At 53.9% G+C, this 115343-nt stretch carries 111 protein-coding genes (2 of these 111 only partly in view); 55 read left to right on the top strand and 56 right to left on the bottom strand.

What is annotated here, in order from left to right:
• The 5 genes from E1N14_RS05125 to E1N14_RS05105 form a co-directional block, all read right to left on the bottom strand.
• On the bottom strand, nt 1–717 hold the 5' portion of the coding sequence (locus E1N14_RS05125; RefSeq protein WP_025886988.1) for a Dyp-type peroxidase. The gene continues 219 nt to the left of window position 1, outside the view; only the first 717 of its 936 coding nucleotides appear in the window; the start codon lies at nt 715–717; its stop codon lies off the left edge, out of view.
• A gap of 98 nt (nt 718–815) precedes the next feature.
• Complete coding sequence (ggt, locus tag E1N14_RS05120) at nt 816–2459, bottom strand: gamma-glutamyltransferase (RefSeq protein WP_238336400.1); 1644 nt, start codon at nt 2457–2459, stop codon at nt 816–818.
• A 272-nt stretch (nt 2460–2731) separates the two neighbouring features.
• A complete protein-coding gene (locus E1N14_RS05115) occupies nt 2732–3775 on the bottom strand; it encodes an ABC transporter ATP-binding protein (RefSeq protein WP_025012089.1) in 1044 nt (347 codons plus the stop codon).
• Nucleotides 3772–5403, bottom strand: a complete 1632-nt coding sequence (locus E1N14_RS05110; protein ID WP_062793830.1) for an ABC transporter permease — start codon at nt 5401–5403, stop codon at nt 3772–3774. The genes E1N14_RS05115 and E1N14_RS05110 overlap by 4 nt, the downstream gene beginning before the upstream one ends.
• 39 nt (nt 5404–5442) lie before the next feature.
• Complete coding sequence (locus E1N14_RS05105; protein ID WP_081782979.1) at nt 5443–6459, bottom strand: Fe(3+) ABC transporter substrate-binding protein; 1017 nt, start codon at nt 6457–6459, stop codon at nt 5443–5445.
• A gap of 213 nt (nt 6460–6672) precedes the next feature.
• On the opposite strand from E1N14_RS05105, the gene E1N14_RS05100 reads away from it, so the two are divergent.
• Nucleotides 6673–7128, top strand: a complete 456-nt coding sequence (locus E1N14_RS05100) for a hypothetical protein (RefSeq protein WP_174539801.1) — start codon at nt 6673–6675, stop codon at nt 7126–7128.
• Here E1N14_RS05100 and E1N14_RS05095 read toward each other — a convergent pair.
• The 3 genes from E1N14_RS05095 to E1N14_RS05085 all read right to left on the bottom strand — a co-directional run bounded on the left by E1N14_RS05095 (nt 7090) and on the right by E1N14_RS05085 (nt 9136).
• A complete protein-coding gene (locus E1N14_RS05095; RefSeq protein WP_025011509.1) occupies nt 7090–7680 on the bottom strand; it encodes a glutathione S-transferase N-terminal domain-containing protein in 591 nt (196 codons plus the stop codon). The two genes, E1N14_RS05100 and E1N14_RS05095, sit on opposite strands and share 39 nt — an antisense overlap.
• A gap of 13 nt (nt 7681–7693) precedes the next feature.
• Nucleotides 7694–8443, bottom strand: a complete 750-nt coding sequence (locus tag E1N14_RS05090; protein ID WP_025011510.1) for a ferredoxin--NADP reductase — start codon at nt 8441–8443, stop codon at nt 7694–7696.
• 114 nt (nt 8444–8557) lie between these two features.
• A complete protein-coding gene (locus E1N14_RS05085) occupies nt 8558–9136 on the bottom strand; it encodes a DUF5610 domain-containing protein (RefSeq protein WP_062793831.1) in 579 nt (192 codons plus the stop codon).
• A 137-nt stretch (nt 9137–9273) separates the two neighbouring features.
• On the opposite strand from E1N14_RS05085, the gene E1N14_RS05080 reads away from it, so the two are divergent.
• The 3 genes from E1N14_RS05080 to E1N14_RS05070 all read left to right on the top strand — a co-directional run bounded on the left by E1N14_RS05080 (nt 9274) and on the right by E1N14_RS05070 (nt 11610).
• Nucleotides 9274–9780 (top strand): phosphoglycerate mutase family protein, encoded by a 507-nt coding sequence (locus E1N14_RS05080; RefSeq protein WP_037466670.1) that lies wholly within the window; start codon nt 9274–9276, stop codon nt 9778–9780.
• Between the two features lie 9 nt (nt 9781–9789).
• Entirely contained in the window at nt 9790–11280 is a 1491-nt protein-coding gene (locus E1N14_RS05075) for an FMN-binding glutamate synthase family protein (RefSeq protein ID WP_025011511.1), read from the top strand.
• Between the two features lie 117 nt (nt 11281–11397).
• On the top strand, nt 11398–11610 hold the full coding sequence (locus E1N14_RS05070; protein ID WP_174840162.1) for a hypothetical protein: 213 nt from the start codon (nt 11398–11400) through the stop codon (nt 11608–11610).
• A 13-nt stretch (nt 11611–11623) separates the two neighbouring features.
• On the opposite strand, the gene E1N14_RS05065 is transcribed toward E1N14_RS05070, so the two are convergent.
• Together E1N14_RS05065 and E1N14_RS05060 are read right to left on the bottom strand one after the other, a co-directional pair.
• A complete protein-coding gene (locus E1N14_RS05065) occupies nt 11624–11893 on the bottom strand; it encodes a hypothetical protein (protein ID WP_025011513.1) in 270 nt (89 codons plus the stop codon).
• 60 nt (nt 11894–11953) lie between these two features.
• Nucleotides 11954–13759, bottom strand: a complete 1806-nt coding sequence (locus tag E1N14_RS05060; protein ID WP_062793832.1) for an ABCB family ABC transporter ATP-binding protein/permease — start codon at nt 13757–13759, stop codon at nt 11954–11956.
• A 319-nt stretch (nt 13760–14078) separates the two neighbouring features.
• Here E1N14_RS05060 and E1N14_RS05055 point away from each other — a divergent pair, with 319 nt between their 5' ends.
• A complete protein-coding gene (locus E1N14_RS05055; RefSeq protein ID WP_096142315.1) occupies nt 14079–14252 on the top strand; it encodes a hypothetical protein in 174 nt (57 codons plus the stop codon).
• Between the two features lie 38 nt (nt 14253–14290).
• Here the strand turns inward: E1N14_RS05055 and aroG are convergent, their stop codons facing one another.
• Complete coding sequence (gene aroG / locus E1N14_RS05050) at nt 14291–15346, bottom strand: 3-deoxy-7-phosphoheptulonate synthase AroG (protein ID WP_025011515.1); 1056 nt, start codon at nt 15344–15346, stop codon at nt 14291–14293.
• Nucleotides 15347–15637: 291 nt separating this feature from the next.
• Between aroG and E1N14_RS05045 the strand changes: the two genes are divergently transcribed.
• From E1N14_RS05045 to E1N14_RS05035, 3 genes are all read left to right on the top strand, one after another.
• Nucleotides 15638–16381, top strand: coding sequence for a type 2 periplasmic-binding domain-containing protein (locus E1N14_RS05045; protein WP_144162314.1), 744 nt, complete (start codon nt 15638–15640; stop codon nt 16379–16381).
• A gap of 230 nt (nt 16382–16611) precedes the next feature.
• Nucleotides 16612–17469 (top strand): lipase family protein, encoded by an 858-nt coding sequence (locus tag E1N14_RS05040; protein ID WP_025011517.1) that lies wholly within the window; start codon nt 16612–16614, stop codon nt 17467–17469.
• Between the two features lie 10 nt (nt 17470–17479).
• Nucleotides 17480–18769 carry a DUF4785 domain-containing protein gene (locus E1N14_RS05035; protein ID WP_051547144.1) on the top strand — a complete coding sequence of 430 codons (1290 nt, stop codon included), beginning with the start codon at nt 17480–17482 and terminating at the stop codon, nt 18767–18769.
• 142 nt (nt 18770–18911) lie between these two features.
• Here E1N14_RS05035 and E1N14_RS05030 read toward each other — a convergent pair whose 3' ends face one another.
• The 4 genes from E1N14_RS05030 to glnK form a co-directional block, all read right to left on the bottom strand.
• Nucleotides 18912–20066: a tetratricopeptide repeat protein gene (locus E1N14_RS05030; protein WP_037437420.1), complete on the bottom strand. Its 1155-nt coding sequence runs from the start codon at nt 20064–20066 to the stop codon at nt 18912–18914.
• A 166-nt stretch (nt 20067–20232) separates the two neighbouring features.
• Nucleotides 20233–20604 carry a hypothetical protein gene (locus E1N14_RS05025; RefSeq protein ID WP_236574467.1) on the bottom strand — a complete coding sequence of 124 codons (372 nt, stop codon included), beginning with the start codon at nt 20602–20604 and terminating at the stop codon, nt 20233–20235.
• Between the two features lie 246 nt (nt 20605–20850).
• Complete coding sequence (locus E1N14_RS05020; RefSeq protein WP_044733846.1) at nt 20851–22101, bottom strand: ammonium transporter; 1251 nt, start codon at nt 22099–22101, stop codon at nt 20851–20853.
• 10 nt (nt 22102–22111) lie between these two features.
• Nucleotides 22112–22450, bottom strand: a complete 339-nt coding sequence (gene glnK / locus E1N14_RS05015) for a P-II family nitrogen regulator (protein WP_025011521.1) — start codon at nt 22448–22450, stop codon at nt 22112–22114.
• 301 nt (nt 22451–22751) lie between these two features.
• On the opposite strand from glnK, the gene E1N14_RS05010 reads away from it, so the two are divergent.
• Nucleotides 22752–23294 (top strand): hydrolase, encoded by a 543-nt coding sequence (locus E1N14_RS05010; RefSeq protein WP_025011522.1) that lies wholly within the window; start codon nt 22752–22754, stop codon nt 23292–23294.
• Between the two features lie 93 nt (nt 23295–23387).
• On the opposite strand, the gene nrfA is transcribed toward E1N14_RS05010, so the two are convergent.
• Entirely contained in the window at nt 23388–24791 is a 1404-nt protein-coding gene (gene nrfA, locus E1N14_RS05005) for an ammonia-forming nitrite reductase cytochrome c552 subunit (protein ID WP_062793833.1), read from the bottom strand.
• A 315-nt stretch (nt 24792–25106) separates the two neighbouring features.
• Here nrfA and narQ point away from each other — a divergent pair, with 315 nt between their 5' ends.
• Nucleotides 25107–26816 carry a nitrate/nitrite two-component system sensor histidine kinase NarQ gene (gene narQ / locus E1N14_RS05000; protein WP_028780137.1) on the top strand — a complete coding sequence of 570 codons (1710 nt, stop codon included), beginning with the start codon at nt 25107–25109 and terminating at the stop codon, nt 26814–26816.
• Nucleotides 26809–27438, top strand: a complete 630-nt coding sequence (locus E1N14_RS04995; RefSeq protein WP_025011524.1) for a response regulator — start codon at nt 26809–26811, stop codon at nt 27436–27438. The genes narQ and E1N14_RS04995 overlap by 8 nt, the downstream gene beginning before the upstream one ends.
• A 55-nt stretch (nt 27439–27493) precedes the next feature.
• On the opposite strand, the gene E1N14_RS04990 is transcribed toward E1N14_RS04995, so the two are convergent.
• Nucleotides 27494–27868, bottom strand: a complete 375-nt coding sequence (locus E1N14_RS04990; RefSeq protein ID WP_025011525.1) for a YacL family protein — start codon at nt 27866–27868, stop codon at nt 27494–27496.
• Between the two features lie 405 nt (nt 27869–28273).
• Between E1N14_RS04990 and E1N14_RS04985 the strand changes: the two genes are divergently transcribed.
• A complete protein-coding gene (locus tag E1N14_RS04985; protein WP_025011526.1) occupies nt 28274–29242 on the top strand; it encodes a zinc transporter ZntB in 969 nt (322 codons plus the stop codon).
• 69 nt (nt 29243–29311) lie between these two features.
• Here E1N14_RS04985 and fkpA read toward each other — a convergent pair whose 3' ends face one another.
• Nucleotides 29312–30088, bottom strand: coding sequence for an FKBP-type peptidyl-prolyl cis-trans isomerase (fkpA, locus tag E1N14_RS04980; RefSeq protein ID WP_025011527.1), 777 nt, complete (start codon nt 30086–30088; stop codon nt 29312–29314).
• A gap of 205 nt (nt 30089–30293) precedes the next feature.
• Between fkpA and E1N14_RS04975 the strand changes: the two genes are divergently transcribed.
• The 8 genes from E1N14_RS04975 to E1N14_RS04940 all read left to right on the top strand — a co-directional run bounded on the left by E1N14_RS04975 (nt 30294) and on the right by E1N14_RS04940 (nt 38605).
• Nucleotides 30294–31268, top strand: coding sequence for a WD40 repeat domain-containing protein (locus tag E1N14_RS04975; RefSeq protein WP_025011528.1), 975 nt, complete (start codon nt 30294–30296; stop codon nt 31266–31268).
• Between the two features lie 3 nt (nt 31269–31271).
• Nucleotides 31272–31484 (top strand): SlyX family protein, encoded by a 213-nt coding sequence (locus tag E1N14_RS04970; protein ID WP_025011529.1) that lies wholly within the window; start codon nt 31272–31274, stop codon nt 31482–31484.
• Between the two features lie 21 nt (nt 31485–31505).
• The gene (gene def, locus E1N14_RS04965; protein WP_025011530.1) at nt 31506–31994 is read left to right on the top strand and encodes a peptide deformylase; all 489 of its coding nucleotides are present in this window, start codon (nt 31506–31508) and stop codon (nt 31992–31994) included.
• Entirely contained in the window at nt 31991–33346 is a 1356-nt protein-coding gene (locus E1N14_RS04960; RefSeq protein ID WP_025011531.1) for a COG3014 family protein, read from the top strand. Before def ends, E1N14_RS04960 begins: the two co-directional genes overlap by 4 nt.
• 22 nt (nt 33347–33368) lie before the next feature.
• Nucleotides 33369–33962 (top strand): penicillin-binding protein activator LpoB, encoded by a 594-nt coding sequence (gene lpoB / locus E1N14_RS04955; RefSeq protein WP_170946744.1) that lies wholly within the window; start codon nt 33369–33371, stop codon nt 33960–33962.
• A 212-nt stretch (nt 33963–34174) separates the two neighbouring features.
• Nucleotides 34175–36820: an aminopeptidase N gene (gene pepN / locus E1N14_RS04950; RefSeq protein ID WP_144159143.1), complete on the top strand. Its 2646-nt coding sequence runs from the start codon at nt 34175–34177 to the stop codon at nt 36818–36820.
• A 97-nt stretch (nt 36821–36917) separates the two neighbouring features.
• Entirely contained in the window at nt 36918–37130 is a 213-nt protein-coding gene (locus E1N14_RS04945) for a coiled-coil domain-containing protein (protein WP_025886971.1), read from the top strand.
• 185 nt (nt 37131–37315) lie between these two features.
• Complete coding sequence (locus E1N14_RS04940) at nt 37316–38605, top strand: glycerophosphodiester phosphodiesterase family protein (RefSeq protein WP_025011534.1); 1290 nt, start codon at nt 37316–37318, stop codon at nt 38603–38605.
• A gap of 67 nt (nt 38606–38672) precedes the next feature.
• On the opposite strand, the gene E1N14_RS04935 is transcribed toward E1N14_RS04940, so the two are convergent.
• Nucleotides 38673–39239, bottom strand: a complete 567-nt coding sequence (locus E1N14_RS04935; RefSeq protein ID WP_025011535.1) for a phosphoribosyltransferase — start codon at nt 39237–39239, stop codon at nt 38673–38675.
• A gap of 411 nt (nt 39240–39650) precedes the next feature.
• On the opposite strand from E1N14_RS04935, the gene E1N14_RS04930 reads away from it, so the two are divergent.
• The 4 genes from E1N14_RS04930 (at nt 39651) to E1N14_RS04915 (ending at nt 43442) form a co-directional block, all read left to right on the top strand.
• Nucleotides 39651–40376: a basic amino acid ABC transporter substrate-binding protein gene (locus tag E1N14_RS04930; protein WP_025011536.1), complete on the top strand. Its 726-nt coding sequence runs from the start codon at nt 39651–39653 to the stop codon at nt 40374–40376.
• Nucleotides 40377–40382: 6 nt separating this feature from the next.
• Nucleotides 40383–41060, top strand: a complete 678-nt coding sequence (locus tag E1N14_RS04925) for an amino acid ABC transporter permease (RefSeq protein WP_025011537.1) — start codon at nt 40383–40385, stop codon at nt 41058–41060.
• Nucleotides 41053–41778 carry an amino acid ABC transporter ATP-binding protein gene (locus tag E1N14_RS04920; RefSeq protein WP_025011538.1) on the top strand — a complete coding sequence of 242 codons (726 nt, stop codon included), beginning with the start codon at nt 41053–41055 and terminating at the stop codon, nt 41776–41778. The genes E1N14_RS04925 and E1N14_RS04920 overlap by 8 nt, the downstream gene beginning before the upstream one ends.
• A 98-nt stretch (nt 41779–41876) precedes the next feature.
• Nucleotides 41877–43442 carry a CehA/McbA family metallohydrolase domain-containing protein gene (locus E1N14_RS04915; RefSeq protein WP_062794000.1) on the top strand — a complete coding sequence of 522 codons (1566 nt, stop codon included), beginning with the start codon at nt 41877–41879 and terminating at the stop codon, nt 43440–43442.
• Nucleotides 43443–43455: 13 nt separating this feature from the next.
• Here E1N14_RS04915 and E1N14_RS04910 read toward each other — a convergent pair whose 3' ends face one another.
• Nucleotides 43456–44202, bottom strand: coding sequence for an RES family NAD+ phosphorylase (locus tag E1N14_RS04910; RefSeq protein WP_025011539.1), 747 nt, complete (start codon nt 44200–44202; stop codon nt 43456–43458).
• A 36-nt stretch (nt 44203–44238) separates the two neighbouring features.
• Nucleotides 44239–44601: an MbcA/ParS/Xre antitoxin family protein gene (locus E1N14_RS04905; protein ID WP_025011540.1), complete on the bottom strand. Its 363-nt coding sequence runs from the start codon at nt 44599–44601 to the stop codon at nt 44239–44241.
• Between the two features lie 233 nt (nt 44602–44834).
• Here E1N14_RS04905 and nfsB point away from each other — a divergent pair, with 233 nt between their 5' ends.
• The 3 genes from nfsB (at nt 44835) to E1N14_RS04890 (ending at nt 47138) form a co-directional block, all read left to right on the top strand.
• Nucleotides 44835–45488, top strand: coding sequence for an oxygen-insensitive NAD(P)H nitroreductase (gene nfsB, locus E1N14_RS04900; protein ID WP_025011541.1), 654 nt, complete (start codon nt 44835–44837; stop codon nt 45486–45488).
• A 130-nt stretch (nt 45489–45618) separates the two neighbouring features.
• Entirely contained in the window at nt 45619–46260 is a 642-nt protein-coding gene (locus E1N14_RS04895) for a DNA-J related domain-containing protein (RefSeq protein ID WP_025011542.1), read from the top strand.
• 140 nt (nt 46261–46400) lie between these two features.
• Nucleotides 46401–47138 (top strand): DsbA family protein, encoded by a 738-nt coding sequence (locus E1N14_RS04890; protein ID WP_025011543.1) that lies wholly within the window; start codon nt 46401–46403, stop codon nt 47136–47138.
• Nucleotides 47139–47506: 368 nt separating this feature from the next.
• Here E1N14_RS04890 and mrcB read toward each other — a convergent pair whose 3' ends face one another.
• The 3 genes from mrcB to E1N14_RS04875 all read right to left on the bottom strand — a co-directional run bounded on the left by mrcB (nt 47507) and on the right by E1N14_RS04875 (nt 54729).
• Nucleotides 47507–49834, bottom strand: coding sequence for a penicillin-binding protein 1B (gene mrcB / locus E1N14_RS04885; RefSeq protein ID WP_062793415.1), 2328 nt, complete (start codon nt 49832–49834; stop codon nt 47507–47509).
• Nucleotides 49835–49848: 14 nt separating this feature from the next.
• Entirely contained in the window at nt 49849–52404 is a 2556-nt protein-coding gene (hrpB, locus tag E1N14_RS04880) for an ATP-dependent helicase HrpB (protein WP_025010055.1), read from the bottom strand.
• A gap of 135 nt (nt 52405–52539) precedes the next feature.
• The gene (locus E1N14_RS04875; RefSeq protein ID WP_025010054.1) at nt 52540–54729 is read right to left on the bottom strand and encodes a putative bifunctional diguanylate cyclase/phosphodiesterase; all 2190 of its coding nucleotides are present in this window, start codon (nt 54727–54729) and stop codon (nt 52540–52542) included.
• Between the two features lie 143 nt (nt 54730–54872).
• Between E1N14_RS04875 and thpR the strand changes: the two genes are divergently transcribed.
• Complete coding sequence (gene thpR, locus E1N14_RS04870) at nt 54873–55421, top strand: RNA 2',3'-cyclic phosphodiesterase (RefSeq protein ID WP_025010053.1); 549 nt, start codon at nt 54873–54875, stop codon at nt 55419–55421.
• 1 nt (nt 55422) lies between these two features.
• Here thpR and E1N14_RS04865 read toward each other — a convergent pair whose 3' ends face one another.
• Both E1N14_RS04865 and pepB read right to left on the bottom strand, forming a co-directional pair.
• Nucleotides 55423–55881: a GNAT family N-acetyltransferase gene (locus tag E1N14_RS04865; RefSeq protein WP_062793416.1), complete on the bottom strand. Its 459-nt coding sequence runs from the start codon at nt 55879–55881 to the stop codon at nt 55423–55425.
• Nucleotides 55882–55975: 94 nt separating this feature from the next.
• Nucleotides 55976–57253: an aminopeptidase PepB gene (gene pepB, locus E1N14_RS04860; RefSeq protein WP_062793417.1), complete on the bottom strand. Its 1278-nt coding sequence runs from the start codon at nt 57251–57253 to the stop codon at nt 55976–55978.
• 162 nt (nt 57254–57415) lie between these two features.
• Here pepB and sfsA point away from each other — a divergent pair, with 162 nt between their 5' ends.
• The 8 genes from sfsA to E1N14_RS04820 all read left to right on the top strand — a co-directional run bounded on the left by sfsA (nt 57416) and on the right by E1N14_RS04820 (nt 64065).
• Nucleotides 57416–58138: a DNA/RNA nuclease SfsA gene (gene sfsA / locus E1N14_RS04855; RefSeq protein ID WP_025010052.1), complete on the top strand. Its 723-nt coding sequence runs from the start codon at nt 57416–57418 to the stop codon at nt 58136–58138.
• Nucleotides 58139–58288: 150 nt separating this feature from the next.
• Nucleotides 58289–58732, top strand: a complete 444-nt coding sequence (gene dksA / locus E1N14_RS04850) for an RNA polymerase-binding protein DksA (protein ID WP_025010051.1) — start codon at nt 58289–58291, stop codon at nt 58730–58732.
• Nucleotides 58733–58799: 67 nt separating this feature from the next.
• On the top strand, nt 58800–59669 hold the full coding sequence (gluQRS, locus tag E1N14_RS04845) for a tRNA glutamyl-Q(34) synthetase GluQRS (protein ID WP_025010050.1): 870 nt from the start codon (nt 58800–58802) through the stop codon (nt 59667–59669).
• A gap of 113 nt (nt 59670–59782) precedes the next feature.
• Nucleotides 59783–61168, top strand: a complete 1386-nt coding sequence (gene pcnB / locus E1N14_RS04840) for a polynucleotide adenylyltransferase PcnB (RefSeq protein WP_210736194.1) — start codon at nt 59783–59785, stop codon at nt 61166–61168.
• A gap of 1 nt (nt 61169) precedes the next feature.
• Nucleotides 61170–61658 (top strand): 2-amino-4-hydroxy-6-hydroxymethyldihydropteridine diphosphokinase, encoded by a 489-nt coding sequence (gene folK / locus E1N14_RS04835; protein WP_028780164.1) that lies wholly within the window; start codon nt 61170–61172, stop codon nt 61656–61658.
• 77 nt (nt 61659–61735) lie between these two features.
• Nucleotides 61736–62530: a 3-methyl-2-oxobutanoate hydroxymethyltransferase gene (gene panB / locus E1N14_RS04830; RefSeq protein WP_025010048.1), complete on the top strand. Its 795-nt coding sequence runs from the start codon at nt 61736–61738 to the stop codon at nt 62528–62530.
• 19 nt (nt 62531–62549) lie between these two features.
• Nucleotides 62550–63395: a pantoate--beta-alanine ligase gene (panC, locus tag E1N14_RS04825; RefSeq protein WP_025010047.1), complete on the top strand. Its 846-nt coding sequence runs from the start codon at nt 62550–62552 to the stop codon at nt 63393–63395.
• A 163-nt stretch (nt 63396–63558) separates the two neighbouring features.
• A complete protein-coding gene (locus tag E1N14_RS04820) occupies nt 63559–64065 on the top strand; it encodes a DUF4124 domain-containing protein (RefSeq protein ID WP_062793418.1) in 507 nt (168 codons plus the stop codon).
• A gap of 1 nt (nt 64066) precedes the next feature.
• Here the strand turns inward: E1N14_RS04820 and E1N14_RS04815 are convergent, their stop codons facing one another.
• The 5 genes from E1N14_RS04815 to mpl form a co-directional block, all read right to left on the bottom strand.
• A complete protein-coding gene (locus E1N14_RS04815) occupies nt 64067–64837 on the bottom strand; it encodes an ABC transporter permease (protein ID WP_025010045.1) in 771 nt (256 codons plus the stop codon).
• Entirely contained in the window at nt 64834–65772 is a 939-nt protein-coding gene (locus E1N14_RS04810; protein WP_025010044.1) for an ABC transporter ATP-binding protein, read from the bottom strand. Before E1N14_RS04810 ends, E1N14_RS04815 begins: the two co-directional genes overlap by 4 nt.
• A 126-nt stretch (nt 65773–65898) precedes the next feature.
• Nucleotides 65899–66429, bottom strand: a complete 531-nt coding sequence (gene hpt / locus E1N14_RS04805; RefSeq protein WP_025010043.1) for a hypoxanthine phosphoribosyltransferase — start codon at nt 66427–66429, stop codon at nt 65899–65901.
• 7 nt (nt 66430–66436) lie between these two features.
• A complete protein-coding gene (locus E1N14_RS04800) occupies nt 66437–67078 on the bottom strand; it encodes a flavin prenyltransferase UbiX (protein WP_025010042.1) in 642 nt (213 codons plus the stop codon).
• Nucleotides 67075–68457: a UDP-N-acetylmuramate:L-alanyl-gamma-D-glutamyl-meso-diaminopimelate ligase gene (mpl, locus tag E1N14_RS04795; RefSeq protein ID WP_025010041.1), complete on the bottom strand. Its 1383-nt coding sequence runs from the start codon at nt 68455–68457 to the stop codon at nt 67075–67077. The genes E1N14_RS04800 and mpl overlap by 4 nt, the downstream gene beginning before the upstream one ends.
• Nucleotides 68458–68711: 254 nt before the next feature.
• On the opposite strand from mpl, the gene E1N14_RS04790 reads away from it, so the two are divergent.
• Together E1N14_RS04790 and E1N14_RS04785 are read left to right on the top strand one after the other, a co-directional pair.
• Nucleotides 68712–71846, top strand: coding sequence for a DUF2339 domain-containing protein (locus tag E1N14_RS04790; RefSeq protein ID WP_062793419.1), 3135 nt, complete (start codon nt 68712–68714; stop codon nt 71844–71846).
• A 102-nt stretch (nt 71847–71948) separates the two neighbouring features.
• Nucleotides 71949–72410, top strand: coding sequence for a DUF1090 domain-containing protein (locus E1N14_RS04785; RefSeq protein WP_025010040.1), 462 nt, complete (start codon nt 71949–71951; stop codon nt 72408–72410).
• Nucleotides 72411–72448: 38 nt separating this feature from the next.
• On the opposite strand, the gene E1N14_RS04780 is transcribed toward E1N14_RS04785, so the two are convergent.
• The 5 genes from E1N14_RS04780 to E1N14_RS04760 form a co-directional block, all read right to left on the bottom strand.
• Nucleotides 72449–73726 (bottom strand): O-acetylhomoserine aminocarboxypropyltransferase/cysteine synthase family protein, encoded by a 1278-nt coding sequence (locus E1N14_RS04780; protein WP_062793420.1) that lies wholly within the window; start codon nt 73724–73726, stop codon nt 72449–72451.
• Between the two features lie 128 nt (nt 73727–73854).
• The gene (locus tag E1N14_RS04775; protein ID WP_025010038.1) at nt 73855–74469 is read right to left on the bottom strand and encodes a disulfide bond formation protein B; all 615 of its coding nucleotides are present in this window, start codon (nt 74467–74469) and stop codon (nt 73855–73857) included.
• Nucleotides 74470–74478: 9 nt separating this feature from the next.
• The gene (locus tag E1N14_RS04770; RefSeq protein WP_243887644.1) at nt 74479–75093 is read right to left on the bottom strand and encodes a thiol:disulfide interchange protein DsbA/DsbL; all 615 of its coding nucleotides are present in this window, start codon (nt 75091–75093) and stop codon (nt 74479–74481) included.
• 48 nt (nt 75094–75141) lie between these two features.
• Nucleotides 75142–76902, bottom strand: a complete 1761-nt coding sequence (locus tag E1N14_RS04765) for an aryl-sulfate sulfotransferase (protein WP_025010036.1) — start codon at nt 76900–76902, stop codon at nt 75142–75144.
• A 15-nt stretch (nt 76903–76917) separates the two neighbouring features.
• Entirely contained in the window at nt 76918–77658 is a 741-nt protein-coding gene (locus tag E1N14_RS04760) for a nucleoside-specific channel-forming Tsx family protein (protein WP_025010035.1), read from the bottom strand.
• Between the two features lie 230 nt (nt 77659–77888).
• On the opposite strand from E1N14_RS04760, the gene E1N14_RS04755 reads away from it, so the two are divergent.
• The 5 genes from E1N14_RS04755 to E1N14_RS04735 all read left to right on the top strand — a co-directional run bounded on the left by E1N14_RS04755 (nt 77889) and on the right by E1N14_RS04735 (nt 82472).
• Nucleotides 77889–78599 carry a TetR/AcrR family transcriptional regulator gene (locus tag E1N14_RS04755; RefSeq protein WP_062793421.1) on the top strand — a complete coding sequence of 237 codons (711 nt, stop codon included), beginning with the start codon at nt 77889–77891 and terminating at the stop codon, nt 78597–78599.
• 231 nt (nt 78600–78830) lie between these two features.
• Nucleotides 78831–80168, top strand: coding sequence for a Na+/H+ antiporter NhaC family protein (locus E1N14_RS04750; protein ID WP_062793422.1), 1338 nt, complete (start codon nt 78831–78833; stop codon nt 80166–80168).
• Between the two features lie 100 nt (nt 80169–80268).
• A complete protein-coding gene (locus tag E1N14_RS04745; RefSeq protein ID WP_025010033.1) occupies nt 80269–80943 on the top strand; it encodes a hypothetical protein in 675 nt (224 codons plus the stop codon).
• A gap of 66 nt (nt 80944–81009) precedes the next feature.
• Entirely contained in the window at nt 81010–81723 is a 714-nt protein-coding gene (locus E1N14_RS04740) for an RNA pseudouridine synthase (RefSeq protein WP_025010032.1), read from the top strand.
• 128 nt (nt 81724–81851) lie between these two features.
• Complete coding sequence (locus E1N14_RS04735) at nt 81852–82472, top strand: LysE family translocator (protein ID WP_044733813.1); 621 nt, start codon at nt 81852–81854, stop codon at nt 82470–82472.
• Nucleotides 82473–82493: 21 nt separating this feature from the next.
• Here E1N14_RS04735 and E1N14_RS04730 read toward each other — a convergent pair whose 3' ends face one another.
• The 3 genes from E1N14_RS04730 to E1N14_RS04720 all read right to left on the bottom strand — a co-directional run bounded on the left by E1N14_RS04730 (nt 82494) and on the right by E1N14_RS04720 (nt 85475).
• Nucleotides 82494–84101 carry a hypothetical protein gene (locus E1N14_RS04730; protein WP_252727297.1) on the bottom strand — a complete coding sequence of 536 codons (1608 nt, stop codon included), beginning with the start codon at nt 84099–84101 and terminating at the stop codon, nt 82494–82496.
• Between the two features lie 125 nt (nt 84102–84226).
• Entirely contained in the window at nt 84227–84736 is a 510-nt protein-coding gene (locus E1N14_RS04725; protein WP_025010031.1) for a hypothetical protein, read from the bottom strand.
• Entirely contained in the window at nt 84729–85475 is a 747-nt protein-coding gene (locus tag E1N14_RS04720; protein ID WP_025010030.1) for a winged helix-turn-helix domain-containing protein, read from the bottom strand. The genes E1N14_RS04725 and E1N14_RS04720 overlap by 8 nt, the downstream gene beginning before the upstream one ends.
• A 426-nt stretch (nt 85476–85901) precedes the next feature.
• Here E1N14_RS04720 and E1N14_RS04715 point away from each other — a divergent pair, with 426 nt between their 5' ends.
• Together E1N14_RS04715 and E1N14_RS04710 are read left to right on the top strand one after the other, a co-directional pair.
• Nucleotides 85902–86723 carry a cytochrome c3 family protein gene (locus E1N14_RS04715; protein ID WP_025886951.1) on the top strand — a complete coding sequence of 274 codons (822 nt, stop codon included), beginning with the start codon at nt 85902–85904 and terminating at the stop codon, nt 86721–86723.
• A gap of 10 nt (nt 86724–86733) precedes the next feature.
• Nucleotides 86734–87279: a hypothetical protein gene (locus E1N14_RS04710; RefSeq protein WP_025010028.1), complete on the top strand. Its 546-nt coding sequence runs from the start codon at nt 86734–86736 to the stop codon at nt 87277–87279.
• Here the strand turns inward: E1N14_RS04710 and E1N14_RS04705 are convergent.
• The 7 genes from E1N14_RS04705 to E1N14_RS04675 all read right to left on the bottom strand — a co-directional run bounded on the left by E1N14_RS04705 (nt 87276) and on the right by E1N14_RS04675 (nt 93926).
• Nucleotides 87276–87896, bottom strand: a complete 621-nt coding sequence (locus E1N14_RS04705; RefSeq protein ID WP_062793423.1) for a hypothetical protein — start codon at nt 87894–87896, stop codon at nt 87276–87278. The genes E1N14_RS04710 and E1N14_RS04705 overlap by 4 nt on opposite strands.
• Nucleotides 87889–88677 (bottom strand): winged helix-turn-helix domain-containing protein, encoded by a 789-nt coding sequence (locus E1N14_RS04700; protein ID WP_025010026.1) that lies wholly within the window; start codon nt 88675–88677, stop codon nt 87889–87891. The genes E1N14_RS04705 and E1N14_RS04700 overlap by 8 nt, the downstream gene beginning before the upstream one ends.
• Before the next feature lie 111 nt (nt 88678–88788).
• Nucleotides 88789–90243, bottom strand: coding sequence for a sodium:proton antiporter NhaD (gene nhaD, locus E1N14_RS04695; RefSeq protein WP_025010025.1), 1455 nt, complete (start codon nt 90241–90243; stop codon nt 88789–88791).
• Between the two features lie 221 nt (nt 90244–90464).
• Nucleotides 90465–91202, bottom strand: a complete 738-nt coding sequence (locus tag E1N14_RS04690; protein ID WP_062793424.1) for a DUF481 domain-containing protein — start codon at nt 91200–91202, stop codon at nt 90465–90467.
• Nucleotides 91203–91352: 150 nt separating this feature from the next.
• Nucleotides 91353–91445: a DUF2474 family protein gene (locus E1N14_RS22000; protein WP_223828965.1), complete on the bottom strand. Its 93-nt coding sequence runs from the start codon at nt 91443–91445 to the stop codon at nt 91353–91355.
• 73 nt (nt 91446–91518) lie between these two features.
• Nucleotides 91519–92526, bottom strand: coding sequence for a cytochrome d ubiquinol oxidase subunit II (gene cydB, locus E1N14_RS04680; RefSeq protein WP_025010023.1), 1008 nt, complete (start codon nt 92524–92526; stop codon nt 91519–91521).
• A 2-nt stretch (nt 92527–92528) separates the two neighbouring features.
• A complete protein-coding gene (locus E1N14_RS04675; protein WP_025010022.1) occupies nt 92529–93926 on the bottom strand; it encodes a cytochrome ubiquinol oxidase subunit I in 1398 nt (465 codons plus the stop codon).
• Between the two features lie 141 nt (nt 93927–94067).
• Between E1N14_RS04675 and E1N14_RS04670 the strand changes: the two genes are divergently transcribed.
• The gene (locus E1N14_RS04670; protein WP_025010021.1) at nt 94068–95483 is read left to right on the top strand and encodes an aminotransferase-like domain-containing protein; all 1416 of its coding nucleotides are present in this window, start codon (nt 94068–94070) and stop codon (nt 95481–95483) included.
• Nucleotides 95484–95501: 18 nt separating this feature from the next.
• On the opposite strand, the gene E1N14_RS04665 is transcribed toward E1N14_RS04670, so the two are convergent.
• The gene (locus tag E1N14_RS04665) at nt 95502–96182 is read right to left on the bottom strand and encodes an ArsR/SmtB family transcription factor (RefSeq protein ID WP_045283702.1); all 681 of its coding nucleotides are present in this window, start codon (nt 96180–96182) and stop codon (nt 95502–95504) included.
• Between the two features lie 115 nt (nt 96183–96297).
• Here E1N14_RS04665 and E1N14_RS04660 point away from each other — a divergent pair, with 115 nt between their 5' ends.
• A complete protein-coding gene (locus E1N14_RS04660) occupies nt 96298–96789 on the top strand; it encodes a DUF2938 domain-containing protein (RefSeq protein WP_025010020.1) in 492 nt (163 codons plus the stop codon).
• A 60-nt stretch (nt 96790–96849) separates the two neighbouring features.
• On the opposite strand, the gene fba is transcribed toward E1N14_RS04660, so the two are convergent.
• The 4 genes from fba to tkt form a co-directional block, all read right to left on the bottom strand.
• A complete protein-coding gene (fba, locus tag E1N14_RS04655; protein ID WP_025010019.1) occupies nt 96850–97917 on the bottom strand; it encodes a class II fructose-bisphosphate aldolase in 1068 nt (355 codons plus the stop codon).
• Nucleotides 97918–98031: 114 nt separating this feature from the next.
• On the bottom strand, nt 98032–99207 hold the full coding sequence (locus tag E1N14_RS04650; RefSeq protein WP_025010018.1) for a phosphoglycerate kinase: 1176 nt from the start codon (nt 99205–99207) through the stop codon (nt 98032–98034).
• An 88-nt stretch (nt 99208–99295) separates the two neighbouring features.
• Complete coding sequence (gene epd, locus E1N14_RS04645; RefSeq protein WP_025010017.1) at nt 99296–100312, bottom strand: erythrose-4-phosphate dehydrogenase; 1017 nt, start codon at nt 100310–100312, stop codon at nt 99296–99298.
• Nucleotides 100313–100443: 131 nt separating this feature from the next.
• Complete coding sequence (gene tkt / locus E1N14_RS04640) at nt 100444–102438, bottom strand: transketolase (RefSeq protein WP_025010016.1); 1995 nt, start codon at nt 102436–102438, stop codon at nt 100444–100446.
• 445 nt (nt 102439–102883) lie between these two features.
• Between tkt and metK the strand changes: the two genes are divergently transcribed.
• Nucleotides 102884–104035 carry a methionine adenosyltransferase gene (metK, locus tag E1N14_RS04635; protein ID WP_025010015.1) on the top strand — a complete coding sequence of 384 codons (1152 nt, stop codon included), beginning with the start codon at nt 102884–102886 and terminating at the stop codon, nt 104033–104035.
• Nucleotides 104036–104096: 61 nt separating this feature from the next.
• On the opposite strand, the gene E1N14_RS04630 is transcribed toward metK, so the two are convergent.
• Both E1N14_RS04630 and E1N14_RS04625 read right to left on the bottom strand, forming a co-directional pair.
• The gene (locus E1N14_RS04630; RefSeq protein ID WP_025010014.1) at nt 104097–104426 is read right to left on the bottom strand and encodes a hypothetical protein; all 330 of its coding nucleotides are present in this window, start codon (nt 104424–104426) and stop codon (nt 104097–104099) included.
• Nucleotides 104427–104452: 26 nt separating this feature from the next.
• The gene (locus E1N14_RS04625) at nt 104453–104989 is read right to left on the bottom strand and encodes a GNAT family N-acetyltransferase (protein WP_025010013.1); all 537 of its coding nucleotides are present in this window, start codon (nt 104987–104989) and stop codon (nt 104453–104455) included.
• A 129-nt stretch (nt 104990–105118) separates the two neighbouring features.
• On the opposite strand from E1N14_RS04625, the gene E1N14_RS04620 reads away from it, so the two are divergent.
• On the top strand, nt 105119–106066 hold the full coding sequence (locus E1N14_RS04620; protein ID WP_025010012.1) for a deoxycytidine triphosphate deaminase: 948 nt from the start codon (nt 105119–105121) through the stop codon (nt 106064–106066).
• Nucleotides 106067–106195: 129 nt separating this feature from the next.
• Nucleotides 106196–107056 (top strand): GGDEF domain-containing protein, encoded by an 861-nt coding sequence (locus E1N14_RS04615; RefSeq protein ID WP_025010011.1) that lies wholly within the window; start codon nt 106196–106198, stop codon nt 107054–107056.
• Between the two features lie 56 nt (nt 107057–107112).
• Here E1N14_RS04615 and E1N14_RS04610 read toward each other — a convergent pair whose 3' ends face one another.
• The gene (locus tag E1N14_RS04610) at nt 107113–107322 is read right to left on the bottom strand and encodes a hypothetical protein (RefSeq protein ID WP_234520348.1); all 210 of its coding nucleotides are present in this window, start codon (nt 107320–107322) and stop codon (nt 107113–107115) included.
• 94 nt (nt 107323–107416) lie between these two features.
• On the opposite strand from E1N14_RS04610, the gene E1N14_RS04605 reads away from it, so the two are divergent.
• Nucleotides 107417–107830: an META domain-containing protein gene (locus tag E1N14_RS04605; RefSeq protein ID WP_025886935.1), complete on the top strand. Its 414-nt coding sequence runs from the start codon at nt 107417–107419 to the stop codon at nt 107828–107830.
• Between the two features lie 86 nt (nt 107831–107916).
• Here E1N14_RS04605 and E1N14_RS04600 read toward each other — a convergent pair whose 3' ends face one another.
• Nucleotides 107917–109239: a dicarboxylate/amino acid:cation symporter gene (locus tag E1N14_RS04600; protein ID WP_062793438.1), complete on the bottom strand. Its 1323-nt coding sequence runs from the start codon at nt 109237–109239 to the stop codon at nt 107917–107919.
• A gap of 303 nt (nt 109240–109542) precedes the next feature.
• Here E1N14_RS04600 and E1N14_RS04595 point away from each other — a divergent pair, with 303 nt between their 5' ends.
• On the top strand, nt 109543–109992 hold the full coding sequence (locus E1N14_RS04595) for a GNAT family N-acetyltransferase (protein WP_025010009.1): 450 nt from the start codon (nt 109543–109545) through the stop codon (nt 109990–109992).
• A gap of 116 nt (nt 109993–110108) precedes the next feature.
• On the opposite strand, the gene E1N14_RS04590 is transcribed toward E1N14_RS04595, so the two are convergent.
• Nucleotides 110109–112670 carry an acylase gene (locus E1N14_RS04590; RefSeq protein ID WP_062793425.1) on the bottom strand — a complete coding sequence of 854 codons (2562 nt, stop codon included), beginning with the start codon at nt 112668–112670 and terminating at the stop codon, nt 110109–110111.
• Nucleotides 112671–112903: 233 nt separating this feature from the next.
• On the opposite strand from E1N14_RS04590, the gene yjjX reads away from it, so the two are divergent.
• The 3 genes from yjjX to E1N14_RS04575 all read left to right on the top strand — a co-directional run.
• Entirely contained in the window at nt 112904–113440 is a 537-nt protein-coding gene (yjjX, locus tag E1N14_RS04585; protein ID WP_025010008.1) for an inosine/xanthosine triphosphatase, read from the top strand.
• Between the two features lie 192 nt (nt 113441–113632).
• Nucleotides 113633–114634 (top strand): bifunctional helix-turn-helix transcriptional regulator/GNAT family N-acetyltransferase, encoded by a 1002-nt coding sequence (locus E1N14_RS04580; protein WP_081782897.1) that lies wholly within the window; start codon nt 113633–113635, stop codon nt 114632–114634.
• A 378-nt stretch (nt 114635–115012) separates the two neighbouring features.
• Nucleotides 115013–115343, top strand: the start of a protein-coding gene (locus tag E1N14_RS04575) for an NADP(H)-dependent aldo-keto reductase (RefSeq protein ID WP_062793426.1). Its footprint extends 710 nt past the window's final position; only the first 331 of its 1041 coding nucleotides appear in the window; the start codon lies at nt 115013–115015; the stop codon falls past the right edge of the window.

Below are 115343 nucleotides of genomic sequence, written 5' to 3'. Positions count from 1 at the left end.
CTCCATCGACTCACCATTGTCATACTTGAGATTTACCCGCTTGATATGTGCCGTCAGCGGTTTGTCTTCCGAGGCGTACTCTATGTTGTCCTGCTTGGTGCGGCCTATGATGTCTTCCTGCTTTTTCTGCGGCAGTCTGTGCCACTTACTCAGATTATGGACATATTTCTGTACATGAATGTAGCTACCGCCGCGAAATGCATCGTCTTCATCACCTACCAGGGCTACAGCTTGACGGCCTCTGCCCTTGGGGTTTTCTGTGCCATCGACAAAACCGGTCAGATCGCGGCTGTCCATAAAGCGGAACCCGCGCTCCTCCTCTTCCAGTTCAGCCAACCCTTCCAGCATTTCGTTGACCTCATTGGCTACCAGATGAAGAATATCCAGGCGATCACAACGCAGGTGAATAAAAATATCGAACTCTATCGCCGGCGCATCCCGGTTACCCGACTCCATAGCAGGGAACGGCCTGAGTTCAGCCGGTCTGCTTCCCGGATAGAGGTGATCCCAAAAGTTGGCACCAATCGCCACAAAGGCGTTAAAGGCACTGTCGGCATACTGATCTGCCAGCTCATACAAATACTGGGCGACATTGGCCAGGCAAGGACGCAGTTGTGACTCTCCGCCTTCGTTGGCATTGAACATCAGATAAACGCTGTGCAGATTTCCCTCAGCGCAGATTCCCAGTTGTTCCCGTGGCATAACCTGTGTATCCATTTGCAATCTACCCTTTCAGATTAATTCATCTTCGGCCTTATTATCCGCAACTTGAGCATTAATTTGAATTAGCTCACGCACGTTTTTGCCGATTGCTTTCAATAACCTGATGCCTGCCCGTCTTTTCGGGACTCGGACGCTCCCCGATAAACGCCGCTTTCAACATTGACGCCTATGGCCTGATAACCACCAAAAGCTCCGAGAGAATCACTCAAAGTATGCCCCTTTTTCATCAGCTCACGGCGGGTTTCCATGGAAAAGCCCGACTCGAGACTGATATAACCGCCATCTGTCATCTGCTCGCCGGTCGGTTGGCTAGAACCTGTATGCAGTATTCTTGGAGCATCGCCCGCCTCCTGCAGGTTGAGGCCAAAATCAATCAGATTAATCATGATCTGAGCGTGCATCTGGGGTTGGGTGGCTCCCCCCATGACGCCAAAGCTGAGCCAAGGCTTGCCATCTTTGGTGACAAAGGCCGGAATTATGGTATGAAACGGTCTCTTACCCGGTGCATAGGAATTAGCACGCCCGGGAGTGAGATCAAACAGCTGGCCCCTGTCCTGTAACACAAATCCCAAATCCGGAGGCGTCATGCCTGAGCCCATGCCACGATAATTGCTCTGGATGAGAGACACCATATTGCCTTCTTTATCGGCGGTAGTGAGATAGATGGTATCGCCGTGTAAAAGATTGGGATTACCCGGCTCAACACTGGCGGCGGCTTTGTCAGCATCGATAAGCTTGGCTCTGGCGTAGTTGTATTCTTTGGAGATAAGTGAGGCTACCGGCACTTTGGCAAAGTCCATGTCGGCGTAGAACTTGGCTCGGTCGGCAAACGCCAGCTTTTTTGCTTCCACGAAATGATGCACATATTCGGCACTGTCCAGCCCCATGGCCTTGAGATTAAATGGCTCCAGGGTTTTAAGGATCTGCAGTGCCGCTATTCCCTGGCCGTTGGGCGGCAGCTCCCAGATATCATAGCCCCGATAATTAACCGATACAGGCTCGACCCACTCACTCTTGTGAGAAGCGAGATCTTCATAGGAAAGATAACCGCCCTGTTGTTGCATATAAGCGGCAATACTGCGGGCTATCTCTCCTTTGTAAAAGACACCCCGGCCCCCCTTGGCAATTTTTTCATAGCTGTTTGCCAAAGCTGGGTTTCGAAACAATTCACCGACGGCCGGCATGCGGCCGCCTGGCATATAGGTTTCTTTAAACCCCTGGTATTTGGCCAGCTTGTCACCGCTGCGAGCCAGATAGAAGGCTATGAGCTCGGAAACCGGAAATCCTTCACGGGCATAATGAATAGCCGGTGCCAGGTTATCCTTCATGGACAATTTGCCGAACTTGTCATGCAGTTCATACCAGCCATCCACGGCACCGGGCACGGATACGGGCAAAGGCCCATAAGGCGGCAGATGCTCAAGCCCTTTGGCCTTGAGCATCTCCAGCGTCAAAGAAGCCGGACTGCGGCCAGACGCATTGAGCCCATAGAGCCGCTGCTCTTTGGCGCTCCAGACAATGGCAAAAAGATCGCCGCCTATGCCTGAACCCGTAGGCTCCACCAACCCCAGCATGGCATTGGCGGCAATCGCGGCATCCACGGCACTGCCACCTTGTTTGAGAATATCGACCGCCACCTGAGTCGCCAGTGGTTGGCTGGTTGCCGCCATGCCATTGACCGCAAAGACTTCAGAGCGGCTCGCAAAGGCCGCGCCCGTGATTCTGTCCATCGCCATGCTTCCCGTGCTGCAGAAAACAGCCAAACTCCCGATGACGCCGATTAACAGCTGACGACATGAGCTATTGCTGATATTCCGTATCCCTTGTGCGTCCTGCATTTTATTATTGCTGTGGTTATGCATCTCGCCTCCGCTCTCATCCCGGAGCAGCGCATGGGCGAGTCCGGGGTTCAGTGAATACCTATGATGAATTCAATCAAACCGATTGCTTGGTATAACACAGAGACAAACAAATTATCACCCACAGCAAACTTATGAAACAATTGTTGTTAACAACCATTGCCGAACAACACCAGCGGATGTTCCAGTGCCGACAGCCTGACTCTCTGCCCTGGAGAAAACTGTACCTGATGACTACGAACCTCGAGAGTGACGCCCTCTTGCTGCACATCATAATGGCAAACATTGCCCAGAAAACGCCGCTCGGTAACCACAGCCAGCCCCTGTTCGTCGGGTCGTAACTCCAATTGCTGTGGCCGCAGCAACAACTCGCCCTGCCAGTTCAGTGGCAAACCATGGGGCAAAGAGCTTTTAAGGCGGCCGATTTGAGTATCGACACAGTGCTCGCAGCTGACCTTGGCCTTAAGATAATTACCACTGCCGAGAAAGTCCGCCACATAGCGATTGACCGGGTTGGCATAGAGAGTTTCAGCACTGCCTTGCTGCACTATTTTTCCATCTTCAAACAGCGCCAGGGTATCGGCAAAAACAAAGGCCTCATCCTTACTGTGGGTCACAAATACGGCGCTGACGTTACGGCTTTTGAGGATCGCGCGAATCTCCAGCATCAGCTCACCGCGTACCTGGGCATCTATGTTGGAGAAGGGTTCATCCAACAAAAGCAGTTCAGGCTCATAAGCAAGCGCCCTGGCAATTGACACCCTTTGCTGTTGACCGCCGGACAACTCGTGGGGATAACGTTCAGCAAGCCCCGGGAGCTTGACCAAATCCAACATCTCCTCGAGCCGGCTCAGACGCTGCGCCTTGTTCAATCCATTGACACCAAAGAGGATATTCTGCGCGACCGTCAAGTGGGGAAACAGGGCATAGTCCTGAAAGATCATCCCCACGCCACGCTCCTCTCCCGGAACCTGCCGCTTATCCGTGGTTACTGCACGGCCGCTGATATGAATTTCACCGGCGGAGACCGGCTGCAGTCCGGCAATGGCTCTGAGCAGAGTCGTTTTACCACAACCACTGGGTCCGAGCAGGGCGGCAATTTCACCGGCTTGCAAGGTAATGCTCAGCCCTTTGAGCACCTGCTGGGTGCCATAATGGCTGTGGAGTTGCTTGACACTCAGGGTCGACATCAGTTGTTTTGCTCCAGCGAACGGTTGAGGTAAATCAAGGGCACCAGCCCCACCAACACAATGACAATAGCCGCCAGCGCCCCCTGCTCCAACTGCTCATCAGAGACGTATTGGAACACTTGGGTAGCCAGGTTGTGAAACCCGACAGGGCTTAGCAGCAAGGCAGCAGGCAACTCTTTCATCGCCTCGATAAATACCAGCAGCAGAGCGGCAAAAATACCGCTGCGCAGCAGTGGCAGATGAATTAATGCCAGTACTTTACCCGGTGTCTTGCCCAGGCTGATGGCCGCCATATCCAGAGAAGGCGACAACCGTTTGTAACTGCTCTCTATGCTGCCGATGGCAATGGCGGCAAAGCGAATACAAAACGCCAGCACCAGAGCGGCGATACTGCCGGTGAACAAGAGCCCCGGACCTTGGCGCTCAAACAGAGCGTAGAGATCATCGATTCTGAAATCGAGCCAAGTCAGCGGAATAAGCACGGCAATCGCCAGCACTGTGCCCGGCAGTGCATAGCCGGTACTGACCAGACGGGATGGCAGTATGTCCCACTTTCGTGGACTCAGGCGGCGAATGAACATCAAGAGGATAGCCAAGAGCAAACACAATACACTGCTGATGGCGGCGACTGTTAGGCTGTTGAGACTGTACTGCCAAAAGTCGCTGTTCCAGCTCTGTTGCCAGTAATCCAAGGCGTAACTGCCGAGAATGACAAATGGCAAAACAAAGGCCAACAGCAGCAACAGCGAGCAGTAGCCGAGCGCCAACCACTCACGCCAACCTTTGAGCCGGTATGGCTCTGGTGCCTCAAGCAACAGCTGTTTTTGAAACAATTGCTGTTTACGCCTCGCCATACGCTCCAGCGCAAACAGAGTAAAGACACCAAGCAACATCAATAGCGAAATTTTAGCCGCGGCCGCCAAGTCACCATAGGCTCGCCAGGTGTCGTAGACAGCCGTGGTCAGGGTGGATACCGCAAAATAATTGACCGTCGCCAAGTCAGCCATGGTTTCCATGGCCACTAGGGCGACCCCGGCCGCCAGCGCCGGGCGCGCCATTGGCAGCGACAAACGCCAGAAACTCTGCCATGGCGAGCAGCCCATCACCTTGGCTGCATGCTGCAAACTTAAGGATTGCTCCAGAAACGCAGTGCGCCCCAAGAGGTAAACGTAAGGGAAGAGCACCAGCGACAACATCACAGTGGCGCCGCCCAGGGTTCGAATATCGGGAAACCAGTAGTCGGTTACCGATTGCCAACCAAAACTTGCGCGTAAAAACCGCTGCACAGGCCCGGCATAATCCAGTAAATCGGTATACACATAAGCGACAATATAAGCCGGCATGGCCAGCGGCAACAACAGAGCCCACTGGAACAGGCGCCGGCCCCGAAACTCACAGCGCGCCACCAGCCAGGCAGCCGGCACCGCCAAAAGCAGACTGCCGACACTCACCCCCAACATCAGCCAGAAGGTATTGGCTATGTATGACGGCAACACAGTGGCAAACATCTGCCCAAAGCGGGTTTCGCCCGGTTCGAACGCCTGCATGACCAGCGCCAGCAAAGGCGCCACCATAAGGCCGCAGACGGCAAACCCCGCCCACGACCAGCCTCTGGAGAAGGTCAGGATCACCGCTATTCCCCTACAACCTTTGCAGAAACGCCTTCAAGCTCAGAGATCAAACTTAACCTCATCGAGCAGTCTCAGCGCCGCCTGATGGTGCTCTGCCAATTTGTAGACAGGCAAGTCATCGGCTTTAAAGTCTCCCCAGGATGCCACCAGTTCTGAGACAGGCACATCGACCTTGACCGGATATTCCATATTGACCTCGGCATAACTCTGTTGGGCGGCATCCGAAGACAGATACTCCATCAACTTGAGGGCATCGGCCGAGTTAGGTGCATGCTTGGCCAGCGCCATACCCGAGACATTGATATGGGCACCGCGATTTTCCTGGTTCGGGAAGTTGATTACTGCCGCTTCGGCCCATGGCCGCTGCTTGGGGTCTTGCAGCATCTTGCCATAGTAATAACTGTTACCAATGGCGATATCACACAAGCCTTCTTTTACCGCCTGCACCTGCGCCCTGTCGTTACCCTGAGGCTTACGGGCCAAGTTACTCTTCAGCCCCTGAAGCCAACTCTTGGCATCGGCTTCACCGTGGTGGGCTATCATGGAGGCCACCAGCGCTATATTGTAGGGATGCTTGCCACTACGCATACAAACCTTGCCCTTGTAGCGGGCATCGGCCAGGTCTTCATAGTTGATCGCCAGCGGCCCGAGGCGCTCCTTGCTGGAATAGAGATTACGCACCCTCATGGTTAGGGCGTACCAGTTTCCTTCAGGATCCCGGTATTGGGCCGGAATATTCTGCTTGAGCGTGTCGCTTTCCACCTGTTTGACCAACTGCTTGTCCACCAATTCCTGCAAACGGGAAAAGTCAGACGTCAGCACCAGATCCGCCGGTGATAAGCGTCCTTCACGGGCCAATCTATCGGCGATGCCATCTTTGGCAAACACAAAATTAACCTTCACCCCGGTAGCCTGACTGAAGTCATCCAGAATGGGCTTGACCAAAAACTCCTGACGATAGGAATAAACCGTCACCTCTCCGGCGGCGGCCACCGGCAGCGTCAGGCTGGATGCGGCCAACGCACTGCAAAGTATCAGACCTGTTCTGTAGCTCATATTCTTCGGCACTCCATATTGGGATGAGTAATTTAATGAGAACTATTTCCAATCCACTTTGTTTTCAGCCTAGTGCAAAAATTCTGGCAAGGGGAATACAAATGAAACAGACAGAACGCAGAAGCTGGAGACAAGGTGATTGGAACGGCCGAATTGTCGCAAACTAAACTAAACTGAACCTTAAAACCCATGCATGGCGAGGGGGAAAACGCCTTGGATATGTTGGAAATCTTGCTGGCTGTGGTGTCTTTGCTGCTGATCTTGTTTCTGTTCCGCCACAGATTAAGGCCAGGAAAGCGACGGCTGGCCAAGCCTGTTACGCCGCAGGAAAAGCAATATCACTGTGTCTCCATAATGTTGACACCAACTGCCTGCCGGGCGATAAGAGCACTTGAAGGCAAGCGTTTTTTGTCGAAGGAGGCGCCCAGGCTTCCCTTGCCTGAGTGCGATTGCAGCCAATGCGACTGCAAGTATCAACATCATGAAGATAGAAGGGTTCCCTTCAGCGACCGACGGCTGGATTATGGCATGAGCCATGATCTCTACGGTGCCTTCGGTGAAACCAACCGCAGAGACAACCCCAAGGGCAGGCGTTACTCGGACTTGGCCAAACCGCAAATTACCGAGAAATCATCCAGGACGAGTATCTCGGAAACTCTGCCTGAGTGACGCAGATTCCTGCCAGTGTGCCAGGGCCGGCACCACTTTACGCCAATCGAGATCCGGATGACGAAAATCAAGGTATTCGAGTAGCACCAATAGCAGCACCTGCCTGGCATCGAGTGGGCCGCTCGCGATGATTCCCTGACGCTCCACCTCCATCAAGGCTCTGAGCAGGGCCTGCTCGAAACGGCCGCTCCAGAAAGGAGAACGAACCCCCTCCTCTTCACGCATCTGTTCCTGCCTTAAGCCAACGGCGCTATCCAGCGCGCCTTTGAGCAGTGAGAACTGGCACTCATAAGCCCAGTTTCTGGATGACCCAAAGAAACGAGCCTGGCCGAATTTGTCGTCCAGAAAGCGGGCTATGACTTCGCTGTCGAACAGTGCGGCACCATCGTCCAAAAGCAGACAGGGAATTTTCCCCAAGGGGTTAACTGACAGTAACTCGTCACTGTTATCGAAGGGATTGACCAGCTTTTCATCCAGCGCCAAACCCAGCTCGCGGGCAATGACCCTGACCACGCGGGCATAAGGCGAAGCTGTAGAGTAATAGAGCTGCATCCAGACTCTCCTGTTACCAGTATTTTTCGACTGTTATCTGTCCAGGGGCCCGGCGCAGGTTTTTGGCCAAGCCTTTATCGATAAGTGCCGCCGTAGCCCCCTGGATCATCCCGGGATTACCACAAAGCATCAATTGCGAATCCTTTGCACTTATGCTCAGTTCGGCCTTGGCCTCTATCTCACCGCTTTGCAACCCATCCGGGATGCGACAACGCAGCGCACCGTCAAAGTCTTCACGAGTGACACTGGGCACAAACACAAATTGCTCGGGATAGGTCTGTTGATAGCCGCGGATCTTATCAAGATAGGCGAGATCCTGCACTTCTCTTACCCCGTAAACCAGAACCACTTTATCAAACCGTTGCCAAGGCTCCTGAGTATCCAGCATGGAAAGAAACGGCCCCACAGCAGTACCTGTTGCCAAAAACCACAGGTGGCGCCCCTGTAATTCCCCTTTGGGGATCTCATCCAGGGTCATAAAGCCAGTGGCTTTGTCTGTCACGCTAATACTGTCACCCGGCTGCAAAGATTGCAGGTCTGGCGACAACTGGCCTTGATCTACCGCCACCGCCAGTATTTCAAGATAGTCAGTCCCGGGGGCATTCACCAGAGAATAGGCCCGAGCGATACGTTTATCATCCCGCACCTGACTGAGTTTGATAAACTGGCCGGCAATAAACGGCGCTATCTCGGCGGCTATCCTCAGGCTGAATAACTTGCTGTTCCAATCGATACGCTCAATGACCCGGCCTTCAGTCCACATAGCTTCTCCTTAGGTAGCACAAGACGATTATTGCAGCATAACCCCATATTCAGCCAACAAAAACCCCTCATAGTGAGGGGTGTTATCGGCAGGTAAGGTTTCGCGTGAGCTCAATTATTCCTGCTCTGTGCCAAAGCTGTCTCTGAATGCCTGCAACCCTTGCTGTACCAGGGAGTAAGTTTCATCTACCCCGGCCTTGATATCGCCTTCCAGCACCTTGAGCCCGGAGAGAATATCCGTCGCCTCTTTAAAGCCCTGATCTATAGCGCCGCCTATAACGTCCATAAAACCGGACAGCTGACGGTCAAAGTCCATGCTGGAATTTTGCTGCTGGTAGACACTGAAGAACTGAGTGGCAAAACTGACAATTCTGTCGGCCGTGGCCTCGGGAGAAGTATCTATCTGCTGATCCTGCACCTGCTGCAGGGCATTTTCCCCCATGTAAGGTGCCAGTTCTTCATTGATGGCCTCAATCGCGGCGCGATATAAGAGACTCATGGGTTCGTTGCCGCTATTGAGGCTTACCTCCTCCTGCGCCGCCAGAATAGCGTTATTCATCAACTGCTGGCTGACATGGCGGGCGCTCTTGCTGCTGGCGACTTCAGATACCGCCTTGCCATGATTCCCGTCCAGTTGTTGGGTCTTGTCCTTGGCCACCTCAGATACCTGAGCGCCATGATTGCGGATTTCCATCTTGGTTTCCTCGTATGAAAAGCGTATCTCAGGTTAATTATCGACCGGTTCAGTAATTAGTTTAGCGATTGTTTACCCAGACCGATAGTCTGAGCTATGATCCCGCATGCTATTTAAGTATTTGATAGGAAATAAAAATGGTAAGAATTTTCCTACTGCTTTGTCTTTCTGTGTTTTTTAGCTTGCCATCCCTTGCCGCTGACACCAATCAAACCATATTTCTGGTTAGGCACGCGGAAAAAGCCCAGGGAACCGATCCCGGGCTGACAGCCGCCGGTAAAGCGCGAGCCGAGGCTCTGGCCGAGGCATTACGGGACACCCAACTGCAAAGGCTAATGTCGAGTGAGTTTCGCCGTACTCAGGAAACCCTGGCGCCGATTGCAACAGCCAAACAACTCAGGATAGAAGTGTTTCCAGCCAAAGCCGGCTTGGAGGCTCACATCAATGCCATAGCTGATGCGGTTAAAGCCAGCCAAGGCAATGTGCTGATCGCCGGCCACAGCAATACAGTTCCGGCCATCATTAAGGCTCTGGGTGGCCCCCTGGTTAGCCTGAATGAGCAGCAATACGACCAACTGTTTATTCTCACCTTGGGAGAACAGGGGCCCACAGGCCTGGTAACCACCCACTTTGGCAGTCAATAAGGATAGAAGATGCGCGAGCAAAACTGGTTTATGTGGGGGCTGGAACTGTTTTCCGGCCTGTTTCTGATAGTCGTCGGCTTAGGGCTTTTGGTGATCACTTACATGTATATCGCCGATGTGATGCAAACCAAGCAGGCGGTGCGGCATAACTACCCTGTTGTAGGCCGATTCAGATATTTCTTCGAGAAAATGGGCGAATTCTTCCGCCAGTACTTTTTTGCCCTCGATCGGGAAGAACTTCCCTTTAATCGCGCCGAGCGTAGTTGGGTATATCGGGCGGCGAAAAATGTTGATCGCACCATAGCCTTCGGCTCCACCAGGCCACTGGAAGCCAACGGCAGTATCATGTTTATGAATACGGCCTTCCCAACGCTGGATCAAGACGTTGTGCCACCAACGCCTGTGGTTATTGGCCCGGACTGTGAACATCCCTTTGCCACCAGCGCCATTTGCCATATTTCCGCCATGAGCTTTGGCGCCCTCTCCCGCCCGGCTGTTACCGCCCTTTCCCATGGTGCGGCTCAGGCAGGATGCTGGCTCAACACAGGGGAAGGCGGCCTCAGCGCCCACCATCTCAAGGGAAATTGCGATCTGGTGTTTCAGATAGGTACCGCCAAATACGGTGTTCGCAATGCCGAAGGCCACCTGGATGATGACAAGCTCAGGGAAGTGGCCGCTCACTCTCAGGTGAAGATGTTCGAAATCAAACTCAGTCAGGGAGCCAAGCCAGGCAAAGGCGGAATTCTTCCCGGGGTGAAAGTAACCGAAGAGATAGCCACCATTCGCGGCATCCCTGTCGGACAGGACTCCATCAGTCCCAATGGTCATATTGAATTTCACCATGTCGGCGACATTCTCGACATGATAGCCAGAGTCAGGCAAGTGACAGGCAAACCCACAGGGATCAAGGCAGTCTTGGGTGATATCCACTGGTTGGAAGATTTTCTGGAAGAGATTAACCAACGCGGCCATGAATCGGCTCCCGACTTCTTCACCCTCGACAGCGCCGATGGCGGCACAGGCGCGGCGCCGCAAACTCTGATGGATTACGTTGGCCTGCCGCTGAAAGAGAGTCTGCCATTGCTGGTGGATCATCTTCGCCGCCATGGATTGAAGCAGAGGATTAAAGTGATTGCCTCGGGCAAGCTGATCACCCCTTCCAGAGTCGCCTGGGCACTGGCTCTTGGCGCAGACTTCATCGCCTCTGCCAGAGGTAACATGTTTGCGCTGGGATGTATTCAGGCATTGCAGTGCAACAAGGATACCTGCCCTACCGGGATAACCACCCACAACAAGAAGCTGCAACAGGGTTTGGATCCCAGAGACAAATCCACCCGAGTCGCCAACTACAACAAGGCATTACACCATGATCTGGGGATGCTGGCCCATTCCTGTGGAGTCAGTGACCCAAGACAGCTCAAGCCACATCATGTCAGAGTCGTCACTCAAAATGGTCTGTCTGTGTCCTTGGATAAATATTACGCTCACTTCGATCAATAAAGATAATTTAGCTGTCACTAAAGTATAATAGTGGGTAGATTGTGCGTTATGTCACAAAAGTGGTAAGATCTTACTCCTAGTCAAGACTTGCCACTTCCAGAGGATTTTGAAGTGAAAATGACATTTGTCAGTCAGGTCCCCAAGCCGGAAACGAGCAAAACTGCATCGCTCAGCTGCAAGAATTGCAGCCGTTTGATTGAGATTGAGGGAGAGATGCTCTGTTATCGCGGCGGTAAAATAACTGAACTGACGCCGGTAAACGAAGCGAAAAATGGTTTCAACCTACTGTGCGACGGCTGGCAAGCCGACCGCAACCAAACCAAGAAATAGGATCAACTCAGGCTCAGCTGCGCAAAACCCCTTGCGACTGAGCCTGCTTTCTTGACTCACTGATAATCCCTTCCAACGCCGCATTAAAGGTTTCCGCAGATACCATAGACAGAGTCAGGCCGCGGGTGGAAACTCTCAGTCCGGCACGTAACTCAGTATGCAGTTGATTGAGGGCAACTTCGTCCATACCCCGCTTTTTCAGATTATCTGCCAAACTGTTCCAGTCTGTACGGACTTTGTCCTGCATTCCTTCGATATTGACCTGCAATACAATGTTTTCCATCTGTGCTGCCCCCAGGCTGACGCTACTTCGGAGTATCAAGTATGCGGCAGCCAGCCTGAATCAATGCTGAACTTGCACCGACTCATCTGCCTGTTTTGTGTGCTGGATCCGCCACAAACGAGCATAATATCCATCGGCGGCCAACAGGTGGTCGTGGGTGCCGGACTCAACCAACCGACCTTGGTGCAACACTAAGATTTTATCGGCCTCCACCACAGTCGACAGCCTGTGGGCAATCACCAGACTGGTATGGCCCTTGGCAACTTCATCAAGCGCCTTGAGAATAGCCCTCTCGGAGCGGCTGTCCAGTGACGAGGTGGCTTCATCGAAGATCAGTATCGGCGAGCGCTTCAATATCGCCCTGGCAATAGCCACACGCTGCTTTTCACCGCCGGAGAGTTTCATACCTCTCTCACCCACCTTGGTCTGAGCCTGCTGTGGTAATGTCTCAACAAACTGCTTCAGATGGGCCAACTCTATCGCCTGCCAAATCTCGGCGTCAGAAGCATCGGGGCGGCCATAGCGAATGTTTTCAAACAGAGTATCGTTAAACAGCACTGTATCCTGAGGCACTATGGCGATGGCCCGGCGCAGTGCATCTTGGGTCATGTCGCGAATATCTATACCATCGACCCGAATCGCCCCTTGGCTGACATCGTAAAAACGGAACAGCAAGCGTACCAACGTCGATTTACCGGCGCCGCTTTCACCCACTACAGCCACCTTCTGCCCGGGTTCTATCTCAAAACTCACGCCCTTGAGTATCTCCCTGTCACCATAGCCAAAGCCAACCGACTCAAAACTGACTCGGCCCTCTGTCGGCACGATATCCTTGGCCACTGGGTTATCTTTTACCAGCGGAGTCTTATCCAGCAGCGAGAACATCCTTTCAATATTGGCCAAGGCTCCACGAATCTCACGATACACAAAACCCAGGAAGTTGAGCGGCATAAAGAGTTGCATCATAAAGGCGTTGATCAACACAAAATCACCCACTGTCATCTGTCCCCGGGTCACTTCAAAAGCCGCGAGCCCCAGCATCAAGGTCATGGCAACAGCAATAATGGTGGCCTGACCGGCATTGAGAGCAAACAGCGACAAGCGATTCTTGCGTTTGGCCACCTCCCAATCCGCCAAAGCCTTGTCATACTCATTCGCCTCATAGGCTTCATTATTGAAGTACTTGACGGTTTCATAGTTAAGCAAACTGTCGATAGCACGGGTATTGGATACAGAGTCGGCCTTTGCCGCCTCACGTACATAGGCGGTGCGCCACTCGGTGGCTATCACAGAGAACATGCCATAGGCCAACACGGAGCAGAAGGTAATCAGCGCAAACCAGATGCCGTAATTCCACAGCAAAATGGCCACCACCATCAGGATTTCCAGCAGGGTAGGTACTATGTTGAACACCATAAAGCGCATCAGAAAACTGATGCCGCTGGTGCCGCGCTCTATGTCCCTCGATAATCCGCCGGTGCGTCTGTCGAGATGAAACCCAAGATCCAGCCGGTGCATATGTTCAAATACCTGCAACCCCAGGCGCCGTATCGCTCTCTCTGTTACCCTGCCAAAGAGGGTATCCCTGATCTCTCCCGTGAGTGCATTAACCAATCTCAAGCCGCCATAAGCCAAAACCAGCGCCAAGGGCACGGCCAACAGCTGCGCCGTTTGTTCGCCGCCAAGGCCATCTACCAAATGCTTCAGCAGGAAAGGCAAGCCGACACTGGCGAGCTTTCCCACAACAAGACACGACAGCGCCAGGATAATCCGGCCCTTGTATTCCAGCAGATAGGGCCAGAGAAGTTTGAGCACTTGCCAGTTGAGCTTATCGACGGGACCTTCAAAGTAGAGAGTTGGACGCATACATCTTGCCAGGGGAAAAGAGTGACTCGAGTGTAGCAGTGACCAGGACTCAAGTCTGCGATCTGTTTGGCTGCCCACTCGGAAATAATCACAGCAACTAGCACTTTAGAATGACAAAAATAACATTAGACCTAGACTAAATGACTAGTAACGGAATTTTTATCGCCAAAATCACCTCAAAGAAGCGAAAGATGGTTATGCATGAAAAAAGAATTTGGTACTCTTTCCAGCTATTGAGTGCGGGCAGCAACAAGTGTTCAAAAAATGTCAAACAAACCGGCCCGCACCGATTTTTACCGTATATTTTGAAGGAAATCTTATGTTGGATTCAAAAGTTCAATACCCGCCCCTGCCGCTGATCCAAACCTGGGTATGGATGATGATCGAATCAGGCAACCCCGAGATCCAGGAAAAAGGCCGTAACAACCTGATAGCTTCCTTTGGCAGTCTGGCCAAAGCCAACGAATATTTGGCACAGCAAGCCCAAAAATAAAGGCGCCGATGGCGCCTTTATCTATGTAGTAGAAACATTCAACCCTGACGGCGTTTAAGCACGCTGTCGTTGAGCATTGACAGCAGCCTCTCTGTATCATCCCAACCAATGCAGGCATCGGTAATGCTCTGGCCATAACAAAGAGGCTGTCCGGGTTTGAGATCCTGACGTCCTTCCACCAGATGACTCTCCACCATCACCCCAAAAATTGCCTGCTGTTTGGCGGCAATCTGGCCGCAGACATCTTCAGCTACCAACATCTGACGCCGGAAGTCCTTACTGGAGTTGGCATGGCTGAAATCAATCATCACCTTGGGTTTCAGGCCGGCACTCTCAAGCTGAGAACATATCTGGGCCACATGGGCCGAGCTGTAGTTGGGCTCGCGTCCACCGCGCAGAATGATATGGCAGTCATCATTCCCCTTGGTTGACACAATCGCCGAATGGCCAAACTTGGTCACAGACAGGAAATGGTGTGGCGCACTGGCGGCCCCAATGGCATCTATCGCCACCTTGATGGTGCCATCTGTACCGTTTTTGAATCCCACAGGGCAAGAGAGGCCCGATGCCAACTCCCGATGAACCTGGGACTCTGTGGTACGGGCTCCAATAGCGCCCCAACACATGAGGTCGGCCATATACTGCGGGGTAATCATATCGAGAAACTCACCCGCGGTTGGCACCTGGCTGTCATTCAATTCGAGCAGTAGTTTGCGGGCAGATCTCAGGCCGTCGTTGAGCTTGAAGCTGTTATCCATGTAGGGATCGTTAATCAGCCCCTTCCAGCCCACTGTCGTTCTGGGTTTTTCAAAATAAACCCGCATCACCACTTCCAGTTGATCCTGATAGGCCGTTCTGAGCTTGGCCAGACGCGCACCATACTCCAACGCCGCTTCAGGGTCGTGAATAGAGCATGGCCCTATCACCACCAGCAGGCGATCATCCTGTCCCTGAAGAATTCTGTGAATATTTTCCCTGGCCTTAAAGACAGTTGAGGAAGCGCGCTCGGTTGCCGGAAATCGTTCCAGAATGGCTATCGGTGGCAGTAACTCTTTAACTTCATTAATCCGTACATCATCATTCTGGTAATACATAAATGTCACACTACTCCGGCTATTGATAAGAATCTCTTGTTTTGGATAACAGTTTCAATCTATCCGTTATATTCAACCAATGCAATTGACTTATATGGGTTTACAGGCAAATCTGCCCTTTTATTGTTTTTTGTATGGCAATCTTATGATTTAATAAAAAATTCTTTAAGTGTGATATTGCAAACGAAAGAGATGTTCAGCAACCAATGGGCAGTAAAACGGGCAAACAGCCTATAGGCCCCAGGAACCGAATTATAATTACACCTGATACCCAGTAACCCAAGGCCAACTGTGATCCGACTCTGTCTGTTATCTGTACTCTTGCTGATGCCTCTTGCCCAAGCCAAGTTGCAGGCCAATCGGTCAGTGACCTTTTCCACCAGTTTCTCCATCGCGCCTTTTTTTACCGAAGACCGCCACAACGGCATCCAATACCAGTTACTGAAACAGGCCTTGCAACACAGGCAACTCACCTTGGGAGATATCGCTTTTACGCCCCCCAAACGCGCCTTGCGGCTGTTGTTGGCCGGCCAGGTCGATTGCCTTATCAATGCGCCACCCGGACTCAAAGGGATGCACTACACCCCGAGCCTGCTCAGTTACCAAAACAGCATCTTTCTGCTCGCCGATAACCAGAGAATCATTGAGCAAGTATCCGATCTCGCCCATATGCGCCTGGCGGCCTTTCAAAATGCCAGCCATTACCTGGGAGCGGAATTTGCCAAGATGGCCCGCCTGAATCCGGATTACAGTGAAATTGCCAATCAGAGTAATCAGGTGGCTATGTTGCTGGGTAATAGAGTTGAGGCCATAGTGTTGGAAAGGCGAATTTTTGCCTATAACTATCAAAAACTTGCTGAGAAAAAGGACTCACTTCCTCCTGTAAGGGAAGTATCGCTGTTCGAAGAGGCCCCACGCTTTCTGGCTTGCCGGGATCCTGAGATAGCCGCCGAAATAACCGCCGGTATCGAGTGGCTTTATGCGCAGGGAGTTGCCGAGCGTATTCTGGCCGAACCACCACAGTTTGATGACTGACAATATTCAAACCCGTGTAGTTTTCCATAAGGCTTTATTTATCTGAAAAAGCAGCAGATAAATAAAGTCAAAACTGAAATTCAAACACAATCCCACATTAAACCCTCTTCAGACAATCAAATATTCCGCATAAAGTCTTGCCGCCTTAACATATCGAAGTTAGCTTAATTAGCGGATAGACATACTTATCCGTTCAACAAAATAATGACAATCAACAAGAGAAATGCGACATGAAAATATCCACCACCCTTATGATGTTGGGTCTTTGTAGTGTCTGCTCCCTGAGTCATGGCGCCACCGGCGTCGCCTTTGTCCATGGAACAGGAAAACAAACCGATGCCCTGAACGATTACTGGACCCGCGAGTTTGTCGATTCAGTTCGTCAAGGTATCAGCACCCCGAGTAACTATCAGGTTATCAACTGTGACTTCGAGCAATATATGTGGGATGAGGCCGCTGCCGGCTGTCTGGTCGATCAGCTGCAGAGCTTTATCAACGCCCGCAATCTGGATCAACTGATCCTCATCACCCACTCCAATGGCGGCAACATAGTGCGCTGGGTCTTGTCCAATCCCACCTGGGATGGACGTTATCCAGCAGTGATCAACAGCATCAGCCGAGTGATAGCGCTGGCTCCTTCCAGTGCAGGTACACCACTGGCCGATGCCGTCACTCAAGGCAATGTGTTTGAAACCAGTCTCGGCTGGCTGCTCGGTTACGACAGCGATGCCGTCAAACAGCAGCAAGTGGGTTGGATGGCACAATACAACAGTCAATGGCTGTACGGCACAGCCGGGCGCCCTTCTCTGGGTAAGCCTTTTGAAGCTGTTGTCGGCTCGGACGTGGAGTCGGCAGTTTGGGACAGCGACAGCTATTGCGGCGGCTATCAGTACCAGGTCGGGTTGGAGACTACCCAAAACTGGCTGGATAACTGCTCGGACGGTTTTCTTGAGTGCAGCTCCCAGAGTGCCGCCGGCAGTGTCTGGTTTACCGATAAGCAGAAAACCCGTGACAGAGAACCTTTGAGTCACCATCAAAGCCGCCGGGCCTGTTTTAATCTCGACACCCTTCTGCGCAATCATATCTGAGGACGTAAGTATGAAGATGCATATCAGCAAGACACCGCTGCTGGCAGCGATACTCCTGAGCCTCACGGGTTGCCAGGATGATACCAAGGTAGAACAAACCCAGCAGCCCAAAAGCCTGACCTTGGCCATGGTGCCGCCCCAGGCAAGCGATATCAAGGCTTCAGAAGAGCTAGATACAGGGCAATTGCCGCCCTTGAATACCTCCAGGGAAGATGTCAGCTTTGTCAGGGCGCTGTCAGGGGAGTATCAAGCCCAGCTGCCGGACAAAACCGCCAGTGCCAGCAGTGATGAATACTGGTTGATGGTTACAGGCGCCGAGCTTAACCAAGGCATAGAGCTGCCATTAACCCAAGGCAGCAGCGTTATCCGTCTGGCTCCTCGCTGGGATAAAAGCAGCGGCGCCCCGACTGCTCCCAAGAGCATTGCTCCGGACGCAGTTCAACTCAGTTCGGCCGCAGGCAAAACTGAGAACAAGCGTCTTATCCGCCGCGCCGTAGACTCTGAGTCTCTGGCCAGCGCCGGGATGGATGATGACTCCAGTGCCCTGTTGCTGAACTCAGATATCAAGCCCGGTCTCTATCGCCTGCAGGTCGCCGCAGCGCTGACCGCCACTGACAACTATCTGGTCAATGTCAAAGAGAAAGGCTCTGCCTATCGTCTCAAGTTAAGCACCCCATCATCACTCGAGGCCAACACCCATCTCGAGTTGGAGCTGGCGCTTGAGAACGATAAGGCCATGGGTTCACCTCGTTTGGCCAGTGCCCGGCTGCAGCAAGCAAGCGGCGAGCAAACCCCACTGCAACTCAGCCAAAGTGGCAACAGCTGGCGACTGCAAAATGAGCAGCTGCCCATGCCCTCAAGCAATGCGGGTTTCAGTGAATTGGTGGTCGATATTGAGACACAGGTGGATAACACCTTGGTACGACGTACCGTCAAGACCGCCTTCAAGCAGTTCTATCCATCGGCGCGGCTGGCACCCGAAATCAAAGTTGGTTGGCAAAATGGTCTGCCAAGCGCCCTCAACTTTACGCTGGAGCTGGCCCAAAGTGGTCGTTTTGGGGTGTCGGCAATACTGACAGGGATGGACTCCCAAGGGCGGGAAATCGCCATACTGCAGAGTGAGACTGCGGCCTGGCTGACACAAGAGCAAAACAGTCTGCAGTTGCCTCTAAACCTTGAGCTAATCCAAAATTCGGGCTTAAAGCCGCCCTATGGTGTCAGGGCAGTTGAGCTCAAGGATATGGGGCAGATGGCGCGCTTGAGTTACCGCGACAAGGCGCTGAGTTTCGAAGCCCTTTAAGGCCAGCTTTCAGGCAGAGAGAAACATATAGCCCAAAAGCGACAAAGCCCGATGCAGATGTCAGCATCGGGCTTTTTACTCTGCAGCTTGGCTGCAACCAATTGCGTCTTTATAACCCCACTCTTTCAGCCAAGCTTTTGAATCAATGCCCTTCCATCGCATGCAACTTGGCCTGATAGCGTTTTTTCTGCTCGCCGTCACCGGCCAGCGCCAACGCCTTTTGCAGATTGCTCTTCGCTCGGTCGGAGTCCCCTTTTGCCCAATAGGTTCTGGACAAACCAAAGTAAAACTCGTGGCGATAATCCGCCTTCTCAATCGCTCTTCGATACCAACTCAGCGCCTCATCATATTGGTGATCCATGTAGGCTTGCTGCGCCATATCATAGTAGTAATAAGGATTACGGATCCGGGCAAGCTCCAGTACCTTGTGTACTTCGGCCCATTCATCCAGTCTATCCTGGCTGCTCAGCATGACCGCCAGGTTATAGAGGGTAGTCATGTTTTCCGGCTCAAGCGTCAACGCATAGCGGTAGACCCGCTCGGCCATCTGTTCCATGCCCCTGGCGCGATAGAGCACCGCCAGGCTGTTGAGCGCCGGAATAAACAGACTCTGCTGTTGCAAGCTCTTTTTCAGCAAGCCGTATGCGAGATCCCAATTCTCATTGATCAATGCCTCGGCCGCCGCATTGTTGTAATACATGGCGACCACAGTACCTTGGCTGATCTTATTGACCTTATAGCTGCGCACAGCACGCTCGGGCAGGAAATCCACCAGAATGGAACGCTCGGTGACATGGAAGACATGATTATTCTTGGGCGGGTATAACTTGAGGTTGATATGACCATTGACCAGATAAAAGGCGCCTTGGCGATCCCAGACCGGGGGCACTTCCACATCACGAAATTCAACCTCTATCCCCAGTTGTTGCGCCATGGCCGCCGTCAGGATCACCAGTGACATGCAGTTTCCGGCCCTGTCGTGAAAGGTTTCGGCGGCGGTGCGGGTGTAGTTGTCCTGATAGCGAAAGCCGCCCTTGTCGGCATGGATATAGTCAGCCAACCACTCGTGGGCCAACTCCTGATTGGACATGAGTGCACCGCGGCTATAGGCACCTCTGAGCAACTGCACCGCCTCGGGAGGCAAGGCGAATAACTCGGCGGGCTCGGGGATATTCCCAACCTCTTTGAATTGGTTATCCTGAAACAGGCTGCCAAGGGCCATCTTGCTTGGCACCGGTGTACTGCTGCAACCGCAAAATAGCAGCAGCAAAACCGCACCAATTAAGCGACTCAACATGGTAGCGGATAGAGCGCCAGAGAGAGCACGAGTGAGAGAGCTGGAGAAAGCGCTTGAGAAAGTGCCTGAGAACATAAGGCCTCCTGAGTTAAGGCTTCTTTACTGAAAGCTTAAGTCAGACTGGCCACTCCTGCCGCGCCAAAGGGTGACAAAATGTGAATATCCCCTAGTTCAAGCCTTCATTTCCGGGAGCGATAACTTCGGAACCCGGCTTGGGGATCCCTATATAGAGCTGCTGTTGCCGGTAAAGATAGGGGCGATAAAAATGGCCATCGCAGGAAAAGTAGCGATAGGGGCGCATGTAAGGAACACATATAGCAGGCAGGCTGCGGAGGATCTCCAGTTGCTGCTGCGAGCGCAGTAGTTCCTGCCACTCATGCTGACGCAGTAATTCATCCCTGACGGCAAAGGCATCGAAGGGCTCACTGGCATCACGAACCACCACTTGTCCTGCCTCGGCATTTCCAAGCCACAGCAAAGTACTGAACAAAGTGCAGAGAAAAGTACCGGTCAGCTTCATTACACTGAGAGTCTTCATCGCCATCCCCTTAGGCTCCAGGCTGTTTCTGCTTTCAGTCTGCCCCCAAGAGCGTCTGTCATCAAGCGCCATAGCCGCAAAATACGCTTTTCCTGGCCGACTCCCGCCAAGCCAGGTAACAACAAGGCCGGTAACCCCAAAGCCAGCTCTAACCAAAAGCCACCTCACAAGAGATGGCTTAAAGATTAAGGAAGCTTGCTTGATCTCTCAAGAACACTCATGGCTTATCATGGCGTTCTTGGCCTCTCAATTGGCGTTCTTGACAGTCACAAACTCAGGATAGGCATCGATACCACAGTCCGATGCGTCCATACCGTTGTACTCTTCCTCTTCGGTCACCCGGATCCCCATGGTCACTTTCAAGGCGCCCCACACCAGCAATGACGCCAGGAACACCCAGGCAGAGATCACCGCAGCGCCAAACAGTTGCCCAGTCACGCTGGCATCGGCATTGGACAGAGGCACCATCATCAAACCGAAAAAACCGGCGACCCCGTGCACCGAGATAGCCCCGACAGGATCATCTACCTTGATGCGGTCAAAGCCCACGATGGAGAACACCACCAAACCGCCGGCTACCAGGCCTATCACACCCGCCATAGGCAGAGAGGGCGACAATGGATCGGCCGTGATAGCCACCAAACCAGCCAAAGTACCATTGAGTATCATGGTCAAGTCGGCCTTGCCCCACACCATCTTACAGACGATCAGTGCAGATACCGCGCCGAAGGCCGCCGCCGAATTGGTGTTGACGAAGACTTTGGCCACGGCGCTGGCATTCTCGGCATCAGAGACCAGTAACTGAGAACCACCGTTGAAACCGAACCAGCCCATCCAGAGGATAAAAGTCCCCAGGGTTGCCAGCGGCAGGTTGGATCCCGGGATAGGGTTAACCTGGCCATTGGCGCCATATTTACCTTTACGGGCCCCCAGCAGCAAGACACCGGCCAAGGCCGCGGCCGCACCGGCCATATGCACTATGCCGCTACCGGCAAAGTCGACGAAGCCGGCTTCGGAAAGGAAACCACCGCCCCAAGTCCAGTAACCTTCCACCGGGTAGATGACTGCCGTCATTACCAGGCTGAATGCCAGGAAAGCCCACAGGCGCATGCGCTCGGCCACGGCGCCGGAAACAATCGACATGGCTGTAGCCACAAATACCACCTGGAAGAAGAAATCAGACTCCAGCGCATGGTCGGCGTCGGCAGCTTGAGATCCTATCAAGGTGCTGATGCTCGGCAGCCAGCCGCCCTCGCCATTGTCCACATACATGATGTTGTAACCCACAATCAGGTAGGTGATACAGGCGATTGAATAGAGACAGATGTTTTTGGTGAGTATCTCTGTGGTGTTTTTGGAACGCACCAACCCGGCCTCCAGCATGGCGAAACCCGCCGCCATCCACATCACCAGCGCGCCGGAGATCAGAAAGTAAAAGGTGTCCAGCGCAAAACGCAGCTCTGTGACCGTAGTACCCAATTTGCTCAGTTCTTCCATCTTCTCCCCCTTACAGCGCTTCTGTGTCTGTTTCGCCCGTACGAATACGGATAACCTGTTCCAGATCTGTCACAAAGATCTTGCCGTCACCTATCTTGCCGGTATGGGCGGCGTTGGTGATGACCTCCAGCAGGTGCTCAAGATTCTCCGCCTTGGTGGCTATCTCGAGCTTAACCTTGGGCAGAAAGTCCACCTGATACTCGGCTCCCCGATAGAGCTCTGTATGCCCCTTTTGTCGGCCAAAACCTTTGACTTCGGTGACCGTCATCCCCTCAATGCCTATGCCCGCAATCGCTTCGCGGACATCATCAAGCTTGAACGGCTTAATGATTGCGCTGACTAATTTCATCCAGACCTCCAGAATCGCCTTGCTGTATTGGTGTTATGCCAAAAGCAATTCAAGCATCAGGCCAAAATGTTAATTTTTTGTTTTATAAAGAGTTAGTTTTTACGGACCAGGTTGAGGGCTGCAGATATGCACCAATTAGGTGCAAGTAAGGCTTGGGCGCACAAAAAAAGCGCAATCATCTACGACCTAAGGCCTATTGGCTTAAGCCCTGTACTGACGTTAACTGAATGTCCTGTCGTTGACTGAAGCGAAAGAAGGACTCGTTTGCACCTGTCCTAAGACCAACCTGAAGGAGAACAAGATGTTAAAAGCGGAAGAATGTGTGCTGGTCATAGTGGATGTTCAGGGCAAACTGGCGCAGATAATGGACAAGAGTGAACAGCTGCATCAACAACTGGCCATGCTGATAGAAGGCACGGCCTTGTTTGATATCCCAGTGCTCTGGCTGGAACAGTTGCCGCAGAAGCTCGGCCCTACGACAGAGTCGCTGGCTGCCCTGCTATCCAAGACCACTTCGCCGATTGCCAAGCATCACTTCAGTGGCTGGCACTGCCCGGCGTTCCGTGAGGCACTGTTGAGCACGGGCCGCAAACAGGTACTGCTGGCCGGGATAGAGACACATGTCTGTGTCTATCAAACCTGTGGTGATCTTATCGAGCAGGGTTTCGATGTGCACTTGATAGCCGATGCCGTCAGCTCCCGCAGTGAAAGCAACAAACGCTTGGGAATAGAGATGATGAAGCAGCAGGGAGCCAGGCTCAACAACAGCGAGTCTTTACTGTTTGAACTGCAACATCAGGCAGAGGGTGAACGCTTTAAGGCTCTGCTTAAGCTGATCAAATAGGCCTGTAATCCTTCGCTGGCTACCACTGCTGGCTTGTAAGATAAAAAAATCCCCGCGGTGCGGGGATTTTTCATTTCGCTATGTTAACGACTGTTACTTGTAGGTTGCTTCACGCTTCTTGGCTTCAGCATCCCACTTAGGCAGAACATTTTTCTTGAAGTCTTCCTTGTCGGAAACCATTTTCTTCATGTCCATACCCAGAGCAGCCTGAGCCTTGGCCTTGGTGGAGATATCAGGCAGAGCGACAGGCTCAACGATACCTTTCTTAGCCAGCAGCTGCGCCAGTTTCACCCGGGCGTTGGCAGCCTTGTCAACCGCAGTACCCAGTACCCGCAGCGCTTCATCAGGAGCGTGAGCCGCGACACCGTGAGAGGCGATAGCATAATCCCAGCGCCATTGAGCATGACGGATATCAGTCAGGATTGGCTTCATCTCGGCTTCGGTCGCACCGGCTTTCCAAGCGGCAGCAGCTTCGAAGTGCGCCTTGACGATTTGATCTTCGGCCTTCAGCTTCAGCTCTTTAACTTTGGCTTTACGCTCGGCAGTCAGGTTCTCCATAAACTCTTTGCTCTGAGTGTGGCACTGAGCACAGGTTTCTTCGAAGCGGTCGAAAGGATTACCCACTTTGTGATCGGTGAACTTACGCCCCTTGTCGTTGGTTACTTTCGGCATGTGACAGTCAACACAGGTCACGTTGTTCTTACCGTGAACCCCCAGCTGCCAGGTTTCATAACCTGGGTGCTGTGCCTTCAGCATAGGAGTCTTGGACAGAGCGTGAGTCCAGTCGGCAAACTCGATGGCATCGTAGTAAGCTTCCATGGATTCCACTGTAGTGCCTTGATCCCATGGGAACTTAACAAAGCCCTTACGGCCTTCCACTTTCTCAAAGTAGTATTCTACGTGACACTGGCCACAAACCATGGATTGCTTGTCTTTGCGGGAAGCCTTATCAAATGGCGTACCCAGGGTCTCCATGGCGCGCTCGGCAAAAGGACGGCCCAGACGCAGCTTGGGCGAACCTTTCTCGTGACAGTCACCACAACCTATGGCGTTAACCACTTCAGGGCCACCTTTGGCCCACTTGCCGGTGAAGTAACCATCTTCACCCTGCTCTTCTATCAGGCGAGGAACATCCGGGCTCTTACAGCTCCAGCAAGCCATTGGCATTGGGCCATCTTCGGCACTCTTTGGCGCACCGGTACGCAGGGTGTTACGCACATCGGTCACGGCATAAATGTGGCCACGAGGAGCATTGTAGTCCTTGGCGAAACCATAACCGGCCCACAGGATCACCAGGTTGGGATCTTCTGCCAATACGTCAACAATTTCAGAACTCTTTGCAGTGTCATGCCAACTGGCATATTGATTTTTGAACTTGTCTTTGTAGACTTCGTTGCGAGGCTCGGTCTTGTCACTCGCAAACGCACCGGCAGCCATTACGCTTGCCGCGACCAATGCACTGAGTGCAAAGGATTTTTGGCTTAATTTTTTCACCATCTCATCTCCGTGTTACTTTATCGTTATTTGCAATAACCACGACATCTCCAAGGTCAAAAGTAGCCGCTTGAATACGCCAAAAATATACCTCTTAGGGGGTATCCGGGGCGAAGTTTGCGCCAGATCAAAATGTGAAGGCGATGTTGTTCACATTTTTGTACTCTTGTTAATGTATTCAAGCGCTGGCTAATGTAGAACTCTGAGACCCAAGTCCTTTTTTATTCTCGACAATCTTATCGGCGCGTTTCCTTTCCGATAATCGAGAGTAACGCTGCAGGGACTGAGGAAACCTTAGCAAAAGTGAGTGAATATTTCATGAAACGAGGCAGTTTGACCTCTACCATTTTAGGCTTAATGCTGACCCTTATCCTGCTCTCAAGCGGTCTGGCCACTTTTGCCATTATCAATCTGTCATACAGCCTGGGAGATGCCAGGGCGATCAACGCTTCCGGCTCACTGCGAATGCAGAGCTACCGGCTGATGTTTTATGCCAACTCCGGCAGTGAAGAAGCGCTGCAAAAAATTCGCGAATTTGAAAACACCCTCTACTCAGATGCCTTGGTACGCTCTATGGACTGGTCATCGCCGGCCAGGCTCGGGCAGCAATACCAACTGGTGATCAGCAAGTGGAAGGTCATGAAGTACTACATAGAGCAGGAAGACTCGCGCAACTATGCCTCCTCGCTGAAAGACTTTGTCGATACCATAGATTTGCTGGTATTGGAGATGGAGCACCACGCCGCCTTCAAACTAAGATTGCTGGCCGTCAGCCAGATAGTAGGCTTGGGGTTGATGCTGCTGATTGCCTTTATCGCCGTGCGCTTTACCAAACGCAAGGTGGTGGTACCGCTGCAACAGATGATGGAATCGGCCAACACTATTTCCAAGGGTAACTTTGCCGTCGAAATGCCGAAGACGGAATATATTGAGCTCAGCGCTCTTTCCGATGCCCTCGACAGTACGGCTCAGGAGCTGGCAACTCTCTACGGCAACCTGGAAACTCAGGTGAAGGAGAAGACCCTGGCGTTGACCCGTGCCAACCGTGAGCTCAAATTTCTTTATGACAATCTGGTGTTGCTGCATTCGGGCAAACTCAATTTCGAGGTGATGCGGCAGTCGCTGCTGCAACTCAAGGAGTATGAGCACCTGCAACATCTGCGGCTGATTATTCAGCAGGATGAAGATGCCATGGAGGTAATCGCCACCGACGAGGATATCTGGCCGCAATCCGGACAGACCATGCAGTTTCCGCTCAAGTTTGAACAACAGGAACTCGGCTTTCTGGAAGTGATAGGCGAGCACGATATCAATGTGCCTCTGTTTGAAAACTTCGCCATCATGCTGGCTCGCTCGATAGTGATTCACAACGCCTCCGAACAACGCCAACAGCTGGCCCTGCTGGAAGAGCGAGCGGTTATCGCCAGGGAGCTGCACGATTCTCTCGGGCAACTGCTGTCCTTCCTGAAAATCCAGATAAGTTTGCTGCGTAAAGGCCTCGACCAGAGCTGCAAAAGCCCGGCGGTGACCCAACAGCTCGAAGAACTCAATGAGGGGGTGACCACAGCCTACGCCCAGCTCAGAGAACTGCTGTCTACCTTCCGCCTGACCGTTAAAGAACCCAATCTGCGCAACGCCCTCGAGGCCATGCTGGAACAACTGCGCAGCCAAACAGACACGGAGCTGGAACTCAGCTATCGCCTGCCGCCACAGTTACTGGCGGCGCACCAACATATTCATATTCTGCAGCTCACCCGAGAAGCCACCCTCAATGCCATTAAACATGCAAATGCGAGTCGTATTTGTATCAGCTGCGAAAAGAACTCTGATAACATGGTGGTTATCAGTGTCGAAGACAACGGCATAGGCCTGGCGCATATCAAGGAAAGGGATCAACATTTCGGCATAGGGATAATGCACGAGCGAGCGAGCCGCCTCTCGGGTATGGTTGAATTTTCCAGCAATGCGTCGGGAGGCACCAGTGTTGTCCTGACTTTCCCACCTCAGCAGGAGCCACATCATGGGTAAACCTTATTCAGTTCTGGTAGTCGATGACCATCCCTTACTGCGTCGCGGTATCTGTCAGTTACTGGCATCCGATCCTGACTTTAGTCTCTTCGGTGAAGCCGGTACCGGGCTCGACGCCTTGGCGGCTACCGCCGAAAACGAGCCGGACATTATCCTGCTGGATCTGAATATGAAAGGCATGACGGGTCTCGATACCCTGAACGCCCTGCGTCAGGAGGGAGTCACCTCCAGAATCGTTATCCTGACGGTTTCCGATGCCAAACAGGATGTTATCCGTTTGCTGCGAGCCGGCGCCGATGGTTACCTGCTCAAGGATACCGAACCTGATCTGCTGCTTGGGCAGCTGAAAGAAGCCATGTCCGGCCACCGAGTGATCAGCGCCGAAGTGGAAGACTATCTGTTTGAATTGAAAAATGCCGCCGACGAGGAAGCCTGGCTCGACAGCCTGACACCGAGAGAGTTGCAGATACTGCAGCATCTGGCTGAAGGCCAGAGCAACAGGGTGATCTCCGAAGAACTGCATATCAGCGAAGGCACGGTCAAGGTGCATGTCAAAAACTTGCTTCGCAAGGCCAATGCCAAGTCCCGCACCGAAATGGCTGTGCGTTATCTCAACCGTTAAGCCACGAAAAAGGGACGCTACCGCGTCCCTTCTCATTTCTGCCAATGCCGCTTGTTCAGCGGCTCTGGTGCAGAAAGTCACACCAACTCTCAAGCACATCCTGAAAATCTTCCAGGCCGCACCAGGCTTCTGACTCGGCATCATAAAGGGAGAGGGACTCATCCAACTCCTGACTCTCACCGAATTCGAGCACATTGGCGTAAACCCGCACCTGCTCCTGATCCAGTTGCAGCGTCAGATCTCGGCCAATCAACTGCCATTCGCGAATGCGCCCTGACTGTAAATCCGCCAATGCCTGTTTGACCTGAGTGCAGATCTCGGCGTTATCCGCCAACTCTTCAGAGAACCATTGCCCCAGTACATGATGCTCCATACTGAAGCGGGCCATTGCGGTTCCCGTCAGTGAATTGCGCCGAAATTCGTATTCCATGGTGCCACTTCTTTTGCTGTAATCAAACCTATCCTAATTTTAACCCAGAGCCCAGGGGATTGCCCATAGTTATGCCTGGGCTTTACTTTCTATCGTAATATCATTCCCTATAGAAGTTTGACTTGCTCAGAACTGTGTCAACCATTGGGGTTCAAGCCAGATTGGCGATGGCATAGTAATGCTACGGCGAGACAAGTTGGTGTAGTCCTCGGGTGGCTGACAAGCTCCCCAAGGGCGAGTTGAAAAAGCGCGTATGCGCCGCAAGCCAATGTCGCTTTATCCCGATATCCTTCCATTACTTTACTTGCCTGCCCAGCTTTTCATTGTCACTGAGAGAGTAAATTCCTATGCCCAGTGGTATAACTAGGTTAGCTTGAACTAAAGCAAACCTATGAGAGTGAATCTATGGCCGAAAAACAATTTTGTGCCTTGCTGCTCAGCGGGGAGATGGCAGGCAAGGAGTTGACGCAGCAACAGGTCAGCGACTGGCGCCCGGAGCAGGGCATACTCTGGCTGCATCTGGACTATAAGAAGAAATCCAACCGTCAGTGGTTGCAACAACACAGCGGCCTGGACGCGCTGGAAGTGGCAGCACTGTTGGCGCAGGACACTCGCCCCAGGGTGGTACAATCCGGCCAGGGTTTCCTGCTGGCGCTCAGAGGGGTCAATCACAACCCCGGGGCCGACCCTGAAGACATGGTGTCGATACGCCTCTACCTGGACAATCACAGAATTATCAGCACCAGCAGTCGCGAGCTGTTATCGGTCAAAGACATCATCCAGAGCGTAAGCCAGGGAGCCGGCCCCGGCAATACCGGGGAGTTTTTGCTGGCGCTGACGCAGCGCCTCACCCAACGTAAGACGGAGTTTATCGACCGGCTGGAAGAAACTGTCGACGATCTGGAAGACAAGGTCATGGCCGGTAACGACAGGGATCTACGCAGCGATATCGCCGAGCTCAGGCGCCAGATAGTGGTGGTCAGGCGCTACCTGGCGCCGCAGCGGGAAGCCTTTACCCGCCTGCTGGCAGACTCGGCCAAGGTATTTGATGAACAGCAGCGGCTTAAATTCAACGAAATCAATGATCAACTCATTCGCTGCATCGAAGATCTGGACGCAATAAGAGACAGGGCCAGCGTCACCCAGGAAGAGTTACAAAACCGTCAGGCCGAGGCAGTCAATCGCCGCCTCTATTTCCTGTCGCTGATCAGCGCCGTCTTTCTGCCGCTGGGTTTTCTTACCGGTCTGCTCGGGGTCAATATCGCCGGGATCCCGGGCGCCGATGTCGGCTGGGCCTTCGGAGCCTTTTGCCTGTTCCTGTTGCTATTGGTAGGGGGACAGTTATGGCTGTTCTATCGCTATAAGTGGCTGTAACGGGAAAAGGAAAGGACGCCGGCGGCGTCCTTTTCAATATCGGGTATCCACTTTCCGTGAAAGAAGGGATTACTTGGCAGAAGCCTCGGCTTCGGTCGGCTCTACGGGGGCTTCGGCCTTTTTGACCTTGAGCAACTCGACTTCAAAGATGAGTGTGGAGTTGGCAGGAATAGTGCCCATATCACGCTCGCCATAGGCCAGCTCAGATGGGATAACGAAGCGATACTTGGCGCCTACCGGCATCAGCTGAACCCCTTCGGTCCAGCCCGGGATCACCCGGTTCAGGGCAAATTCTGCCGGTTCACCGCGGGAGTAGGAGCTGTCAAACTCAGTGCCGTCGATCAGAGTACCACGGTAGTGAACTGTCACTACGTCTTCGGCGGCCGGCTTCTCACCCTCGCCTGGAGTCAATACTTCGTATTGCAGACCTGACTCAGTGGTGATCACACCCTCTTTGGCCTTGTTCTGTTCCAGATAGGCTTTGCTTTCCTGCATCGACTTGGCCGCCATCTCCTGGACCTTGGCCATACGTTTTTCATTCAGCTTCTGGTCCAGACCTTCAAGCACTTTCTGCATCTCATCTTCAGTCAGTTGCAGCTCGTCTTTCAGCCCCTGTTGGAAACCAGTCACAATCAAAGCACGATCGACTGAGAAACCCAGCTCTTCCTGCTCCTTGATATGGCCGGCCATGTAGCGGCCAATAGAGGCGCCCACGCTATAGGCTTCTTTCTGCTCGACAGAGCTCAGTTCCACTTTGTCGGCACTCGCTGTTTTTTGTTCTTGGTTACAGGCGGAAAGGCCGATCAGGGCCAGTGCGACCAGTGAAATTTTGTAAATCGGTTTCATTAAAGGCATCCTCAGGATCTTCAAATGGTTACAATTAACCCAAAATATGTAAGACGACTCACTTTATACCAGTTAACTTTGAGATACAAAGCAGATTATCCATACTGGTTAACAAGGGAAAGCGGCCGACAAACCGATAACCCTTACATGGAAGCGACAGCGTTTTACCCTTACTCAAAATGACAAGTCGAGGCGGTATAAGTTCATGGCAATAAACAGATTGCTACTTATTTGCACGCTCAGTTTTACTTTGCTTGGCCTTGGTGCCTGCCATCCAGGCCCCAATAGCAGCCAATCCCTGGCGGCCGATCCCAGCTACAGCGCCAGCCTCTCTGCCGATGGCCGCTACGCTTTGATAAGCAGCCAGGAGGGGATCAAGCTTTGGGATCTCAAACAAGGCGCGGTCAAGTATCAGTGGGCTCAAGGCAGTGAAGCCAATGATGTCATCGCCACAGATATCTCGGCCAATGGAGAATATGCGGTGACGTTAAGCCGCGATTCAGTTGCACTGTGGAAAATCGCCGACGGCCGGGCGGCGGGTTGGTGGTCACTGCCGGCAGTAGCCCAGACTGTGGCCGTGGCCGACAACGGCCAGTTGCTGGTAGGGCTGGCCGATGGCGCGGTGATGTCGCTGACCCCGACCACAGGTGTGCTGGTGAAATTTCTTGGCCACAGCGAAAAGGTCAACAGCGTTGCCCTCTCTGCCGATGGCCGCCTGGCATTGACCGGCGCCAACGATGCCACCGCCCTGCTGTGGCGCACCCAGGATGCTCAGGTACTGAGGCGCTGGCAGATGGACTCCAGGGTACTGAAGGTTGCCCTCAGCCGCAGCGGTAACCTTAGTTTAGTGTCCGACAGTACCGGCAATGCCGACATTTGGCACAATGACTCAGGGAAACTGGCCAGCTCGCTGGCGATAGTCCGGCGGCAAATGAACTTTTCGGCAGCGCGCTTTATCCAACAGGAGCAGGCCTTGTTGACCGGTACGCCGGCCAGAGAATTGAGTCTGTGGCAGGTCGATTCGGGGAAAAAAGTCGCCAACTGGCAAGTTTCACTGCCAAAAAAGCCTTTGCCCCAAAGCGCCGTAGTATACTCAGTGTCTGAATCCGACAACGGCCAACTTCAGAGTATCAGCAGTGCCAGCTTGCTGGAACGCTGGTCGGCGCCAACACAGAGGTAAGTAATGCAAGCAATCCCGGACAGGATCGAAGAGCTCGAAACCAAGCTGTCATTTCAGGAAGCCACACTGGAAGAATTGAGTCAGGAGATTTTCGAACTCAATAAGGTAGTGGCCGAGCAGCAGTTTCAGATCCAGTTGTTAATCAGTAAACTCAAAGCGGTAGAACCGAGCAATATCGCGTCTCAATCGGAAGAAACGCCGCCGCCTCACTACTGAGTCGAATAAAGGGGGATAAGGATGTTAGCCATAGCAACCTACGGAGAACGTATTCTGGGGCAGGCTGCCCAGCCGATTCAACTGTTCGATGAACCTTTGGCGGCCCTGGCCGAGAAAATGCTCGAGACCATGAAACTGGCACAGGGCGTAGGCATAGCCGCGCCTCAGGTAGGCCAAGGTATCCGCTTGTTTATTATGGCATCCCATCCCAACGACAGATATCCGGATGCGCCTTTGATGGCACCCCAGGTGGTGATCAACCCACAGATACTCAAACGCTCAGGCAAGATGCTGGCCGGAGAAGAGGGTTGCCTGTCTCTGCCCGGTGAAAGAGTACAGATTCTGCGCCATGAAAGCATTGAGGTACGTTATCAGGATCTCAGCGGCGAGTGGCAACAAGAATGGTTACAAGGCTTTGTCGCGCGCATTTTTCAGCATGAATATGATCATCTGGAAGGACTCACCTTGAGAGAACGACTGGAGATCCAAAACCAAGGAGCCGACTCTTGAAGTCAGGCAAGTTACTGCTGCCACTGTTGTTGTCTCTGAGCCTCACTGGCTGCGCCTTCAACAGTGTATTGGTCAACTATCCATCCCAACTGGCCGGCGTTCGCGCCGAACTCAACTCATCAATGCCGGGCAATGCCGCCAAGGAATTGGCAGGCGGGATCAACAGCCGAGATGGCCTGCTCTATGCCCAGGAAGCGGGGCGCGCCGCCCAGATAAGCGGCGATTTCACCGCCAGCAAAGACTATTACCAAAGCGCCATAGCCGCCTATCAGGCATTCGACGACAAGGCCAAGCTCAGTTTGTCCGAGCTGGGTTCACAGGGCGGCAGCCTGCTGCTGAACGACAATATCATTCCCTATCGTGGTCCCGGGTATGAGCGCATCATGCTGCACCAATATCAGGCTCTCAATTATCTGTTTGCCGGCGATGCCGAAGGCGCGTTGGTGGAGGTGCGTCGCAGCAATGAACTGCAATCGCTGGAACAGCAAAGGTACGAAAAATCCAGCAGCGCTGTGCAGCAGATGGCCAACGGCACTATCAGCGCTGAAATGGATAAACTGGGCAAGGCGGCCGGCAGTGTCACCAGCTCGTTTTTGAACGCCTACAGTTACTACACCACAGGGGTACTGCACGAAATCCTTGGTGAGCGCAACGATGCCTTTATCGACTATCGCAAGGCGGCGCAGATTATGCCGGATAATCCTTATCTGCAGCAGGATCTGGTGCGCTTGGCCAAAGAGCTTGCCATGCCTCAGTATGATGAGTTCAAACGCCGTTGGGGAGAAGCGCCCACGCCCGCCAAGGGGCAAGGCCAGGTCATCTTGCTGCTGGAGCGTGGCTTTGTGCCCGCCAAGGAGAGCCTAACAGTTCCCTTCACCATTCACGGCAACTGGCAAACTGTCTCTCTGCCCACCTATATGCCATCCAGAGTGCCGGTAAGCAGTGCCCATATCCGCGGCTTGTCAAAACCTATGACCGCAGCCCCGATAGCCAACATAGATGCCTTGGCCATCACGGCGCTCAAGGAGGAACTACCCTATCTGCTGGTGCGCCAGGCCGCCAGGGTCTATGCCAAGTCGGAAATGGCCCGCAAGGCCGAACGCAAAGACGGTTCGGACCTTGGGGTGATAGCCATGCAGATATTCAACGTGGTCACAGAGCAAGCCGATCGCCGCAGTTGGCTCACGTTACCGCGCCAAGCACAGATAGCAAGGCAGTTTGTCGATGCCGGCAGCTATCAACTAACCCTGGACAATCAGGGCACGGAAATTCAGGTTGAGAGTGGCAAGACCACTCTGGTCTGGGCAATAGACACTGGCAATGTCACACGTTTTTATACAAAATTGATTTGATAACCTTGAAATGGAACTGACTATGAAACACTTGAAGCTGATACTGATACTGGCAATGGCTATGGGCATGGCAGCCTGTCAATCCAAAGTGGAATACGGTGATGCCACTGAGGTAGAGACAGTGAATGAAAACTTCGGTTCGACAGATCTGCAAGCCATTGCCGCCAAAATGGTCGACAGCATGCTGACTTTCCCGCCTGTGGTGGCCATGACAGCCAACGACAGACCTATCATCTTTGTCGACAAGATCAAGAACAAGACCTCTGAGCATATAGATACTGAGTCAGTGACCGACTCCATCAGCAACAAGCTGCTGCGCTCAGGCAAGTTCCGTTTTATCGATATGACCAAGGTGGATTCAGTGCGCAAGCAACTGGACTACCAGAACAACGCCGGCATGGTTGACCCATCCACCGCCATCAAGTTCGGTCGTCAGATAGGCGCTCAATACATGCTCTACGGCAACCTTTCCAGCATAGTCAAACAAGATGGCAGCACCCGTGATGTCTACTACAAGATGACCATGCGCCTGATGGACCTGGAAACCGGCTTGATCGAATGGTCCGATGAAAAAGAGATCCGCAAAGTGAAGTCCAAGTCCTTCCTCGGGCTCTAACCAAGCATCACACTCCTTCCCAAAAGCCGCTGTCACAGCGGCTTTTTTGTAACATTTCTCCTTTGTTCTTTGTCGGCAAATAGCGTAATTTATGCCGCGGGCGCCAAGCCTGACAGGGTATTAACTTAAGGCGTATCCCTCCCTTTCATTCCTGTTGTGAGGGAAAACACCGACACCCAATGGTAAAACAATAAAAAGCAAGGAATCTGTTTGTGAAATCTCTTCCCCGGTTGTTTGGTCTCAGCCTGTTGGCTGCCGGACTGCTATCACTCAGCGGCTGCAGCAGCACTCAATCCTCTGCAGGTGTGCGGGATGGCAGCGGTTATATCAGTGAGCAACAGGCGATGGCCCGCTCTGCCAGAGTCAGCAATGTCAGCTATGAACTGGACTTTACCTTGGATGGCAGCGAGCGATTTGCCAACCGCACCCTGGTACGTTTCAGTCTCAGCGATAACCAACAGCCCCTGACATTGGACTTGAGCAAGGCGCAGATCACCAGCCTTAAGATCAACGGCCACAGGCTCTATCCCAAATACAATGGCGCCTATCTGGAGATCAGTGCCAAGTTGCTGCTCAAAGGCGACAATGAGATAGAAGTCAGCTTCACACGCCAGCATTCCAGCAATGGTGAAGGGCTGCACCGCTTTGTGGATCCCGTCGATGGCAAGGTCTATCTCTACTCCCACTTTGAGCCCGCCGCCGCACAGCAGATGTTTGCCGTATTCGACCAACCGGATCTCAAGGCCAGCTACAAGTTAACTGTCAGAGCCCCCAAAGACTGGCAGGTGATCAGCGCCACCCAAGAATTGAGTGTGACCCCGGAGGGTGACAACCAGCTGTGGCAGTTTCCGGCAACACCCAAGTTGAGCCCCTACAACTTTTCCATGCATGCAGGCCCTTACCATGTCTGGCAAGACAACAGCGGCAAATACCCCATGCGCCTGTTTGCCCGCCAATCAGTGGCGGCCCAGGTCAATGCCGCCGACTGGTTCAGATACACAGACGCCGGGCTTAAGTTTTTTGACGACTATTTCGGTATCGACTACCCCTTTAAAAAATACGATCAACTGCTGGTGCCTGACTTCCTCTATGGTGCCATGGAAAATGCCGCCGCCATCACCTTTGCCGAAGGGCGTTTTCTTGGCAGTGGTGAGATGACAGCCAATCAGCGCCAGCGCTTGGCGTCGGTGATCATGCATGAAATGGCGCACCAGTGGTTTGGCGATCTGGTGACCATGAAATGGTGGAACGGTCTGTGGCTCAATGAAAGCTTCGCCTCCTTCATGGGCATGCTGGCGAGCGCCGAAGCCACTGAGTTTGACAATACCTGGCGCAGTTTTTACGCCAGGGGCAAACAGAGCGCCTATCAACAGGACTCTGGCGTTACCACCCACCCCATAGAAGTGCCAGTGGCCAGCAGTGCCAACGCCTTCGATAATATCGACGCCATCACTTACCAGAAGGGGGCCGCGGTTCTCATTCAACTGCGCCACCTGCTTGGGGAGCAAACCTTCCGCCGTGGCGTCAGTGAATACCTCAAACGCTACTCCTGGCAAAACGCCACACTGGAAGACTTCATTACCAGTCTCGGCCAGGCCGCCAAGCGGGATCTGAGCCAATGGACCCGGGATTGGCTCTACAGCGCCGGTGTCAACAGCCTCAAGGCCGAGTTCCAGTGCCAAGATGGCCGCATCAGTGAATTTGCCCTGTTGCAGTCGGCAAGCGATCCCGCCTATCCGACTCTCAGAGAGCAAAAAGTTCAGTTGGCCTTACTGAGCAAGGGCCGCCATGAGATGCACCTGTTGCAAACTCTGGCCGTTACCTACCAAGGTGAAAAGACCTTGGTGCCGCAACTTAAAGGCGCGTCCTGTCCTGATTTGGTTTATCCCAACTATCAGGACTGGGGCTATGTCAAAGTCGAGCTCGACCCACGCTCGTTCGATACCGCCTTCAATCACCTGGCCAAGGTAGAAGATCCCCTGCTGCGCGCGATGCTCTGGCAAAGCCTGTGGGACAGTGTCCAGAGCGGTAAGTTGCCCTTGAACAAGTATCTGGAAACAGTGCTTATCAATGCTCCCAAAGAGAGCGATTACACCCTGCTGGGGCAAATTCTCGGCAATATGCGCTACAGCAAGGCCTTACTCGAGTCGATGGCTCCCATTCACTCGGCCTATGCCGAGCGCGCCATCAGAGCGCTGGCGCAAATGAGCCTGCGTCTGACCATGCAAAACGCGGATAATAAAGATCTGCAGCGGCGCTGGTTCGATGCCTATGTGGACTTTGCCCGCGACGGGGACTCGCTGGATCACCTGCTGTCACTGCTGCAAGGCCACAGCAAGATAAAGGGAATAGAGCTGGATCAAGATACCCGCTGGCAGCTTATCTATCAGTTGAACCGTTACGATTACCCCACCAGCAAACTTCTGTTGCAGCAAGAAGCCAAGCTTGATAACAGCGATTCGGGGCAAAAGGCGGCCATCGCCGCCGAAGTGGTGCGCCCGGAAACCGCCGGTAAACGCCGCTGGCTGGAGAAAATCAACCATTCGGCGCTGCCGTTTGCCAAGCTGAGGGTGGCAATGGAAAACCTCTATCCCAGCAGCCAAGGGCAACTCCAGGCCAGCACCGCAGAGCAGCGCTTGAGTCAGCTGGCCACCCTGGACGCCGAAAAAGGCCCGGTATTTATGCGCAGTTACGCACCGGCATTATTACCGCGTCAATGCAGTCACGCCTCAGTGCTGCAGCTCGAAAAAGCCTTACAGGCCAACCCTGAGCTATCGGCCATGACCCAGCGTAATCTCAAGCAAGCCATAGAGAGAGAGCAGCGCTGCGTACTGATAAAAGATACCCTGAAACCTTAGCCGAAAGACAGAACAAGGGCCTCAATGAGGCCCTTGATTTTCCTGTCCCCCTATACTGTGCCAGAATGTTCAACATGCTTAACACCAAGGAGTCGTTATGGGATTAATCAGTCTGATGCTTGTGATAGTCATAGGCATTTTTGCCGTGATACTCATCAAGGATTACAACCGCAAGCAGCAATACCACCAAAATGGCGAAGTTGAAAAACTGCAACGGGAAGTGGATGAATTGAGGCAGCGAATTGCCAATCTGGAAACCATAGTCACGGACAAAAGCTACGATCTGAAGGACAAGATCAATCGGCTCTAAGACTAACGCAATAGGTTTCTCTTCAGTATATCCGGAACAAGATACTGTATTAATTAAGTTAATTGTCATGATTTTGCTATCCGGCTGTCATCAACCGTCTTTAGCTTAAGCGGCCTGTTTATGACTAAATACCATTCTCGCCAAGTGAGTAAACTCCTGTGCGAAATAGTATAAGGATCTGCTTAATGAAGGCTTTTCACTCCAAAACAACGTCGGTATTACTTGGCTCTGTACTGTTTGGCCTGTTGCTCGGTGGCTGCAACAGCAATGACAACAACGCCAATACTTCACCCCCGACACAGGATCAGCAGGAGAAAGTTGGTGCCAATCTGGGCCCCCGTCCCCTGTTTCTGGTAAATGACATGGATGAAGGGCCGCTCAAAGATAAACTGGCACAATGCAGCAAGGGGCCCTTTTATCGCACCGACTTCAGCATAGGCCACCGCGGCGCCTCCATGCAGTTCCCTGAGCACACCAAAGAAGCCTATATGGCAGCCATAGATGCCGGTGCCGGAATAGTGGAATGCGATGTCACCTTCACCGCCGATAAACAGTTGGTTTGTCGGCACTCCCAATGCGATCTGGCCACAACCACCAATATCCTGGGTATCCCTGAGTTGGCAGCCAAATGCCGTCAGCCTTTCTCTCCCGCCGATGCTGCCAATGGTGTTAGCGCCAGCGCCGAGTGCTGTACCAGTGATATAACCCTGGACGAATTCAAACAGCTTTGCGGCAAGATGGATGGCTTTAATCCCAAGGCCACCACGGCGCATGAATTTATGGAGGGCACTCCTGCCTGGCGCACTGATCTCTACGCCAGTTGTGGCACATTGATGACCCACGCCGAGAGCATAGCTCTGTTTAAAGAAGCCAAGGTCAAGATGACGCCTGAACTCAAGTCCGCCAGTGTGCCCATGCCCTTCGATGGCTTTAGCCAACAGGACTATGCTCAGAAGATGATCGACGAATATCAGGCCGCCGGGGTACCGGCAAAAGATGTCTATCCCCAGTCATTTAATCTGGAGGATGTGCAATACTGGTTGGCCAATAACGCCGATTTTGGCAAGCAGGCCGTCTATCTGGATGACAGGTATGACTCAGACAGCAGCTTTAACCCCAATGATTTGGCCCATTGGCAGGCCGATATGCAAAGGCTCAAGGCGCTGGGAGTCGAAATCATTGCGCCGCCCTTGTGGGTATTGGTGGCTCTGGATGACAGCGGCAAGATAGTTCCCTCGGCCTATGCTCTGGCGGCCAAGGAAGCCGGGCTTAAAATAATCACTTGGTCACTGGAACGTTCTGGCCCCCTGGCGCAAGGCGGTGGTTGGTACTATCAGAGCATCAGCGATGGCATCAACAACGATGGCGATGTCTATCAACTGCTGGATGTACTGGCCAAAGAGGTAGAGGTCTTGGGTGTCTTCTCCGATTGGCCGGCAACTGTGACTTATTACGCCAACTGCATGGACATATAACGGGTGTGAGCAACAAAGAGGGCGCCCATTGGCGCCCTCTTCAGTATTTGATGATAGAAACCGATTATCAGAGGAACAACTCTTTGATATTTCTCAAATCGCCCTTGCCTTCAGCCAGCTCTTGCGGGCTCAAACCGGAAACTTCATGAGGGAATACCAGCCATTCATCCGAGGCATGGATATAGTAGTCAGGCTTCAGTGGCACCGCAGTGTTCTGTGGCTTGTAGTAAGGACAAGCGATACGGATATCCTTGGGCATGTTCAGTCGCATCAGCTGACCGAGTTTCTCCTTCAGTGCAAAGATACTGCGGCCGGAGTCAAAAACATCATCAACAATCAGCAAACCATCATCGGCATTAGCATTTTCAACAATGTAGTGCAGACCATGAACCTTGATCTCCTTGCTCTGCTTGTCTGTGCCTATGCCGTAGTAGGATGAAGTACGCACCGCAATATGGTCGGTCTCCACTTTTTTGAAGTCGAAAAACTCCTGTACCGCAATCCCTATCGGGGCGCCGCCACGCCAGATCCCAACAATAAACTGTGGCCGAAAGCCACTGTCATAGACCTGTGCTGCCAGACGAAATGAGTCCTCCAGCAATTCCTGTGCGGTAATAAAGCGTTTTTCTGTCATAGGTATGCGACCCCATCTTGTTCTATTTTGTGTGCTTCGCTGTCTGCTTTTGGCAGGTACTGAATTGGAGGCCGGTTCCAAAATCCGGAGTGGCTTCCACCATTGTAGGCAGGCAGAGGATTTTGGGCGCGCATTTTATAACAAATTTTTCTTTGGCGCTGTGCCAAATGCACATTCTTGTGTCTCAGGCGACAAAAAATCTTCTCCAGTCGCTCAGCTCTAGTTGAGCAATATCTACTTTATTCACTTAAGCATGTTCAATTAATAAATAACAAACTAATTAACAAAGATTTTCTAACAAGACAAAACCAGCAAGTGAATAATTAGTCATTTTTTATGATTAGTTATTGATTGATGCGTTAGAACTGGCTATAGTGCCAGCCATACGGTTCTTCAAGAGTATCTTCAATGATGAAAAAATCCCTGCTTCTGGCCACTGTCACGGCTTTGCTGTTGACCGGCTGCGGTAAAGATCAAGATGTACTGGTCGTCGGTACCAATGCTGCCTTCCCTCCATTTGAATATATGGGGGGCGCCAATGGTGATGAGGTAAAAGGGCTGGATATCGATATTGCCAAGGCGATTGCCGCCGACGCCGGTAAAACTCTCAAGGTAGAAAACCTCAAGTTCGACTCTCTGATAGTGGCGCTGAACTCAGGCAAAATCGATTTTATCGCCTCCGGCATGACAATCACGGATGAGCGGCAAAAGAGCGTCAACTTCTCCACGCCTTACTACGAAGCCACCCAAGTGGTGATAGTCAATCAGGACAGCCAGATATTCAGCACTCCGGCTGATCTTGCCGGCAAGAAGATTGCGGTGCAGCTGGGCTCCACCGGCGACATCATGGCCAAGGAACTCAAGGCCGAAGTCGTGGCCTTCAATACGGGTTTTGAAGCCTTTATGGAGCTGAAAAACCACAAGGTAGACCTGGTACTGTTCGACAGCCAACCGGCGGCCACTTATCTGGCCAAGAACCCCACTCTCAAACAACTGGATATCGACTTCTCACCCGAGTTTTACGGTATTGCAGTCTCCAAGAATCAACCCGAACTGCTCGGCCAGATCAATGCCACCCTGTCACGGCTGCAAAGCTCAGGTGAATACCAACAACTCCTTGAAAAGTATCAGAAGTAATCTTAGATGGATGCAATAATTTCTTCGCTGTTTACCCCCATAGGGGAAGACGGCATGATCGGTATTTTGCTGATCCTAAACGGCCTCAAGGTCACCTTGACTGTGACCTTCTTCGCCATGATCCTCGGTGCCATTCTCGGGGTGCTCACCACCTTGATGGGTATGTCCGAGCGCTGGTATCTGCGCTGGCCGGCCAAGCTGTATGTCGGGGTGATCCGCGGTACCCCTGTAGTGGTTCAACTGGTGATCCTCTACTTTATCGTGTTGGCCGCCATGGATGTCGACAAGGTGACAGCCGCCATCATCGCCTTTGGCCTCAACAGTGGCGCCTATATCAGTGAGATCATCCGTGCCGGTATCCAGGCGGTTGACAAGGGCCAGGCCGAGGCCGCCCGCTCTCTGGGGATGAGCCATTCACTGACCATGCGTGAGGTAGTGTTGCCACAAGCAATCAAGAATATTCTGCCGGCGCTCGGCAATGAATTTATCGTGCTTTTGAAAGAAACGGCCGTCATCGGCTTTATCGGTGGTGTGGATCTGATGCGTGCCGGTGAAATCATCCGCAGCCGAACCTTCGAAGATGTGGTGCCGCTGCTGACTTGTGCCCTTATCTATCTGTTGTTGACCTACAGCTTCACCTGGCTGTTGGGTAAGTTTGAAGCGAGGCTGAAACAAAGTGATTGAGATAACCAACCTGCACAAGTACTACAGCAAACTGGAAGTACTCAAAGGCATAGATCAGCATATCGCCAAGGGAGAAGTGGTCAGTATTATAGGCCCCAGTGGTAGTGGCAAGAGTACTTTTCTTCGCTGTATCAACCTGTTGGAGCAACCGACTGAAGGCGAAATACGGATAGCCGGTGAATCGATAACGGCGCCGGGGGCCTGTGTCGACAAGCTCAGACAGAAAGTGGGCATGGTATTCCAGCACTTTAACCTGTTTCCCCACAAGACAGTGTTGGCCAACCTGACGCTGGCACCGGTCAAGCTGGGGTTGATGAGTTCGGCCGAGGCCGAAGCCAAGGCTTTGGGACTGCTGGGTAAGGTTGGCCTGGCAGATAAGAAAGATGCCTATCCATCCAGTTTGTCCGGCGGCCAGAAACAGAGGGTGGCCATTGCCAGAGCCCTGACCATGTCTCCCGAACTGATGCTGTTTGACGAACCCACCTCGGCGCTGGATCCGGAAATGGTCGGCGATGTACTGGATGTGATGCAATCTTTGGCTCGCGACGGCATGACCATGGTGATAGTCACTCACGAAATGGGGTTTGCCCGCAAGGTGTCTGACAGGGTGATCTTCATGGATGAAGGGGTGATCCAGGAAGCGGGCACGCCGGAGCAGATTTTCAATGCGCCGCAAAATCCCCGTACTCAAGGCTTCCTTGCCAAGGTGCTGCGCTGAGCACAGGGGAACTTTTTAGTACAAAAGTGCCATAAATCTGCCATCTTTGTTCTCTATGTTGGGTGCTTTCCCAAACGCCCAATATAGAGAGGTTATTCGTGCGTCAATCCCATCAAGTCGCAGCATTGTCACTGCTGTCTCTGGCCCTGCTGGCCGGCTGCAACTCAGATAACGACACTCAAACTCCCGAGCCGGTAACGGGTCGCTGGCTCAAAGGCGATCTTCATGTTCACACTGCGGTTTCCCAGGATGCCAGAGAGACCCAGGCCGATATTCTCAAGTGGGGCTTCGAGGACTTTGGCCTGGATTATATGAGCCTGACCAACCATATGCGCAACAACAGCCAGGACAATGAAGATAACGATCTAGGCGGCATTCTCTTCTATGATGCCCTCACCCGCTACGAAAAACCCGGACTCGCCAGCCTGATGCCCAACTACCCGGGCAAGTTGGTTTACTCCGGCTTTGAGTGGGATATGCCGACTCACGAACACTTCAATATCGCCATATTGGCCGATGAACAGCAGACTCTGGATGCGATTAAAACCTTCGAGTACAGCTTCAGTGCCAAGAATGAGCCGAAGGATTTCGCAGCCGAAGATCTCGCCGCCTGGGAGGCCGCCGGCGTCAAGCGTCAGAATCAAACCCATGCAGATGCCGTAGCGGCGCTCGCCTGGCTGCAGCAACACTTCCCCAAACAGAGCTACGGCATGCTCAATCACCCCAGACGCTATCTCGACAGCTACACCATAGCCGAAGTCAGGGAGCTTCACGATGCCGCGCCTGAGGTCTTCTTCCTGGTGGAAGGCATGGTTGGCGGCCAGTTCAGTGGCAACCGCGGTGACTATGGTGACAGATCGAGCGGTGTTTACGGCGGTGTCGATCCCGTCGTGGCCGAAGTCGGCGGTTGGTGGGATGCGCTGCTGGGCGAAGGGCGCAGGATTTGGAACATGGGTAACTCGGATATTCACTTCAAGACCAGGCCACCTTACGCCAGCAGTTATTATCCCGGCGAATACGCCAAGAATTACACCTGGGTTGAGGGTGAAGGCACCCAGGCCCTGCTGGAAGGGCTACGCTCGGGGAACAGCTTTGCGGTATTTGGCGATCTCATCGATGGGCTGGATTTCCAGATGAATACAGGTGATCAAACCATCACTATGGGACAAACCTTGAGCGCCAAGGCCGGTGACAAGGTCACTATCAAAATCAGGTTCCGCAGCCCTGAGCTGAATAACAAGGAAAGCGATATCGGCAATGAACACTACGCCGGCATTAATCCGGGAGTACATCATATCGATTTGATTGCCGGCGATATCGGTGAACGGGCCAAGCCGGGAACGGCTGCCTGGCAAAAGGAAACCAACGACAGCACACGGGTGATCAAGTCATTCACCCAGGCCGACTGGCAAAAAGACAGCGATGGCTTCTACAACATGAGCTTCAGCTTTATCGCCGATGGCAAGCAGTATTTCCGCTTGCGTGGCACCAATCTGGATTACAACGTCAGCGGCTTGACCAACAAGGGCACGCCACTGCGTTCAGAGGTGCTGCCACAGGCCGAAGGGGAGCAAGTGCAGCAATGGTACAACGACATCAATGAGCGTAACTACGGCGATCTCTGGTTCTATTCCAACCCGCTGTTTATCACCACGCAATCCTGACTAAGTTCTGCACTCAGGCGGGACGCGGCAACTGCCCGTCCTGCAAAAAGTCTTTTAAAAACCAGGTCAATGGCATGCTGCGGCTATTACGACGACTGAAAGCCACCTTGTCGGCCGAGCTTTGGCAGATCCAGTATTCACACTCCTGCGGCTCGGTTGATTGCAACACCAAAGGATCGTGCAGCGCCAGGTTAACGCCCTCTTCGGCTCTGGCCGAAGTGTAGCGGATCATCTGCGCCTGCTGTTGCAGCAGCCAGGCACCCATAGCCTGGGTATAGGTATAGTTCGACTTGTGAGTCAGTTGCTGCTGCACTTCCCGCCCCTGCAATAGCGTCAGGTCGGCACAATCGCGGGCATTGATATCCACAGAGTACAGCATATGCTCAGAGCGCAGCGGCTCCAGATAAGGCTCCAGCATGTCGGCCATAAAGACAAAACGATAGTAAGCAACTTCGGCCAAACAGGTCTGCCAGGATTCACTGGCATAAAAGAAGCTTTCCATTGTGATACTGCCAAAGCGCGAGCCATGGCGCAGCGGCGGATAACGAAACGGGGTCTTGAGCAGATAATGCAAGTGCTCTGTTCCACTTCGGTAAGGCGGTTTAACCTCATCGAGCAGAGACTCAAGCAGCATCTGTTCGTCAAAATCATCCACCAGGCTCAGGGTGGCTGCTTCTTCCTGGGACTCGACCAGGCGATAACCGCGGCCAAGGTAGGGGCGAGGGAAAAAGTCCTGCGGCTCTAACGCGCTAAAATCCATTTTCAGTTATTTGTCTCCTGTCACCGGCTATGGCTGTCAGACCTTGCCTCGCATCGCATCCAGATATTGGTTAACACTCACCAGGCCAACCACGGTTTGCAATAAAGTCTTGGGGGTCCCATTCAGCGCCTTGTTGGGGCTGTTGAGCCAGTGACGCATAAAGGCTTTCTCACCACCCGCTATGGCATACAACGAGCGATACAGGCGGATAAGCTGCAACTGCAGTTCCCCCTGCTTGGAATCGGGTTTAAACCCCTTGCCGCTGTTACGGCTCAAGGTGCTGGGATTAACACCTATGATACGGCTGGCCTCGGCCTGGGTAAGTTGTAACTCGCTGCAAGCATTGGAAAACGCCTTGAATAATACCTCGGCTGCATTGGCTTTCTCTAGGGTATTCATCTTTGCTGCTCCGCCATAAACCTGTCCATATATTAACCAAGACATACAGCAAACGCAATTTAATACCCAAAAAAACATGCAAACGCAATCTTGTTGGCACCGAGAGGTGGTTCCCCACCAGCGTACTTTCAATTTATTTTTGATATAGCTTGCAGCAGAAACACTGTTGTAAAGCGCAACAGAGATCGTAGAATGCCAAAACAATTTCAGCCTCATTTGTCCGGAGCAGTGACATGACAGATCTGACATACCTTGCCAAAAAGCGCTATACCACCAAGGCTTTTGATCCCAACAAGAAGATCCCCCAGGATAAAATTGAAGATCTGCAGAGTCTGCTGCAGTTCAGCCCTTCCTCGGTGAACTCCCAGCCATGGCACTTTGTACTGGCCGCGACAGATGAAGGCAAAGCCAAAATTGCCGAGTCTACTGCAGACTATGGCTTCAACACGCCAAAGATCCTCAACGCTTCCCACGTGGTAGTACTCTGTACCCGCAACAACATGGACGAAGCCCATCTGCTGCGTCTGCTTGAGCAAGAAGATGCCGATGGCCGCTTCGCCGACGAAAACGCCAAGCAAGGCCAACACAACGGCCGCTCTTTCTTCACCAATATGCACAAGTTCGAACTTAAGGATCTGCAGCACTGGATGGAGAAACAAACCTATCTGGCGCTGGGTACTCTACTGCTGGGCGCCAGTGTATTGGACATAGATGCAACCCCTATTGAAGGCTTCGATGCCAGCAAACTCAATCAGGTGTTGGGCCTCAGAGAGCAAGGCTTCACCGCCAGCGTGGTTGTGGCTCTTGGCTACCATGACGAGTCTGACTTCAACGCCAAGCTGCCCAAGTCTCGCCTGCCTCAAGAAGAGCTGTTTACCAAGATCTAACGAGGAACGAGTTTACATCATCCCTTTCAGAACCCGGCTCCACGCCGGGTTCCATTATTTTCACCTTGCACCCACGGACACCTGTGGCATAGTAGATTTTATCGTCAGTTCAGGATGAATGATTGCTACCATGCTGCTTGCCAAACCCGCGCTGGCCCAGCCAGAGACCACTGAGGTCAAGCCGACCCGACTCAAGGGCGATAACCCGCTTATCTGGCCGCTGCTCAGCTTGCTCAAACGCAGCAACCGCTCCTGGAAGGTGCATCACCTCGCCACCGAATTACAACAGCAGGGACTGATGCACGACTTGGATCCTCTGCCCGAGAAAGATCTGTTCAAACGCAACTTCCTGTTGATGAATGCCCTCTATGAACTGCAACACATGCTGTTGCCAGGCCAATGGCTGCAGGTACAGGCCATGGATATCATATTGCTGCGGATCCCACCGGCCAATGTGCTGCAACTGCAACAGGATGACTCAGCGCTTAGAGACTACTACCTCGACTGGAACAACTACGACACCTGCGTCAATGTTGTTCGTGAGATGCTGGAGTCCTTCTGGAACAGTTATCAGGATTATATTGGCGTGCGTCCCGGCCGTTTTGCCCAACGAGAGGCACTGCGGGTATTGGAGCTGGAAGCCGACGCCAGCGACAAGGAGATCCGTCGCCAGTGGCGTAAACTGGCGCTGAAGTGGCACCCGGACAGGCAAGGTGGTGATGCCGCCAAATTCAGACAGATCTGCGAAGCCTGGCAAGCCCTGCGAGGTTGAATAACCAGGCAAACCGTCAAAGCTTAGCCTCGCTCACAGAAATGGCCGCCAAAGGTGCCGACGCTTAAGTCATAATTAAGCCAGTCACACTAACCTGACAGCAAAGGGCGCTGCGCCCGGTCAATTCTGAGGAGATTATTTTGCTCAAGCCACTGGTTGCCGCAATGGCACTTACCCTGATCCCGCTGGCCGCCAACGCCGCCGACTTTATCGAAGGTAAACACTATACCCAGATAGCCAAGAAAGGCAGTGAAGAACCCAAACTCACCGAGTTCTACTCTTTCTACTGTCATAACTGCTTCAGCATGGAAACCCAGTATCTGCCGGACATCAAGGCCGGTCTCAATAAAGAAGTCAGCTTTGACAGCAAGCATGTCGACTTTATGAACAGCGATCTGGGTACTGAGGTGATGAAGTCTCTGGCCATCATGCAGGAGCTGGGCGCGACTGATAAGCTGGTTCATCCTATGTTTGCCGCCATTCAGGGCGAGGAAGGGGCCCATGGCCATGACCATTCTGCTCCTGGACACAAGCACACCTCTGCCATCAATAGCCGCGACGATATCAAGCAATTGTTTGCCGCCAACGGCGTCGATGTCAGCCAGTATGATGCCTTGGCCGACAGCAAGAAAATCAATGATGTCATCGCCCTGTGGCGTAAGCAGCAGAATGAATTTGCCATCCAGAGCGTGCCAAGCTTCGTGGTAAACGACAAATATATGATTAACCTGGGAGAAATTCGCACTCTGGGCGAACTGACCGATCTGATCAATTTCCTGGCTACCGAAAAAGATGCCAAGCAAGATGAAGGCGGCAGCCTGGGTTGGTTGTTCCTGGCCTTTGCCGGTGTCGCCGCCGTCACCAGACGTCGCCGCTGAAATCAGACGGTATAGCGATAAAGCGCGATATTCTCAAACAAGTCAAAGGCCACCCGGAGGTGGCCTTTTTGCTATCTAATGTCTATTAGGGAAGGTGCGAATAAGTCCTCGTGGCACTCTGGCTTGCACAACAATTGGCGTTCAAGGCATCTGACTGAAGGCATGCCGGGGCCTGTCGAAGTCGGATAACGCAGAGAGCCGGTTGCTGTGAAAGCCCCGAAGGGCGTGGCTTACAGGCCTGCCTGCTGTGTTGTGCCTCTTGCAAAGGGCTAAGGCCATTTGCTGCGAACCACGCCTTGCATCCAGGCCCGTAAGCCGACGCAGAGCACACATGGGACTTGTTCACACCTTCCTTAGCCTCTACACGGTTAACCACCGAGGATCCGCTTCCACCAAGGCAGAGGTTCACCGCAGTTGGGCGCCGGATGATAACTGTCGGCCAGCGCAGGTACCGCCACCACATTACGGCAATCGGCTTGTTTCGCCGCACCTGTATCCCGGTCGAAATAGCCCTGCACCACGCCGTTGACCGGCGGCAACCTCAGCCCCAGCGGCGGCCGCTCGGCGAGGAAGCGTTGATAAACCGTCATGGCACCACTGCTACCATAGAACTGGGTCTTGCCGTTGTCATCGCGGCCAACCCAAACGGCGGCAACGTTACGCTCGTCAAACCCGGCAAACCAGGAGTCGCGGCGGTCGTTGCTGGTGCCCGTCTTGCCCGCCAGCATCACGCCGGGGAAGGCCGCCCCTAGACGCGAAGCCGTGCCGGACTCCACCACCTTGGTCATGGCGTACTGCACCAGATAGTTAGCCGCAGGCGTTATCGCCTCATGGCGTGGCATACTGGCCACAGGCAGGGGCTGGTTGTCGCTGTCCAGCACGGCTGTCACCGCATTGAGCTGACGATAACGGCCACCGTCCGCCAGGGTCTGATATACCTGCGCCACCATCAAGGGGGAACCGTTCACTGCGCCGAGCAACATAGAAGGATAAGCCGATACAGCTTCATTCCAGCCGGCCTCTTTTAGCGTCGCGGCCACGGCATCGACACCGACATTCATCCCCAAATTCACGGTCGGCACATTCATCGATTTCTTGAACGCCGTCAACAGTGGCACCTGGCCACGGAACTTGCGATCCACATTCTGTGGCGACCAGGTCTTGCCCTGTTCATTCTTGAGGGTAATGGCCTCATCTTTGAGTGGGCTGGCGAGATTGAACTTGCTGCCCTGAGCCAGCGCCGTGGCATAAACAAAGGGCTTGACCAGTGAACCTATGGGACGGCGAATTTCCACCGCCCGGTTGAAACCCTCGTAACCCGGCACCTTGTCGCCCACCATGGCGGCGATCCCGGCGCTGTACTTGTCGGTCACCACCATGCCTACCTGCAACTCTTTATCTTTCTTGCCAAGCTCCTTCAGGGTTCGCTCAACGGCGTTTTCGGCGGCTTCCTGCGCCATGGGATCCAAGGTGGTATAGACCTTGACGCCGGACTGCTTCAGCAGCGCCGCACCATAGCGATCCTTGAGTTCCTGTTTGACCACGGCAAAGAAGGCCGGCAGTTTCTGGTGCACAGGTTTGTCCGAGCGCCTTAATCCCAGCGGCGACTCCGCTGCCGCCTTGTATTGGTCGACAGAAATTTTGCTGCCTTCCATCAAGAGCCTGAGCACCAGATCGCGCCGCTCCTGAGCCCTGTCAGGATAGCGCCAGGGGTTGTAGTAAGATGGCCCCTTGATGGCGGCGACCAGGAAGGCTTGCTGCGCCAGGGTCAGCTCTCCGACCGGGCGGCCAAAATAGAATTGCGATGCCAGCCCCATGCCATGTACGGCTCTGGATTTGTCCTGTCCCATGTAGACCTCATTGAGATAGGCCTCGAGGATTTCATCCTTGCTGTAACGAAAATCGATAATCAGCGCCATCAGGGCCTCTCTGGCCTTACGGATCAAGGAGCGCTCGCTGGAGAGGAAGAAGTTCTTCGCCAGCTGCTGGGTCAGGGTCGAGCCGCCCTGTACCGTGCGACCGGCACTGATATTGACCAGCAGGGCACGGGCGATGGCAAAGGGGTTCACCCCGTGGTGTTCATAGAAGCTGCGGTCTTCCACCAGAATAAGCGCTTCGACTATGTTTTCGGGGATCTGTTCGGTTGGTACAAACAGCCTGTCCTCACCATCGCCGGCGATGATCCTGTCCAGCAGTACAGGTTCGAGATGAAACACCGCCAGTTGGCGTTTGTCGCTCATACGCGCCACCGAAGTGACGCCGTTGGAGTCGAAACTTATCATCACCCGCTGCTCTGCCTGGCTCCCCTCAGGATGCAGGAAGGGGCGGCGCCACAGCTCGATTCGGGTACTGGAGGCAGAAAACTCCCCCACCTGGCGCGGATTGGCCACCTTGCGATAGCCCAGCAGTTTAAGTTCGGCCATCAGCTGGGCATGGCTCACCGCCGCCCCGGGATAGAGTGCCATGGAGCGACTGAACACCTGCGCCGGCAAGTGCCACTTCTGCCCTTCAAACTTACGGGCGATGATCTGATCCAGGTAGATACAATAGATAGTCAACGCCGCTACCAGAATAAGGGCCAGCTTCCAGGTTATCGACCATAACCTGCGCCATAGCCCGGGGCTTTGCTGCGCCGGTTTGCTCTTGCTGCTGGTTTTTCTGGTACTTTTTTTCGTGGTACTTTTCTTGGTGGTCATGCTTATCCCAAAATTTACTGCTGGATATTCAAGGTCTTTTTCTTGGTGAATTTAGTCGGCAAAGTATTGGCCGGATCGTCGGGCCACAGGTGTTTAGGGTAGCGCCCACGCATCTCTTTTTTCACCTCGACATAGGGCCCTTGCCAAAAACTGGCCAGATCGGCCGTCAGCGCCAAAGGGCGCTGCGCCGGAGACAAGAGTTCCATGGTTACGGTCAACTCCCCTTGCAGCAGCCGCGGGCTTTCGGCCATGCCCAGCGCTTCCTGCAGACGCACACTCAGCAGCGCCCTGCCGCCGGCATCATAGCGGATCGGTGCCCGGGTGCCCGTGGCCATTTTCCAATGGCTCGGCAGCCATTCATTCAGTGTCTGCAGCACCTGCCACTCGAGGCGATTGAGCAGCAGCTGCTTGATATCCAATGCCATTAATCCCTTTAGCTGCTTGATATCGCTCAAAAACGGCTCCAACCACTCCTCGAGAGAATCCAGCAGCGCCGGATCGCTGTTGTCCGGAAATAGGTTCGGATCTTTGGATCTTGCCAGTGCCAGCCTGAACTGGAGCTGCCTGACATCCTCATCCATATTGAGCAGCGCCAAGCCTTTACTGCGCAGCAGCGCCATAATCGCCTGAGCCCTCAGCTTGGGATCCGCCTCTTTCTCGGCCTCCCGCTTGAGTATTATCTCCCCCAGACGCAGTTGGCGCTCGGCAAAGAAACGTCCCTTGGACTCATCCCAGCCCGCCTGCTGTTGCCAGGTACAGAGAAAGGCCAGCTCATTTTCCAGCAATCCCGCCGGTAATTCGGCCGCCAGATAGATGCGGCCGGCGCTGCGGCCCTCGGTCTCCTGGTAATCGGCCACCACCAGAAACTCGCAGCCGCTGAGGCTGTCACCGGCATCGAGCACCACGCCGCTGCCATTGGCCAGCTGATAGCCCTCGACGCCTCTTGCCTTGGCTATCCTGTCAGGAAATGCCAGCGCCAACAACAGGGCGCAATCGGCACGATTCGCCAATTTCAGAAAATCCGCCGCCTTGCCGTTAAGCCCTAAGCGTCTGAGCCAGTTGCCGACTTGTCTGGCTTCAAGGCCTTGAGTGGCCTGAGAAAGTTTATCCATGATATCGGCGTTGTTGCCCGCAAGGCTTCTGGCCTCCAATAAGGCAGCCAGCAGACAAGCCAGACCGGCGAGCTCGGGGTCGCCGCGCGCCTGCCCCAAACTCTGCGCCCGGAGCAGCATGTGCGCCAACCGTGGCTGCACCCCCAGTGCATAGGCCGCGCGGCCATGGGCGGTAAGCTTACGTTGCGGGTCAACCAATTGCAGCGACTGTAACAGCTGCCAGGCCACCGCCTCATTGGCTCTGGCCGGTAGTGTCAGTAAAGGCAAGTCACTGAGGCTGTGCACACCCCAGCAGGCCGCATCCAGGGCCATGGAGAGCAAGTCGGCATGCAAGATTTCCGGTTCATCCGCCTGCGGCAAGCGGCCGTGCTCCTCCTGGCCCCAAAGCCTTAAGCAAAAACCCGCACTGGTGCGCCCAGCCCGCCCGGCTCTTTGAGTGGCCGATGCCTGGCTGATACGCTTGAGTCCCAAACGGGTCACGCCGCTGCGGGGGTTGAAACTGGCCTGGCGCTTGTAACCACTGTCCACCACCAGAGTAATCCCCTCTATGGTCAGACTGGATTCCGCCAGGTTGGTGGACAGCACCAGCTTACGCTCACCGGCATTGGCCGGGGCAATCGCCGCATCCTGCTCTTTGGCACTCAGTGAGCCGTAGAGAGGACAAATGCGCACATTGGCCGCAACTCTGGATTGCAGATAGTGCTTGAGGCGCTGAATTTCCCCCTGTCCCGGCAGGAAGGCGAGTATCGAGCCCTGTTGCTGCGCTTCGCTAACCCCCAAAGCACTGGCCTGTTGAGGGTCCAGCAGCGCCAGCAACTGCCGCCCCATATGTTCAAGCCAAGGTGCCATGCCAGAGCCGGAACCCGAACCGCTGCGCCTCTGCGCCGAAGCGGCGCTGTAGGCGATAGTCACAGGGTAGCTGCGGCCCTCACTGGCAAGCAGCTTGGCATCCGGCATCAAGGTTTGTAACGGCAGGCCTTCGAGCGTTGCCGACATGGCCAGCAAGTGTAAATCGTCCCGCAATGAGGCCTGCACTTCCAGTGCCAGCGCCAGACCGAGATCTGTGCTCAGATGGCGCTCATGGATCTCATCGAAAATGATCATGGCAACGCCCTTGAGCTCAGGGTCCTGCTGGATCATGCGGGTCAGTACCCCCTCGGTGATGATCTCGAGTCGGGTGTTGCCGCTGACCTGACTCTCACCGCGAACCCTGAACCCCACCTCTTGCCCCAGTGCCTGCCCTCTTTGGCGCGCCAAAAAGCCGGCGATGGCCCGCGCTGCAACCCGCCGGGGCTCCAACATGAGGATCTTGCCGTCGATTTCCGGCCAGTCGAGCAGTGCCAAGGGCAGCGCGGTGGATTTACCGGCTCCGGTAGGCGCCTCGAGGATAACTTGCCGACAAGTGGCCAAGGTTTGGCGCAGTTGAGGCAACAGGGATTGAATGGGTAAGTCGTTCAAGATTCAGGGCATGGCTTACAAAAACAGGCGCTCAGTGTAACCAGTTTCAGCCGCCGTGGCTAACAGGAAGGCCCTGAGCATGTCCTGCAAACTACACCAGGTATCCTGATGTCAGTCTGTGCCAGCCTGTATGAATCAATAAGCATTGGCACAACTGCGGTTGGACTCACTCAGCTCAAGTAAGGGCCTGGGCTTGCCTATGGCGTAGCCCTGAGCATAATCCACCCCCAGCTCCTGCAGTTTCGCCACTATGGCCTCGGTTTCCACAAACTCGGCAATAGTTTGAAACTCCATCTGCCTCCCCAACTGGCACATGGCGGCAATAATCGCCTGATCCGCCTTGTCTTCACAGAGATTGAGCACAAACTGGCCGTCAATCTTCACATAATCCACCGCCAACTGTTTAAGGTAAGCAAAAGAGGAAAAGCCGGCACCAAAGTCATCCATCGCCAGCTTACAACCCAGGGGTTTAAGCAGCTCAATCAACCTGTGGGCCTGCTCAAGCTGACTGAGAACCGAAGTTTCGGTGATTTCGATACACAGCTTATCGACCAATTCGGGTTCGGCCAGCAGGCGCATCTCAAGCCAGTCCATAAACTCCTCATCCTCGAGCGAGGACGCCGAAAGGTTCAGCGACACCAAAGACAGGGATTGCCACAACTCAAGATGCCGATTGCCCCAGAGCAGCAGATGATCTATCACCCAGCGATCCACTCTGGACGCCAGGTTATAACGCTCGGCCGCCGGCAGAAATATCGCCGGAGACAGCATCTCCCCCTCCTCCTGATACATACGCAGCAAGATCTCCAGATGCATGCCGCTATCTGTAGCCTCCAGCGGGCGGATCTCCTGGAAATAGAGCTCAAATCTGTCATTGGCCAGGGCTCCAAGGACATCGACCGAGGCGGTCATTTCGCTGTAGAGCCGCTTGAGGCGGGGATCGCTGCTGTCGTAGAGTAACCAGCCGTTGCGCCCCTGCTCCTTGGCCAGGCGGCAGGCGGCATCGGCCTGGCCCATGACGGTATAAATGTCCTGGGCTGCCGGATCCAACTGGGCTATGCCTATGCTTGCCGAGACCCCGTGTTTGCGGTTTTCCCAGTTGAATTCGTGATTGAACAGCTGCTGACAGATACGCTCGGCGATATGTTTGGCCGACTCTGGGTTGCAAAAATGCATCAGGATCCCGAACTCATCGCCGCCGAGCCTGGCCACCACATCCCCCTTGCGCACCAGCTGCTTGAGCCGCTGCGCCACCTGACACAAGAGCCTGTCACCCGCGATATGACCGCTGACATTGTTGATCACCCGAAACTGGTCCAGATCCACAAAGGCAATACACACAGGCGGCGCCTGTTCCTCGCCGAGCACTTTGGCCAGCAGGGCTTCAAAATGCACCCGGTTGGGCAGGCCGGTCAGCGCATCATAATTGGCATGAAATGACAGCTCGCTGGCCAATCTGTGGCGTTCACTGACATCCTCGGCCATCAGCACCAAAGTACGCTTATCAGCCTTACTGCGGCTGAAACTGAGTTTTTGCCAAGAGAGCTCCTGTCCATGCAGAAAACCAACCTCACACCAGGCCTGATTCAATACCCCATCGCGTACCACGGCCAGGGTATCGAGCAAAATCCCCTTGTCATCCTCACGCACCAACGCCAGCAGATCCTTGCTGTCACCGGCCACCAGTGTCTGCTTGGCTATCCGATTCATCATGGTCAGTTGGTTGCTGCTGTCCAACTGCCCGCAAGCCAGGGGTAACTGTTGGAACAGCTCCTGATACTTGCGCTCACTGGCCAGCAGCGCCAAGGCGATGCGGGTCAGCTCCATTGCCGAACCTATCATGGCAGCAGCATGGCTGAGTTCATTGATAAAGTCTTCCTGCCAGCGCTTTTCGCCGCCGCATTGCAGGGCGCCAACGGCGATATGGGTATCCCCCAGATGCAGTGGCGGCAGCACCAACAGGCTGCGTACCTGCCACTGGCGTAAGAAACGTTTCTCTTCCTGAGCTTCCTTGGGAAGCTCTTCAATACTGTCCAAGGTCAGGAGTTTGGGGTGGCGTAACAGATTGCGAAAAAAAGGCATGTTCCCCAGCCCCCACTCCCGGGAAGCTTGCTGAGTCTTGAATTGGGGTTTGAGGTAGAGATTGCGGGTCTTGAGTCGCCCCGGTGTCTTACCGGCCGCCAGCACAAACACCCCGTCACAATCCAATTGTCGGGTGATGATCTCCAGGGCGCGATCAACATTCTGCTCCAGGGTGATCAGCGGAGAATCGCTGAAGACATCCACCAGAGCATGTTGTAATTGATTGGCAAGACTCGCGGGCATAATGGGGTCATTTCCTTACGACTGTTTTTTGATCCAAAGAATCCATCCGATACCATTGCTTTTCATTCTCACCGAGTGAATCGACTCCTGTGTACAATGGTACAAGTCACAGTATAGGCCAAGGTCTTAACCGGGAACGAAAAATGAGCTCAATTACGCCTAAAAGGCTATTTCTGGGATTTGCGCCAACCACGGCAGAAAGATCAAGCTTGCTGACGTTGCAGCAAGCATGTGAACAAGCTGATGAACCGTCAGCCCCCGGTCTCAAAAAAGTGACAGAGGCCAATCTGCACCTTACCCTGGCGTTTCTCGGCCAGGTGACGGCAGAACAGCATAGGGATTTACTCGCTGCCATTCCCGGCTTACCCTTGAAACGCTTTCGGGTGCGGCTCGAGCATCTCTGTTTCTGGCCCGGGCCGAAAATACTCTGCCTGGCCGGCACAGCCGAAGATCCGGCACTAATGGCGCTCGCCGGGGCGGCGCAACAACTGGCGACAAACCTTGGGCTGCATAACAGCGAATATGATTACCGACCCCATATCACCTTGATGCGAAGGGCCGGCAACCTACCGAAACTCGAACATATTCCAACGCTCGATTTAACGCCAAGCGAGCTGCAACTCTACGAGTCTTTGAGTACTCCAACCGGCGTCGAGTACCGGATATTGGCCAGTTGGCCGTTAAGCGACTGAATCACTTAAGCGCCTTGTGCATCACCACGCAGTCGAGCACTATACCTCTTGGGGAGTGATATTGGCTTATCCCCTCACCGCAAAAGCCACAGCTACGATAGAAGTCGGCGGCATTGAGGGTAGACTCCAGCGTCAGCGCGGTCACGCCTCTTTCACGCGCCAAAGACTCGAGATGAGCGAGCAAGTCACGCCCGAGCCCTTGGCCCATGGCTTGTGGATGCACGAACAGGGCTTCAATTCGGTCGCTATCCAGCATGCCGGTCGCCAGTATTTTTCCCTGATGTTCGATTAGATAAAAGTCTCTCTCCACCATGGTGATAAAGACAGAGGGCATCTCGCCTTGGGTCCAAATTCTGAGCTCTGCCTTTGTGTAAAACCCCTGGCAACCGGCCTGAATAGCCAGATTACGGATATCCCAGGCAGTTTGTGCGTCTTCCTTTCTTGCCTTGCGTAACTTCATCCTGCACTTCCCTTTGTTGAAAAAATAGCGATACACCGGCATTAAAAAAAGCCGCCCAGTGGGCGGCTTGGTTTGGGCGTTAATTCCCTATGACTCAGTCCGCCAACAGTTCGGCTATGGTCAACATACCATGAGTCGTGGCGCCTGCAGCCCAAAGGGCTGAAGCATTGTCTTCAAATGCGGCGGCCAGATCGATATGCAGCCAATCCACACCTTCATTGACAAAACGCCACAGGAAACCGGCAGCATTGGAAGCGCCACCGGCGCCGCCACCTTTTACCGGGCGGCTGTTGGCGGTATCGGCATAGGCAGAAGGGCACATCTCTTTATGCCAAGGCTCCAGCGGCAAAGGCCAAACATTTTCGGCCACTAGAGCCGCCTTTTGCTGTGTCAACGCCAGCAGTGGCTGGCTGGGGGAGAAGATGGCGTTATAGTTGCGGCCAACGGCCATCACGGCGGCGCCGGTCAGGGTGGCGGCATCGATAACCCGAGTCGCACCGCTGGCGCAGGCGGCCTGCAGACCATCGGCCAGCACCAGGCGTCCCTCGGCATCGGTATTGACCACTTCAACCGTGGTGCCGTTCTTGTAGGTCAGTATGTCTCCCAGCTTATAGGCACGACCACTGATCAGGTTCTCGGCGCAGCAGAGGTAGAGTTTGACCCGCTTGTCGAGACCGTTCTGAATCGCCAGCCCCAGCGCCGCAGTAACAGTTGCCGCGCCGCCCATATCCGCCTTCATGCCCAGCATGCCTTCGGAAGCCTTGATGCTGTAACCGCCTGAGTCAAAGGTGATCCCCTTACCTACCAGCGCGACGGACACGGGAGCATCTTCACCCAGAGGGTTGAAGTCCAGTTCCAGCAACGCAGGTGGCCTTTCGCTGCCGCGGCCAACCGCATGAATGCCTATCCACTGCTCCTGCAACAAGGCTTCCCCTTCAACTATCCGGTAGCTGACCTTGTCACCGCCGAGTTCGGCCAGCCAATTGGCCGCCTGCTGCGCCAGTTTCAGTGGTGGCAGGTTTTCCGGGGTTTCATTGATAAGACTGCGGGCAAACGATGCGCTGTAAGCCCTGCTGGTCAGCGCGCCCTTGAGTGCCTCATCACCGGCCCACTGGATCTCATGTCCGCCTTTGGCAGTGACAAAGCCCTGGGCAAAGGCCCACTGACTGTTGAGGTCCCACCCCTCTCCCACCAAAGACACTTGATTGATCCCCTGGTTACGCAGCTTGCGGGCGGCCATCTGGATTTGCCGCAGAACATCGTTTCCCTGCAGGTGGATCTGAGCCTGCTCAGCATTGTAGGTTACATCGGCTTTGCCCCAATGGGCCGCAGGGGCCTCATGGGTCAGCACTATCTTCATGGATTGACTCATTTCGATTCCTTCTTCTTTATGCAGTGAGCGCCTTCGCGCCACAATTGGTCCCAGTGTACTGCATTCCTGCCCGGCACTTGAAGCCCCGCGCCGAATGAGAATTGTTGCCAACTGTAAAGCCTGCTAGGCTTTGGGGTTTTCAACAACTTCAGGGAGATGGGGATGGAGTTTATCCCGCCACTGCAATCCGGCATTTTGATCCAAAGGTATAAACGCTTTCTGGCCGATGTCAGGCTGGATGATGGCACTGAGATTACCCTGCACTGCCCCAATACGGGTTCAATGAAGAACTGCCAGTTCCCCGGCGAGCGGGTTTGGTTCTCCTGTTCGGACAATCCCAAGCGTAAATACGCCCACACCTGGGAGCTGATGCAAACCCCTGAAGGCGACCTGATCGGTGTCAACACAGGGCGGGCCAACGCTCTGGTAGAGGAAGGGATCCAAACGGGTGTCATCAAGGAACTGCAGGGGTACCAAAACCTCAAGCGGGAAGTGAAGTACGGTGATGAAAACAGCCGTATCGATATCTTTCTCAGCGAAGGGGCAGAGGCTGATTGCTATATCGAAGTGAAGAACACCACACTCTTGGAAGAGGGTCATGGTTACTTTCCCGATGCTGTCACCAGCCGTGGTCAAAAACACTTGCGGGAACTGATGTCAGTGGTCAAAAGTGGCCAACGTGGGGTATTGGTGTTTTTAGTGCAACATACAGGGATAAAAACCGTATCAGCGGCCCGCCATATAGATTCAAAATATGCCGACTTATTGAACGAAGCCATAGATGCCGGGGTCGAAGTACTGGCCTATGCCACAAGCCTTTCACCTGAAGGCTTCTGGGTGGAATCAAGGCTCGAATTTGTTCGTCAGACAAGCCCCAAAAAGTGATAAAAAGTTGATTTAATCGGGTTTAGCAGACATATTCAAATAATTAGCAATAAGTAAATCGAAATATTTGCCTAGGTAGAGAGATTCTGATATAGATAGCGGCCGTTCATAAGAATGCCCTACGACGCAAATGGAAACAGGAGATGCGTTATGCCTGAAGGCACTAAAAAACTTGGTGTACTCGCTATCGCTGGTGTAGACCCTTACCAGGAAAAACCCGGTGAGGAGTACATGAACTCACAACAACTGAGCCACTTCAAGACCATTCTTGAAGCATGGAGGAATCAGTTGCGTCAAGAGGTGGATCGCACTCTTACCCATATGCAGGATGAAGCTGCAAACTTCCCGGATCCGGTTGACCGTGCCGCCCAGGAAGAAGAGTTCAGCCTCGAACTGCGCGCCCGCGACCGCGAACGTAAGCTGATCAAGAAGATCGAAAAGACACTGCAGAAAATTGAAGAAGATGACTTCGGTTTCTGCGAATCCTGCGGCGTCGAAATCGGCATCCGTCGTCTGGAAGCCAGACCGACAGCCGATCTGTGTATCGACTGCAAAACGCTGGCAGAGATCAAAGAAAAACAGATGGCAGGTTAATCTAATCTGCCGCAGCGCGGGGCCAAGTGTTACACTGGCCCCGCGTTTTTTTGTCACTCAGCCCTTGATGAACAACACTTCCTACATAGGCCGTTTCGCCCCCTCGCCTTCAGGCTCTTTGCATTTCGGCTCTCTTGTTGCCGCCCTCGGCAGTTATCTACGCGCCCGCTCAAAGCAAGGGCAGTGGTTGCTGCGAATAGAAGATATCGACCCCCCGAGAGAAGTCCGCGGCGCAGCCGATGACATAATGCGCACCCTGGAAGCCTTCGGCTTGCACTGGGATGGCGAAGTGCTGTACCAGAGTCGGCGTCTGCAGGACTATCAGCAACATATTGATGCCTTATTGAGATCCAATCAGGCCTACTACTGTCAGTGCACCCGCAAGCAGATCCAGCAAAGAGGTGGTGTTTACGACGGCCGCTGCAGGGAGTTGCAACTCAAGCAAGGTGCCATTCGCATTCACAACCAACTGGCGGTTGCCCGGTTTATCGATGGCCATCTGGGTAAAGTCTGTGTCGACCCAGCCTTCGCCGCAGAAGACTTTATTATCAAGCGCAGCGATGGTCTGTACGCCTATCAACTGGCGGTGGTACTGGACGACGCCTTTCAGGGCATCACTGAGATAGTCCGCGGCGCCGATCTCTTGGAGGCCAGTTGCCGACAGATAAGCCTGTTTCGCCAATTCGGATTTCAGGAACCGGGCTTTTTTCATCTGCCGCTGGCCAGCACCCAGGCAGGGCTCAAGCTTTCCAAGCAAAACCATGCCACACCGGTGGATAAACGCCATCCACAGCCGGCGCTGCTGGCGGCACTCGAGTTTCTCGGCCAGGCGGCTGTCACGCCCCAAGCCGATGTGACTCAGATGTTGGCCCAGGCGGTGGCTCAGTTTGATCCAGACAGCATTCCCAAGCAGACAGAGATCCTCATCGTCCGCTGATATACTCATCGCCTGCTATTTGGTATATCATAGCCGCCAGTTTTTAACCCTTATTTTGCGTTAACGTTCCGAGGTGTCCCATTTTTCGCCGTATCAGTCAGTTTTGTAAGCAGTTGTTTGACGATGGTCAGACAGCCAAGGCTCAACAAGAAGACAACACAGACACAGGTTTGAGCCTGGAGGTTATCCCGCGCGATGGCCACAGCATTTCCCGCAGACAGATTAGCGAGAATGCGCTCAAGGTTTTGTACCGCCTGCATAAGTCTGGCTTTCACGCCTATCTGGTTGGTGGCGGCGTACGCGATCTGCTGCTGGGACTGGAGCCGAAAGACTTTGACGTGGTCACCAATGCCACTCCGGAAGAGATCAAGAAGCTGTTTCGCAACTGCCGCCTGGTTGGCCGTCGTTTCCGCCTGGCCCATATCGTCTTTGGCCGGGATGTTATTGAAGTGGCGACCTTCCGCGGCCACCACGGCAACAGCGAAGAGAAGATTTCCAAGGTCAATTCGGCCGGACGACTGCTGCGCGACAATGTTTATGGTGACATAGATGAAGACGCCGAGCGCCGCGACTTTACCGTCAACGCCCTCTATTACAATATTGCCGACTACTCCATTCGCAGCTATGGCGGCGGTATTCATGATCTTAAGGCCAGAACCCTGCGACTGATTGGCGATCCCGAGACCCGTTATCGGGAAGACCCGGTGCGTATGCTGCGGGCCGTGCGCTTTGCCACCAAGCTTGGGATGTCCATCGAAAAACGCACTGCGGCCCCGATCAAGAGTTTGGCTCCGCTGCTGAAAGATATTCCGGCGGCGCGTATGTATGAAGAAGTGCTAAAGCTGTTTTTCGCCGGTAAGGCGCTGAACAACTATCAGATGATGCGCGAATATCAACTGTTTGCGCCCATTTTCCCTCTGGTGGAAAGTCTGCTGCGGGACGACCCCAAGGGCCCGGCCGCCAGACTGCTGAGCGAAATGATGCACAACACAGATGTGCGCGTCGGTGAAGACAAGCCTGTGACTCCGGCCTTCTTCTATGCCGCACTCCTCTGGTATCCGCTGCAAAACCGCGCCCAGGATATCGCCTTGGAGAGCGGTCTCAGCCCCTATGATGCCTTCTTTGCCGCCATGGGCGATGTGCTCGAACAGCAGTGCCGTTCGGTAAGCATTCCCCGCCGCTTCAGCACTCCGGCGCGGGATATCTGGCAGTTACAGATGCGCTTTGAACGCTCTCAAGGGGGCCGCGCCTTCAAACTGATGGAACATCCCAAGTTCCGCGCCGCCTACGATCTCTTGCTGCTCAGAGCCAATGCCGAAGGCGGCAATCTGGCCAAGCAGGCCAGTTGGTGGCAACAGTTTGTCGAGTCTGATGACGAGCAGAAGCAACAGCTGGTGCGCAGCGGCAGTAAGTCCAACGGCAGCCGCAACCGTAACGCCAATCAACGCCGGCGCCGCAAGCCTCGTCGCCCAAGCGAAAAACCACAGGCGGCCGAGTAAGATGACCGGAGTCTATGTGGCGCTGGGCGCCAACCTGGACTCTCCCGAGCGCCAGCTTGACAGTGCTTGCCTGGCGCTGCAGCAGCTGGCACGGCAAGACAGCTTTCGCGTTTCATCCTACTATCGTTCGGTTCCCATGGGCGATGTTCCCCAGCCGGACTATGTCAACGCGGTGGCCTATTTCGAGACCGAGCTGGCGCCGCTGGAACTCCTTGACGCCTTGCAGGAAATCGAGTTGCAGCAAGGGCGACAACGCCTGGTGCGCTGGGGCCCCAGAACTCTGGATCTGGACCTGTTGCTCTACGGCGATAAGCAGATACAGACCCCAAGGCTCACAGTGCCCCACTACGGCATCAAGAGCCGCGAGTTTGTCCTCATTCCACTGGAAGAGCTCAATCCTTCGCTGGTGTTGCCCTGCGGCACCGGCATAGCCACGCTGATCACCAATGCCATGCGCCAATCGCTGCAACTGATCCACCCCTCAGGCTGAGAACCTGAGCCGGATCGTTGCAGTCCAAAGCCGCATGGCATATAACACCACTTCACTCGGTTAATAAGAAGAGCATTATGTCTAAAATCACCACAGCGACCCTGCGTAAATTCAAGCAGGAAGGTAGAAAATTTACCGCTCTGACCGCTTATGACGCCAGTTTTGCCGCCGCTTTTGACAGCGAAGGTGTAGACGTCCTGCTGGTAGGAGACTCATTGGGAATGGTTCTGCAAGGTCACGATGATACCTTGCCGGTCAGTGTCGAGGAGATGGCCTATCACACCCGTTGTGTTCGCCGCGGCATCAGCCGCAGTTTGTTGATGGCCGACCTGCCCTTCATGAGTTATGCCACTCCCGAGCAGGCGATGACCAATGCTACCAAGCTGATGCAGGCCGGTGCCAACATGGTCAAGATTGAAGGTGGCCAATGGTTGCTGGAAACGGTTTCCATGTTGACCGAGCGCGGCATTCCTGTCTGCGCCCACCTGGGACTGACGCCACAATCAGTGCACGTGTTCGGTGGTTTCAAGGTACAGGGCCGCGATGCCGACAACGCCCAGCGGATCCTGGATGAGGCCAAGGCGCTGGAAGGTGCCGGGGCCCAGTTGTTGGTACTCGAGTGCGTACCGGCTTCGCTGGCACAACAGATAACCGAAGCGCTGCAAATTCCAGTGATCGGCATAGGGGCCGGCAAGGATACTGATGGCCAAATTCTGGTGATGCACGATGTACTCGGGATATCCAGCGGCTATATCCCGCGCTTTTCCAAGAACTACCTTAAGCAGACAGGTGAAATCCGTGAGGCCGTGAAGGCCTATATCGACGAAGTTCAGCAGGGACAATTCCCCGCAGAAGAGCACACCTTTAACTGAGCCGGGGATTCGCCAGATTATGCTGACCACAGCCAAAATAGATGAGATCCGTGCCCGGGTACGGGAATGGCGCCAAAAGGGGGAAACCGTAGCCTTTGTCCCTACCATGGGCAATCTGCACCAGGGACATGTGAGTTTAATCCTCGAAGCCGCGCGCCGCGCCGATCACGTGGTGGCCTCGATTTTTGTCAATCCACTGCAGTTTGGCAAGAATGAGGATCTCGATGCTTACCCCCGCACCCTGGGCGCCGATCAGCAAAAACTGACCGAAGCCGGCTGCGAGCTGCTGTTTACCCCAACACCCGAGCTTATCTACCCCAAAGGGCTGGATGCCCAGACCTTTGTGGAAGTCCCAGGGATCTCCGATGAGCTTTGCGGCGCCAGCCGTCCAGGGCACTTTCGCGGGGTCGCGACCATAGTCTGCAAGCTGTTCAATATAGTGCAGCCTGACATCGCCCTGTTTGGCCGTAAGGACTACCAGCAGCTTCTGGTGATCAAGACCATGGTGACCGACCTGTCGCTGCCCATCGAGGTCATAGGGGTAGAAACCGTTCGCGAGGATTCCGGCCTGGCACTGAGTTCGCGCAATGGTTATCTCACCGAGGCCGAAAAGGCGCTGGCGCCCAAGCTCAAGGCAAGCATGGATAAACTGGCCGAGGCGATTGTACTGGGGCAGGATATCGACCAGGCCATCAGCAATGCCAAGGAGCTCCTGCGCGCCGCCGGGCTTGAGCCTGACTATCTGGAAGTGCGTGAGGCTTCAAGCCTAAAACCTGTGAGCAGCGATGACAAGTCGCTGGTGATCCTGGCCGCCGCTTATCTTGGCAAGGCTCGCCTCATAGACAATATGACGCTGTCACGCTGATATCCTTTCTTTAGGGAGGGGGAAATCTTCCCCCTCTTTCTTCCGAAGACCTTTTTCCAGGTCGCCAAAAAAATTTCCTTAGTCAAAAACTGGTCTTCAATAAAGGTTTGAGTCATATTGGTTACACTTGTTTTAGATATGTAACGAAAGGATTCCCGCCCCAATGTTGCCCGGACAGCCCAGACTCTGGCTCTTTGCTGCACTGCTGCTCGCTTCGCAAGTTCAGGCAGGTACCGTCTATAAATGTATCAAAGAGGACAAGGTAGTATTCAGCCAGCTTCCCTGCCCGCAAGCCTTCAAACAGCACAAGATTGAATATCAGTATGGCGTGACCACGGAAACGGCCGAGGGAGAAAGAGTTGATCCGCTGCAATCCCTTTTGGAGAACGACAGCCTGCCCGAAGACAAGCTATTGCAGCGACTGGAAGCCGAAATCTATCGGCTGCAGCAGGAAAACAGCTATCTGGAAATACTGCGGGCTAGCGAGCTACAAAAGCAGGAGCGGCAACGCTATTGGCAGAAACTGGAGCGGGAAGACCCCGCTTTTGTTGAACAACGCGGCAAGATAAACGCCCATTTTGATGAGCTCAAACGCGCCAATGATGACAAGATAGCCAAGCTGCAGCAACACAGACAGTTGCTGCAGCAAAAATCCGAGGCTCAGCCCTGAATCAGCTGCGCAGCCCTATCCCACGGGAGATCAGGTAATAGGCCAGCAACCAGAGACCCGCACAGAACCCCAGCATCACGCCAATAGACAGCGGCACGCTCATATCGGCAAATCCCAGGAAACCGTAGCGGAACACGTTGATCATATACACCACAGGGTTCAGCGCCGATACGCCACGCCAAAAGTCAGGCAACAGCGACAGCGAGTAAAACACCCCGCCAAGATAGGTCAACGGCGTCAACACAAAGGTGGGGATAATGCTGATATCATCGAAACTCTTGGCAAACACGGCATTGATAAGGCCGCCAAGGGCAAACAGCACTGAGGTCAGAAACACTGTGACTATCACCAATCCCAAGTGCTGCACACTGAGATCGACAAAGAACATGGCCACCAGGGTCACTATCAGGCCCACCAGCAATCCACGGGCGACACCGCCACCGACATAGCCGGCTATCATCACATAGTGGGGCACAGGCGCCACTATCAACTCTTCCAGGTTACGTTGGAACTTGGCGCTGAAAAAGGAAGATGCCACATTGGAATAGGAGTTGGTAATCACCGACATCATGATAAGGCCCGGGGCAATAAACTCCATATAGGACACCCCGCCCATCTCACCGATGCGACTGCCCACCAGATTACCGAAGATCAGGAAATACAGTGTCATGGTGATCGCCGGCGGTACCAGCGTCTGTACCCAGATGCGGGTAAAACGGGTAATTTCCTTGATTAAAATACTCTTGAAGGCAACCAGATACAGACCTCTCATGCCTGGCCTCCTTGGGCATTCTCAACCAGTTTCACAAACAACTCCTCCAATCGATTGGCCTTGTTACGCATGGATAGCACCTCAACCCCCTGCTCGCTCAGTAAACCGAAGACGGCGTTCAGGCTGTGGGACTTCACCAAGTCCACTTCCAGGGTCGCCGGATCGGTAAGCCTGACTGTGATATCGCCAAGTTTGGGTACCTCAACAAGCGGCTGCTTGATATCCAACACAAAGGTTTCCATATCCAGTTTCGACAGCAGGGATTTCATACTGGTGCACTCCACCAGTACACCCTTATCGATAATGCCTATGTTGCGGCAGAGCATTTCCGCTTCTTCCAGATAGTGGGTCGTCAGTATGATGGTGACGCCTTCAGCGTTTATTTTTTTGAGAAACTCCCACATGGAGCGCCGCAGTTCTATATCCACCCCGGCGGTGGGCTCATCGAGGATCAAAAGTTTGGGCTCGTGCATCAAGGCCCTGGCTATCATCAAACGCCGCTTCATGCCGCCGGAAAGCTGCCGGGATTGGCTGTTGCGCTTGTCCCAGAGATCCAGTTGCCTGAGGTATTTCTCGGCCCGCTTGTGGGCTTCGGCTCTGGGCACACCGTAATAACCGGCCTGGTTAACCACGATTTGCAGCACTGTCTCAAACTGGTTGAAGTTGAATTCCTGCGGCACCAGGCCGATACACAATTTGGCCTGCTCCAGTTCTTTATCCAGATCATGGCCAAAGACCCGCACACTGCCGCCACTCTTGTGCACCAGCGAGCTTATGATACCGATAGTGGTGGACTTACCGGCACCGTTGGGGCCGAGCAAGGCAAAAAAGTCGCCCTGAGCCACATTCAGGCTAATCCCTTTGACGGCTTCGACACCGCCCTTATAGGTCTTCTTAAGATTGTCCAGCTCCAACGCCAGAGCTTTGGTCGTCATAGATGTTTCTCCTAAAGAGCCTCCAATACCTGGGGTATCGGCAGCGGCCCGGGACGCAAAAAGCAAGACTCCCGCCGTGGCGGGAGTCCGTCTTACTATACAAACAAAGCCGAAATCACAGCTTGCTTACTCCTGCGGGATCACCTTGGCGATATAAGGCAGGTTGCGGTACTGCTCGGCGTAGTCGATACCATAACCGACCACGAATTCATCAGGAATAGTAAAACCGACAAAGTCTACCGGTACGTCGACTTCGCGGCGGTCCGGCTTGTCCAGCAGAGTACAGAGAGTCAGGCTCTTTGGCTCACGCAGCAGCAGCATTTCGCGTACCTTGTTGAGCGTGTTGCCCGAGTCAATCAGATCTTCGACGATCAACACATCACGATCGGCGATTTCCGACTGAACATCTTTGAGTATCTTCACGTCTCTGGAGCTGGTCATGGCATTGCCATAGCTGGAAACAGACATAAAGTCGATCTCTACATGGCCCTTAATCCGACGGCAGAGATCGGCCATAAAGACCACTGAGCCCTTGAGCAGGCCGACCATCAGCAACTTGTCGGCATTGGCATAATGCGCATTGATGCGCTCGGCTAATTCATCCAGTTTCTGGTTGATCTCTTCTGCCGAGATCATCACTTCGGTGGTGTGTTTCATATCACTCTCAATTGTCGATCTCACTGTCTTTGGGTTTGTCATAACCCCAGCGATCCGTTAATGCATGTTCGACACCCAGATGATCCAGGATCCGGGCGACCATGAAGTCTATCAGATCTTCAATGGATTTGGGATGATGATAAAAGCCGGGGGCGGCCGGCATTATGATGGCGCCCAGTTGGCTGAGTTTCAACATATGTTCGAGATGAATGGCGTTGAAAGGTGTCTCTCTGGGCACCAACAACAACTGACCGCGCTCCTTGAGCACTACATCGGCGGCCCGCTCCAGCAGGCTGTTACTCATGCCGGTGGCCACCGCGGCCAAAGTGCCGGTTGAGCAGGGACAGATCACCATCTGCTTTGGCGCCGCCGAGCCGGACGCCGGCGGAGAGAACCACTCATCCTTGCCGAGCACCCTCAGCTCACCGCCTTCGGGAAACAGTTTTCTGAGCTGCTCTGTGGCCTTGTCCGGTGCGCTGCTGAGTTTGAGCCCATGTTCCGTTGCCAGCACCACCCGAGCGGCGCTGGACACCATCAGAAAAACCCGAAACTCGGCCTTGAGCAAGCACTCCAGCAGCCTCAGCCCATAGGGCGCCCCGGAGGCGCCGGTCCAGGCGAGGCTGATACTCTTAATCTGCTGATATTTCACGCTTTGACCTCGCCACTTCTGGCTTTAAGGGCCTGGAGCAACTTTTGATGCAGACCGCCAAAGCCGCCATTGCTCATGATCAGCACGGTATCGCCGGGCTTGGCTTCACCACTGACCTTGGCCACTATCTCATCTATGTCGTGCAAAACCTGCACCGGCAGCGGCGCCGCCTCCATGGCCGCGGCAATATCCCAATCGATATTATCCGCCTGATACAACACGGCCTCATCGGCCAGGGCCATAGAGTTGGCCAGTGTGTCTTTATGCACCCCTTGCTTCATGGTGTTGGAGCGGGGCTCGAGCACGACAGTGATTTTGCCCTGGCCCACCTTGGCGCGCATCCCCTGAAGAGTAGTGGCGATTGCCGTTGGGTGATGGGCAAAGTCGTCATAAACGCTGACCTCATCTACGCTGCCCAGCAACTCGAGACGGCGCTTGGGCGGGGTAAAGTCTGCCAGTGCCTTGAGCGCATCTACCGGTAAGACCCCAACATGACGCGCCGCGGCTATCGCCATAGTGGCGTTGTCTATGTTGTGACGCCCAATCAGACCCCAGCTCAAAACGCCCTGGGATTTACCGCGGAAAAATAGTTCAAACTCGTGACCATCGTCTGCCAACATCCTGGCGCTCCAGTCCCCCTGGCCCGCTTCATGGCTCAAGGTTTCCTGCTCACTCCAGCAGCCCTTGGCTATCACGCCGGCAACCGCCTGGCTATCTTGCGGCCAGATCACCCGGCCATCCCCCGGCACGATTCTGAGCAGATGGTGAAACTGCTTCTGTATCGCCTTGAGATCGTCGAAGATATCGGCATGGTCGAACTCCAGGTTGTTGATCACCAAGGTTCTTGGCTGGTAATGCACAAACTTGGAGCGCTTGTCGAAAAAAGCGCTGTCATATTCGTCGGCCTCGACCACAAAGAAGGGCGACTCGCCCAACCTGGCCGAAATGCCGAAATTCTGCGGCACCCCACCAATCAAAAAGCCAGGTTGATAGCCGCAGGCTTCGAGGATCCAGGCCAACATGCTGGCGGTAGAGGTTTTGCCATGGGTACCGGAAACGGCCAATACCCAACGTTCGGGCAATATATGGTCATGCAGAAACTGCGGACCCGAGGTGTATTTCAGGCCGCGGTTGAGTACGGCTTCCACACAGGGGTTGCCGCGGCTCATGGCATTGCCTATCACCACGAGATCCGGCTCGGGATCCAGCTGTGACGGGTCAAACCCCTGAATAAGGTCTATCCCCTGCTGCTCAAGCTGGGTACTCATGGGTGGGTAAACATTGGCATCGGAGCCGGTGACCTTATGTCCCATGGCGCGAGCCAGCAGCGCTAAGCCCCCCATAAAAGTGCCACAGATCCCCAGAATATGTACGTGCATTAAGGCCATCCTTCTGCAGTGAGTCCGCTCGCCCCACGTTGGGCGAGTTTGCATGCCGCTCATTGTACCTATGCCACCGGCAAGACGCGAGAGGCCTCTGCCTGCTGTTCAGTTTTCTCTCATCTTCCCATGACAAATACGATAAATGGATAGCGGAAATTTCCCAAAACCTGAGCCGAACGCTGGTCAGGACAGAGCCGCGCGTTTAAAATGCCCGCAGCCGACGCAAATGCGATTAGCATCAGGAAAGCAGCATGCAGTTAACGGAAGAACTCCAACATCTCAGGCGCGAGCTTGAAGATCTCAAACTCAAAGAGACTAACCTGGAAATCAGGACAGATATCCGCCTCGACGCGATAGAACAAAGAATCGAGGCGCTGTTTACGGCCGTCAATCAGCTTGCCGAAGAGCAAGCTAAGCCTTTGGCGCCCAAGGTTGCCGAGCCGTCAGCAATACCTGGGCCTCAGGCCGAGTCAGTAGCCGACTTATCCTCCGAGTCACAGACCCAGCGCCAGGACGCCTGGCAGCGCAGGGCCGATATTCAGCCTATCGAGCACACCAAGCCGGCAAGGGCAGAGATGGCAGCAACGCCAGTTGCAACCCAAGCGCAAACCGCTTCGAAACCCACAGATTCGAAATCCTTCGCTTCGAAATCTTCCGCTTCGAAACCCACAGATTCGAAATCCTCCGCCGCCCAAAGAGTATCGCCCCAAACACAAGAGGGTCGAGGGCAGCAGACTCCCAACTGGGGGCGCAAGTTTGATCAGGCTGTGGCCGCTTTTTTTGCCGCTATGCTGAGCCCCCTGCTGGGACTCTTCGCACAAGCCAAAGATTTTTATCAGCACTATCAAGCCAAAGGTCAGGGCCCGGTATTTATGATGACCCTGGCCGGGATCATCGCCATGACCCTGGGCTTTGGTTATCTGCTGCAGTATTCCATGAACCACTGGCTGTCGGACACAGGAAAGGCCTTGACCGGCTTTGTCTGCGCCAATGGCATTCTGGCCTTGGGGGCCTTTATCCGCAAACGGCAACGAGCGATGGCCGATTTCGGCTCGGGTCTGGTGGGCCTTGGGCTGATTATCAACTATCTGTGTGCCTATTTTGTCGGTCCCTACTTCGAGCTGGTACCGGATGGCGTCAGCTATCTGCTGCTGTTGCTTATCACTGTGGCCGGTTACAGTCTGGCGCTGAAACTGGAAGCCAGAGTCATCAGCATAGTCGCCTTGCTGGGTGGCTCCCTGGCACCACTGATGCTGCTTTCCGGCAGTCAGGCGCCTTTGATGTATCTACCCTTCCTGCTGCTGATTGGCGGCTGCTCTTTACTCTTGAGTCACAAGATACGTTGGCCTGTGCTGCTGGAAACGACAGCCATACTGCACATCGCCTGTATCGAGAGCCTGAGTTTCTTTGTCGAGCTGCCGCTGCAAGGGCAAGGGATAATGGGAGTTCTGGCGCTCATCTCCCTGCATGGCCTCTTCTATGGTTATGGCCTTGGCAGTCTGTGGCTGTTTGGCCGGGAAGGCCTCAGCCACAGACTGCTGGCTCTGCCGGCGGCCTTGCTGGCCTTTTTAGTCTATAGCCTGAGCCAGTTCAGCCCCCATGCCGGCGAGCTGCTGCTGGCCAACGCCGCCGTGCTTATCGGACTGTCGCTCTGGCTTAAACAAGACAAACAGCTGCAGACGCTATTGTGGTTGGCCACCGGTGCCTGTCTCGGTTTTGCCGCACTCAGCCTACTCAGTGGTGAGCTGCTGGGGCTGGTGTTACTGCTCGAAGCCTTGCTGTTGATGTGGCTAGGTTGCCGAGAACAGCAAGCCTCGCTGCGAATCGAGGCCATCACCCTGCTGGCTCTGGGACTGGTCATCAACCTGTTGGCCCTTGGCGATATGATCAATGAAGCGCCGGCGCTCTTGTCACTGCCGCTGCTGGCTTGGGGGCTAAGCACGCTTACGTTATTTGGCTTTAACCAACTGCTGGGCAAACAGCCCGAGCTCAGCCGCTGGGAGCAACAACTGCTGCAGTTGGGACGCGAGCTTGCCAACGTGCTGCTGGTGTCTTTAGCCCTGGTTAGCGCCTGGCTGATAAGTGAAAGCTACTTCCTGGTGATAATTCCCGGATTGAGTCTGACCTTGCTGCTACTCGCGCGCAGGCAACAACTCAGGGTCAGCGAGGCCTTGGCCTGGGCCTTGTTGTTACCGCTGGCGGCTCAGGTCATCTTCGCCGCCGTGGATGTGCATAGCCTGAGTTTCCGCGCTCAGCCGCTGTATGCGCAAATCGCCAGGGTAGAGCTGTTCCTCTGTCTGTTACTGGCCTGGTATGCATACCGGCGCTTCCATCCCAAAGGCGAACTTAGGCGTTTGGCCTGGTACGCTCGCCTGGCCTGCCTGGTGCTCTTGCCACTGCTGTGGCTGCCCAAAATCGCCCTTCGCTTTGAAGATTGGCTGGCCCCGGCCTTGTGGTTATCCTGCTTTGTCAGCTTAGTATTGGCCCGCAAGTTCAGGCAGCCGATACTGAAACGCGAAGCGGATGTACTGCTGGTGCTGGCTATAGCCCAAACCGCTTTTGCCTGCCTGGCAGGACAATGGCCCGGGCTTATCGCACTGCTGCTGGGCAGTATCTATTCCGGTCTGCTGCTGTGGCGCTATCCATCCTTGCCAAGGCTCTGGCAAGGCCCCTGCCGACTCGGCTGGCAGTTGTCACCCTTCTATGGCGCCCTGCTGCTGGCGGTGGTCAGCCACAGCCTGGAGGTCTTGTTCAGCCACACGTTGGCACTTAGCAGTGTGGTGCTAAGCGGCTACTTTTTTATCCTGCTCAGCCGCAAACCGCTCAAGGCCCTGCGCCCGGGTTACCCCTTTGCCTTTGCCAGCTTCTTTATCGCCTTGCTGCTGCCCTGGATTACCTGGCTCGACAGCCTGCAATATTTGCAGCTCGATGTCCTGACCCGACCCTCTGAACCTTGGCTGATGGCGCTGGCACAAGCTTGCAACCTGGCCTTGCTGGCGCTGTTTATCCGTAAACGGCCATTGGCCATGAGACGCTATCGTCAGCAGTTGCCGACCAATATGGTGTTTATCGCCTGGCATGCCCTGTTGCTGCTGGCCTATCTGCCACTGGCCTACCAGATGCCAACCGGATTCGATGCCACCTTAAGCACAGTGCTCATGGTGTCCCACGGCTGCAGGCTGATGTTCCTCAGCCTGCGTCCCGGCTGCCAGATTATGCTCAAACTGGCCGCAGGTCTGTTTGCCATCAGTTGCCTCAAGGTATTGCTGCTGGATATGGCCGCCGCCGATCTGCTGCAAAAGATCATCGTCTTTATGCTGATTGGTGCCTTGCTGCTCGGGGTGGCTTACTTCTACCAGAAGTCCAGAGCCCGGCTGTCACAATAAACCAACTCAAAGGCGCCTGCGGGCGCCTTTGGGATAGGTCTGACAGCTATAGATTGAAGGTTTTGCTAGAATGGCGGCCTCTTACTCCATCCTTGGTGATTTATGAAACTGACCCACATAGCCCTATTTTCCCTGGCTCTGTTTTCGCTCCCCGCCCTGGCCGGTGGTCATTGCGCCAAAAAAGAAGCCGAAATCGAAAAGCAGATCTCTTATGCCAAAGAGCATAACAACAGCCACAGAGTACGGGGGCTGGAAACGGCGCTGGCCGAAGTCCGTGCCCACTGCACTGAGGCCGGTGAAATCAAAAAACAGCAAGATTCACGCGATGAATTGGCAAACAAGATCCGTGACAAGCAGGATGATATTCGCGAGTTACGTGAAGAGCTGGCCGAAGAGCGCGCCGAACTGAAGGCCGATATCGCCGAGGCCGAGCGCAAGGGCAAAGTCGATAAGGTCGCCAAATATCAGCGAGAACTGGCCGAGGAAGAGGCTAAAACAGCCGCCAAGATCAGCGCCAAAGAGGCTGAAATACGTGCATTGAAGTCCGAGCTGGACGCCAGATAAGTATTAGCCCCGCTTGACGAGGCTTTTTGATGATGTCATCAAGCCTGGGAGGCTTCCAGCGCCTGGGCCACATCGCTGATGATGTCGTCTATATGCTCAATTCCCACAGAGATCCGGAGCAGATCTTCACTCACCCCGGCGCGAGCCAACTCCTCGGCGTTGAGCTGCCTGTGGGTCGTGGTGGCAGGGTGACAGGCCAGTGACTTGGCATCGCCTATATTCACCAGACGCAAGATCATCTGCAGCGCATCGATAAAGCGCCCGCCGGCCTCTTTGCCCCCCTTGATACCAAAGCTGATAATGCCGGACGCCTTACCCGAGGTGATTTTGTCGCAATTGGCCTTATAAGGGCTGTCTGCCAGGGCGCCATAATTGACCCAGTTAACCAGCGGGTGGGACTGCAGGTAACTTGCCAGCGCCTCGGCATTACTGCAGTGGCGCTCCATCCTCAGGCTCAAGGTCTCCAGCCCCTGCAGCAGTAAAAAGGCGCTGTGTGGTGATAGAGCCGCGCCGGTATTACGCAGAGGCACCACCCGGCAACGGCCGATATAAGCCGCCGCGCCGAAGGCTTCGGTATACACCACCCCATGGTAGGAGGGGTCCGGCTGATTGAGCACCGCAAATCTGTGTTTATTGACGACCCAGTCAAACTTGCCCGAATCGATGATCACCCCGCCCACTGTGGTGCCGTGGCCACCGACATACTTGGTGAGCGAGTGGACGACGATATCGGCGCCATGTTCGAAGGGGCGGCACAGCACAGGGGTCGCCACAGTGTTATCCACCACCAAGGGCACACCATGTTTGTGGGCAATTTCTGCCAGACGCGCGATATCGACAATATTGCCGGCGGGGTTGCCTATGGATTCACAAAATACCGCCTTGGTACGTTCATCAATAAGCGACTCCAGGGTATCGAAGTCATCGAACGACGCCATGCGCACCTCAACCCCCTGGCGCGGCAGAGTATGGGCGAACAGGTTATAGGTGCCGCCGTAGAGCTGGCTGCTGCTGACTATGTTGTCGCCCACTTCCGTCAGCGCCTGCAGCGCATAGGTGATGGCCGCCATTCCAGAGGCCAGCGCCAGCGCGCCAATGCCGCCTTCGATGGCCGCCATTCTGGCTTCGAGCACGGCGTTGGTGGGGTTCATGATGCGACTGTAAATATTGCCGGGCACCTTGAGGTCAAACAGATCGGCGCCGTGTTGAGTATCGTCGAAAGTATAGGACGTCGTCTGATAGATGGGCACCGCCGCCGACTTGGTGGTGGCTTCCGATTCATAACCATGGTGCAACGCCAGGGATTCCAGTTTCATCTCGCGCTCCTTGATGACAGATAATGCTGACTGAATGAGCAATCAAACTAACAGATAGACATCTGGATGTCCAAATAAAAAGAAACCACCCCTGAGGGTGGTTCTTGCCAGGCGCGATTAGCTGCCTGTTATGGCTTGGCCTTGAAGCTCGCCAGCCAACCCACTATCGCGCCGCCCAGGCCGATGGCAAACACTGAGTAGGCAATGATGCAATAGTGCGCCATATTCATGCCAAACAGTGACCAGTCATCTTCACCACAGCCGCCGGTAGGAGCGAACTCAAATGGCAGCCACTTATCCAGCGGCAAGCCCAGAGGGAAGTGCGGCTCGGTGGAGCAGGCAGAGCCTGCCGCCGAACCTGCCTCGGCGAAGAAGTCCATCGACTCATCCACTACCAGGTGCGCGGCGTCGTGGATATTCATCAGTTGAATCGACCAGGCCATTCCCTGAATCACGCCGTAGAGTGCCAGGGCAACACCCAAGGCCTTGAGCACGTGGTTCTTCGGATTGATCAATATGATGGCACCGGCCAGCACTATGCAGCATTGGCTGAAGCGTATGTAGACGCACAGCTCACAGGGATCCATCTCCAGAAACACCTGAAAGTAGCCCATGGCGGAAGCCAGCAAAAATACCGCCGCGCCCAGCATTATGCTCCAGAGTATTCGCCCCTGTTGCCAGCGGGCCAAAGTCGGGACAGGCGCCTGGGTAAATTCCCGAAAAAGCGAACTCAATTTATTCATCCGTCCCTCCTACTTGGCAGCCAGTTCGGCCACCAGTTCATCGAGCATCTGCATGCTGCGAATAGACTTGGTGTTAATCAAGTACTTGCCATTGACCACCAGTGCCGGGATCCCCTGGATCTTGGCGACGTCCACACCTCTGTCCCATTTGCTCAAGAGTTGTTGCACCTCAGGGCTATTCTTGGCCGCTTCAAAACCGGCGCGATCCAGGCCGGCTGCTTTGAGGCCAAAGTCGATGGCTTCATCGGCGGAGGCAAAGCGGGCCTTGTCATCGTGATACTTCTTGTAGAATGCCATCTTGGCGGCCTTGAAAGCCTGTTCGGATTGGGTTTGAGCATAGGCCAACACCCAAGCCTTTTCCTTGCCAAGGGGCGGCTTGGTGGTGATGTGATAATCATCGAAGGTTACCCCCTTGGGCAGGTTTTTCACCATGCCGGGGATCACTGACTTGTCGTACTTGTAGCAGAAGGGGCAGTTGACCGAATACACCTTCACCACTTGGTTGGGTGCATCAAAGCTGGCGGCCCCCAGCAGTTGATAATGCTCGCCTTCGTTATATTTGGCAGCGGAAACAGAGCAGGACAATAACAGGGCACCCAGTGCCAACAGACTTTTCTTCATCATGATACGGACTCCAAATGGGCGGCAGCCCGGCTGCCGCCACAAACACAATTAACGATTGAACATGCTTTCAGGGTGAACCACGGTAGAGCGATAGCCAGGCTCATGTTTCATCAGGGTCTTCACCTTGATTTCGACCTTGACCTCATTGGTCTTGGGATCCACCTCGGTGATCCAATGCTCGGGAGCCTTATCCCCTTCCAGCAGTCCGGCCGAAGCCGAGGCCATGAACATGGTCTTGTGATCCGCTTGCCACTCTGTGATGGAGGTGATTGGGCTATACCACTCGTACCCCCGCTCTTTGCCGTACTCCCAGGTCTGCTGCACTGTCATCTTGCCCATGTCGACCTTGTACTCGACGCCACGGGAATACTTCATGGTCGGCAGCGCAGGTTGTTCCAGACCGCGGCCATCACCGTTGTCAAACACTGTGACTGTGCCCCTGTCCGGTACCGGCCAGGCGGTGTGCTGAGTCCAGGTCCAGTCAAAGTTGCCTTCGCAGCCCTTGGCGTCACACTTGAGTGCCCGACCTTTGGTATCAACGGGTTTCAGCACCTTGGAGGCCAGTTCTCCTTTCCAGCCCTCGGGAGTGCCCAGGATCCACTTGACCTTGTTATCACGGCCAACCTTGATCACCGCAGACTGGTGGCGCGAGCTGACAATGATGCTGTCATCGGCCGGGTCATAACCTATGGAGTTGATATGCAGCCAGTTGCGGCCGGTTCCGACCCCGGCAACATCGCCGTAGGGTTCGCTGGCCAGCTCTTCGGCGGTCTTGGTTTCACCGGCCTTGGAGACATCCACGTTCAGACAGACAGCACCCATATCCAATGACTTGAGCACAGTGTCACGCATAGGGTCGAGTATCTTGTTGAAGTCCCAGACCTTAACGACATCACCGTTCTGATCCACTTCAATCACATGGTCGCGCACTGTATCGACCTTGAGGCCATCCGGCGTGACATAATCACGCTTTCCCACCCTCAGCAGCAGGTGGCCATTGGGCATTTCGGTGATCTCATGGGAGAAACCATTGAACCCCCGCGGGAGTTCGCGTTTGAAGATAGGCTTGCCGATAAAGTCATACTTGGCGTAGTAAGGCACCTGGAACCCTTGATGCAACTCAAACATCAGCCCCTGGCCAAAGATCAGCTTGCCATCACGGGTCTGCTTGAAAGACATGGAGCCGCCCGGACGGTCATAGATGACATCGCTGTTCAGATGCCAACGCACATCGCCGTTGGTATCTATGATGTTCTGGGTCGGGATCCAGTCCCAGTGGTCACGGATATTGGGCGGGATCACCTGCCCATCAACCAGATAGAATCTGTCTTCAAAGCCTTTGGCGACTTTGACCGGCTCATACTCGTACTGGGTGCGGGCATTGCCATCGATATGCAGGTGAGGCAATGCGCTGGTGCGGATCTTGTATTCCTCGGTCACTGGCTTACCGGCCAGTTTGTAGCTGACCTCAACCCGGTTCAAATAATCGGGATAGAGGCCAAATACCGGAATACCGCTGTGGGTGTTGAGTTGAGTCAGTCCCACAGGGTACTGAATATCAATCCCTTTCTTTCCCTTGCCTTTTACTTTGACCTTGACATCACTGATGGACTTGCCACCGAGATCTATCACCGCCACCAAAGGGCTGAACTTATATGGATCCACATAGACATAACCCAACTGCCCCTGAGGTACGGCGCTGGAACTGGTACCTGGCAGATCGCCACCGGCAATGACCTGGGTTGAGAAACCCGTCAATGTCAGACTGGATGCCGCCAACATCAAATAACACAGTCTCTTCATTTTCATCTTGTTACCTTCCAATTAGAGTTGATATTGCAGGGAATAAAAAATAGCGTCGTGATATCCTTGTTTTCCTAAGTTATTTTCCGCATATCGATAACTCAGAATAAAACTCAGATTCTTGGTGAAAGACCAATTAACAGATAACGCACCATTAAAACCAAAATCCTTTCCATCACCAGATAAAACTAAATAATCATCTTCGCGATTAAAGAAGTGTTCTTGCCACCAGGTTAATTTAAAGTCTTGCTTAAATAGATTTAGCTGATGGCTTGCCAAAAAATAAACATAGCCACCGTTAAAACCACCTTCAAAATTGGCATCAAAACTTTTATAAGTGGCATCGACAAAATGTCCGGCCAGTGCAACCTGCAGATAGGTGTCGCCATAACTCTTGTCCCAGCTCAGTCCCAACATGGTGTTGGTTTCTCCCCAACTGGGTTTACTCTTGTCAAATACCTGACCATAGAGGTTCCAATCTGTCGTCCCTAAGTTGATCTGGCCGATCACATTGATCTCTGTACCGTAGTAAGCCCCATCATCCGGGTCTTCCCACTTTACTTGGCCATAGATATCGCCATAGTCGTTGGCAACGGCGCCTTTAAGTGTGATAAAGGGGTTATTGTCTTTGGCTTCGCCAAAATAACCAGATGCCTTGGATTGCCAATCCATCATCCCGGCTTCGACCGCCAGCATAGCTGCCTGACAGGTGCCACTAAGGCAGGCAGAGATAATTAATGGGTATATCAACTTTTTATTCATATTCAATCCTCCTTCCCGACTCGAATTAATTATTTACAGAAGCAGAAATGAATAGGTGAACTGAATCACAGGAAAATAGAGCTTTTATCTTTTTGTTAAAAGCTTTAATAAGGATCATCAAAAAATAAAATTTTATTTTTTGATGAGCGAGATCACAAAGAGTTAAACGGAGCGCAACAAGACTATCGCAATTATTTATAATGAGCTAAATCTTGCTTGAGTATTTAATTATGAATAAACCCGAGCATAACCGTATACGGGAAGCTATTTTGGATTTGGCAGAGTCTGTTATTGCCAAAGAAGGAATATTGTCACTGAAAGTATCAGATATCACCAAGGGGCTTGGCATATCCACGACCCTGTTCTACAGCATCTTTAAGACCAAGGAAGATATTCTGGTAGCACTCACCTGCCGCGCCTTTGATCAAGTGTTGGGGCTACGTTGGTGGCTCAATCTGGAAAGCTACTCAGGGCTGGAGAAATTTATCGCCTATATTCTCAATGAGATCCAATTTACCGAGACTTACAGCCTGCGCAGTTCTATCTCCACCATCTCCTGTAACAGGTTGATCTTCAACAAGGCCAGTGCCACTTATCTGCGTAACCTGAATCGACTGGCAATGGAGTATTGGGAGACTCCAATTCAGCTGCTGTCCCAGGCCAAAGAGCAGCAGGAAATACAGGCCAACGAGGTGCAGATCCAACAGTTTTGCCATCTGTTGTGTACCTATCTGAGAGGCAGGGAGTTGGTGGGGAACACCTATGCCGGCAAGGAGTACAGTCAGGATGTCAGGTTTGATAACGCCCGGCTGCTCACTCAGTTGCTTAAAGAGTTGTGTCCCGGCAAAAGGCTTAATCCCAAAACTCTTACCAGAGCGCAGCAACTACGCCGCGAATTACCCGGGCACAGAGTTCAGCGTCAGCAACAGACAAACGGCTGAACTCATTCCCCCATTCGATTATTAGGGCGGCGGTCAGGATTTAAGCCGCACAGTGCACAAAATCAACATAGAAGTAAAAACATCTAGACGTCTAAATTGACAGACGACTGGCTATCCCCTATCCTTTCGCCTAATTTGTCAGGAGATGATGCCGTTAAGACAATGCAACTCAGCGAGTTTGGCTGCTGCGGAGGGAATCCCCGGCCGAACGTGATTCACAGAGAGTAGATTTTGACCCAGAACAACACTTCTCCGGCCGTTAAAGCTCCGGCCTCATTTGTGGCACTACTGCCATTGTTTCTGTTTCTGGCGCTGTTTATCGGTGCCGGGGTCTATTTCCAAAGCCAAGGGGTAGACTTTGCCTTCTATCAGTTGCCGAGCCCGATAGCGATATTACCGGCGATTGTACTGGCCATTTTGCTGTCCAAGCAAAAGCTCAACCAGACCATGAACACCTTTATGGCGGGGATAGGCCACAACAACATCATCGCCATGTGCCTAATCTATCTACTGGCCGGTGCTTTTGCCGCCGTGGCCAGTGCCACTGGTGGGGTTGATGCCACAGTTGCCTTGGGGCTTAAGCTGATCCCGGCCAATCTGCTGCTGCCCGGCTTTTTCATTATCGCCGCCTTTATCGCCACCGCCATGGGCACCTCCATGGGCACGATTGCCGCCGTGGCTCCTATCGCCCTCGGGGTTGCCGATCAGGCAGGGATTGAACTGCCACTGATGGCGGGCTCTGTGATGTCAGGCGCCCTGTTTGGTGACAACCTGTCTATTATCTCGGATACCACTATTGCCGCGACCCGCACCCAGGGCTGCGAAATGAGAGACAAGTTCCGTGAAAACCTGATCTTTGCCATTCCGGCGGCGATTGTGACCCTGTTGCTGTTCGGTTTCCTCTCTTCCGGTCAAGCCGAACTGCCACCACAGGAGGTCGACTTTGTTAAGGTATTACCTTACTTGAGTATTCTGGTGCTGGCCGTCGCCGGGCTGAACGTGTTTGTGGTACTGGCCATCGGCATTTTGCTGGCCGGGATAACAGGGTTTGTCACTCAAGATTACTCGCTGCTGACCTTCGGTAAGGATATCTACAAAGGCTTTGGCAATATGCAGGAGATCTTTATCCTCTCCATGCTGGTTGGTGGCCTGGCGGCCCTGATGCAGCAGCAAGGTGGCCTGAGCTTTGTCAGCCAGCAGATAGAGAAGCTGATAGCCCGTTTCTCCCGCGCCAAGGGTGAAGCCTCCTGCCGCGCCGCCGAGCTGGGGATGGCGGGGATAGTGGCTTTGACCAACTCCTGTGTGGCCAACAATACCGTCTCTATTGTGGTCAGCGGCGATATCGCCAAAGATCTGGCAGCCAAACATGGGGTTGCCCCGAAACGCGCCGCCAGTATTCTGGATATTTTCGCCTGTATCATTCAGGGGCTTATTCCCTACGGTGCCCAGGCATTGCTGATAGCTTCCCACTTCAAGATCTCTCCCTTGGAAGCCGTTGTCAACACCTGGTACTGCATGATCCTGGCCTTGGTTGCCGTGGTGATTGTGATACTGCGTCCCCGCAGTTAAACTAGCGGGCGCAATAACCAAACCGGTCCCTGCGACCGGTTTTTTTGTCGCCGTCATTTGGCGACTATTATTGAATGCAGGTATTCAAACGAGCCATTCCATGCCCCTGTACGAGCAATACCATAAGCAAGATCCGCAGCGCCTGGCATTTATGATGTCTCTGGTGGGCGTCAGTATAGCGGCACTGGGCATGGCCTCCTCCTTCTGGGCCGCCTATGACAACTTGGGCAGCGCCATTTTCAGCATGCGCATGGACAGACTGGGCGACTACTTGAGCTCGCCGCTGGCCTATGTCTACAATATCTCGCTACTGCTCGGCGGCGCCTGCTTCATCTTGGCCATGGGTGGCCTCTGGTGGCAAAAGCACAGCGCGGCAGCCAGCTTGTTGTCAAGATCTGGCATAGCGGTTGGCTTGGGGATAGTGGCGCTGGGGGTCTTCCCCTACAATGAACTCTTTGCCCACCAGCTGGCTGCTATCTTCTTTATTGCCAGTACCTTGGTGATGTTCACCCTTTGCTGCTATTGCTTTGTCTCCCACAGAGCGCTCTGTAACCTGCCGCTGTGCCTGTTCAGCCTTCTGGGGATAATGTCTGCCATCGGCCTGTTATCCCAGTTACAATGGCCATCGATGAACTATGCCTCTTGTTCAGTGCAAACCCTCTGCCCTTCGGTATGGTTTATGTGGCTGCATTCCATTGCCACTGTGTTTGCCGGTCTCAGCCTGTCGGCCACCGTATATCGACTGTGGCACTGGTCGCAACCGCTCAACGACTGATGACTGATGACTGAAAAACCGTATAGGGCTGACGCAACAGCGCCAAAAACAACCCTGCAAGCCACAATGCGCCTTGCCCACTATTTGGCGCAATCCGGTCTGTGCTCAAGACGCGAAGCCGCCAGACGCATCGAAGCCGGAGAGATTTTTCTGGGTGACAGGCCAGCCAAACACACAGACAGAGTCACCCTCGCCGCCGGGCAGCGACATTGTCTTGAGAAGCTGTTTTATCTGGGCGAACCCGTCGCCGCCCCGGCACCTTACGCTTATCTGCTATTCAATAAACCCGTCGGGATAGATTGCCGCTTGCTCAAGGATGACCCGAGCAGCCTATTGCATCTATTGCCCCAGGATAAACGCCTGTATCCGGCCGGAAGGCTGGATAAAAACTCCCGCGGCCTGTTGCTGCTCAGCAACGACGGCGAGCTGACCCAGCAACTGATGCATCCGGATTTTTGCCACAGCAAACACTACCGGGTCACTCTGGAGCGGGCATTTACTGACGCGTTTATCCATGCCTTGAGAAACCCAATGGATTACGGGTATGGCCAGGTGCGTGCATCACAAGTCACGCCAATTTCGGCAAACAGTTTTGAAATCATTCTGACTCAGGGCAAGAAGCGGCAAATTCGCCGTATGTGTCGGCATTTGGGCTACAGAGTCACAGATCTCTGCCGTACCCGGATAATGGAATTAACACTTGATAGGCTTGCTGAAGGGGAGTTTAGAGAGCTCAGCCGTGCACAAATCGCCGCGCTCAAAGCGTCACTTCAACGCTGAACAAACCACATAATCTTTAGTGCGATTCCTGATTGATTTATTGCTAAACTAAGCGGCTTATTGGCCCTGCCCCCAATCACCACCCGGGAAATAGACAGCCATACTCATCACTCATTTCAGGAGACATCATGCTAGAACTCTTCGCCGTCGCCAGTATCACTATGTTGGCCGTTATCAGCCCTGGGGCTGATTTTGCCATGGTATCCCGCAATAGCATGGTACTCGGACGCCGGGCCGGTCTGATGACGGGTGCCGGTATATCACTGGGCGTATGGGTACATGTGCTCTACTCCATTGCCGGTATCGGACTGCTGATCTCCCAATCACTGTGGCTGTTCAGCCTGATCAAGTTTGCCGGTGCGGCTTATCTGATTTATCTCGGCATCACCATGCTCAGAAGCAAGGCGGTTGAAGCATCTGAATTGCAGACCCAGGAAGTGATTTCCGATTGGGCGGCACTCAAGAGTGGGTTTCTGACCAATGCCCTCAATCCCAAGACGACATTGTTTGTGGTAGCACTCTTTACCCAGGTTATCGATCCCCAGACCAGCACTCTGACCCAAATAGGTTATGGCGCCTTTATGTCAGCCGCCCACCTGGTGTGGTTTTCATTGGTGGCTTTATTGTTTTCCTCGCAAGCTGCCCGTCGCTCCGTGGCCCGTTGTCGCCACTGGGTTGAACGCGCCATAGGCGGCGTTTTGGTCAGCCTGGGGCTGGGATTGGCCTTTTCCTCTGTGGGACGTTCCTGAGCAGTTTCACGATGAAGGCCGTCAGGGTTGACTGCCTTCACCGTTTTTAGGCTCGCTTGCCCGGGAGGAGATGGTTTTATCTTCCTTCCCGCCGGGTTGCAGCTCAGACAGAAGATCGGCGGCCTGAGTCACGGCCGCCAGATTAGCCTGATGTTCCTCTTCCGCCATAGTCTTGGATTCGGCGCGATCTTCCTTGCTGCGTCTGGACTCTCCACTGGCCTTGACCTCTGAATCATAGGGCAGGTCCTCAATTCCCGGCAGTGAATCCGGAATATCGCTGGGGCTGACATCCACTATCTGTGATCGGTTCATAGTGATCTTGTATCTGGCATAGCGCGGCGCCTGCTTGCCCTCTTTGAGGGCAGCCACCAGGTTTATCTGATAGCGCCGCTCCACCGACTCATTGCTGATCCTGCCATCGGTTTCGGTGTAAATTTTGGCCTTGCCGCGCTCCAGGTAGCGGGCAAAGGGTACTAAGCTGAACACCACCTGTTCCTGCAGCGTATTGTAACCGGAAAGAAACTCGGTATCTGCCACCTTGGTCTGAATGCCATAGTGAAGAATTTCGGCATCGACCTTATTTTGGCTGTGGCGCCGCCTGAGGATCTCTTTGACATCTTTGGGAAGATCCTGGCTGCGCATAAATTCAAGCCAAACCAGCTGCTTAGCAATGAACTTCTGGTTGGTGGTGTCTCTCAATATCCGGCTCCAGCGCGGTCGTCCCCGCTGGATATAACGCCACAGGGCATTGCGCACATCGTCTTTAAAGATCTCCCGCGCACCGTAAATCAGCGCCAGTACCAGCACCAATACCAGGGTCACACCGCTGAATACCCCCTGGGCCTTGATGATCAGCGCCGACACCACCAACATTACCAGGGCCGTAGCCAATCCTGTGGTCAGCTTCTTGAGCCCTGTGCCCAGAGGTTTGATCTCCTCTTTGAGTACCACCCCTTGCTGAATAAGCCTTCTGAGCAGCAACATCTTGTTGGCAATGCGATTGGGATCCTGCAGGGTCTGCGCCGAATTGTAGTGCCGCTCCGCCCGATAGTTATTTTCTACCCGGCAGAGGGTGATCACCTTGTCCGAGATATGGCTGAAGTCGCTGTTTCTGGGGCCATGGGCCAGCAGCTTCAGCAGTTGCTGTTCACAGAACCAGGATAGATAGTTATCGGCATTCTCGAAATAGTGCTTCCATTTGGCATCGGCCGGTTCGTTGCGGCGAAACTTCTTCAGCAAAATCGCTGTCTGCTCGGTTAACTCCTCCAGCAAGGGATAGAAGTTTTCCGGCTCGGATTGCCGCGAAATCTCTTTGGCATCGTTCTCCATCGCCACCACAAACTGGTAGGCAAACAGGTTCAGATAGAGACGAAACTCTTCAACGGTACGCTTCTTCTGACTCACAAACCTGGATTGCACCAAGGGCAGATGCAGGCCATCCGAGTAGTAGGAACGCCGACCGAGAATGGCGCTGAAGTAGTATTCCTCTTCATTCAGGCTCTGCGGCCCTATGCCCATCTCCTTGGGCAGGGAAAAGTAGAGATCCAGCTTGCGCTGCTCCCCGACATCCATCAGATGGCTGAACTTGATGGATAGATTTTCTTCCTGCTTGATACGTAGTTTGGACACAATAATGGAACACTATCAATGAATTGATGAAAGATCCTGACTATAGCCCAAGCAACACGGGAATGGGATAGCGCACCGGCGTTAACTGAGTGGAAATGGTGAAATCGTCAGCAAAAATTCAGCGGTCAGTGGATCAGGCGACAGCCACATACTGTGTTGCTCGGTTGGAATAACACAATAGCATAGTCTTTGGCTTCATCGGCATCGAGGATCTCCAGTGCCAAATGATGCAGGCCTTCGTTGCTGAGGTTGAAACTGGAAATATAGGAGAGATATTGCATGTGGGCGGGCCTTGCACCCTTGCCGGAGAGTTCCTGTTTGTCCGTGACCAGAATTTGATAACGGCCGGCTTCTTCCGAAGCCAGTTGCCCCTGCATCAAGATACTGCCGGCGGGGGTGCCATCCATGTTGAAGTAACGATAGTTGACCAGGGCTCGCTTGCCTTTGGTCTGCAGATCCAGCAGCAGGTAGTGCTGCGCATCTTCGCCCTCGTTCAACTGCCGGTCGTAGAGCTCGGAGCTGCAGTTAAGCGCCAAAGCGGGCGCTGTCTGGCTGAAACGATAGATCACCAGCAAACAGCCGAGCAGAAAGATCAGGATCAGCAGATTTATCATCCAAAGCCAACGTCTAGCCACAGAGATCAACCTCCTTGAGCCAAGGTACGCTCACAAATGCCTTCACCTGACGGCCATCGCTGATCTTGAGATTACGCACCACGGATTGTCCCAGATACTCGCCTCTCAAGGTGAGGTTAAGCACCTGCTTATCATGGGACAGCGATACATATAACTTGCGCCAGGGGCTGCTCTTGCACTGGGCCAATGCCGAGGCCAACACCTTACCCTGCTCGGTCAACAACTGGTTGTTGGTGCGGGAGTTGGAATAGAAAAACAGCTCCATTCTCTGACCCGAAAGCAAGGTCAATTCCTGCTTGTTCAGCGGAATAGTGGGCGCCACTCTGGGCAAGCGATACAGATAGAAGAGACTGAGGCCGAGCATGAATATCAGCACCAAGCCTACCAGCAGTTGTTTGGGACCGGCATTCAACCTGGACTCCAGCACCCCTGCAGGTTTACGGGCCATAGATGAGCGCAGCAGATACCCCTGCCCCTTGACCGTTTCAATCAAAGACTCATATTCGGGCCCCAGAAAGGCACGCAACATACAGACAGCACGGGCTACGGACGAATCGCTCAAAGGGGGATGATTGTCATCACCGGCGCGCAACTCGATACGGGAAACCAAACGCCCCTGATTGGCGAGCAGGAGTTTCAGTACCTGTAACTCCGCCCGGGGAAGATGCCAGCTATCCCCCCGGCCCCTGTGTTGTAACTCACCGCTGGCTTCATCAAACCAGCAGTCGCCTATCTGCATTATATTCCTCCTGTTTTATATGGTTATGAGTCTATGCAAGAAATCTAATCACTACTGTGATCCTCTTAACCCTGACACAGGAAAAAGTTTAAAAAGTGATCCAACTCAGGCGAGGCGCCGACCAAGAGGGAAGCAAGTGGCATTTTGTGAACCAGTACCCAGGATTGAAGCCACTGAAGACTGAGGGAAAAAGCCATGAAGACGTCATTAATCAACATGAATGCAACAAATAAAGTGACCCACATCAAACGCTAATCCTCAATGGGTATCAATATGCAAGCCGTCAATCGTCTTTGCATGTCAAAAATCCGTTTTCGGCCAACTCAGGATTCATGCGCGCTGAATCACAACCTTCATCAGGCATCCCCCTAAGCTGAAGACAACCGACCAGGTCGGGAAAAACAAAGACAACAAAGGGTGATAAATATGAGCATTAACAGACGTCAGGCCCTCGGCCAGATCATTGGAATTAGCGCCGCAGCAGCCGGAGCCGGCCTCACGGCCACTTGTGCCTTTGCTGCCACGGATGAGTCAGGAAACTACCGCCTAGAACTGGGGGAAAAACTCAAATATGCCCCATTGGATCCCATGGCGACCGCCAAACTCGCTTATGAAACCGGGGGTGGCTGTATGCATCAGGTATTTCACGCCACTGTGACCATGCTGGCGCAGTCCGCCAGTGTCGATGCCGACAAGTTTGCCACTATTCCAACGGCGCTGGCCGGTTATGGTTTTGCCGGGGTCACCGGCCAGGGCACGCTTTGCGGTAACCTCAATGCGGTAGGTATGTTGGTCAATATTCTCGATGACATCAATGGCCAAAATGCCGCCGTCATCGGCGCCCTGTTCCGCTACTATGAGAATACCGAACTGCCTTTGTCCAGCGATGAGTTCGTTGCCGGTATTGGCTCCACCGCCGAAAAGACCGCCCTGGTGGTCAAATCTTCGGTTGCCAACAGCGTGCTGTGCCACTCCTCCATCAGTAACTGGTCCAAGGCCTCAGGCAAGACCTTCTCCGAAAAAGGCGAACGCTGCTATCGTTTGTCGGCCTCCATTGCCTATCATCTGGTGGAACTCCTGAACCGAGCCCACAAGGGCGAAGACTTGGCCGCCCTGCCTGAGAGCAAACCCAGCACCGAAGCCCAGAGTTGCCAGAGCTGTCATGGCTCCAGCAGCACCATGGGACCGGCCGCCAGCGTCAAGACAGATATGGAATGTACCACCTGTCATACCGGGCACTTTAACTGAGGATTATCCGATGAAAATCAGCTATCTGAGCCTGCTGCTCGGCTCGGCCCTGCTCTTGGGAGGCTGTGGCAGCGATGATGACAACAGTAATGGCGGTGGCGAGATCACCCCTCCGCCGCCGGTCGAGAAACCCAGCCAGGATATTGCCGAGGCAAGCAGTATTGAGTTGACCCTCAATAGCTTCGATCCCGACTCAGGCCAGGTCACCTTTGCCCTGCAAAACGCCGAAGGCAAGGCGCTCACCAATGCCGCCAAGTACCAGATCACCTACTTTGGTTATCCGGCAGAAGAGCAGGCTTCCACCAAGCCCAAGGCCTGGAAACGCTGGCATGTGACCTATGGTTACAGCTGCGATCCGGCGACCGAGTGCGCTGAACCGCTACAGGCTCTGGACAGTGCCGGCAGCTACAGCTTCAGTCCATCTGGACTGGATTGGGATGCCAATGCCGCCAGCGGTGCCGTCAGCCGTTATAAGGTGGCCATAGAGGTGTTTGGCACAGAGATCAGCAATGAGCTGACACTCTACTCTCCCACCACAGGGGAAGGTGCGAACTAACCCCCGAAAACTGCCCCATCAAATAAGCCGCTGATCAGGGAGAGCAGCGGCTCTTGGGCCTTATCCTCCTCCAACTCACTCATACGACAGGCCCAGAGGTGATCTCCAGGCGTCACCTGGATAAGTGCATAGTCGGCCAGAATATCCATCTCAAGTACATGCAGTCTGAGATCCAGTTTGCCTGACTGAGCCAACACCTTATTGATACTGTCCCGCATCGCCAGCAGATATGGGGGCAACTCTGCTTCATCCACTTGCAGCTTTTCCTGTCGCTGCTCCAGGCTTATCAAATAGCTCAGGGAGCCAGGCTCAACCCCTTTGATGAGCCCTGTCAGTTCGATGCTGGCCCAAGGCTCAGAGTCGTGACGATAGCTCACCCGCAGTCTGGCATGACCATTTTCTGTGGCTATCCTGAGCCTGAGCTTTTCAGTGTTGGCCTGATCCACAGCCATGCCGGGACGGATCAAACTCGCTTCACAGTTGAAATTAGGGCTAAGACGTTTGGAAATCAGGGTATCGGCCCAGAGAATGCCGGCAGCAAACAACAGCAGTAATAACAGCAGCAGTATCCAGATCCGGTTTTGGCGTAACCGCCGCCGCAGAGTCGATTCAGTCACAGCGCAGTGCCTCCCTCAGCCAGGTATATTCGGGGGCGCAGGCGTTCATCTGGGCCATGGTCAACTTATAAGCCTTGAGGTATTCGCCTCGGTCGCCTTCTCCCTTGACCACCATACTCAACACCTTATTGTCATCGCTGAGGGAGATGGAAATGGTGCGCCAACTATCGGGGCAGCGTGCCAGCCAGTCTTCAATACCTTGAGTCAAATCTTTCAATGCGGCCAATGCTTTGGGTTCGCCGTAGAGACGCAAAAAGGTAGTACTGCCCGAAGGGTGTACGAGTTTTATCACCTCATCCGGCGTTTCCAGATAGCGCAGTGGCCCAACCCTGGATGACAAAAAAACCAATGCCAGTGCGCTCAGCAGTAACATCCAACAATAGTGACGCCAGGGCGTTTGTCCCTTGGGGGACAAAGAGATAGGCCTGCGGCCTCGGGTCTTGCTGTGCAGCAAAAAACCTTGCCTGTCTACGGATTCCAAGAGGTCGCTGTGCTCGGGTCCCAGGTATTGGCGGATCCTGGCCACCGCCTGCTCCAATAAATGCCCTTGATTGGCGGGAATGGCGGCCTCCTGCAGCAGTTGCATTCTGGACACCACCTGCCCCCTGTGAGCCAACAAAATATTCAGCACACACTGCTCTGTTTCAGACAGTGTCCAGCTCATCCCGGATCCAGTATGTTTGAGCGTGCCGGTATCGGCATCAAACCAATAGCAACCTATCTGCATGGCGTGGCTCAGCAGCAAATGAATGGCGGCAGTATAAGGGAAAAAAACACCCATCCAGAGTGATCTGTATGGGTGTTTTTAGGCTTTTGGCAAGAAGCGTGAACCGTCTCTCAGACTTTTCCCACAATTAAAATTTTGTTAATTAACAATATGATACATTCTTATCTAGAATGTAGAACTGTTAATCCAGAGGTGCACCAGAATGCTGGCTACGTAACCCAGGGCGATCACGGGTGTCCACCTGAGGTGAGCCCCAAAGGTGTATACCCCTCTCGCCTGCCCCATCAGCGCCACCCCGGCGGCACTGCCGATGGACAACAAACTCCCCCCAACCCCGGCGGTCAGGGTTACCAACAGCCATTGTCCCAACGCCATATCCGGGTTCATTGTCAGTACGGCAAACATCACGGGAATGTTGTCTATGATAGAGGACAGCACCCCAATGGCGACGTTGGCATAGGTGGGATCCCACTGGGTGTACATGGCATGGGATACCATGCTCAAATAGCCCATAAAGCCCAAACCGCCGACACACAGCACCACACCATAGAAGAACAGTAAAGTGTCCCATTCGGCTCTGGCAATACGGCTGAATACATCGAAAGGCACCACGTTACCCAGTTGCTCCAGACGCTTTTCATCCTGCATCAGGCGCGCCTTCTCCTGCGCTCTTGCCAGCGCTTTGGGGAAATTCTTCCTCAGGTAGAAGCCAAAACACTGCAGCAGTCCAAGGCCTGTCATCATGCCAAGCACAGGCGGCAGACCCAGCAGTGAATGGGTACACACAGCCATGGCTATGGTGAACAGGAACAGCAGCACTATCCGCTTGGCGCCTGTCTTGGTGTAAACCTTTTCAACCAGGGCATCAGATTTTTCCCTGGAAATAAACAGGCTCATGATCACCGCCGGCACCAGGAAATTCACCAGTGATGGCAGGAACAGCTTGAAGAACTCGGAAAAGTGCACCATACCCTTTTGCCACACCATCAGAGTGGTGATGTCCCCAAAAGGGCTGAAGGCGCCACCGGCATTGGCCGCCACCACTATGTTAATGCACGACAGGGTGATAAAACGGCGATTATCGGCGCCCATTTTCATCACCACGGCGCACATCAGCAGCGCAGTGGTCAGGTTGTCGGCGATGGGCGAAATAAAGAAGGCCAGTAAACCGGTAAGCCAAAATATCTGGTATAAACTGAAGCCCTTGCTGACCATCCAACAACGCAAGGCGTCGAACAACTTACGTTCTTCCATGGCGTTGATATAGGTCATGGCCACCAGCAAAAACAGCAACAACTCGGCATATTCGAGCAGGTTATGTTTGAAGGCGGCTTCGGCCACTTCCGACATACCATTCTGGGTATAGACATAACCTATCATGCCCCAGATGAGACCGGCAGCGACCAACACAGGCTTGGACTTTCTCAGGTGCAGCTTCTCCTCCCCCATCACCAGTAAATAGGCGATGGCAAACAGAGTCAGAGCCAGATACCCCACGGTTGAGTCTGTCAGACTCAGGTTATTTGTGGCTTCCGTGCTAGCCAGGACCACAGGCGAAAACAGTCCTGACAAAATTCCCCCTAAGGCTGCGCAGCCCCCATGCAAACGCATTAACTTCATCTCTTTCTTCTCTTGGTAGGAAATTAACTAAAACCTAGCACAGAGAATGGAAAGCGAATCTTGATAAAACGCAAATTTCTGCAATTTAAGTGAGCGAGACCCGGCTCTAAGTGGCAGACAGCAGCAGAAGAATTGAAAAAGACTGGTAAAAAAACACCATAGATCACAAAAGCGCCCGCAGGCGCTTTTATCTGGTTCACACTTTTTATGTCACGGCTTTTTTAGAAAGAATACAGCAGTGTCATATTGGTTTCAGTGTCAGTGCTCTTTTTGTCATCCAGCGGATCGCTGTTATAACGCACAATCACGGCAAACTTCATTGCCAGGGCGCCGATGATGTTGGCGGTCAGCGAAGTCTCGGAGCGGGCGTCGAGCTTGTCGCCATAATCGGCAATAAACATCTGGCGGAACTTGGAGGTCTTGCTGATCTCAAGCTCATAGTTGATCACTCCGTGAGCGACCCAGCTGGCGTCAGAGTTATAGCCCAGAATGGCGCTTTGCTCACTGTCCAGACGCTGATACTGGTAACCAGGACCTATCTCGGCATCCAGGAAGCTTTTGCTGCCCTGGAATACACGGTAGCCGTAACCGGCCGCACTGTTGAACTTGTAATCGTAACCTGTGAAGGGATCGGCTTCGTAGCTGGTGTTGGCAAACAGATAGCTGCGCTCATCCAGACGGTAGTTTCCCTGAACACCACCAAAATAACGCTTGGCAGTAACTTCTTCAGAATCTTCCTTGTACAGACCTTCGAGCAGGTACTGGTTTTCCCAGTTGCCCAGTTCGTGTTTCATCGCCAGGCGAGCCTTCACCGAAGAGGTTTCAGTGTTACCTGTGGTCAGGGTTGCCCCCAACTCCGCCTCACCGGCAAATGTTTTATCACCTTCGACAAAGTCAGCCCCAGCGTGAGCAAATGGTGCGACCAGCAGAATGGCTGCAGTGCTAAGCAGTTTTTTCATTCTTGTGCATCTCCGTTCAAAGCAATCCCCTAAAAAAACGGGCGCCATCTTAACATCTATGGCGAAAAATACGAAACAGCTCGCATTTTGCAGCTGAAAAAACCTGATTTCCGACACCGGTAACCGTTTTGTCTGACAGAGACAAGGCTATCAGGCCTTCAACCCGGCCGCAGACATCAGCAGTCGCAACAACGAAGAGACACTGAGCAAAGAAAGAACACTCAAGCACCAAAGCAGCAGCATCCAACAGCCTGGACGGCTATCGAGCCAATTCTTAGCCGGGGCCAGCAGCCGGATGGCCCGGCCCCTCAAAACGTCAATGATAGGCTTCATCGGCGCTCACCTTGCCGCGGAACACATAATAGGTCCAGCAGGTATAAACCAGAATAATGGGGATAATAAACAGAGCACCCACCAACATGAAGCCTTGGCTCTGGGGTGGCGCCGAAGCCTGCCAAATGCTGATGCCCGGTGGAATAATATAGGGCCAGATGCTGATCCCAAGACCGCAGAACCCCAGTAACACCAAGAGCAGCGTCATCACAAAGGGTTGGTAAGTATCTTGCCTTTGCAGGCCCAGATACAGATTCCATCCCAGTAGTGCCGTCAATAAAGGCACGGGTGAGAGGAAAATCAGGTTCGGCAGTGAAAACCAACGCTCGGCGATTTGGGGATGTGCCAAAGGCGTCCAGATACTGACCAGCACTATGGCCACCAGCAAGCCTATGAGCAAAGAGCGGCTCAGCAGAAACATCTGTTGCTGCAGATGCCCCTGGGTCTTCATGATCAGCCAACTGCTGCCAAGGAGTCCGTAAGCGACCACCAACCCGACACCGCATAAAAGCGGGAAAGGCGCCAACCAGTCGAGCTGCGAGCCGGCAAAGCTGCGATCTATGACAGGGAAACCGGATATCACGGCCCCCAGCACCACCCCCTGGAAGAAGGTCGCTGCCACAGAGCCGATGGCAAATGCCCTGTCCCAGGCTTTTCTGTGGCCTTCAAACGCCTTGAAGCGAAACTCAAACGCCAGGCCTCGAAAGATAAGCGCCACCAGCATAAAGGTCAGCGGAATCGCCAAGGCATCGATAATTACCGCATAAGCCAGCGGAAAGGCGCCGAACAGCGCAGCCCCGCCCAGCACCAGCCAGGTTTCATTGCCGTCCCACACAGGTGCCACTGAGTTCACCATGATATCTTTGTCATGCCTGTCTCCAACCAAGGGCAGCAGTATCCCCACTCCCAGGTCGAAACCATCCATGACTATGTACATCAAGGTGGCGAAAATAATAATCACAAACCAGATAACAGCCAGATCAATGCCCATACTCAGCTCTCCTTATGCAGCTCGTCGCTGTGAAACTGTGAAATTCGCCCGACCAACGCAGGGCTTTCGGATAAGACTTCCTCGACCTTGGGCCCCTGACGGATAAGATTGAGCAGATAGAGATACCCCAAACCAAACACCAGGCTGTAGACCACAAAGAACCCCAGCAGGCTCAGGCTCATATGCAGCTCGCCATGGGCAGAGACCGCATCCCGGGTGCGCATTACCCCATGAATGATCCAGGGTTGCCGCCCCACTTCCGTGGTTATCCACCCGGCCAACAGCGCTATGAGTCCCGATGGTCCCATGAACAGACTGAAGCGCAGAAACCAGCGGCTCTGGTACAGGCCACCACTGCGTCTGAGCCAAAGGCTGACGACACCGAGCAGCAGCATCAGCATGCCCAGTCCGACCATGACCCGAAATGACCAGAAGACGATAGGGACATTGGGCCTGTCTTCCACGGCAAACTCCTTCAGCGCCGGCACCTGGGCCTGGCTGTCGTGCATCAGGATCAAACTGGCCAGCGCCGGGATCTTGAGGGCATAGTCAGTGGTTTCTGTCTCCATATTGGGCCAGCCAAACAGGATCAGCGGTGTCGGCTCCCCCGAGCTGTTGTCCCAGTGCCCTTCCATGGCGGCGACTTTGGCCGGCTGATGCTCCAGGGTATTGAGCCCGTGAATATCCCCAAGCAAGGCCTGCAAAGGTGCACAGGCGAGGATCATCCACAGCGCCATGGAGAACATCTTGCGCACCGCCGGGTTGTCGTTGCCTTTAAGCAGGTGCCAGGCGCCCGATGCCGCCACCATTAAGGCGCAGCAGATAAAGGCGGCCACCGCCATATGCGAAAGACGCGGTATAAAGGAAGGGTTGAAGATGACCGCCAACCAGTCTGTCGGTACCACTTGGCCGGCTTCAATGACAAAGCCCTGCGGTGTGTGCATCCAACTGTTGGAGGCCAAGATCCAGAACATGGACATTATGGTGCCGAGGGCGACCATACAGGTGGAGAAGAAGTGCAGCTGATCGCCGACTTTTTTCCAGCCAAACAACATCACTCCCAGAAATCCGGCTTCGAGGAAGAAGGCGGTCAGCACTTCATAGGTCAGCAGGGGGCCGGTAATACTGCCGGCAAACTCGGAAAAGCCGCTCCAGTTGGTGCCAAACTGGTAAGCCATCACCAAGCCGGAAACCACCCCCATACCAAAGTTGACCGCAAATACCTTGGACCAAAAATGATACAGCTGCTTGTATACCGGATTACGCTTTTTGAGCCAAAGCCCTTCCAGTACCGCGAGATAACTTGCCAGGCCAATGGTGATGGCCGGGAAGATAATGTGAAAAGAAACCGTGAAGGCAAACTGTATGCGTGCCATTTCGAGTGCATCCAGTCCAAACATGAACCACCTCAAAGGGTCAATAAACCTGGCTGGCATCTTAAGGACTGAAACAAAACTATAATAGATACAGAAAATACGATTTTATATATAACAGATTGAATAATTGTTATGCTGGGCACGGGCAATAAAGCAGAGTAAACCATGGCCAAATATGAAACCCTGATCCAGCAATTGAGGCAGCAGATACAGAGCGGTGTCTGGCAGGTGGGTGACCGCTTACCTTCACTCAGAGAGCAGACTCAGCAGAGCCAGATGAGTTTGATGACAGTGATGCATGCCTATCAGGTGCTGGAGAGCCAAGGCTGGATAATCTCCCGCCCCCGCTCAGGTTACTTTGTCGCCCCGAAAGTGGCGGCCCCCAAGCCCCAAGGCCTACATCAGTCCAGTGCTGTGACCCGCGCCGAGTCGGTGGATATCAACGCCTTTATCTTTGAGGTGTTGCAGGCCAGTCGCGATCCGGGGATCACAGGGTTTGGCTCCGCCTACCCGGATCCCGGGCTGTCGCCCCACAAACAGTTGAACCGGGCCTTGATTTCAAGCGCCAAGACCCTGGATTCCGCCAGCGCTCTGGACAATTTGCCACCCGGGAACCCGGCGCTCAGGCATATCATAGCCCAGCGCTACGCGGCGCAGGGAATGAGCATCTCGCCGGATGAAATAGTGATCACCGCGGGGGCACTGGAGGCATTGAACCTGAGCCTGCAGGCGGTCACCCGTCCCGGGGATTGGGTGGTGATAGAAAACCCCGCCTTCTACGGCGCCCTGCAGTCGCTGGAGCGCCTCGGCCTCAAGGCGCTCGCCATTCGCACCCATCCCCAGGAAGGAATAGATCTACAATCTCTGGCCCAGGCGCTGCAAACTCACAGGGTCAAGGCCTGCTGGTTGATGACCAACTTTCAAAATCCCTTGGGCTGCAGTATGAGCGATGACAAGAAGCGTCGTTTGCTGAAACTCTTGCAGGAACACGACTGCTTTTTGATTGAAGACGATGTCTACAGTGAACTCTATTTCGGCAAGGAGAAGCCCCTGCCGGCCAAGGCCTTCGATCCGGACAACAGAACCCTGCACTGCGGCTCCTTCTCCAAGTCTCTGGTGGGCGGTTTTCGCGTCGGTTGGGTGGCCGCCGGCAAGATGGCGCTCAGTATTCAAAAACTGCAACTGATGAGCACCCTGGCCACCAGCACCCCGGTGCAATTGGCACTGGCCCATTACCTGTCGACCCGCAGTTATGAGACCCACCTGCGGCAATTGAGGCGCACCCTGGAGCAACGAAAATTCGCCACCTGGCAAGCATTGAAGAACCGCTTACCCGACAGTGTCAGAGTGCATTATGGCGATGGCGGCTATTTTCTCTGGGTAGAGTTACCCGAGGGGCGGGACACCACAGAGCTCTATCGCCAGGCACTCTCGCAAGGAATAAGCCTGGCGCCGGGACAGATGTTCTCGGCGCACCGGGAGTTCAGCCACTGTTTTCGCATCAACGCCTCACTGCCTGGTGGGCCAAAGTTGGAGCAATCGATAGCCAGCCTGGCCAAGCTGATAAAAGGCGTTTTGTGATAGGTTCAACAGTCCAAGTCAGACTTCCACCGCCAAGCCGGCCGCCTTCCAGTCGGGGAAACCGGCATTGAGTCGCTTGGCATTAAAGCCCTGTGCCTGGAGCAAGGCCACCGCCTCATCCGACAGGGCGCAATAAGGGCCGCGGCAATAGGCCACTATCTCTGTGTGCTTGGGCAGACGTGCCAGTTCCGCTTCCAACAGAGGCAATGGCAGGTTGAGAGCCCCCGGAAGATGGCCGAGTAAAAACTCCTCTTCGGGACGCACATCCAGCAGCAATACATCACCACTTTCAAGCCGCGCCAACAACGCCTCCCGGGAAACCCCTTCACCGCTACCCGGCTCCGGCTTATGGCGTGCCACCAATTGATTAACCCGGGAACGCTGAAAATCGGCCAGCTGCGCCAGGCTCTGCAGCAGCACCAACAAGGGACCATCGGCCAGAGAATAGAGTACCTGTTTGCCTTCACGGCGACTGTCCACCATGCCGGCGCGTTTCAGTTGCTGCAGGTGTTGGGAACAGTTGGCCAGAGTCAGACCGCACTGCTGGGCCAAACGCTCGACCGGCCATTCCCCCTGCGCTATCTGCTCCAGCAGCCTTAACCTGTGGCCATGAGAGAGCACCTTGGCAATATCTGCCAGTTCCCGGTAGTGACTATCGAGCTGCTGCCCCTGTGTCTCGGTCAGATTGTCGCTTGACATTTTTTCTTCACCAAACAATCATTCAATTAATTTATTGAATGATAGATTATCATCATCCATCAGGGGCGACAACCGCCCAGCCCGGATGGACAAAATACGACAAGGAGTAAGATAGATGCAGGAATTTCCCTTTTGGCTCAATGCGCTGCTTTTAGGTGTCGGTGCAACTCTGGTAATGGATATTTGGGCCTTGGCGCAAAAAATGCTGTTGGGGATCCCCTCACTGAGCTATCCCATGGTCGGTCGCTGGATAGGTCATTTACCCAAGGGGAAACTGATCCACAGCCCTATCGGCGCCTCGGCTGCCATCAAGGGCGAAGCCTGGCTTGGCTGGGGAGCACACTATCTGATAGGCATCATCTTTGCCGCCATCTTGCTGGCGATCTGCGGTTCGCAATGGCTGCAAGCACCGAAGATCATGCCGGCGCTGCTGCTTGGCATTATCAGTGTATTGGCGCCCTTTCTTATTCTGCAGCCGGGACTGGGTGCCGGCCTTGCGGCCAGACGTACCCCGGCGCCCTGGACAGCCAGATGCAGAAGTCTGTTGGCCCATACGGTTTTTGGCCTTGGGCTCTACCTGACGGCGCTGCTGCTATCTCTGCTTTAAACGCCGGAAACGGGACGTAAAAAAGCCCGCGAATGCGGGCTTTCAATACAGAGAACGGGATTACAGGTTGATCTGTGGATCCAGTTCGCCGGTTTGATAACGCTTGTACATGGCCTGCAACGACAGCGGCTTGATCTTGGAGCCCATACCGGCACAACCGAAGGCTTCGTAGCGAACGGTACAGATGTCGGCCATGGCTTCCATGGAGGCCTTGAGGAATTTGCGTGGGTCAAACTCAGCTGGGTTTTCAGCCAGGAACTTACGTACCGCACCGGTAGATGCCAGGCGCAAATCTGTGTCGATGTTAACCTTACGTACACCGTGCTTGATGCCTTCAACAATCTCTTCCAGCGGCACGCCGTAAGTTTCAGGGATGGCGCCACCATACTCGTTGATGATCTGCAGCCACTCCTGAGGTACAGAAGAAGAGCCGTGCATTACCAGATGAGTGTTGGGGATACGGGCGTGGATCTCTTTGATGCGGTCGATACGGAGCACATCGCCGGTAGGCTTGCGGCTGAACTTGTAAGCACCGTGGCTGGTACCTATGGCGATGGCCAGGGCATCCACATGAGTGTCGGCCACGAAGCGGGCGGCTTCTTCCGGGCTGGTCAGCATCTGCTCGTGGCTCAGGGTACCTTCGGCGCCGATACCGTCTTCTTCGCCGGCCATGCCGGTTTCCAGACTACCCAGACAGCCGATTTCACCTTCAACAGAAACACCACAGGCGTGGGCGAAGGCCACTGTCTTGCGGGTAACATCGACGTTGTACTCATAAGAGGCAGGAGTCTTGCCGTCAGACATCAAGGAACCGTCCATCATCACAGAGCTCATGCCGAGCTGGATGGAACGCTGACACACGTCAGGGTGAGTACCGTGGTCCTGGTGAATACACACAGGGATATCCGGATACTGCTCGAGGGCAGCCGCCATCAGATACTTGAGGAACTGAGGACGGGCATACTTACGGGCACCGGCTGAAGCCTGCACAATCACAGGGCTGTCAGTGGCTTCGGCGGCCTGCATGATGGCTCGCATCTGCTCCAGGTTGTTAACGTTGAACGCCGGGACGCCGTATCCATGTTCGGCGGCGTGGTCCAGCAGTTGGCGTAGGGAAATAAGGGCCATTTTTTTACTCCAATAATAGGGTGAATTGCTTCACCGAGGTCGCTATCGCTTGGATTTAACTTGATGCTCCCGGCAAAGCCGGGAGCGGTTTCTTTATAATTCTTTTGATTTTGCTCAGTTACCGCGGGCCTTGAGCATGGCCACAGCCGGCAACTCTTTACCTTCGAGGAACTCGAGGAAGGCACCGCCACCGGTAGAGATGTATGACACCTTGTCGGCAATGCCATATTTGTCCACGGCGGCCAGAGTATCACCGCCACCTGCGATGGAGAAGGCCGGTGACTCGGCGATCGCCTGGGCGATACGCTTGGTACCTTCGCCAAACTGGTCGAACTCAAACACCCCAACCGGGCCGTTCCAGACTATGGTACCGGCTTTTTGCAGGATAGCAGCCAGGGCTTCGGCGCTGTCCGGGCCTATGTCGAAGATCATCTCATCGTCGGCAACCTCGTCCACTGGCTTCAAGGTAGCCACGGCTGCAGGGCTGAACTCCTTGCCAACCACCACATCGGTAGGCACGGGGATATCGCCTCCACGGCTCTGGGCATTGGCCACCAGGCGCTTGGCTTCATCGATAAGGTTGGCTTCATAGAGCGACTTGCCCACAGGATGGCCGGCGGCGGCAATAAAGGTGTTGGCGATACCACCACCCACCACCAGTTGATCCACTATGCCGGACAGAGATTCAAGCACTGTCAGCTTGGTCGACACCTTGGAGCCACCGACAATCGCCACCAAGGGACGCGCCGGGTTATCCATCGCCTTACCCAGGGCATCCAGCTCTGCCGCCAGCAATGGGCCGGCGCAGGCTATCGGGGCAAACATGCCGACACCATGAGTCGAGGCCTGGGCGCGGTGAGCGGTACCAAAGGCATCCATCACATAGACATCACACAGGGCTGCCAGTTGCTTGGAAAGCGCCTCGTCGTTTTTCTTCTCACCCTTGTTGAAGCGGACGTTTTCAAACACCACCACTTCACCTTGGGCAACTTCGACGCCATCCAGATAGTCTTTTTCCAGACGTACCGGGCAGTTCAGCGCCTTGGCCAGATAATCCACCACAGGCTTGAGGGAAAACTCCTCATTGTATTCGCCTTCGGTTGGTCGTCCCAGGTGGGACATCACCATCACGGCAGCCCCTTTTTCCAGTGCCAACTTGATAGTGGGCAGCGAAGCCCGCAGACGCGCGTCGCTGGTGACCACGCCATCGGCCACAGGCACATTGAGATCTTCACGGATAAGCACACGCTTGCCCTGAAGATCCAGCTCTGACATCTTGATAATTGCCATTTTTACGCTTCCTTCTTAATCAAAAACAAATCTGTTTCACTAAGGGCGGCGCCTTCCCTGCCACCCTGGAATAATCTGTTGCAGCCTCTCAGGCGCTGCGGGCCTTGATCATCGCCAGCGCCGTATCCAACATACGGTTGGCAAAGCCCCATTCGTTGTCGCACCAAAGCAACAGCTTCACCAGTTGGCCATCACTGACCCGGGTCTGGGTGCCGTCGACCACGCTGGAGCGCGGATCATGATTAAAATCGCATGATACCAGAGGCTCATCAGTATAGCCCAGAATGCCCTCAAGCCTGCCATGGGTCGCCTGTTCCAGCACCTGGTTTACCTTGGCAATATCCACTCTGTCATTGAGAGTCACAGACACATCTATGGCGGTGACATTAATAGTGGGCACCCGCACTGAAATGGCCTCGAACTTATCCTTCATCTGCGGCAGGATACGCTCTATGCCGCGGGCCAGCTTGGTGTCGACCGGAATGATCGATTGCCCGGCGGCGCGGGTTCGGCGCAGATCGTCGTGATAGGCATCTATCACCTGTTGATCATTCATCGCCGAGTGGATAGTGGTAATAGCACCGCTCTTGACCCCAAAGTGCCGATCCAGCACATCGATAACAGGGACAATACAGTTGGTGGTACAGGATGCGTTGGACACCACAGTGTGTTCGGCGGCCAATAGTTCCTGGTTGACACCATAGACTATGGTGGCGTCAACATCCGCCGAAGAGGGATGACTTATCAATACCTGGCGGGCACCGGCCTGGATATGAGCCTCGCAGCTCTGTCTATCAGACAGGGCGCCTGTGGCTTCGAACACCAAGTCGATATCCAGCTCGCCCCAGGGCAGTTTGTCTGCCTCCGGCTCGGCCAACAGTCTGATGCTATCGTCCCCCAGTTGCATCATGCCGTCTGCAAGACTCGCGCGGCTATGGAAGCGACCATGGGTGGTGTCATAGTTGGTGAGGTGGACTATGGCCTCGGGCTTGGCCAGTTCATTGATAGCAACGATCTGAATTTGCTGCCTTTTACCCGATTCGTATAAGGCACGGAGAATTGAGCGGCCGATGCGGCCATAACCATTGATTGCGACTCTGATCATGGAGATCCTGTTCCTCTAATGAGGGATGCTGATTGGGTAACGGCCTGTCTTCCTGACAGGCCGTTGCACTTCCTGTGCGGCATTCCATTGCCTGGTTGCCGCACAGTCATTTCCAATCAGGCAGGCGCGGCTCAGGCGAGCAGAGCCTTACCGGCTTCAACCACTTTATCTACAGTGAAACCGAACATCTCAAACAACTGATTGGCAGGCGCTGACTCACCGAAGCTGGTCATGCCAATAATGCGACCGTTCAGGCCCACATATTTATACCAGTAATCGGCTATGCCCGCTTCCACTGCCAGTCGTTTTGTGACATTGGCTGGCAGTACGGCTTCTTTATAAGCCGCGTCCTGTTGGTCAAATACGTCGGTAGATGGCATAGAAACCACACGCACCTTGGCGCCAGTAGCAGCCAGCTCAGCCTGTGCCTTAACCGCCAACTCAACTTCGCTGCCGGTGGCAATGATGATCAGCTCAGGCGCGCCTTCGCAATCCACCAGCACATAACCGCCCTTGGCCACATCGCTCAATTGCTCGGCGCTGCGTGGCATCTGGATCAGGTTCTGACGCGAGAAGATCAGTGAAGTTGGGCCGTCTTTGCGCTCTATGGCGTACTTCCAGGCAATGGCAGATTCTACCTGGTCACATGGGCGCCAGGTGCTCATGTTGGGAGTCATACGCAACGAGGCAATCTGCTCAACCGGTTGGTGAGTCGGGCCGTCTTCACCCAGACCGATGGAATCGTGGGTATAGACCTGAATGTTCTGCACCTTCATCAGCGCAGCCATGCGCATGGCATTACGGGCGTATTCCATAAACATCAGGAAGGTGGCGCCGTAAGGTACAAACCCGCCGTGCAGGGCAATACCGTTGATGATGGCGGTCATACCAAACTCACGCACACCATAGTGCAGGTAGTTGCCGCTGGCATCTTCGGCCGAAATAGGCTTGGAACCTGAGTACATGGTCAGGTTGGAAGGCGCCAGGTCGGCACTGCCCCCTAAGAATTCCGGCAGCATTTTACCGAAGGCTTCCAGGGCATTTTGCGAGGCCTTACGGGAAGCAATATTGGCAGGATTGGCCTGCAGCTGCTTTATATAGGCTTTGGCATCGACGTCAAAGTTGGCTGGCAGTTCACCGTTGAGGCGACGCTTGAGCTCGGCGGCCAGCGCAGGGTGAGCGGCTTCATAGGCAGCGAACTTGTCGTTCCAGCTGTTTTCGGCGGCCTTACCGGCTTCCTTGGCATCCCAGGCGGCATAGATTTCAGATGGGATCACGAATGGGTCGTGCTTCCAGCCCAGGAATTCACGGGCGGCGGCGATTTCAGCATCACCCAGCGGCGCACCGTGGCAATCGTGAGAACCTGACTTGTTGGGAGAACCGTAACCTATGATGGTCTTGCAGCAGATCAGCGATGGACGCGGATCGGCCTTGGCGGCGTCGATGGCGGCGTTGATAGCTTGCGGATCGTGACCGTCGACACCGGCGACCACATGCCAGCCGTAGGCTTCAAAGCGCTTGGGGGTATCATCACTGAACCAGCCTTCAACATGACCGTCGATAGAGATACCATTGTCATCCCAGAAGGCGATCAGTTTGCCAAGACCCAGAGTACCGGCCAGAGAGCAGGCTTCGTGGGAGATACCTTCCATCAGGCAGCCGTCACCCATGAAGACATAAGTATGATGATCGACAATATCGTGACCGTCACGGTTAAACTGAGCCGCCAGAGTCTTTTCCGCAATCGCCATACCTACGGCATTGGTGATACCTTGGCCCAGAGGCCCTGTGGTGGTTTCGATGCCGGGAGCATAACCATATTCAGGGTGGCCCGGAGTACGTGAGTGCAGTTGACGGAACTGCTTGAGATCTTCAATGCCCAGATCATAACCCGCCAGATGCAGCAGTGAGTAATGCAGCATGGAACCATGGCCGTTTGACAGCACAAAGCGGTCGCGGTCAGCCCATTGAGGGTTCACAGGGTTGTGCTTGAGGTGATCCCGCCACAGGACTTCGGCGATATCTGCCATCCCCATGGGAGCACCGGGGTGGCCGGAATTGGCCTTTTGGACAGCGTCCATACTTAAAACACGGATAGCGTTAGCGAGTTCTTTACGGGAAGACATGCTCTCTCCTGCTTGATCTTAGAGGTCTTGGGCAAAATGGAGCCATATTTTCCCCTACCGGGCAGAAGGACGCAAATAAAATTCGTCCACCCACGGCGCCAAAAGCAGCCCAAGCTTTGCTTTGTGTTTACATTTGCGCCTCATTTGCGAAGCCTGCCGCTCACAAAGCTGTCAACTTGCCTGTCCGCTGATCGCTTTCAACGCAAATGCCAAGGCTGAATTGCCAGAGGAAAAGTCTAGATTCAGATACAGATGAATCTGATAAATTTCAGCAAAATAGCTGAAAACAGTAAAAAAAGATTTGAGTCATTTGAGCCGATTCCTGCGCCATGGCGCACAAATATTTGCGACAAGGGGTGTCATCCAAGTCGAATTCTACTAAAATGGCCGTCTAGATGTAGATGCTTCTACACGTTTGAATTCCACAGACGAGATTTTCCGAATTATGGCAAAACACTTGTTTACCTCTGAGTCGGTCTCAGAAGGACATCCAGATAAAATCGCCGATCAGATTTCTGATGCGGTACTCGACGCGATTCTGGCTCAGGATCCCAAGGCCCGTGTAGCCTGTGAAACCCTGGTCAAGACAGGTATGGTATTGGTAGCCGGTGAAGTCACCACCTCTGCCTGGGTCGATATTGAAGAGCTGACCCGTAAAACCGTTCGCGAAATAGGTTATACCCACTCAGATATGGGTTTTGATGCCGACAGCTGTGCGGTACTGAACGCCATCGGTAAGCAGTCCCCCGATATCAACCAGGGTGTAGACCGTGCCGATCCCAAAGAACAGGGTGCCGGTGACCAGGGTCTGATGTTTGGTTACGCCAGCAATGAGACTGACGTGCTGATGCCGGCTCCTATCACTTATGCTCACCAGTTGGTTAAGCGCCAGTCCGAAGTACGCAAGAGCGGCGCTCTGCCTTGGCTGCGTCCCGACGCCAAGTCTCAGGTGACTTTCGCCTACGAAGACAACAAGATTGTCGGTATCGATGCCGTGGTACTTTCTACCCAGCATTGCGACAGCGTCAGTCAGGCGGATCTGGTGGAAGGCGTGATGGAAACCATCATTAAGCCGGTACTGCCTGCCCAGTGGCTGAATAAGGACACCAAGTACTTCATCAACCCAACCGGCCGTTTCGTTATCGGTGGCCCTATGGGTGACTGTGGTTTGACCGGTCGCAAGATCATCGTTGATACCTACGGCGGCATGGCCCGTCACGGTGGTGGCGCCTTCTCAGGTAAAGACCCATCCAAGGTTGACCGTAGCGCCGCTTACGCTGCCCGTTACGTTGCCAAGAACATAGTGGCTGCCGGTCTGGCGGATCGCTGTGAAATCCAGGTGTCTTACGCCATTGGTGTGGCCGAACCGACTTCCATCAGTGTGGAAACCTTCGGTACCGGCAAAGTCTCGCAAGAGCTGCTGATCCAATTGGTTCGTCAGCACTTCGATCTGCGCCCATACGGCCTGACCGAGATGCTGGATCTGGCGCGTCCCATCTATCAAGGCACCGCCGCTTACGGTCACTTCGGCCGTGATGAGTTCCCATGGGAGCAAACCAACAAGGCTGAAGCCCTGCGCGCCGACGCAGGTCTGTAATAGACTCAGCTTGCAAAAAAACCGCCTCAGGGCGGTTTTTTTATATCTGTCGAACTGACACTCAGTAGCAGTGATCGAAATGGGCCGTTTCCATACAGAGGTAACCCAACTGCTCGGCCGATAGCGGCGTGATATCCAACACTTTCATTGGAGTGAATTCGGTATCGGTCAACAGACGGATCTGCACCTGATAACTGTTGCTGCGCCCACAGTCGAAACAGACGCCCAAGGCTTGCAGCAGATAATGCGGCTTGCCATCGATTTGGGCTTCAAAGGCCTTTGCCTGTTCGCCCTGCAGCGCCAAAACAGACACCAGGTATCTGACATTATCCCAGGCAGATAGCCTTAGCGACTCACAGGCTTGCAGTAGGGTTTCTGGCGTGTTTTGCATCTTGCTCTCCCGCGTCAAAGCGGCTGTTAGCCCAGCAGCAGATAAAAATCCCTGCCGCAAAGGGTGACAAAGTCCAGGGTGCGCATGCGGCCATCCCTGCTATGGGCTCGTATAGACGCCTCGTTGTCCTCGGCGATCAGTGCCAGCCAAGGCGCACTGATGTTGGCTCTGGCGGCGCCGTAAAGCTTATCAAACACGCCCTTGCCACGATATTCAGGATGCACCCAAACCGGGCCGTAATGCAGAGTCTGCTGCCAGTTCAGCCCCAGGTCAAAGCGATTCTGGGCCAGTTGCCGACTGAGGGCCTGACACAAAGGCGAATGCTTGAGTTTATCCCAACTGCCGGTTATCAGATAACCGACTACCTTAGTCGCGTCCAACGCCAACCACACATGACCGGCGGCCACCAGAGGTTCAAGCTCCTTGGCCGAAAAGCCCTGCCCTTGCATGCCCCGTGTACGCTCTCTGGCACTCAATTCATCCTGGCCGAAGCGCTGCTCCAGGCTGGCAATCGTCTCAACATCGGCCGCCTCAGCCTGGCGGTATTGCATGGTTTCTGGCATCAAAAAGGCTCAGCAATAAAAGAAGCCGCATTATAGCCAAAGCCTGTTGCAGCCGCACTCGATTTGCGAAATTCCCATACTGCTTCCACACTTAAAGTTGAACTTAAGCCACTCGACTCAGGAAGAGATATGCTCCCGGATACCATAGACCCAGGCAAGAGCCTATTGGAAAATGAAAGCCACAGACTCAACCTTATTCGCTGGATGCATCAATGTGAGCTAATGAAACGTTACTACCAGGCCGACAAAGTCTTTGTGCTGCAAAAGACAGATCAGGGATTCGAAGTCATTGTCAGCGCCGCCGATGCCAGCCACAGGTTCCCGCCCGGCAAGGTATTCTCTGCAGATGAAAGTGTATTCCAGCGTATGGTCGATAGCCCACCCGAGGGCGTTAATCTGGATCTCACCCGTTCCACCAATGATGACAACCCAAAAGAGTTCAGCAATGTCCTGGGGATTCTATCCCGGCCAGTGCTCTGGCCCGACGGCTCGGTATTCGGTTGCCTGTGTGTCATCAATGCCCATGCCAACGAACAGCAACACATCAGCCCCTATATGTTGGAGCCGTTCCAAATTCTGCTGCAGCAAGACTTGGCGCTCTTATGCCAGAGTCACAGAATTGAGTCGCTGTCCATGCGTGACCGGGAGACCGGCATACTCAACCACTACGGCTTTATCATGATGGCACCCAGGCAGCTCAATCTCGGCCGCCGCTTCGGTGCTCATTCAGGCATTATTTTTTTCGAGTTGATACCCGGGATGAATATGGATGCCGAAACGCTGGCACGTCACCATAGAGAACTCGGCAACCTGATCCTCAATACCATAAGAACCGCAGATATCGCTGCCCACTATAACGACAGCCAATATGTCCTGCTGGTGTTTGTCGATCTGGAGCGGGATCTGGAGCATATCATCAAACGCCTTGAGCGGCAGATGAACCAGTTTTCGGCCCCATTACAACTGGACTCCAGCAGTTGCTTTTTCAGCCCTGACTCTGCCGCCAAGCTGGCGCCTATGCTGGAAAGTGCCAGGGCTGGACTCAAGTCATCCAAACAGCAAAAGAAAGAAGCATGAGCCCCTTGATTCAAAGCACAGAAGAGACGTTAAAAAGACCCAGATCCAATAACCGAATTTTTTCATTTTATTAACGCACGCAGTTGGGTATTCTGAGGCAATCCTTGCCATCACAAATACTATAACTATATGCATGCGCAACTGACGGAAAGAACCAGCAGCTTAAGAGACCATCCCAACGACCCTTTGCAGCTCGACCATTGGCAGAGTCGCTTGGTTACTGTCAGAGAGATGTTTCACGCCCAAACTGTGCTGTTACTGCAACATATGCCAGATACCAAGCTGCAGGTCCTGAGCCACAGCCCGGCGGCTGAAATCCCAACTGAATTTGAAGGTATCGCCTCCCTGCTGCAACACTTTGCAGCTAACCCGGCGGAGACCATCAAGTACCCACTTCATTGGTCCGATGGCAAGCTGTTTGGCGAATTACTGATCCTCAATGGCAAACCCAAGGTGGCATTAGAGCAGTTGCAGTCTTTGCTCGAGCCTATGCTGGTGCTGCTCAAGGCCGAGCTTGGACAGTTGCAACTGATGGAGCAGCTGGAGTCTCTATCTCTGCAGGATGAACTCACCTGTATGCTCAACCCCAGAGGCTTTAATCTGTTGGCGCCGAGGCAACTGAGCCTCAGTCGCCGTTTGGGCTCCCATGCCGGGCTTATGTTGCTGGAAGGCAAGGAGCTGGATTCAAACCGCATTGGCGGACTGCAGCAGGATCAATCCCTGAAAATGTTGGCAAGGGTGATACTGGAGAACATGCGCGAAGCCGACATATGTGCCCGATTGAATCACAACCAGTTCATTATTCTGGCATTTGTGGACAGCCAGGCGCACCTGGATATCCTCGCCAGTCGCCTGAAAAAGCAGGTCAGCCGCAGTGATTGTGGCCTGCAGTTATTGGTGGGGCAAAGCTTCTTTGCACCGGACTCCCACTTCGAACTCTCACCCATGTTGGAACAGGCAGAGCAAGATCTGCTGCAATATAAAACTTAACGCCAATCCGGGATAAGCCGCTTATGTTGAGTAAACCAAGCTGCGAACTTGGGCGATTATTGCGGTTTTTGATCCTGAGCCTTGGCCCATTGGATAAAAATAACCACAGGATAAGGGGACATGAATACCAACCCCAAGCCTATCAGTGAGGCAATGGTCAACATTCCGCTGACCTCAAGTGCCATATCGGTCAACATGTAAAGCCCAATGCCGCCAAGCAGCATTAACACACCTATCCAATGTAACAATTTCAGAAGGCCTATCACTGAGTTAGCCCTGGATATCACCCTTCTCCCCCTTTTTAATCCGCGCTATTCTTGTCACACTATAGAGGCTTAATAGACTAATGGAAAAATGACCATGATTAAGAAAACCTTCGTAGCCGCTGCGCTGCTATTTGGTCTGGCTGCATGCCAAACCACCCCGGATACCCAAGGTCAGTATCTGCCACTGGAAGGCAGCTGGCATGTAGAAAGCATTATGGGGCAACCCACTATAGATTACAGCCCTGCCCAATTGGTTTTTACCAATGACGGCAAACTGTCCGGCAACAACAGCTGCAATAACTTCTTCGGAACCTATTCCCAGGAAGGTCAGAAGCTGAAACTCTCCCCGGCCGGCAGCACAATGAAAGCCTGTGTCGATGCCCTGATGGCCCAGGAGCAACTGGTGATGCAAGCTTTGCCTCAGGTAACCCAAGGTGAAGTCAGCAATGGCAAACTCTTGCTCAAAAGCGATGACGGCAAGGTGTTACTGCAACTCAGCAGCCTCTGAGTTCTGCCTCAAGTCATTAAAAAACCGCCCTCCGGCGGTTTTTTAATGACTGCAACACACTCTCAGTCGCGCTCATATTGCAAAATTCAGCTGCGCCCTTCCTCTGCAGCGCTGACGGCATTCTGCTCGGCTATCAGAGCACTCTGCTGCATATCAGCGTTATAGTGCTCTATATCCAGCTCATTTTCCGACTTGGCAATCACAGTGGTTGCCACCAAGTCGCCGGACACATTAACGACAGTTCGGGCCATATCCAGAATACGGTCGATACCGGCAATTATCGCCACCCCTTCCAGCGGTAAGCCTACAGTGGTCAGCACCAGCGTCAGCATCACCAAGCCGGCACCGGGCACACCCGCAGTACCTATGGAAGCCAAGGTCGCGGTCAGAATAATGGTAATGTAATCGACCCAGGTAAGATCCATCCCAAAAGCCTGAGCCACAAACAGCGCGGTCACCCCTTGATAGAGGGCGGTACCATCCATGTTGATAGTGGTGCCCAGCGGTAGCACAAAGCTGGAAATCTTCTTGTTCACTCCCAGGTATTCGCTGGCACACTTCATACTGGCAGGCAGACTTCCCGCCGAGCTGGATGTGGTGAAGGCGACCGCCATGGCATTGCTGATCCCCTTGAAGAACTGCAGTGGATTGAGGCGGGCAAACACACTCAATACCAGGCTGTAGAAGCCGACAATATGCAGGAAACAACCGATATAAACGGCAACAATCACCTTAATGAGCGGCAGCAGCATCTCCATGCCGTACTCACCGGCCACCCAGGCCATCAAGCCAAACACCCCATAGGGCGCCAGACTCATTACCATATCGGTCAGCTTGTACATGGCTTCCGCCAGGCTCTCGAATACACGAATCGCTGGCCTGCCATGCTCACCAATCAACACCAGGGCTATCCCCAGTGCCACGGCGAATACTATCACCTGCAGTATCTGCCCTTCGGCCAGAGCCGATACCGGGTTGGTGGGCACTATGTTGATCAGGGTTTCCATTACAGAAGGCGCCTGGGTAGCCTTTTCGGTACCGACCTCAGGGGTCATATTCAGCCCTGAGCCCGGACGTATGACTGAACCGACTATCAACCCCAGGCTGATGGCAATGGAAGTGGTCCCCAGATAGAAGGCAAAAGATTTGAAACCTATCCGCCCCATCTTGGCGGTATCCTGCATTGAGGTCACACCCACTATCAGCGAGCAGAACACCAATGGCACTATCAGCATCTTGATGGTGTTGACGAACAGAGTCCCTATGGGCTTGAGATAGATGGCATCTTTACCCAGTATCAGTCCGGTACTCATCCCCAGAACCATACCTATCAGTATTTTCAGCCACAGCGGCAGCCCCGACCAGCGTGACCATAGACGGCCGACAAGTGAAGGTTGGTGTTTTGACATGTGTAAACCTTGATATTTGAAAAAGAGAGGGGCCATATCCTTGGCGGATGGCCGAGATCAGACATCAAGGCCGGTGCGCGAGTTTAGCACAGCTCGCCTGCAGCAAGGATGATCTGTATCACGCTGCCCGGTTGCAGGTTTGAGTTACCTTGAGCCGTTATCTTGAGCCGAGCCAGGGTAATCCAGGTAAAACCGGAAATGACGACTTTTAATCCAGTCCCCCCTTTGCACCAACATAGGACTGCTGATAAATTGTGCCCGCCCCTACGAGCATTCAAGCAAACAGAACTCAAAGGAATAACTATGCTAATAAGAAAAGGTACCCCAAAAGACACCGAGGCCCTGGTGGCTTTCAACCAGGCGATGGCTCAGGAAACCGAAGGATTGGCACTGGACAGTGACACCCTGAGCCGAGGCGTCAGCACCCTGCTGGAAAATCCCGCCAAAGGTTTTTATCTGGTAGCAGAAATCGAAGGTGAAATCGCAGGCTCCTTGATGGTTACCTTCGAGTGGAGTGACTGGCGCGCCGCAGACTACTACTGGATCCAGAGCGTCTATATCAAGCCGGAGCACAGACAAAAAGGCATCTATCGCGCCCTGTATCAGGAGGTCAAGACGCTGGCCGAAAAGCAAGGTGGGGCTGCCAGCTTCAGGCTCTATGTGGAGCAGGAAAACACCCGTGCCCAACAAACTTACCAATCACTGGGCATGAGTCAGAGCCACTACCTCATGTACGAGGAAAAGCCTGCCTAAGTTCAGCGCAAATATAGGTTTTCATGTTAGCCAGGCCACTTTGACTGAGTTGGCAACCACAAGTAAAAAAATGCCGCTCATCGAGATGAGCGGCATTGAAGCTGAAAGAATAGCGCTTAACGCTCGAGTGTCAGTTCCATCTTGGATACGGTTGCCGCATCAATATCCGCTTCTTTGAACAGCAAGGGGCGGAAACGTTTCTCACTGGAGTAGAGCGCGGTCTGATCGGCAAACTCGGGACGCAGAATATTGCTGGTCTCTGAGTAGGTCAGTATCCCTCTCGCCTCCGGGCCCTCATCGGTAAAGCTCACCGCCATCATCCAGCTGGAACCATAACGAACCTGATAGCCCTTGGCGCTCAGACCGGAATCCAGCGCTTTACCGCTCAGAATATCGGTTGCCGGAGCGTAAGAGTGCTGCGGGATAAGCGTATCGTCACCACTGGTCTTGGTGGAAAATACGTTGAAACCACCCTCGGCATGATGACTGCCGGGCCAGGGCAAACGCACACCACTGGCGCTGCCATCCGGCAATGAACGCTCGACAAACTGCACACTGCCAAGGGGCGCATCGACGGCAAAACCGGCCGCTTCCAGGTTGAGTGCGGCATGTGCCAGCGCGGTGAGCGCCGAACCGTCAGAACTCAGCCCTGTGGGAGTGGTCGCCGGCTGCAAATAATCAAAGCCTTGGGTCAACATGGTTTTGTCATTGAACAGGTGGGCGAATTCCCGAAGCAAAGCGCCGCCTTTACTGTCGTTGTCCTGATGACCATTCCAGGCCTTGAGCGCCGCGCAGGCAGCGCTGATATCCTTGGCAAGGGTACCGACCATTACAGGTTCACTGCCCTTGGCCTCACACTGGGCAATCAGATCATCCAAAACCATTTCGGCCAGATAGCTGCGGTTGTTGAGCACTGCCGCCTCCAGTTCATCCAGGTTGAACTTGTCATCACTACCGGCGGCATCACCAAGCAGCTTGAGCCCCATGCGGGTTCTCATGCTCAGTTGGCCACGCTCCGGGCCATACATGGGGGAGAAATACTCCAGCGGCTCGGCCGGGTTGGTAGACCAGAAGGAGTTATTGGAGTTTTGCACAAAGTCTGTGCGTTCCAACTTGGGCGCCCGCTCGAAAGGCGTGGGGCCATCGAAGGCGAACAGTGAGGTATTGCCCGGCAATATGGTAAAGCCTGCCTGCGCCTTGGCCGCCTTGATCTCAGGGGAAGTCTTCAGCAATACCACAGCCGCCTCGGATAATCCAGGCACGGTAGAGTCATCGATATAGAAGGCGTTGCCTTCCCTGTCGGCATACATGGTGTTATTGAAGATCATGCCGTCATAGTCTTTAAATGCCTGCACAAACTCCTGCTTGTTGGCGGCCATGTTCATCGCCAGCCAGTGATCCACGGGATCCATGGTCGCCATGTTGGCATCCTGCAACATAAAGGCCTGGCCATCATCCCAACCAAAAGGTGCCTGGGTGGCAGGCGCTTCGACTATAGGTCCCTTGGGAGTGGTATAAATATCTTTTTCGGCTACCAGCATACCCGCCGGACCGGCATTGACCAGCACCTGCACGGTTTCCTTGCTGATAGGCATAGGCTCACCATCAAACAGATACTGCATTCGGTCGCCGGAAACCAGCTCCAGGTTATAGACCACAAAATGTTCGGCGGTGGAGAAAGTATGGGTCCAGGCGAGATCTTTGTTGAAACCAATATTGATTGGGCCCGGCATGCCGACCAGAGAGCCGCCCATCACATCCAGGTGTCCGGGAATGGTGGCATGGGACTGCCAGAACCTCAGGTTACCTGTATGCGGAAAGTGCGGGTTCCCCAGCACCATGCCCTTGCCGTTTTCCGTCTTGTCTTTGCCAAGGCCCCAGCCGTTGGAGCCCAGTTCACCCGGGTTGGTCTCCGGGGTGGCAATATTGGCGGCTCTGGCAATCAGCTTGCTGTTGATGTCATTGACAAAAGCGGTCTGGGCGGCAGAGGCAGGAGCCGGGCCGACTATTCGCGGCAAATATTCATCACCATCACCCGGATTGGCGTAAAAGATCAGATCCAGGAAGTTGGCCGCCCCCGGTAACAGGGCAATTGAAAACAGGTAGGTCACCACATCTTCAGGTTCAATAGGCTTGACCCAGGGCTGCCCGGCACAGAAGGGCTCAGCCTGTTGCTTGCCTTCGGCCACATCGCTCAAATACCGGTTGTAGCCGGCGACAAACCCGCTGATAAGTGCCCGGGAGTTTTCGCTGAATTCAGGCCATTTGGCCTCGGCCTGAGCTCTGACCTTGAGCGCCTTGTAGGCAAAGTCGGAGATCAGGTTACCATTGTCTTCACGGGCCGGGATCCCTGTGGTGAAGTCCAGGCTGGCATGGGGGCCGAAATACATGGAACGCTCTGAGTTGGCCTTAACAAAACCATCGGCCAGGATGCACAGATTGTCCTGCGCCTGCACATAGCCGTTACCGAATCCCAGGCTTTCCAAATTGTCGGCTTGAATGTGAGGTACACCGAAACTGGTGCGCCGAACGCTGACCGAGAGCTTGCCGTCCGGTGCAAATGCCTGCAGTGTGTTGTCGACCGGAGGCGGATTCTGATCATTGTCGTCATCCGAACAGCCAACGAGTGCCAGGGTGCCTGCCAGCCCCATGGCGTACATGAGTTTGTTGAATTTCATTATAATTATCTCTTTTTTAATGCCATTTATCCGACAAGGCCCAGCCCCTTGAACAATACAACTCCCCAAAAGCCATACGGGTCTGTCATGGCGCTTATGTCGTGTCCCTCGGTGTACCTTGCGTTGTGATTTACGGCGCGTCACAATGACGCCCAACTCAAGGTCGCACCTCCGACCATTTAAACAATGATTTAAACAGTCGTCCACATTAAAGATCCACCAAATAAACAAACATGAAACAAAAACAGTTACAGATAGTGGTGGGTTCTACCAACCCGGTAAAACTCAAAGCCGCCGAGAATGCGGTTCGCGCCCTGCATCCCGACGCCGAAATCCACTGCCAAGCCATGAAGGCGCCATCCGGTGTGGCGGAGCAACCCATGACAGATGCCGATACCCGCCAGGGAGCCATCAACAGGGTGGAATGGTGCAAGGCGAATGCAGATGCCGATTACTATCTGGCAATGGAAGGTGGGGTGGATGATTTTCCCCAGGGGCCGGCCACCTTTGCCTATGTCGTCATAGCCACCAAAGAACGCCTCTGCGTCGGCCGCAGTGCTCACCTGCCCCTGCCGCCCAAGGTTTATGCCGCGCTCAAGGCCGGTGAAGAACTGGGGGATGTGATGGATTCGCTGTTCAATACCGTCAATGTCAAACAGGCAGGTGGTGCAATAGGGCTCTTGACCCAGGGGCATGCTACTCGCGAGAGTATTTATCACTCGGCCTTGCTGCTCGCATCGGCGCCACTGCGTTACCCGGAGCTTTACTGATACCAGTCACCGCTGTTATTAATAACGGCGGTGTTGTTGACCGCCCCACCTCAATCTTTCCCAAGCGACCTGTGTAAATGCGGGACAATTACCAAACCCAGCTGTTGCAAATAGATACAGACTGAGCTAACTTGAATTCAGCATTAGTTGCTTATCGCAACCATTTTATCTTTTTGCGAGGTATCCCCTTAGATGTCCCTCAGTACAAAACCGCTAAATTCGGGCTCATCCAAGCCTGATGTTAAAGAGCCGGGCAATCGCCAGGAACCCTCTCAGGATGAACTGGCCCAGGTTAGCCCTGTGCTCAGACACCTGTCACGTCATCTGGTACGGCAGCTGGGTATGTTGTCCGGTGCCTGCGGGCAACTGCCGCTGACACCTGTGCAGGCACACACACTGCTGGAGCTGGGACAGCAAGATCTCAGCATTAAAGAACTGAGTAGCCTGCTCAATATCGATAAATCCAATGCCAGTCGTGCCGTCAGTCATCTGGTCAAGAAACAACTGGCCCAAACCAAGGCCAATCCCAGAGACAATCGTTGTCTGCAGGTCAGTCTGACTCCGGCCGGGCATAAGATGTTGAAACAGCTGGATAACCAGCAGGATAATCAATTTGCTGACATTCTTGCCCAGTTGGCACCGAGCGAAGTGACCCAGCTGGAAGCCAGCCTGCGCTGCTACAACAAGGCGATTACCAAAGCCAAGAGCCAACAGGGGGTGGTAATCAGGCCACTACAGGCGGCAGACGATGCCGGGCTGGCCGCCGTGATACGTGCTGTATCGGCCGAATATGGCCTGACTCCCGATAAGGGTTACAGTGTGGCCGACCCGACCCTGGATCACCTGAGTCGCCAATATGGGCAGCCAGGCAGCCGGTATTGGGTAATTGAAAAACAGCAGCAATTGCTCGGCGGTGCCGGCATAGCACCCTTGCCCGGCGAAAGGGGGGTGTGTGAGTTGCAGAAGATGTACTTTATGCCCATAGTGCGAGGCCTGGGGCTCTCCCGCCGTTTGGCACTGCAATGTCTCAGCTTTGCCCGCGAGCAGGGATATAAGGCCTGTTATCTGGAAACCACCAAACTGTTGCCGGAAGCGCTCGGCCTCTACGCCAGTCTGGGCTTTACCGTCCTGCCCAAGCCCCTTGGCAATACCGGCCACAGCGCCTGTGAAATTCCCATGTTGCTGACACTCTAGCCGAGCAAGCCTCTAACCAAGCAAGCCGCTGCCACCGGAGGCTCTGGTGGCAGCTACGGCCCACGCCTAAAAAGCGCACCAACACAATAGATGCAATGCCGCTGTGATTGCTGCAGCTATTCCCGGAGTGTGACTTTGGCAATCGGTTAACTCGGCTGTTCGCCTGCCCAAAGTCCTCAATTGCCACCTCTCCCTTGATTGATTCATCAGCGATGGTGTTATGCAACAGATTGAAATCCAAACCATACTTCCCATTCCTGCACCTCCCGCTCAACAAACTGAAAAACAACAAAAGTGACACGAAAACAGTTTTATTTATTGACAATCAACCTCTGTCACTTGTTAGCTTGCAGATAAGGAAATTAGCGGGAGCTTTCAATGGAATACAGACGTATCCCCCACTCCACTCTGGAAGTGAGCAAACTGTGCCTCGGCACCATGACCTGGGGCGAGCAAAACAGCCAGGCCGACGCCTTCGCCCAGTTGGATATGGCCCTAGCCAAAGGGATTAACTTTATCGACACTGCCGAGATGTATCCGGTGCCGCCAAAACCCGAGACTCAGGGTGAAACCGAACGCATCCTTGGCGCCTATCTCAAGGCCCGCGGCAACAGAGACAACCTGGTGATTGCCACCAAGGTGGCGGCTCCCGGCGGCAAGAGTGACTATATCCGCAGCAAGATGGCACTGGACTGGCGCAATATCCAGC

The sequence above is a fragment of the Shewanella algae genome (genome assembly GCF_009183365.2).
GTDB lineage: Bacteria > Pseudomonadota > Gammaproteobacteria > Enterobacterales > Shewanellaceae > Shewanella > Shewanella algae.
This window is presented reverse-complemented; position numbering and strand designations above follow the sequence as displayed.

Excerpts from the sequence above, each read along its gene's own strand:
- E1N14_RS04630 (WP_025010014.1), bottom strand. The coding sequence starts at position 104,426 with ATGCAAAACACGCCAGAAACCCTACTGCAAGCCTGTGAGTCGCTAAGG.
- E1N14_RS04775 (WP_025010038.1), bottom strand. The coding sequence starts at position 74,469 with ATGAATAAATTGAGTTCGCTTTTTCGGGAATTTACCCAGGCGCCTGTC.
- E1N14_RS04905 (WP_025011540.1), bottom strand. The coding sequence starts at position 44,601 with ATGAATACCCTAGAGAAAGCCAATGCAGCCGAGGTATTATTCAAGGCG.
- E1N14_RS05025 (WP_236574467.1), bottom strand. The coding sequence starts at position 20,604 with ATGAAGACTCTCAGTGTAATGAAGCTGACCGGTACTTTTCTCTGCACT.
- E1N14_RS04595 (WP_025010009.1), top strand. The coding sequence starts at position 109,543 with ATGCTAATAAGAAAAGGTACCCCAAAAGACACCGAGGCCCTGGTGGCT.
- aroG (WP_025011515.1), bottom strand. The coding sequence starts at position 15,346 with ATGTATTACCAGAATGATGATGTACGGATTAATGAAGTTAAAGAGTTA.
- E1N14_RS04670 (WP_025010021.1), top strand. The coding sequence starts at position 94,068 with ATGGCCAAATATGAAACCCTGATCCAGCAATTGAGGCAGCAGATACAG.
- E1N14_RS05040 (WP_025011517.1), top strand. The coding sequence starts at position 16,612 with ATGAAAATATCCACCACCCTTATGATGTTGGGTCTTTGTAGTGTCTGC.
- glnK (WP_025011521.1), bottom strand. The coding sequence starts at position 22,450 with ATGAAATTAGTCAGCGCAATCATTAAGCCGTTCAAGCTTGATGATGTC.
- E1N14_RS04615 (WP_025010011.1), top strand. The coding sequence starts at position 106,196 with ATGCATGCGCAACTGACGGAAAGAACCAGCAGCTTAAGAGACCATCCC.
- E1N14_RS05010 (WP_025011522.1), top strand. The coding sequence starts at position 22,752 with ATGTTAAAAGCGGAAGAATGTGTGCTGGTCATAGTGGATGTTCAGGGC.
- nrfA (WP_062793833.1), bottom strand. The coding sequence starts at position 24,791 with ATGGTGAAAAAATTAAGCCAAAAATCCTTTGCACTCAGTGCATTGGTC.
- E1N14_RS05075 (WP_025011511.1), top strand. The coding sequence starts at position 9,790 with ATGCGCGAGCAAAACTGGTTTATGTGGGGGCTGGAACTGTTTTCCGGC.
- folK (WP_028780164.1), top strand. The coding sequence starts at position 61,170 with ATGACCGGAGTCTATGTGGCGCTGGGCGCCAACCTGGACTCTCCCGAG.
- nhaD (WP_025010025.1), bottom strand. The coding sequence starts at position 90,243 with ATGAAGTTAATGCGTTTGCATGGGGGCTGCGCAGCCTTAGGGGGAATT.
- E1N14_RS04790 (WP_062793419.1), top strand. The coding sequence starts at position 68,712 with ATGCAGTTAACGGAAGAACTCCAACATCTCAGGCGCGAGCTTGAAGAT.
- mrcB (WP_062793415.1), bottom strand. The coding sequence starts at position 49,834 with ATGACCACCAAGAAAAGTACCACGAAAAAAAGTACCAGAAAAACCAGC.
- E1N14_RS04815 (WP_025010045.1), bottom strand. The coding sequence starts at position 64,837 with ATGAGAGGTCTGTATCTGGTTGCCTTCAAGAGTATTTTAATCAAGGAA.
- nfsB (WP_025011541.1), top strand. The coding sequence starts at position 44,835 with ATGACAGATCTGACATACCTTGCCAAAAAGCGCTATACCACCAAGGCT.
- panB (WP_025010048.1), top strand. The coding sequence starts at position 61,736 with ATGTCTAAAATCACCACAGCGACCCTGCGTAAATTCAAGCAGGAAGGT.
- E1N14_RS04650 (WP_025010018.1), bottom strand. The coding sequence starts at position 99,207 with ATGGCAATTATCAAGATGTCAGAGCTGGATCTTCAGGGCAAGCGTGTG.
- E1N14_RS04665 (WP_045283702.1), bottom strand. The coding sequence starts at position 96,182 with ATGTCAAGCGACAATCTGACCGAGACACAGGGGCAGCAGCTCGATAGT.
- E1N14_RS04605 (WP_025886935.1), top strand. The coding sequence starts at position 107,417 with ATGATTAAGAAAACCTTCGTAGCCGCTGCGCTGCTATTTGGTCTGGCT.
- E1N14_RS05080 (WP_037466670.1), top strand. The coding sequence starts at position 9,274 with ATGGTAAGAATTTTCCTACTGCTTTGTCTTTCTGTGTTTTTTAGCTTG.
- E1N14_RS04895 (WP_025011542.1), top strand. The coding sequence starts at position 45,619 with ATGCTGCTTGCCAAACCCGCGCTGGCCCAGCCAGAGACCACTGAGGTC.
- gluQRS (WP_025010050.1), top strand. The coding sequence starts at position 58,800 with ATGAACAACACTTCCTACATAGGCCGTTTCGCCCCCTCGCCTTCAGGC.
- E1N14_RS04780 (WP_062793420.1), bottom strand. The coding sequence starts at position 73,726 with ATGAAACTGGAATCCCTGGCGTTGCACCATGGTTATGAATCGGAAGCC.
- E1N14_RS04700 (WP_025010026.1), bottom strand. The coding sequence starts at position 88,677 with ATGGGTGTTTTTTTCCCTTATACTGCCGCCATTCATTTGCTGCTGAGC.
- ggt (WP_238336400.1), bottom strand. The coding sequence starts at position 2,459 with ATGGCGATGGACAGAATCACGGGCGCGGCCTTTGCGAGCCGCTCTGAA.
- E1N14_RS04910 (WP_025011539.1), bottom strand. The coding sequence starts at position 44,202 with ATGGATTTTAGCGCGTTAGAGCCGCAGGACTTTTTCCCTCGCCCCTAC.
- pepB (WP_062793417.1), bottom strand. The coding sequence starts at position 57,253 with ATGAGTCAATCCATGAAGATAGTGCTGACCCATGAGGCCCCTGCGGCC.
- E1N14_RS04935 (WP_025011535.1), bottom strand. The coding sequence starts at position 39,239 with ATGACAGAAAAACGCTTTATTACCGCACAGGAATTGCTGGAGGACTCA.
- E1N14_RS04995 (WP_025011524.1), top strand. The coding sequence starts at position 26,809 with ATGGGTAAACCTTATTCAGTTCTGGTAGTCGATGACCATCCCTTACTG.
- E1N14_RS05085 (WP_062793831.1), bottom strand. The coding sequence starts at position 9,136 with ATGGAAATCCGCAATCATGGCGCTCAGGTATCTGAGGTGGCCAAGGAC.
- E1N14_RS04810 (WP_025010044.1), bottom strand. The coding sequence starts at position 65,772 with ATGACGACCAAAGCTCTGGCGTTGGAGCTGGACAATCTTAAGAAGACC.
- E1N14_RS04785 (WP_025010040.1), top strand. The coding sequence starts at position 71,949 with ATGAAACTGACCCACATAGCCCTATTTTCCCTGGCTCTGTTTTCGCTC.
- E1N14_RS05065 (WP_025011513.1), bottom strand. The coding sequence starts at position 11,893 with ATGGAAAACATTGTATTGCAGGTCAATATCGAAGGAATGCAGGACAAA.
- E1N14_RS04755 (WP_062793421.1), top strand. The coding sequence starts at position 77,889 with ATGAATAAACCCGAGCATAACCGTATACGGGAAGCTATTTTGGATTTG.
- panC (WP_025010047.1), top strand. The coding sequence starts at position 62,550 with ATGCTGACCACAGCCAAAATAGATGAGATCCGTGCCCGGGTACGGGAA.
- E1N14_RS04765 (WP_025010036.1), bottom strand. The coding sequence starts at position 76,902 with ATGAAAATGAAGAGACTGTGTTATTTGATGTTGGCGGCATCCAGTCTG.
- E1N14_RS04970 (WP_025011529.1), top strand. The coding sequence starts at position 31,272 with ATGCAAGCAATCCCGGACAGGATCGAAGAGCTCGAAACCAAGCTGTCA.
- E1N14_RS04720 (WP_025010030.1), bottom strand. The coding sequence starts at position 85,475 with ATGCAGATAGGCGACTGCTGGTTTGATGAAGCCAGCGGTGAGTTACAA.
- lpoB (WP_170946744.1), top strand. The coding sequence starts at position 33,369 with ATGAAACACTTGAAGCTGATACTGATACTGGCAATGGCTATGGGCATG.
- E1N14_RS04760 (WP_025010035.1), bottom strand. The coding sequence starts at position 77,658 with ATGAATAAAAAGTTGATATACCCATTAATTATCTCTGCCTGCCTTAGT.
- E1N14_RS04745 (WP_025010033.1), top strand. The coding sequence starts at position 80,269 with ATGCCCCTGTACGAGCAATACCATAAGCAAGATCCGCAGCGCCTGGCA.
- E1N14_RS04660 (WP_025010020.1), top strand. The coding sequence starts at position 96,298 with ATGCAGGAATTTCCCTTTTGGCTCAATGCGCTGCTTTTAGGTGTCGGT.
- yjjX (WP_025010008.1), top strand. The coding sequence starts at position 112,904 with ATGAAACAAAAACAGTTACAGATAGTGGTGGGTTCTACCAACCCGGTA.
- E1N14_RS22000 (WP_223828965.1), bottom strand. The coding sequence starts at position 91,445 with ATGCTGCTGCTTTGGTGCTTGAGTGTTCTTTCTTTGCTCAGTGTCTCT.
- epd (WP_025010017.1), bottom strand. The coding sequence starts at position 100,312 with ATGATCAGAGTCGCAATCAATGGTTATGGCCGCATCGGCCGCTCAATT.
- E1N14_RS05070 (WP_174840162.1), top strand. The coding sequence starts at position 11,398 with ATGACATTTGTCAGTCAGGTCCCCAAGCCGGAAACGAGCAAAACTGCA.
- sfsA (WP_025010052.1), top strand. The coding sequence starts at position 57,416 with ATGGAGTTTATCCCGCCACTGCAATCCGGCATTTTGATCCAAAGGTAT.
- E1N14_RS04975 (WP_025011528.1), top strand. The coding sequence starts at position 30,294 with ATGGCAATAAACAGATTGCTACTTATTTGCACGCTCAGTTTTACTTTG.
- E1N14_RS05055 (WP_096142315.1), top strand. The coding sequence starts at position 14,079 with ATGTTGGATTCAAAAGTTCAATACCCGCCCCTGCCGCTGATCCAAACC.
- thpR (WP_025010053.1), top strand. The coding sequence starts at position 54,873 with ATGAGCTCAATTACGCCTAAAAGGCTATTTCTGGGATTTGCGCCAACC.
- hpt (WP_025010043.1), bottom strand. The coding sequence starts at position 66,429 with ATGAAACACACCACCGAAGTGATGATCTCGGCAGAAGAGATCAACCAG.
- tkt (WP_025010016.1), bottom strand. The coding sequence starts at position 102,438 with ATGTCTTCCCGTAAAGAACTCGCTAACGCTATCCGTGTTTTAAGTATG.
- E1N14_RS04625 (WP_025010013.1), bottom strand. The coding sequence starts at position 104,989 with ATGCCAGAAACCATGCAATACCGCCAGGCTGAGGCGGCCGATGTTGAG.
- E1N14_RS04940 (WP_025011534.1), top strand. The coding sequence starts at position 37,316 with ATGAAGGCTTTTCACTCCAAAACAACGTCGGTATTACTTGGCTCTGTA.
- E1N14_RS05105 (WP_081782979.1), bottom strand. The coding sequence starts at position 6,459 with ATGAGCTACAGAACAGGTCTGATACTTTGCAGTGCGTTGGCCGCATCC.
- E1N14_RS04735 (WP_044733813.1), top strand. The coding sequence starts at position 81,852 with ATGCTAGAACTCTTCGCCGTCGCCAGTATCACTATGTTGGCCGTTATC.
- def (WP_025011530.1), top strand. The coding sequence starts at position 31,506 with ATGTTAGCCATAGCAACCTACGGAGAACGTATTCTGGGGCAGGCTGCC.
- E1N14_RS05035 (WP_051547144.1), top strand. The coding sequence starts at position 17,480 with ATGAAGATGCATATCAGCAAGACACCGCTGCTGGCAGCGATACTCCTG.
- metK (WP_025010015.1), top strand. The coding sequence starts at position 102,884 with ATGGCAAAACACTTGTTTACCTCTGAGTCGGTCTCAGAAGGACATCCA.
- E1N14_RS05095 (WP_025011509.1), bottom strand. The coding sequence starts at position 7,680 with ATGCAGCTCTATTACTCTACAGCTTCGCCTTATGCCCGCGTGGTCAGG.
- E1N14_RS05030 (WP_037437420.1), bottom strand. The coding sequence starts at position 20,066 with ATGTTGAGTCGCTTAATTGGTGCGGTTTTGCTGCTGCTATTTTGCGGT.
- dksA (WP_025010051.1), top strand. The coding sequence starts at position 58,289 with ATGCCTGAAGGCACTAAAAAACTTGGTGTACTCGCTATCGCTGGTGTA.
- E1N14_RS05020 (WP_044733846.1), bottom strand. The coding sequence starts at position 22,101 with ATGGAAGAACTGAGCAAATTGGGTACTACGGTCACAGAGCTGCGTTTT.
- E1N14_RS04600 (WP_062793438.1), bottom strand. The coding sequence starts at position 109,239 with ATGTCAAAACACCAACCTTCACTTGTCGGCCGTCTATGGTCACGCTGG.
- E1N14_RS04580 (WP_081782897.1), top strand. The coding sequence starts at position 113,633 with ATGTCCCTCAGTACAAAACCGCTAAATTCGGGCTCATCCAAGCCTGAT.
- narQ (WP_028780137.1), top strand. The coding sequence starts at position 25,107 with ATGAAACGAGGCAGTTTGACCTCTACCATTTTAGGCTTAATGCTGACC.
- E1N14_RS04925 (WP_025011537.1), top strand. The coding sequence starts at position 40,383 with ATGGATGCAATAATTTCTTCGCTGTTTACCCCCATAGGGGAAGACGGC.
- mpl (WP_025010041.1), bottom strand. The coding sequence starts at position 68,457 with ATGCACGTACATATTCTGGGGATCTGTGGCACTTTTATGGGGGGCTTA.
- fba (WP_025010019.1), bottom strand. The coding sequence starts at position 97,917 with ATGGCCCTTATTTCCCTACGCCAACTGCTGGACCACGCCGCCGAACAT.
- cydB (WP_025010023.1), bottom strand. The coding sequence starts at position 92,526 with ATGGGCATTGATCTGGCTGTTATCTGGTTTGTGATTATTATTTTCGCC.
- E1N14_RS04865 (WP_062793416.1), bottom strand. The coding sequence starts at position 55,881 with ATGAAGTTACGCAAGGCAAGAAAGGAAGACGCACAAACTGCCTGGGAT.
- E1N14_RS04620 (WP_025010012.1), top strand. The coding sequence starts at position 105,119 with ATGCTCCCGGATACCATAGACCCAGGCAAGAGCCTATTGGAAAATGAA.
- E1N14_RS04710 (WP_025010028.1), top strand. The coding sequence starts at position 86,734 with ATGAAAATCAGCTATCTGAGCCTGCTGCTCGGCTCGGCCCTGCTCTTG.
- E1N14_RS04715 (WP_025886951.1), top strand. The coding sequence starts at position 85,902 with ATGAGCATTAACAGACGTCAGGCCCTCGGCCAGATCATTGGAATTAGC.
- E1N14_RS04740 (WP_025010032.1), top strand. The coding sequence starts at position 81,010 with ATGCGCCTTGCCCACTATTTGGCGCAATCCGGTCTGTGCTCAAGACGC.
- E1N14_RS04675 (WP_025010022.1), bottom strand. The coding sequence starts at position 93,926 with ATGTTTGGACTGGATGCACTCGAAATGGCACGCATACAGTTTGCCTTC.
- E1N14_RS04990 (WP_025011525.1), bottom strand. The coding sequence starts at position 27,868 with ATGGAATACGAATTTCGGCGCAATTCACTGACGGGAACCGCAATGGCC.
- E1N14_RS04930 (WP_025011536.1), top strand. The coding sequence starts at position 39,651 with ATGAAAAAATCCCTGCTTCTGGCCACTGTCACGGCTTTGCTGTTGACC.
- E1N14_RS05060 (WP_062793832.1), bottom strand. The coding sequence starts at position 13,759 with ATGCGTCCAACTCTCTACTTTGAAGGTCCCGTCGATAAGCTCAACTGG.
- fkpA (WP_025011527.1), bottom strand. The coding sequence starts at position 30,088 with ATGAAACCGATTTACAAAATTTCACTGGTCGCACTGGCCCTGATCGGC.
- E1N14_RS04945 (WP_025886971.1), top strand. The coding sequence starts at position 36,918 with ATGGGATTAATCAGTCTGATGCTTGTGATAGTCATAGGCATTTTTGCC.
- E1N14_RS04875 (WP_025010054.1), bottom strand. The coding sequence starts at position 54,729 with ATGCCCGCGAGTCTTGCCAATCAATTACAACATGCTCTGGTGGATGTC.
- E1N14_RS04590 (WP_062793425.1), bottom strand. The coding sequence starts at position 112,670 with ATGAAATTCAACAAACTCATGTACGCCATGGGGCTGGCAGGCACCCTG.
- E1N14_RS04690 (WP_062793424.1), bottom strand. The coding sequence starts at position 91,202 with ATGAAAAAACTGCTTAGCACTGCAGCCATTCTGCTGGTCGCACCATTT.
- E1N14_RS04770 (WP_243887644.1), bottom strand. The coding sequence starts at position 75,093 with ATGATGAAGAAAAGTCTGTTGGCACTGGGTGCCCTGTTATTGTCCTGC.
- E1N14_RS04820 (WP_062793418.1), top strand. The coding sequence starts at position 63,559 with ATGTTGCCCGGACAGCCCAGACTCTGGCTCTTTGCTGCACTGCTGCTC.
- E1N14_RS05090 (WP_025011510.1), bottom strand. The coding sequence starts at position 8,443 with ATGTGGACTGAAGGCCGGGTCATTGAGCGTATCGATTGGAACAGCAAG.
- E1N14_RS04985 (WP_025011526.1), top strand. The coding sequence starts at position 28,274 with ATGGCCGAAAAACAATTTTGTGCCTTGCTGCTCAGCGGGGAGATGGCA.